General features: G+C 67.4%; 93 protein-coding genes and 4 pseudogenes. 53 read left to right on the top strand and 44 right to left on the bottom strand.

Annotation, left to right across the window (positions count from 1 at the left end):
* A partial coding sequence (locus ON19_RS44600; RefSeq protein WP_306307079.1) for a family 1 glycosylhydrolase occupies positions 1-396 on the bottom strand: 396 nt, incomplete at its 3' end.
* A gap of 189 nt (positions 397-585) precedes the next feature.
* Here ON19_RS44600 and ON19_RS35565 point away from each other — a divergent pair.
* The 8 genes from ON19_RS35565 to ON19_RS42610 all read left to right on the top strand — a co-directional run bounded on the left by ON19_RS35565 (position 586) and on the right by ON19_RS42610 (position 6,589).
* Positions 586-1,188 (top strand): TetR family transcriptional regulator, encoded by a 603-nt coding sequence (locus ON19_RS35565; protein WP_043703179.1) that lies wholly within the window; start codon positions 586-588, stop codon positions 1,186-1,188.
* Between the two features lie 112 nt (positions 1,189-1,300).
* Positions 1,301-2,035 (top strand): hypothetical protein, encoded by a 735-nt coding sequence (locus ON19_RS35560; protein WP_043703177.1) that lies wholly within the window; start codon positions 1,301-1,303, stop codon positions 2,033-2,035.
* A 533-nt stretch (positions 2,036-2,568) separates the two neighbouring features.
* A complete protein-coding gene (locus ON19_RS35555) occupies positions 2,569-4,101 on the top strand; it encodes a nitric oxide reductase activation protein NorD (RefSeq protein WP_043703175.1) in 1,533 nt (510 codons plus the stop codon).
* Positions 4,102-4,126: 25 nt separating this feature from the next.
* The gene (locus tag ON19_RS35550; RefSeq protein ID WP_043703174.1) at positions 4,127-4,927 is read left to right on the top strand and encodes an AAA family ATPase; all 801 of its coding nucleotides are present in this window, start codon (positions 4,127-4,129) and stop codon (positions 4,925-4,927) included.
* A 15-nt stretch (positions 4,928-4,942) separates the two neighbouring features.
* Entirely contained in the window at positions 4,943-5,071 is a 129-nt protein-coding gene (locus ON19_RS44300) for a hypothetical protein (protein WP_043703172.1), read from the top strand.
* Positions 5,056-5,772 carry a hypothetical protein gene (locus ON19_RS35540; RefSeq protein WP_051169645.1) on the top strand — a complete coding sequence of 239 codons (717 nt, stop codon included), beginning with the start codon at positions 5,056-5,058 and terminating at the stop codon, positions 5,770-5,772. Before ON19_RS44300 ends, ON19_RS35540 begins: the two co-directional genes overlap by 16 nt.
* Before the next feature lie 19 nt (positions 5,773-5,791).
* On the top strand, positions 5,792-6,223 hold the full coding sequence (locus tag ON19_RS35535) for a hypothetical protein (protein ID WP_043703235.1): 432 nt from the start codon (positions 5,792-5,794) through the stop codon (positions 6,221-6,223).
* Positions 6,224-6,427: 204 nt separating this feature from the next.
* Complete coding sequence (locus ON19_RS42610) at positions 6,428-6,589, top strand: hypothetical protein (RefSeq protein WP_157230020.1); 162 nt, start codon at positions 6,428-6,430, stop codon at positions 6,587-6,589.
* 1,108 nt (positions 6,590-7,697) lie between these two features.
* Here the strand turns inward: ON19_RS42610 and ON19_RS39535 are convergent.
* Positions 7,698-8,108, bottom strand: coding sequence for a hypothetical protein (locus ON19_RS39535; RefSeq protein WP_051169644.1), 411 nt, complete (start codon positions 8,106-8,108; stop codon positions 7,698-7,700).
* Positions 8,109-8,638: 530 nt separating this feature from the next.
* Entirely contained in the window at positions 8,639-9,460 is an 822-nt protein-coding gene (locus ON19_RS35525; RefSeq protein WP_043703169.1) for an alpha/beta fold hydrolase, read from the bottom strand.
* 292 nt (positions 9,461-9,752) lie between these two features.
* Here ON19_RS35525 and ON19_RS35520 point away from each other — a divergent pair, with 292 nt between their 5' ends.
* From ON19_RS35520 to ON19_RS35510, 3 genes are read left to right on the top strand one after another with little or no spacing between them, the layout of a single operon-like run.
* Positions 9,753-10,061, top strand: coding sequence for a PadR family transcriptional regulator (locus tag ON19_RS35520; RefSeq protein ID WP_043703167.1), 309 nt, complete (start codon positions 9,753-9,755; stop codon positions 10,059-10,061).
* Complete coding sequence (locus tag ON19_RS35515) at positions 10,058-10,414, top strand: DUF1048 domain-containing protein (RefSeq protein ID WP_043703165.1); 357 nt, start codon at positions 10,058-10,060, stop codon at positions 10,412-10,414. Before ON19_RS35520 ends, ON19_RS35515 begins: the two co-directional genes overlap by 4 nt.
* A gap of 1 nt (position 10,415) precedes the next feature.
* The gene (locus ON19_RS35510) at positions 10,416-10,742 is read left to right on the top strand and encodes a DUF1048 domain-containing protein (RefSeq protein ID WP_043703162.1); all 327 of its coding nucleotides are present in this window, start codon (positions 10,416-10,418) and stop codon (positions 10,740-10,742) included.
* A gap of 40 nt (positions 10,743-10,782) precedes the next feature.
* On the opposite strand, the pseudogene ON19_RS41140 reads toward ON19_RS35510, so the two are convergent.
* From ON19_RS41140 to kdpF, 6 genes and pseudogenes are all read right to left on the bottom strand, one after another.
* A pseudogene (locus tag ON19_RS41140) lies at positions 10,783-10,956 on the bottom strand (KUP/HAK/KT family potassium transporter); the annotation flags it as partial.
* The gene (locus ON19_RS44295) at positions 10,955-11,077 is read right to left on the bottom strand and encodes a hypothetical protein (RefSeq protein WP_255218456.1); all 123 of its coding nucleotides are present in this window, start codon (positions 11,075-11,077) and stop codon (positions 10,955-10,957) included. The gene ON19_RS44295 and the pseudogene ON19_RS41140, both read right to left, overlap by 2 nt.
* 48 nt (positions 11,078-11,125) lie before the next feature.
* Positions 11,126-11,995: a potassium-transporting ATPase subunit C gene (locus tag ON19_RS35505; RefSeq protein WP_043703159.1), complete on the bottom strand. Its 870-nt coding sequence runs from the start codon at positions 11,993-11,995 to the stop codon at positions 11,126-11,128.
* Position 11,996: 1 nt separating this feature from the next.
* Entirely contained in the window at positions 11,997-14,153 is a 2,157-nt protein-coding gene (gene kdpB / locus ON19_RS35500; RefSeq protein WP_043703158.1) for a potassium-transporting ATPase subunit KdpB, read from the bottom strand.
* 1 nt (position 14,154) lies between these two features.
* Positions 14,155-15,825: a potassium-transporting ATPase subunit KdpA gene (gene kdpA / locus ON19_RS35495; RefSeq protein ID WP_043703157.1), complete on the bottom strand. Its 1,671-nt coding sequence runs from the start codon at positions 15,823-15,825 to the stop codon at positions 14,155-14,157.
* Complete coding sequence (gene kdpF / locus ON19_RS44910) at positions 15,826-16,020, bottom strand: K(+)-transporting ATPase subunit F (protein ID WP_086006785.1); 195 nt, start codon at positions 16,018-16,020, stop codon at positions 15,826-15,828.
* Positions 16,021-16,289: 269 nt separating this feature from the next.
* On the opposite strand from kdpF, the gene ON19_RS44290 reads away from it, so the two are divergent.
* The 5 genes from ON19_RS44290 to ON19_RS35470 all read left to right on the top strand — a co-directional run bounded on the left by ON19_RS44290 (position 16,290) and on the right by ON19_RS35470 (position 21,548).
* Positions 16,290-16,415 carry a hypothetical protein gene (locus ON19_RS44290; protein ID WP_255218455.1) on the top strand — a complete coding sequence of 42 codons (126 nt, stop codon included), beginning with the start codon at positions 16,290-16,292 and terminating at the stop codon, positions 16,413-16,415.
* A gap of 93 nt (positions 16,416-16,508) precedes the next feature.
* The gene (locus tag ON19_RS35485) at positions 16,509-19,055 is read left to right on the top strand and encodes an ATP-binding protein (RefSeq protein WP_051169642.1); all 2,547 of its coding nucleotides are present in this window, start codon (positions 16,509-16,511) and stop codon (positions 19,053-19,055) included.
* Positions 19,056-19,104: 49 nt separating this feature from the next.
* The gene (locus ON19_RS35480; RefSeq protein WP_043703223.1) at positions 19,105-19,788 is read left to right on the top strand and encodes a response regulator; all 684 of its coding nucleotides are present in this window, start codon (positions 19,105-19,107) and stop codon (positions 19,786-19,788) included.
* A 661-nt stretch (positions 19,789-20,449) separates the two neighbouring features.
* On the top strand, positions 20,450-20,698 hold the full coding sequence (locus tag ON19_RS35475; RefSeq protein ID WP_157230019.1) for a hypothetical protein: 249 nt from the start codon (positions 20,450-20,452) through the stop codon (positions 20,696-20,698).
* Between the two features lie 196 nt (positions 20,699-20,894).
* Complete coding sequence (locus ON19_RS35470) at positions 20,895-21,548, top strand: hypothetical protein (RefSeq protein WP_043703155.1); 654 nt, start codon at positions 20,895-20,897, stop codon at positions 21,546-21,548.
* 158 nt (positions 21,549-21,706) lie between these two features.
* Here the strand turns inward: ON19_RS35470 and ON19_RS35465 are convergent, their stop codons facing one another.
* Positions 21,707-22,750: an IS110 family RNA-guided transposase gene (locus tag ON19_RS35465; RefSeq protein ID WP_043703154.1), complete on the bottom strand. Its 1,044-nt coding sequence runs from the start codon at positions 22,748-22,750 to the stop codon at positions 21,707-21,709.
* Positions 22,751-23,002: 252 nt separating this feature from the next.
* Here ON19_RS35465 and ON19_RS39840 point away from each other — a divergent pair.
* A pseudogene (locus ON19_RS39840) lies at positions 23,003-23,760 on the top strand (transposase).
* Between the two features lie 129 nt (positions 23,761-23,889).
* On the opposite strand, the gene ON19_RS35455 reads toward ON19_RS39840, so the two are convergent.
* Together ON19_RS35455 and ON19_RS35450 are read right to left on the bottom strand one after the other, a co-directional pair.
* Positions 23,890-24,687: an SDR family NAD(P)-dependent oxidoreductase gene (locus ON19_RS35455; RefSeq protein WP_043703153.1), complete on the bottom strand. Its 798-nt coding sequence runs from the start codon at positions 24,685-24,687 to the stop codon at positions 23,890-23,892.
* Between the two features lie 39 nt (positions 24,688-24,726).
* Positions 24,727-25,296 carry a hypothetical protein gene (locus tag ON19_RS35450; protein ID WP_043703152.1) on the bottom strand — a complete coding sequence of 190 codons (570 nt, stop codon included), beginning with the start codon at positions 25,294-25,296 and terminating at the stop codon, positions 24,727-24,729.
* Positions 25,297-25,382: 86 nt separating this feature from the next.
* On the opposite strand from ON19_RS35450, the gene ON19_RS35445 reads away from it, so the two are divergent.
* Complete coding sequence (locus tag ON19_RS35445) at positions 25,383-25,949, top strand: TetR/AcrR family transcriptional regulator (RefSeq protein ID WP_043703151.1); 567 nt, start codon at positions 25,383-25,385, stop codon at positions 25,947-25,949.
* Between the two features lie 204 nt (positions 25,950-26,153).
* On the opposite strand, the gene ON19_RS35440 is transcribed toward ON19_RS35445, so the two are convergent.
* Positions 26,154-26,897, bottom strand: a complete 744-nt coding sequence (locus ON19_RS35440; protein ID WP_043703150.1) for a hypothetical protein — start codon at positions 26,895-26,897, stop codon at positions 26,154-26,156.
* Positions 26,898-27,279: 382 nt separating this feature from the next.
* On the opposite strand from ON19_RS35440, the pseudogene ON19_RS35435 reads away from it, so the two are divergent.
* Positions 27,280-27,584 (top strand): annotated as a pseudogene (locus tag ON19_RS35435) (ATP-binding protein); the annotation flags it as partial.
* Positions 27,585-27,771: 187 nt separating this feature from the next.
* Here ON19_RS35435 and ON19_RS35430 read toward each other — a convergent pair.
* The gene (locus tag ON19_RS35430) at positions 27,772-28,335 is read right to left on the bottom strand and encodes a dihydrofolate reductase family protein (protein ID WP_043703149.1); all 564 of its coding nucleotides are present in this window, start codon (positions 28,333-28,335) and stop codon (positions 27,772-27,774) included.
* Between the two features lie 842 nt (positions 28,336-29,177).
* On the opposite strand from ON19_RS35430, the gene ON19_RS35425 reads away from it, so the two are divergent.
* Together ON19_RS35425 and ON19_RS35415 are read left to right on the top strand one after the other, a co-directional pair.
* Positions 29,178-29,552 carry a hypothetical protein gene (locus ON19_RS35425; protein WP_174377765.1) on the top strand — a complete coding sequence of 125 codons (375 nt, stop codon included), beginning with the start codon at positions 29,178-29,180 and terminating at the stop codon, positions 29,550-29,552.
* Positions 29,553-29,814: 262 nt separating this feature from the next.
* On the top strand, positions 29,815-30,840 hold the full coding sequence (locus ON19_RS35415; protein ID WP_157230018.1) for a hypothetical protein: 1,026 nt from the start codon (positions 29,815-29,817) through the stop codon (positions 30,838-30,840).
* Here the strand turns inward: ON19_RS35415 and ON19_RS41120 are convergent.
* Both ON19_RS41120 and ON19_RS35410 read right to left on the bottom strand, forming a co-directional pair.
* A complete protein-coding gene (locus tag ON19_RS41120; protein ID WP_227954897.1) occupies positions 30,796-31,158 on the bottom strand; it encodes an OB-fold domain-containing protein in 363 nt (120 codons plus the stop codon). The two genes, ON19_RS35415 and ON19_RS41120, sit on opposite strands and share 45 nt — an antisense overlap.
* 78 nt (positions 31,159-31,236) lie before the next feature.
* Positions 31,237-31,875, bottom strand: coding sequence for a TetR/AcrR family transcriptional regulator (locus tag ON19_RS35410; protein WP_051169640.1), 639 nt, complete (start codon positions 31,873-31,875; stop codon positions 31,237-31,239).
* 127 nt (positions 31,876-32,002) lie between these two features.
* On the opposite strand from ON19_RS35410, the gene ON19_RS35405 reads away from it, so the two are divergent.
* The 3 genes from ON19_RS35405 (at position 32,003) to ON19_RS39515 (ending at position 35,071) form a co-directional block, all read left to right on the top strand.
* The gene (locus ON19_RS35405; protein ID WP_043703146.1) at positions 32,003-32,884 is read left to right on the top strand and encodes an alpha/beta fold hydrolase; all 882 of its coding nucleotides are present in this window, start codon (positions 32,003-32,005) and stop codon (positions 32,882-32,884) included.
* 433 nt (positions 32,885-33,317) lie between these two features.
* Positions 33,318-33,920, top strand: a complete 603-nt coding sequence (locus tag ON19_RS35400) for a TetR/AcrR family transcriptional regulator (protein WP_306307078.1) — start codon at positions 33,318-33,320, stop codon at positions 33,918-33,920.
* Positions 33,921-33,976: 56 nt separating this feature from the next.
* A complete protein-coding gene (locus ON19_RS39515) occupies positions 33,977-35,071 on the top strand; it encodes a CE1 family esterase (RefSeq protein WP_157230016.1) in 1,095 nt (364 codons plus the stop codon).
* A 204-nt stretch (positions 35,072-35,275) separates the two neighbouring features.
* Here the strand turns inward: ON19_RS39515 and ON19_RS35390 are convergent, their stop codons facing one another.
* Positions 35,276-35,668, bottom strand: a complete 393-nt coding sequence (locus tag ON19_RS35390) for a DoxX family protein (protein ID WP_043703141.1) — start codon at positions 35,666-35,668, stop codon at positions 35,276-35,278.
* Positions 35,669-35,977: 309 nt separating this feature from the next.
* Here ON19_RS35390 and ON19_RS35385 point away from each other — a divergent pair, with 309 nt between their 5' ends.
* On the top strand, positions 35,978-37,057 hold the full coding sequence (locus tag ON19_RS35385) for an NADP-dependent oxidoreductase (protein WP_063709535.1): 1,080 nt from the start codon (positions 35,978-35,980) through the stop codon (positions 37,055-37,057).
* 45 nt (positions 37,058-37,102) lie between these two features.
* Here ON19_RS35385 and ON19_RS44285 read toward each other — a convergent pair.
* Positions 37,103-37,371 (bottom strand): annotated as a pseudogene (locus ON19_RS44285) (flavoprotein); the annotation flags it as partial.
* Between the two features lie 103 nt (positions 37,372-37,474).
* Between ON19_RS44285 and ON19_RS35375 the strand changes: the two are divergent.
* Together ON19_RS35375 and ON19_RS35370 are read left to right on the top strand one after the other, a co-directional pair.
* Positions 37,475-37,807, top strand: a complete 333-nt coding sequence (locus tag ON19_RS35375) for a hypothetical protein (RefSeq protein ID WP_043703134.1) — start codon at positions 37,475-37,477, stop codon at positions 37,805-37,807.
* Between the two features lie 294 nt (positions 37,808-38,101).
* Positions 38,102-39,523 carry a DEAD/DEAH box helicase gene (locus ON19_RS35370; RefSeq protein ID WP_043703132.1) on the top strand — a complete coding sequence of 474 codons (1,422 nt, stop codon included), beginning with the start codon at positions 38,102-38,104 and terminating at the stop codon, positions 39,521-39,523.
* A 171-nt stretch (positions 39,524-39,694) separates the two neighbouring features.
* Here ON19_RS35370 and ON19_RS35365 read toward each other — a convergent pair whose 3' ends face one another.
* A complete protein-coding gene (locus ON19_RS35365) occupies positions 39,695-39,952 on the bottom strand; it encodes a hypothetical protein (protein ID WP_043703130.1) in 258 nt (85 codons plus the stop codon).
* Positions 39,953-40,232: 280 nt separating this feature from the next.
* On the opposite strand from ON19_RS35365, the gene ON19_RS35360 reads away from it, so the two are divergent.
* From ON19_RS35360 to ON19_RS35350, 3 genes are all read left to right on the top strand, one after another.
* Entirely contained in the window at positions 40,233-42,035 is a 1,803-nt protein-coding gene (locus ON19_RS35360; RefSeq protein WP_043703128.1) for a serine/threonine-protein kinase PknD, read from the top strand.
* Between the two features lie 284 nt (positions 42,036-42,319).
* A complete protein-coding gene (locus ON19_RS35355; protein ID WP_043703125.1) occupies positions 42,320-42,649 on the top strand; it encodes a DUF6545 domain-containing protein in 330 nt (109 codons plus the stop codon).
* A 178-nt stretch (positions 42,650-42,827) separates the two neighbouring features.
* A complete protein-coding gene (locus ON19_RS35350; protein WP_043703123.1) occupies positions 42,828-43,859 on the top strand; it encodes a DUF2293 domain-containing protein in 1,032 nt (343 codons plus the stop codon).
* Here the strand turns inward: ON19_RS35350 and ON19_RS35345 are convergent.
* Together ON19_RS35345 and ON19_RS35340 are read right to left on the bottom strand one after the other, a co-directional pair.
* Positions 43,763-44,260 (bottom strand): hypothetical protein, encoded by a 498-nt coding sequence (locus tag ON19_RS35345; RefSeq protein WP_174377764.1) that lies wholly within the window; start codon positions 44,258-44,260, stop codon positions 43,763-43,765. The genes ON19_RS35350 and ON19_RS35345 overlap by 97 nt on opposite strands.
* 175 nt (positions 44,261-44,435) lie before the next feature.
* On the bottom strand, positions 44,436-44,999 hold the full coding sequence (locus ON19_RS35340) for a TetR/AcrR family transcriptional regulator (protein ID WP_043703118.1): 564 nt from the start codon (positions 44,997-44,999) through the stop codon (positions 44,436-44,438).
* 227 nt (positions 45,000-45,226) lie between these two features.
* On the opposite strand from ON19_RS35340, the gene ON19_RS35335 reads away from it, so the two are divergent.
* From ON19_RS35335 to ON19_RS35315, 5 genes are all read left to right on the top strand, one after another.
* Entirely contained in the window at positions 45,227-48,034 is a 2,808-nt protein-coding gene (locus ON19_RS35335; RefSeq protein ID WP_051169637.1) for an aminotransferase class I/II-fold pyridoxal phosphate-dependent enzyme, read from the top strand.
* A 133-nt stretch (positions 48,035-48,167) separates the two neighbouring features.
* A complete protein-coding gene (locus tag ON19_RS35330; RefSeq protein WP_051169636.1) occupies positions 48,168-49,715 on the top strand; it encodes a carboxylesterase/lipase family protein in 1,548 nt (515 codons plus the stop codon).
* Between the two features lie 286 nt (positions 49,716-50,001).
* Positions 50,002-51,192 carry an NAD(P)/FAD-dependent oxidoreductase gene (locus tag ON19_RS35325; RefSeq protein WP_043703113.1) on the top strand — a complete coding sequence of 397 codons (1,191 nt, stop codon included), beginning with the start codon at positions 50,002-50,004 and terminating at the stop codon, positions 51,190-51,192.
* Positions 51,193-51,320: 128 nt separating this feature from the next.
* Complete coding sequence (locus ON19_RS35320) at positions 51,321-52,280, top strand: RNA polymerase sigma-70 factor (protein ID WP_043703110.1); 960 nt, start codon at positions 51,321-51,323, stop codon at positions 52,278-52,280.
* A 35-nt stretch (positions 52,281-52,315) separates the two neighbouring features.
* On the top strand, positions 52,316-53,377 hold the full coding sequence (locus tag ON19_RS35315; RefSeq protein WP_218006533.1) for a hypothetical protein: 1,062 nt from the start codon (positions 52,316-52,318) through the stop codon (positions 53,375-53,377).
* A gap of 250 nt (positions 53,378-53,627) precedes the next feature.
* Here the strand turns inward: ON19_RS35315 and ON19_RS35310 are convergent, their stop codons facing one another.
* On the bottom strand, positions 53,628-54,515 hold the full coding sequence (locus tag ON19_RS35310) for an alpha/beta hydrolase (protein ID WP_043703108.1): 888 nt from the start codon (positions 54,513-54,515) through the stop codon (positions 53,628-53,630).
* A 75-nt stretch (positions 54,516-54,590) separates the two neighbouring features.
* On the opposite strand from ON19_RS35310, the gene ON19_RS35305 reads away from it, so the two are divergent.
* Complete coding sequence (locus tag ON19_RS35305) at positions 54,591-55,223, top strand: TetR/AcrR family transcriptional regulator (RefSeq protein WP_043703105.1); 633 nt, start codon at positions 54,591-54,593, stop codon at positions 55,221-55,223.
* Positions 55,224-55,496: 273 nt separating this feature from the next.
* On the opposite strand, the gene ON19_RS35300 is transcribed toward ON19_RS35305, so the two are convergent.
* Positions 55,497-55,985 (bottom strand): hypothetical protein, encoded by a 489-nt coding sequence (locus ON19_RS35300; protein WP_043703103.1) that lies wholly within the window; start codon positions 55,983-55,985, stop codon positions 55,497-55,499.
* Positions 55,986-56,181: 196 nt separating this feature from the next.
* Here ON19_RS35300 and bla point away from each other — a divergent pair, with 196 nt between their 5' ends.
* Complete coding sequence (bla, locus tag ON19_RS35295) at positions 56,182-57,081, top strand: class A beta-lactamase (protein WP_043703207.1); 900 nt, start codon at positions 56,182-56,184, stop codon at positions 57,079-57,081.
* A 63-nt stretch (positions 57,082-57,144) separates the two neighbouring features.
* On the opposite strand, the gene ON19_RS42605 is transcribed toward bla, so the two are convergent.
* Positions 57,145-57,351, bottom strand: coding sequence for a hypothetical protein (locus ON19_RS42605; RefSeq protein WP_157230015.1), 207 nt, complete (start codon positions 57,349-57,351; stop codon positions 57,145-57,147).
* On the opposite strand from ON19_RS42605, the gene ON19_RS39510 reads away from it, so the two are divergent.
* Both ON19_RS39510 and ON19_RS35285 read left to right on the top strand, forming a co-directional pair.
* On the top strand, positions 57,340-57,846 hold the full coding sequence (locus ON19_RS39510) for a hypothetical protein (protein ID WP_051169635.1): 507 nt from the start codon (positions 57,340-57,342) through the stop codon (positions 57,844-57,846). The genes ON19_RS42605 and ON19_RS39510 overlap by 12 nt on opposite strands.
* Positions 57,847-57,989: 143 nt before the next feature.
* Complete coding sequence (locus tag ON19_RS35285) at positions 57,990-58,955, top strand: cation diffusion facilitator family transporter (protein ID WP_043703102.1); 966 nt, start codon at positions 57,990-57,992, stop codon at positions 58,953-58,955.
* 32 nt (positions 58,956-58,987) lie between these two features.
* On the opposite strand, the gene ON19_RS39505 is transcribed toward ON19_RS35285, so the two are convergent.
* Positions 58,988-60,091 carry a hypothetical protein gene (locus ON19_RS39505; protein ID WP_051169634.1) on the bottom strand — a complete coding sequence of 368 codons (1,104 nt, stop codon included), beginning with the start codon at positions 60,089-60,091 and terminating at the stop codon, positions 58,988-58,990.
* A gap of 236 nt (positions 60,092-60,327) precedes the next feature.
* On the opposite strand from ON19_RS39505, the gene ON19_RS35275 reads away from it, so the two are divergent.
* The 4 genes from ON19_RS35275 to ON19_RS39500 all read left to right on the top strand — a co-directional run bounded on the left by ON19_RS35275 (position 60,328) and on the right by ON19_RS39500 (position 66,670).
* Complete coding sequence (locus tag ON19_RS35275) at positions 60,328-62,403, top strand: WXG100-like domain-containing protein (protein ID WP_043703100.1); 2,076 nt, start codon at positions 60,328-60,330, stop codon at positions 62,401-62,403.
* A gap of 24 nt (positions 62,404-62,427) precedes the next feature.
* Positions 62,428-62,763: a hypothetical protein gene (locus ON19_RS35270; protein ID WP_043703097.1), complete on the top strand. Its 336-nt coding sequence runs from the start codon at positions 62,428-62,430 to the stop codon at positions 62,761-62,763.
* 7 nt (positions 62,764-62,770) lie between these two features.
* On the top strand, positions 62,771-63,244 hold the full coding sequence (locus ON19_RS35265) for a YbaB/EbfC family nucleoid-associated protein (RefSeq protein WP_051169633.1): 474 nt from the start codon (positions 62,771-62,773) through the stop codon (positions 63,242-63,244).
* A 63-nt stretch (positions 63,245-63,307) separates the two neighbouring features.
* Positions 63,308-66,670, top strand: a complete 3,363-nt coding sequence (locus ON19_RS39500; RefSeq protein WP_051169632.1) for an ESX secretion-associated protein EspG — start codon at positions 63,308-63,310, stop codon at positions 66,668-66,670.
* A gap of 38 nt (positions 66,671-66,708) precedes the next feature.
* On the opposite strand, the gene ON19_RS35255 is transcribed toward ON19_RS39500, so the two are convergent.
* Positions 66,709-67,662, bottom strand: a complete 954-nt coding sequence (locus ON19_RS35255; protein ID WP_227954900.1) for a fatty acid desaturase family protein — start codon at positions 67,660-67,662, stop codon at positions 66,709-66,711.
* A gap of 338 nt (positions 67,663-68,000) precedes the next feature.
* On the opposite strand from ON19_RS35255, the gene ON19_RS35250 reads away from it, so the two are divergent.
* Positions 68,001-68,744 (top strand): hypothetical protein, encoded by a 744-nt coding sequence (locus ON19_RS35250; RefSeq protein WP_157230014.1) that lies wholly within the window; start codon positions 68,001-68,003, stop codon positions 68,742-68,744.
* Positions 68,745-68,755: 11 nt separating this feature from the next.
* Here the strand turns inward: ON19_RS35250 and ON19_RS35245 are convergent, their stop codons facing one another.
* A complete protein-coding gene (locus ON19_RS35245; protein ID WP_174377763.1) occupies positions 68,756-69,007 on the bottom strand; it encodes a hypothetical protein in 252 nt (83 codons plus the stop codon).
* Between the two features lie 17 nt (positions 69,008-69,024).
* On the opposite strand from ON19_RS35245, the gene ON19_RS35240 reads away from it, so the two are divergent.
* Positions 69,025-69,681 (top strand): hypothetical protein, encoded by a 657-nt coding sequence (locus ON19_RS35240; RefSeq protein ID WP_043703091.1) that lies wholly within the window; start codon positions 69,025-69,027, stop codon positions 69,679-69,681.
* Positions 69,682-69,778: 97 nt separating this feature from the next.
* On the opposite strand, the gene ON19_RS35235 is transcribed toward ON19_RS35240, so the two are convergent.
* Positions 69,779-70,201: a hypothetical protein gene (locus tag ON19_RS35235; protein WP_157230013.1), complete on the bottom strand. Its 423-nt coding sequence runs from the start codon at positions 70,199-70,201 to the stop codon at positions 69,779-69,781.
* A 211-nt stretch (positions 70,202-70,412) separates the two neighbouring features.
* On the opposite strand from ON19_RS35235, the gene ON19_RS35230 reads away from it, so the two are divergent.
* Positions 70,413-71,396, top strand: a complete 984-nt coding sequence (locus tag ON19_RS35230) for a hypothetical protein (RefSeq protein ID WP_043703087.1) — start codon at positions 70,413-70,415, stop codon at positions 71,394-71,396.
* Between the two features lie 93 nt (positions 71,397-71,489).
* Here the strand turns inward: ON19_RS35230 and ON19_RS35225 are convergent, their stop codons facing one another.
* Together ON19_RS35225 and ON19_RS35220 are read right to left on the bottom strand one after the other, a co-directional pair.
* The gene (locus tag ON19_RS35225; protein WP_043703085.1) at positions 71,490-71,690 is read right to left on the bottom strand and encodes a hypothetical protein; all 201 of its coding nucleotides are present in this window, start codon (positions 71,688-71,690) and stop codon (positions 71,490-71,492) included.
* Between the two features lie 131 nt (positions 71,691-71,821).
* Positions 71,822-72,340, bottom strand: a complete 519-nt coding sequence (locus ON19_RS35220) for an AAA family ATPase (protein WP_043703083.1) — start codon at positions 72,338-72,340, stop codon at positions 71,822-71,824.
* Between the two features lie 139 nt (positions 72,341-72,479).
* On the opposite strand from ON19_RS35220, the gene ON19_RS45150 reads away from it, so the two are divergent.
* Positions 72,480-72,716 (top strand): hypothetical protein, encoded by a 237-nt coding sequence (locus ON19_RS45150; RefSeq protein WP_174377762.1) that lies wholly within the window; start codon positions 72,480-72,482, stop codon positions 72,714-72,716.
* A 21-nt stretch (positions 72,717-72,737) separates the two neighbouring features.
* On the opposite strand, the gene ON19_RS35210 is transcribed toward ON19_RS45150, so the two are convergent.
* Together ON19_RS35210 and ON19_RS35205 are read right to left on the bottom strand one after the other, a co-directional pair.
* Entirely contained in the window at positions 72,738-73,979 is a 1,242-nt protein-coding gene (locus tag ON19_RS35210; RefSeq protein WP_051169631.1) for a PepSY-associated TM helix domain-containing protein, read from the bottom strand.
* Positions 73,980-74,079: 100 nt separating this feature from the next.
* Complete coding sequence (locus ON19_RS35205; protein WP_086006782.1) at positions 74,080-74,571, bottom strand: hypothetical protein; 492 nt, start codon at positions 74,569-74,571, stop codon at positions 74,080-74,082.
* A gap of 825 nt (positions 74,572-75,396) precedes the next feature.
* Between ON19_RS35205 and ON19_RS35200 the strand changes: the two genes are divergently transcribed.
* Complete coding sequence (locus ON19_RS35200) at positions 75,397-75,954, top strand: hypothetical protein (protein WP_043703077.1); 558 nt, start codon at positions 75,397-75,399, stop codon at positions 75,952-75,954.
* A 16-nt stretch (positions 75,955-75,970) separates the two neighbouring features.
* Here ON19_RS35200 and ON19_RS35195 read toward each other — a convergent pair whose 3' ends face one another.
* Complete coding sequence (locus ON19_RS35195) at positions 75,971-76,528, bottom strand: TetR/AcrR family transcriptional regulator (RefSeq protein WP_043703075.1); 558 nt, start codon at positions 76,526-76,528, stop codon at positions 75,971-75,973.
* A 54-nt stretch (positions 76,529-76,582) separates the two neighbouring features.
* On the bottom strand, positions 76,583-77,059 hold the full coding sequence (locus ON19_RS35190; protein WP_043703073.1) for an SRPBCC family protein: 477 nt from the start codon (positions 77,057-77,059) through the stop codon (positions 76,583-76,585).
* A gap of 170 nt (positions 77,060-77,229) precedes the next feature.
* Here ON19_RS35190 and fabG point away from each other — a divergent pair, with 170 nt between their 5' ends.
* From fabG to ON19_RS35170, 4 genes are read left to right on the top strand one after another with little or no spacing between them, the layout of a single operon-like run.
* A complete protein-coding gene (gene fabG, locus ON19_RS35185; RefSeq protein WP_043703070.1) occupies positions 77,230-77,982 on the top strand; it encodes a 3-oxoacyl-ACP reductase FabG in 753 nt (250 codons plus the stop codon).
* Positions 77,983-78,027: 45 nt separating this feature from the next.
* Positions 78,028-78,894, top strand: a complete 867-nt coding sequence (locus ON19_RS35180; protein ID WP_043703069.1) for a carbohydrate ABC transporter permease — start codon at positions 78,028-78,030, stop codon at positions 78,892-78,894.
* Positions 78,884-79,705, top strand: coding sequence for a carbohydrate ABC transporter permease (locus ON19_RS35175; protein ID WP_043703067.1), 822 nt, complete (start codon positions 78,884-78,886; stop codon positions 79,703-79,705). Before ON19_RS35180 ends, ON19_RS35175 begins: the two co-directional genes overlap by 11 nt.
* Positions 79,702-80,976 carry an ABC transporter substrate-binding protein gene (locus ON19_RS35170; RefSeq protein ID WP_043703064.1) on the top strand — a complete coding sequence of 425 codons (1,275 nt, stop codon included), beginning with the start codon at positions 79,702-79,704 and terminating at the stop codon, positions 80,974-80,976. The genes ON19_RS35175 and ON19_RS35170 overlap by 4 nt, the downstream gene beginning before the upstream one ends.
* Before the next feature lie 20 nt (positions 80,977-80,996).
* Here the strand turns inward: ON19_RS35170 and ON19_RS35165 are convergent, their stop codons facing one another.
* From ON19_RS35165 to aztB, 8 genes are all read right to left on the bottom strand, one after another.
* On the bottom strand, positions 80,997-81,893 hold the full coding sequence (locus ON19_RS35165) for a cation diffusion facilitator family transporter (RefSeq protein ID WP_043703062.1): 897 nt from the start codon (positions 81,891-81,893) through the stop codon (positions 80,997-80,999).
* Between the two features lie 7 nt (positions 81,894-81,900).
* Positions 81,901-83,190 (bottom strand): YhgE/Pip domain-containing protein, encoded by a 1,290-nt coding sequence (locus ON19_RS35160; protein ID WP_043703059.1) that lies wholly within the window; start codon positions 83,188-83,190, stop codon positions 81,901-81,903.
* A gap of 160 nt (positions 83,191-83,350) precedes the next feature.
* Complete coding sequence (locus tag ON19_RS35155) at positions 83,351-84,475, bottom strand: amidohydrolase family protein (protein WP_051169630.1); 1,125 nt, start codon at positions 84,473-84,475, stop codon at positions 83,351-83,353.
* Between the two features lie 189 nt (positions 84,476-84,664).
* Positions 84,665-86,515 (bottom strand): hypothetical protein, encoded by a 1,851-nt coding sequence (locus ON19_RS35150; RefSeq protein WP_051169629.1) that lies wholly within the window; start codon positions 86,513-86,515, stop codon positions 84,665-84,667.
* Between the two features lie 64 nt (positions 86,516-86,579).
* Complete coding sequence (locus tag ON19_RS35145) at positions 86,580-87,251, bottom strand: hypothetical protein (RefSeq protein WP_051169628.1); 672 nt, start codon at positions 87,249-87,251, stop codon at positions 86,580-86,582.
* 82 nt (positions 87,252-87,333) lie between these two features.
* A complete protein-coding gene (aztD, locus tag ON19_RS35140) occupies positions 87,334-88,503 on the bottom strand; it encodes a zinc metallochaperone AztD (RefSeq protein ID WP_051169627.1) in 1,170 nt (389 codons plus the stop codon).
* Between the two features lie 34 nt (positions 88,504-88,537).
* The gene (aztC, locus tag ON19_RS35135) at positions 88,538-89,455 is read right to left on the bottom strand and encodes a zinc ABC transporter substrate-binding protein AztC (protein ID WP_043703057.1); all 918 of its coding nucleotides are present in this window, start codon (positions 89,453-89,455) and stop codon (positions 88,538-88,540) included.
* Positions 89,452-91,458 carry a zinc ABC transporter permease AztB gene (gene aztB / locus ON19_RS35130; protein WP_043703055.1) on the bottom strand — a complete coding sequence of 669 codons (2,007 nt, stop codon included), beginning with the start codon at positions 91,456-91,458 and terminating at the stop codon, positions 89,452-89,454. The genes aztC and aztB overlap by 4 nt, the downstream gene beginning before the upstream one ends.
* 58 nt (positions 91,459-91,516) lie before the next feature.
* Between aztB and aztA the strand changes: the two genes are divergently transcribed.
* Positions 91,517-92,215, top strand: a complete 699-nt coding sequence (gene aztA / locus ON19_RS35125; protein WP_051169626.1) for a zinc ABC transporter ATP-binding protein AztA — start codon at positions 91,517-91,519, stop codon at positions 92,213-92,215.
* On the opposite strand, the gene ON19_RS35120 is transcribed toward aztA, so the two are convergent.
* Together ON19_RS35120 and ON19_RS35115 are read right to left on the bottom strand one after the other, a co-directional pair.
* Entirely contained in the window at positions 92,212-93,411 is a 1,200-nt protein-coding gene (locus ON19_RS35120) for an MCE family protein (RefSeq protein ID WP_227954901.1), read from the bottom strand. The genes aztA and ON19_RS35120 overlap by 4 nt on opposite strands.
* Before the next feature lie 15 nt (positions 93,412-93,426).
* Positions 93,427-94,557, bottom strand: coding sequence for an NAD(P)H-dependent amine dehydrogenase family protein (locus tag ON19_RS35115; protein WP_083899859.1), 1,131 nt, complete (start codon positions 94,555-94,557; stop codon positions 93,427-93,429).
* Between the last annotated feature and the right edge of the window lie 130 nt (positions 94,558-94,687).

The raw sequence follows: 94,687 nt of genomic DNA, 5'->3' as shown, positions 1-94,687 counted from the left end.
CCACGCCCACTTCACCATCACCATCACCAAACCCACCATCCAACACATCAACCACCTCACCAACCACACCATATCCAAGCAGAAACCGCCCCTACCAGTAGAAACACAAGACCCCGCCAACTTCAGATCTGTAACGACTACCGGACCGTATTCACCCCACTCGTAGTTGTCGGTGAGGCTCCAGTAGTTGTAGGAGACGATGTTGATGCCGTCTTGGCGTGCGCGCTGAATCCAATAGACGGTGTCGCGGAGATGGTCGTCGCGGCGGTACCCGTCGGCACGGTTCTGATCCGCGTCGGTAGCCAATCCGTTCTCGATGACCCGCAGCGGTTTGTTCGGATATTTGGTGGCGAAGTAGCGCAGCACGTAGTACATGCTCTCCGGTGATTGCGGCAGATTCCAGAACGAGCCGCCCGAGGCGGCGAACGACGACAGTTCCGACGGCGCGATCGAATAGTACTGGTCGACTCCGATGAAGTCGCTTACTTACCAATCCGAACGCACAGTCCCCGATCCCGCTAACCTACTGGGCGGCGATGGACACGGACTTCTCGATGAGTCGAGTCAGGAATAAGGGAGACGCGGATGGCTGCGACGGACGGCCTGTCGGCACGCGAGGCGAAGCGTCTCCAGACCAGGGAACGCCTCATGGGTGCGGCGATCGGGGAATTCAAGCGGACCGGGATGGCCGACGCCGATATCGGTGCCATCGTTGCGGCCGCAGGGGTCGCGCACGGCACGTTCTTCTTCCACTTCCCGACCAAGCAACACGTCCTGCTGGAGCTCGAGCTGCGCGAAGAGCAGCGCATGGTCAAACAGCTCGGCCGTTTCCTGCGCGGCGACCGCGACCTGACGGAGGTGCTGAACGAGGTAATCCGCCTGATCTTCGATCTCGAGCATCGCCTGGGTGTATTGCTGTTCAAGGACTTTCTGTCGGCGCACTTCTCGCAGACACGCCCGCCCGACGACGGTAGGGAGCATCCGCTCATCGACCTGGTGGCCCAGCGGATCGAACTCGCGCGCGACAGCGGGGCGATCGACCCACAGGTCACTCCGATCAACAGTGCGGTGTTCTTCCTGCTCGGCCTCTACGCGCTGCTGATCACCACCAGCGGGTGGCCGAACCGACCAGCGCTGGTCGAGGACTACCTCATCCGAACGATGCGCAGCCTCGCACCGGCCGAATGAACGCCCATACGGCGGTCTCGATCGCCATCTTGTTGACTTCAGTCAGTATTGGTACCTTTGTGAGCGCCCAGATCGGCCTTCGCGCGCCGACCCTCGTTCACAGGGGAGATCGATGTCGATTCCCGGCAAACGCACTGAGCGCCTTGTTGCCCGTGCCGACGCGGATGCAGCGAGCGCGACACTGTCCCTCGATGAGCACGCCAGGCGATCGCGACTGGCGCAGCGTCGCGCCGACAAGTGGTTGATCAGCGGCAGCGTTCTGATCGGCACTGCCGCACTGGGGGTCTTCGGCCTGCCGCTGTTCCTGTACGGCATCCGACTCCTACGACGCGCCCAGCGCGACGGGCTGACCGTTCGGCCGATACTGGTCACTCTCCTGGGCTATCTGGTTATCGTCGACGCCGCGATCAATACGGTCGGCTGGGCGCTGGACCTGGTCGCCAATCACACATTGCTGGCCCGCGTGCTGTTGAACGGTTGGGGCAACATGTTCGACGCCGGATACTTCTGGCACTACAACGAACTGTGGGTCGGCGGCGCGGCGGGCCCTGGTGAGAAGGCATGGGAAGTCGGGCTGATCCTGACGGTCTTCTCCATGCGCATCGCCGCGGCGATCGGGTTCCTGCAGATGAAGCGCTGGGGCCAGCAGTGGATGATCATCACCTGCTGGATGGGCGTGGTCATCTGGGTCGGGTATGTGTTCAACATGACCATGTACGCCGATGTCCGCTACGCCGGCACGGTGTTCCCCGTCATCGGCTGGTGGCTCTACGACATCTTCTACATCAGCCCCTTCCTCGCCATCCCCTATCTCCACACCGTCAACCGCGAAATCTTCTCCGACTGAACAGCAGTCGAGTACGGCCCAGCGCGCGTGACATCCGGGCGCGGGCCCGATTGCGGGCGCCCGGACTCGTGTGGCCGCCTCCTGCCGCGCCATAGCAGAGCCTGACTCAACTCAGCTCATCCAGTTCAGATCAGAATCTTTCGGCGACGAATTCTGGCTCTGATTGCGTGTTCAAGCAGATCTCATCCGACTGTAGACAGTAGTACTCACAACCAACTATATTGACTTCGGTCAGCCAATTGCACGGATGGGGGTCTTGTGATGGCGACGCCGGACCTCGAACCACAGGACCTATCTCCCGCTCCGCACGGTGCATCACACCGAATTCCGGTACGGCGGCAGGGTCCGCTGACATTTCGTCATCCAATCGAGGTCAGGAGCTGTGGTCATGGGGTATCTGTGGGAAATCGCGCGTTACGCGGCGGCGTGGGGCGGCACGGTCGGGATCATCGCGTTCTGGTACTGGATGTTCTCCAACATCGGCACGTTCTGAGTGACGCGCGCGTGAGTCATCGCGCGTCAGCAGGTTCGCGATGACCCGACTATCGGATACGCACTCGCTGATGGTCGAGCGCAGTTGCGCGCTGACCGCGGTCGTGCTGAGCGACCGACGCCGTGACGGTGTCGTTCTGGTCACCGGTGAGCATCGTGTGTTCGGGCTGAACCCGAGCATGAAGACCGTTCAGGTGCCCTATCCGCCGCTCGCGCGGGACTGGTCTCGGCGCACCCTGACATGCGGGATCGCCTTGCAGTGTGCACCCTCGAAGGACCGGCTCACCGAGTATCGGCTCAACGAGCTCAGCGGCGGTGAGCTTCGCGCACTCGCGATCGTCGAGGCCGAGGTCGCGTTCGGCTGGATCGGGGTCAGATGGCCCGGGCTGGTACCCGAAATCCGTGGCGTTGTCCCCGATCTGGAGATGGCGGCCGCGGACATGGCGGCATCGGCGATGGTGGAGCGGGCCGTGACCATGGCGGCAACGGGGCGCACTCGGACACCGCACCCGCTGCTGGGACGGCTGCCGATCGCGTATACGCGCCCGCGGACCGTGACCGACAGGTTGCGCCGCAGCTTCGGGAGGATGCCGTGGACAACCACGCAGAAGCGGCTGCCCCGACCGTATTCGACGCCGGTGGGCGGTGACGGCGGCGTACGCAATCCCAACCTCCCGCCCCCGAGCCGACCACACGACAACGATCTCGACCGCACCCCCGATCATCGTCCTGGCATCCCGTATCCGGAATGGAACATGTGGACTCGGCGATTCATGCCCGGTCACGTGGCGGTGCTCGAACAGGCCCACACCGCTCGCGACCCGCAGACGGTCACCGTCACCGCGGATCTGCGCAAGTGGTTCGAGCAACGCACCCATCGTGAGATGACCGACCGGCTCGAGGACGGCTCGATCCTCGATGTCGACCGATACGTGGGCCACTACATCGATCTGGCGACCGGCAGCGCGGGCGAGGCCCGGATCTTCCGTGAACTGATGCCGCGCAGTCGCGATGTCGCTACCGCACTTCTGCTGGACGGCAGCTCGTCACTCGGCGTGCACGGCGGGCAGATCTTTCGCCTCGAGTTGGCGTGCGCCGATGCCCTCTCGCACGCCATGCGACGCGCGCGTCAGCGGCACGGGATCTTCGTGTTCACCGGCAACACCCGCCATCGCGTGGAAGTGCGGCGCCTGAAGGACTTCGATGACGCGCGGTTCACACCGCCGGGCGGGCTCGGACTGGAGACCGGTGGCTACACCCGTCTCGGGGCACCGCTGCGGCACCTGACCGCGCGACTGCTCGACCAGCCCGGCGAGCACCGCCTGCTGATCGTCATCGGCGATGGCCTGATCTCCGATGAAGGCTACGAGGGCCGCTACGCCTGGGCCGACGCGGCACACGCGGTGCAGGAGGCGAACGAGGCCGGAGTGACCATCTACTACATCGGCATCGGACCGGTGCGCGTCGACCCGCTGCCGGAAGTCTTCGGCCCCCGCCGCTCCCAACGCATCGGGCGAATGGAGGACTTGCCACGAGTCCTGGCTCAGGTCCATCGCGAACTCGTCGCCGCGTGAAATCTCAGAGATCGAAGGGAATACGATGACCATCGACACCTATTTCGCCAACGGCAGCGAAGTACAGATGTTCGAGTTGGCGTTCGGACGTCGCGTTCCTGTCATGCTCACGGGCCCGACGGGTTGCGGAAAGACCCGCTTCATCGAGCACATGGGCCTGTTGCTGGACAGACCCGTGGTCACGATCAGCTGCCACGACGACCTCACCAGCTCGGATCTGGTCGGCCGGTTCATAGTCGCCGGCGGTGATGTCGAGTGGATCGACGGGCCGCTGACACGCGCGGTCAAAGCAGGCGCGATCTGCTACCTCGACGAAGTGGTCGAGGCCCGTCACGACTCACTCGCCATCCTGCACTCGCTGACCGACCACCGCCGCACGCTCTATCTCGACAGGGCGCAGGAAGTAGTGCAAGCACCGCCGACCTTCATGCTCGTGTGCTCTTACAATCCCGGCTACCGCAGTTCGCTCAAAGAACTCAAACCCTCCTTCCGGCAACGATTCGTCACCCTGGCGATGACCTACCTACCACCGCAGCGCGAAGCCGAACTGCTGATCTCCGAAACCGGGATCGACCCGGCCGCCGCCCAGCGCCTGGTCGCCTGCGCGACCTCGATTCGCCAGGCCGACAGCGCCTTCCACTTCGAACCACCCTCGACTCGGGTACTCGTCACCGCGGCCGCCATGATCGCCGCCGGTGCTACCGAGATCGCCGCCGCCGAGGCCTGCGTTCTCGCGCCGCTGAGCAGTGACGGCGCGATCACCGACGGGCTGCGTGAGATCGCGGCCGCCACCCTGCTCACTCCCGAAACCTCGACCACATCATAGAAAGGGGCATCCGGCATGGACCTGAAGGAGCGCAAACGTAAAAGGGCGCTGATCGTCTTCCAGATCCTCATCTACGGCTATCTGCTGACGATGTTCCTCATCCAGCTCTACATGTCCTTCGCGCGTGGATGGTGGGACCTGTGACCACATCGCGACCAGCGGCCCCCGACACACCACCGCTGTCGCTGGAAGACCACCACGAACAATCCCGCCAGGCCCAGCGCCGCGCCGACAAATGGATGATCATCGGCGCCGCCCTGATGGGTATGTGGGCTCCCGGCCTCATCGGACTGCCGATCTTCCTGCGCGGTGTCCAGCTGCAACGCCGAGCCCAGCGCGCGGGTCTGTCGGTCCGTCCTATGGTCATCACCCTCATCGGGTATCTCGTACTGATCGACGGCTGTCTCAACAGCCTCGGATGGGCACTGGATCTGGTCGCCAGCCACACCCTCATCAACCGGGTACTGCTGGTCGGGTGGGGCAACATGTTCGACGCCGGATACTTCTGGCACTACAACGAACTCTGGGTCGGCGGTGCAGCCGGGCCCGGCGAGAAAGCACTGGTCGCGGGGCTCATCCTCACGGTGTTCTCGATGCGGGTCGCCGCAGCGATCGGGTTCCTGCAGATGAAGCGCTGGGGCCAGCAATGGATGATCATCACCTGCTGGATGGGCGTGGTCACCTGGGTGGTCTACGTGTTCAACATGACCATGTACGCCGATGTCCGCTACGCCGGCACGGTGTTCCCCGTTATCGGCTGGTGGCTCTACGACATCTTCTACATCACCCCCTTCCTCGCCATCCCCTACCTGCACACCGTCAACCGCGAAATCTTCTCCGACTGAACGATATTCGAGGGATACCATCGTGACCACACCGGCTTCGACCGACACCGAACCCGCCAACGACCTCCCGGCGGGTACCACTCCCTACTACGCGCGCATGCACACCTGGATCAAAAGAGCCGTCCTGGTATGCCTGATCGCCCTCGTCCTCGAGGGCGCGTTCACGCTGCCGTTCATGGCGATCTACTACGGCTACCCGACCCTGAGCCTGACCGAGATCTGCAGCGAACTGTACAAAGTGCGGTACTCCGACGACACCCTCGAGTGCAAATACCCCTATCCGCCGCTCGGTCCTCCAGAAGGCGCGCAAGGCAAGGACACCGCCGAGGACGAGTGGGGAATTCAGCCCACACCGAAATACAACCGGCTCGGCTTTCGCGAACTCGTGCGCCTGCACGAGGAACGCGAAGCCCGGAAGGCTGCCGAGCAACAGCAGAGTGCGCCTCGATGAGCAGCGAACTCCGTGTGACCACGATGTCGGCGAGCACGCACTCGCCGCTGTGGCAGCACACCCCTGCCTGGAACTCGTCGGGACCTACGTCTACACCGACGCCAAGGCTGGGCGCGACGCTGGTGAGATCGCCGGCATCGGTCGACCACTGACATCGGATCGTGGCTCGCCACCGACTGCGTACGCTACCTGCCGAAGGCGAATATGCCCCCGGCCACCTTCGATGACGTCTGCGCCCTGCTGGTCCAGGAAATCGTGGACCAGACCACCTACGACATTACCTTCGTCATGTTCGGCATCATCGGCTTCGGCAATCCAACCCGACCATCCCGTGCCGATGGACGAATCCGCCCTTGCGCCCTGTGATTCAAAGCCGCCGCACTGACCGTCGAGCCCATCACCCTCCTCGGCACCGACCAGGCACGACTCGCCCACCGGGCGCGGCTAGAAGGTCACCGTCGAAGGACGACTACCGCGCTGGGATTCGCTTCGGCATCTAGCTTGAGTTCTAACCTCTGAGCTAGGTTTTCATCCTGTTCGGCGGGGTCGTGGCCCGGCGGGTGTGGATGGCTTCTGGTTGCTGGGTGTTTTGATGTGCACGTCGTAGCGGGGTACCGGACGCTGGTTGCGGTGGCCGGCTGGTCGACCGGGTCCGGGTCGGGAGGGTTTCGGTGCGCTGGCGGGACAGGCTGCTTTCCGGCGGAGGTGCCGAAAACCTCGACGGACACGTGCTGATATAAGTCGTTGTGGCGCTGCGGGTTTCTCCCACGGCCGCCGGATATCGATGGTGAGTTCACGAGCAAGGCGCAGCTGGGTATAGGCGGCCAGAAACAGCCAGGTCCATCTGTCCGCGGCGGCGGGGTCGCGGGGTTTCGGGACGTTCCAGCCGAGAGTTTGTTCGAGTATGCGAAAGGTGTGCTCGATATCGAACCGCCGCAGAAATGCCTGCCACAGCCGGTTCACGGACATCTCGATCGAGTCGCTCGCTCGAGTACAGAAATCCCACATATGCGCAACCAGATCGAAGTTTGCTACGTGATAGCTATGCAGGGAATATCTCGGCGTGTCCGCTCCTCGACACGCCGAAGGAGGCGCGCAACTGCGAACGTGCGTACGCAGCCGTCCGCGCCCCGCTACCGCCGATACCCCGGAAGGCCAGCTGGACCAGCTCCCCTGTCCATGATCAGGGCCGAAAGGGCGACGCATGCGACCGACTTGACCCATCTCACCAAAATCTCACACTTTCGACGGGAAATGTCCGGACTAGATGGGACTTCTCCAGCAGTGTGGATTCGAGAAATATCATCCTGACCAGGCAGAATGAGGCGCGACGGGATTCGCTGAGGAAACTTGAACCCAGGTCAAGTGGTCGCAGGTTCAAATCCTGTCAGCCCGACAGCGAAAACCCCTTCCGACCAGCGTCGGAAGGGGTTTTCTCGTTCCTGAGGGAGGGGCTGGATTCGACCCGAGCCAGTCAAAATCTCATACTTTCGCCCTCGCCGCCGCGAGCCCAGCGTTCCAGGACGTCTCGATTGTCCGGAACGGTCTCCGGGATGTCGATGTAGTGCGCCTTGGCGACCGCGCGGGTGTTGCCGAGCTGGCGGGCGGCGCGTTCGGGGTCGCCGTAGGCGTGGTCGACCGCGGTGGCCGCGCCTTTGCGGAACGTGCGCGGGGTCACCCAGGCGAAGTTCTCCCCGCGTGCTGCACGCCAGGTGCGGCCGAAGTTGTTCGGGTTGCGCAGCGACCCGTTGCGGGCGGGAAACAGCAGTCCCATCGGGTTGGGGCGGTCGCCGACTTCCAGGTCCTTGACGGCCTCTCGGACGGCCTCGACGGTGTGGGCGGGCAGCAGGATGCGCCGCCAACTGGTGCTGCTCGTGCCAGCCATGTCATGGATCGTTCCGGCGATCGTTTCGATCGCCCATCCCGCGCCCGGGGTAGCGCACTGGGTTAACGATTCCGGTGGCTTTGTGGCCTGGTGTTCGAGACCGGTTTTGACGTCGCATCCAGCGACGGCGCCTACGTTGCACTTCCCGACAGTTGCAGGGTTCCCGGACAGACCCGGCGGCCGAACCCCGCCCGTCGCCGGGCCACCGCGCATCTGGAAGAACTTCAGCGACCGGCCCGTTCGGGCGGCGCCCTCGAGTACCAAACCACCATGCCTCATGCGGGGTGAAAGTCACCCGCTCGGGCACAAGCCGGACGAGCCGTCCACGACAGGGGCGACAGTGAGCGCGCCACGGATGACGCGACTCCGACACCGGCAGATCAACCGCACGAACAGGCCGGACCGCGCTCCACCCTGGCGCTGATCCGGCTGCCAACAAGTTCGTCGACAGGGTGAGTCGGGGTCACGATCTTGACCGTGCCACGGCGCAGACCCTCTCGGCTGGTGGTAATGCGGGTCGGTTCTTGTCATCAGGGATGCTCGCGGTCAGGCCCTGCGACCACGCGAACAGCGTCGGCGATGGCGCGGAAGTCCTTGCGCAGGATGTTGCCGTGGTTGCTGGGCACTTTCGCGTGGATTTCGATGTTCGGGTTGCGTTCGACCACCTTGTGCAGACTGGCGCGGATGCGTTCCTGGGAATCGCCCTTGCTGCCCAGCGAGGACCCGGAGGCGTTGACATACCGGGTCGGGACGGTGATGTTGTCCATCACCGGGCCCAAGACACGTTCGCGGGCGATCTCGCCGACCTCGATGTTGCTCTCGGCCATCTGTTCTGCGGTCATCCGCGGTGCCATGCCGATCGGGCGTAGCAGCGGCATCGCCCAGCTCAACCGCCGCCACAACTTGCGCATCGCCTCGATATCGATCTCATCGATCCAGTCGTGCGGTTGTGCGCCCTCGACCAGTACCGCGCCCACGGTCCGATCGGGGTTGCGGCTGGCCCAGTGCGCCGCGACGAAAGCCCCGTAGGACCAGCCCACCACCAACGCCCGTTGCACACCTCTGACCGCGAGCACGGCGTCGATATCGGCGACGTTGGTCTCGAACGAATAGTCCGATGACGTCCCGGATTTGCCGCGGGCTCGCATGTCGTAGGTGATGTGGCGCCAGCCCTGCCCGAGCTCGGCGATCACGCGTCGCCAGTTCCGCTGCGTGGCGACGTGGCCATTGATGTAAAGCACGGGGATGCCGGGTCCGCCGGTGTCGGTGACAGCGAGGGCCGTGTCTCCGACCGCCACCCTGCCTGTCCAGGTAGCGGTCAGGTCTGCGGTGGATTGGCGTCGAGCGTTCATGTTGCTTACCTTTCGGGAAATACGTATAAGCAGATGCATACATATGCAGATGAGTAGAGGTACGCACTGACGGAATAGATGGGTGGATGGCCGGATCCCCGTGGTCGACCCCATGCTTGATCAACTCTCAGGCCCGCTACTCACTGCCACTGACTACTGCTACACAGTAACACTGAGTACCGGTTGGTCAACCCACTCGGCGGCCACTACTCTGTGCTACAGTCTAGCGGTAGTCAGCGCCACTGAATAGTGGTCACGATCGAAGGAGGCCGCCACGGACAACTTGACGGAGATGCTGAAAGGCACGCTCGAAGGCTGTGTCCTCGAGATCATCGGCACCGAGGAGACATACGGGTACGCCATCACGCGCCGGCTGAACGAACTCGGTTTCGCCGACGTCGTCGAAGGAACGGTGTACGCGATCCTGGTGCGATTGGAGAGGAACGGGCTGGTCGACGTGTCGAAACGACCGTCCGAAGTCGGCCCGCCACGCAAGTTCTACGCCCTCAACGACGCCGGGCGTAAAGAACTCGCGACGTTCTGGTCGAAATGGGAGTACATCTCATCGCGCATCAATCAACTCAAGGGAACCGAACGATGAAATTCTGGGAGACGATCACGGGAAGCGATCTGACCAGGGAATACAAAGCCTTCGAAGCTCGAGCCGAGACTCTTCCGGCCGAGTATCGAGCGGCGTGGGCAGAGATCAACACCCACCTTTCGCTCTACTCCGACATCACGGGTCGCAACTTGATGCCGATCCTCGATGGCGCCCTGGGCCTGCTCGAGGAAACAGCAGCGGAGGGACAGAGTGTCCACGAGGCGCTGGGCGACGACATCAAAGGCTTCTGCGCGGCGATCGCCGGCGAAGAAGGAGCGAAGAGCTTTCGCGACAAGTGGCGCGAACAGTTGAACAAGAACGTGGCACGAAAACTGGGCCGGCTAGGAGCATGACGTGGGCATTCGCGACATCATCGAAGGTAAGCGGGAATGGCGGGCCCACGTGGCGCGGGTCAAGGCGCTCCCTCCCGACTACAAGATCGTCTACGAGGAGAGCCAGAAGTACTTTTTCAAGATCGGGCCGGTCGAACTGGCCGATGGGAGCCTGCTGTCGAGCATGCTCGATTTTTTCGAGGAAGGGGTCGCGACCGGCAAAGGAGTTCGGGAACTCATCGGTGACGATGTCGCAGCTTTCTGCGATGACTTGGTGAAAGACTCGGAAACCCACGCCGACATCTATCAGGAGTCCATCAGCACGGACCTCGGCAAGAGAAGGAAATGACCGCCGGAGCCACCACCGATTCGCCGTCGCTTTCGCCGGGTCATACCTCGACCTGGGAGCCCATGATCACGGTCCGCTCGCGGGGCAACCCGAAGTAGTCGGCGGCGTCGGAGGTGACGAAGGAGGTGGCGATGAACAGGCGTTTGCGCCATGCCGCCATGGTGGCCGCGTCGCCCTTCTTCAGTTCGATCTTCGACAGGAAGTAGGAGGCGTTAGATCGGGCTGGTGCCGATATCACCGAACACCACCCCCAACGCGCCCACCACCACCGCCGCACGCACCGGGCCACGACCCGCTGTGTGCGCCGACGAACCGGCCTGTGTCTCGGTAACCATGTGCCGTGCTCCTTCTCGACCCGGGCCGCACCATATCCTGCCGTAGACTCAACCCTGGTAGGGGTGACGCTGATCCAGCTCCAGGTTCAATTGGAGGACATCGACCTGCGGCTCCCCGAGGAATCCCAGTGTTCGCCCAGCGGTGTGCTTGTCGACCAAGGCGCGCACCTGCTCCTCGGTGACGCCGCGTGCCTTCGCGACCCGCGCCACCTGAATGGCCGCGTACTCGGGAGAGATATGCGGGTCCAGTCCACTGCCGCTTGCGGTGACGGCATCCGGGGGCACTGCCGGAGCATCGGGGGCGTTGCCGCGAATCGGCACGATGCGGCCGACGGAGTAGTCCCGTCCGGGTTCGGCGCAGTCGACTCGCACCCCGCGATAGGTGTCGAGGAACGGCTGGGCTGCGCACGCCTCGTTGACGCTGACGACCCGCACGGGATGCGACACATCCCCATCGGGACCACGCGGTCCGATCACCGAGAGCACAGCGCCCACACCATCTTTCGTGCAGAACGGACGGCTGCCGTCGACCCCCTCACGGTCGCCGACCTCCTTGCTGCGGGCGCAGATCGTGGTGAGCAGGCTCGCGCGGGCCGGGGTGTCGACGATGTCCTCCGGTCCGAGATTGCTCGCGGCAGTGGACATCGGGTCGTAACCGTCACCCGCGGCCGACGGGCGGCTCTGGAAGTACTGCACCAGGGCGGCACCGCCGGAGTCGGTGAACGATTGCCCGATCAGGCTGGAGCCCACGGTTGTTCCGTCGACGTCCACCAGCGACCCGTCCGCTTTCTCGTGCAGGCCGGGCAGCTGGGCCACCGCGAAAATGGCCAGGGGGTACACGATTCCGGTGATTGCCGTGAGCGCGAGCAGGGCGCGCAATGCGGCGAGATGCTGCCGGATCCAGGTTGAAAAGCGCATATCAGGACATCCCGGGGAGGAATTGGACCACGAGGTCGATGAGTTTGATACCGAGGAACGGCGCGATGATGCCGCCCAGCCCATAGACGGTCAGGTTGCGGCTCAACAACTTCGACGCGTTCGACGGCCGGTAGCGCACACCGCGCAGCGCGAGCGGGATGAGCGCCACAATAACGAGGGCGTTGAAGATCACCGCCGACAGGATCGCCGACTGCGGGCTGGCCAGGCGCATGACGTTGAGCAGGTCCAGACCGGGGAACAGCGTCACGAACAGCGCCGGGATGATCGCGAAGTACTTGGCGATGTCGTTGGCGATGGAGAACGTGGTCAGCGCTCCCCTGGTGATGAGCAACTGTTTGCCGATCTCCACGATCTCGATCAGCTTGGTCGGATCGGAGTCCAGATCGACCATGTTGCCCGCCTCTTTGGCCGCCGCGGTACCGGTGTTCATCGCGACGCCCACATCGGCCTGCGCCAGCGCGGGGGCGTCGTTGGTGCCGTCACCGGTCATCGCGACCAGCCGTCCGCCCTCCTGCTCCCGTTTGATCAACGCCAGCTTGTCCTCCGGTGTCGCCTCCGCCAGGAAGTCGTCGACGCCGGCTTCGTCGGCGATCGCCTTGGCGGTCAACGGGTTGTCGCCGGTGATCATCACCGTCCGGATGCCCATCCGGCGCATCGCGTCGAACCGTTCCCGCATGCCCAGCTTGACCACGTCTTTGAGGTGGATCACGCCGAGCACGTCCGCCGATCCGTCGGCCACCCGGCCGACGACCAGCGGAGTGCCGCCCGCCGCGGAGATCCCGTCCACGGTCGCGCCGAGTTCGCTCGGTACCGAACCGCCGTGGGCTCGCACCCATTCGGTGACCGCGCTCGCCGCGCCCTTGCGCAGCAGGCGGCCATCGATGTCGACGCCCGACATCCGGGTCTGCGCGGTGAACTCGACCCAGTGTGCGTGGATCAGTTCGCCCGGCGTCCGTTCCCGCAGCCCGTACGCCTGTTTGGCGTAGACCACGATGGAGCGACCCTCGGGAGTCTCATCCGCCAGGCTGGAAAGCTGTGCGGCGTTGGCTAATTCGTCCTTGCTCACCCCCGGTACCGGGACGAAGTCCGCGGCCTGACGATTGCCGAGGGTGATGGTGCCGGTCTTGTCCAGCAGCAGGGTGTTCACGTCCCCGGCGGCCTCGACGGCGCGCCCGGACATGGCGAGCACGTTGCGCTGCACCAGCCGGTCCATGCCCGCGATGCCGATGGCCGACAGCAGCGCGCCGATGGTCGTCGGAATCAGGCACACCAGCAACGAGACCAGCACGATGCCGGTGACGCCGTGCCCGTCCAGCGCCGAGGTGTCCGGCACCCCCGGGTTGTTCGCCTTGCTGAAGATCGCCATCGGCTGCAGGGTGACGACCGCGAAGACGAAGATGATCGTCAGGGCGGCGAGCAGGATGTTCAGCGCGATCTCGTTCGGCGTCTTCTGCCTGCTCGCGCCTTCGACCAGCGCGATCATCTTGTCGATGAAACTCTGGCCCGGTTCCTGGGTGATCCGCACGACGATCCGGTCCGACAGCACGGTGGTGCCGCCGGTCACCGCCGAACGGTCTCCGCCGGATTCCCGGATCACCGGGGCGGATTCGCCCGTGATCGCCGACTCGTCCACCGAGGCGATGCCCTCCACCACGTCGCCGTCACCGGGGATGACCTCCCCGGCTTCGACCACGACGTGATCGCCGCGGCGCAGTTCCGGGGCGGCGACGCGCTCCTCGATCATTTGCGCGCCCGGCGACCACTCGACCAGTCGCCGTGCGACGGTGTCGGTCTTGGCTCTGCGCAGTGTGTCCGCCTGCGCTTTTCCCCGGCCTTCGGCGACGGCCTCGGCCAGGTTGGCGAAGATCACGGTCAGCCAGAGCCATACAACGATCGCCCAGGCGAAGAAGGACGGGTTCACCAGCGCGAGAATGGTCGACCACACCGCGCCCAGTTCGACGATCAGCATCACCGGGTTGCGCCACAGCGTGCGCGGATCGAGCTTGCGCACCGCGTCCGGCAACGAGGTCAGCAGCAGCTTCGGGTCGAGCACTCCACTCGGGACGCTCGTGCCCCGCCGCGGCCGGGCGGGCACGGTCTGCGCGGCGACGTTCTGATCGATGACGGGACTGGACATATCAGTGGATTCCTTCGGCGAGCGGCCCGAGCGCGAGCGCGGGCAGGAAGGTGAGCGCGACCAGGATCACCGTCACGCCGACGACCATGCCGACGAACTGAGGCCGGTGCGTCGGCAGCGTGCCGATCGACTCAGGCGTGGTGCCCTGGCGCGCGAGCGAACCGGCCAGGGCGAGCACGAAGATGATCGGCAGGAAGCGGCCGAGGAGCATGGCGAGACCGAGTGCGGTGTTGTACCACTCGGTGTTGCCGGTCAGGCCTGCGAACGCGGAGCCGTTGTTGTTGGCGGCGGAGGTGAACGCGTAGAGCACTTCCGACAATCCGTGCGGCCCGGAGTTCAGCATGCTCGCGCGCTGGCCCGGCATCGCCATCGCCGCGGCCGTGCCCACGAGCACGATCAGCGGGCTGATCAGGAAGTACGAGGCGGCGAGCTTGATCTCGCGCGGCGTGATCTTCTTGCCCAGGTATTCCGGTGTGCGCCCGACCATGAGGCCCGCGACGAATACCGTGATCACCGCGAGGATCAGCATGCCGTACAGGCCCGACCCGGTGCCGCCCGGCGCGACCTCGCCCAGCTGCATGTTGAACATGGTCATCAGGCCGCCGAGGCTCGTGTAGGAGTCGTGGAACGAGTCGACCGCGCCGGTGGAGGTCAGGGTGGTCGAGGCGGCGAAAGTGGCCGAATTCGATACGCCGAAGCGCTGTTCCACGCCTTCCATCGAGGCGCCTATCGCGGTCGGCACGGTGCCGTGGTGCTGCAGTTGGAACAGGTTGGTCAGCGTGACGCTGATCAGTGCGATCGTCCCCATCACCGCGACGATGGCGTAGCCCTGCTTGCGGCTGCCCACCATCCGGCCGAAGGTGCGCGGCAGCGAAAAGCTGATCACCATGAGCAAGAAGATCTCGACCCAATTGGTCCACGCGGTCGGATTCTCGAATGGGTGCGCGGAGTTGGCGTTGTAGAAGCCGCCGCCGTTGGTGCCCAGTTCCTTGATCACCTCCTGGCTGGCGACCGGCCCACCGGTGAGTGTCTGCTGGGTGCCGTTCAGTGTCTGCGCCACCTGATCGTGTAGGTGGAAGTTCTGGATCACACCGCCTGCCACCAGCACGAGCGCGAAGACGAACGCGATCGGCAACAGGATGCGCAGCGTGCCGCGCACCAGGTCCACCCAGAAGTTGCCGAGGTCGCCGGTGTGCCTACGGGCGAACCCGCGCACCAGCGCCACCGCTACCGCCATGCCGACGGCCGCCGAGACGAAGTTCTGCACCGCGAGCCCGGCCATCTGCACCAGGTGCCCCTGGGTGGACTCACCGGAGTAGTTCTGCCAGTTCGTGTTGGTCACGAAGCTGACCGCGGTGTTCCAGGCCAGCGCGGGCGTCATCTCGGTGCCGGGATCGTTCAGGTGCAGCGGCAATCTGTCTTGCAGGAGTTGGAAGAAGAACAGGAAGAGAATGCCGACCGCGGAGAAGGCCAGGACGCTGCGTGCGTACACCGGCCACGGCTGCTCGACGTCGGGTTGCGCCCCTATCGCGCGGTAGACCAGGCGTTCGGCGCGAGAATGCCGACGTCCTTCGTACACCCGGTACATGTAGTCGCCCAGCGGCACGTGCACCAGCGCGAGCGCCAGGATCAAGGCCACCACGAAAGCGACCCCGGCGGTTGTCGTGCTCACTCAGAACCTCTCGGGAAACAGCAGCGCCGCGATCAGGTAAACGGCCACGCCGACGGCCAGAACCAAACCGATCAGGTTCGCGGTCACAACTTCTCCACCCCGCGCTGGACCAGCCCGAGCAGCGCGAACGCCGCCACGGTGAGCGCGGGGAAAACCACGACCGACATAACTCGACAACCTCCATCCGCGCGCCATGCTCCGGCGCGACAGAGCGAGTGAAGCGCCCATCCGGCCTTTCCGGTCGCTTCCTGACGACTTCTTGACGCCCCGATCCACGGCATTTGCGGTTCGTTGACACCCCGGCAGGGTCCGCAAGTAACGCGTCAAGGTATGCGGGTGAACCGTCAACACACCGTAAAAATCGAGGTCCGTGGGTGCGACGAAGGTAGAAGTGGAGAGCCGGCCAGGCCGAGAACGCCGGGGCGACCGGTGCATCACCCGCCGGGCGGGAAGAGAGGATCGTCATGTCGGCAGTAGCCGTAGTTGTCTTGTTCGTCTGCTGCGCGCTGATCATCCGCGCGCTCGGAGCCCGCGAGGAGGCCCGCGCCCACCAGGCCGTGGTGGTCGAGGCGAACCAGGCGCGGCGGTGACGTGCGAGTGGCGCGGTCCGGATACAAGGCACAGCGCGCCGGAACGACCGAGGGCGGTACGGCCGAGGACGCGCGGCGCGCGATGATGGACACGTGAAACGCGGTCAGCTGCGGATCTACCTCGGCGCCGCTCCGGGAGTCGGCAAGACCTACGCCATGCTCGGCGAGGCGCACCGGCGGCTGGAGCGGGGCCGCGATGTGGTCGCGGCAGTGGTCGAAACGCATGGCAGGAAGAAGACCGCGCAATTGCTCGACGGCATCGAGCGCATTCCACCGAAACCGATCGAGTATCGCGGCAGCACCTTCCCGGAACTCGACGTCGAGGCGGTGCTGCGGCGCGCTCCAGCGGTGGTGCTCGTCGACGAGCTGGCGCACACCAACGCGCCCGGCAGCAAGCGTGAGAAGCGCTGGCAGGACGTGACGGCGCTGCTCGAGGCGGGCATCGACGTGATCTCCACGGTCAACGTGCAGCATCTGGAGAGCCTCAACGATGTCGTGGAGCAGATCACCGGCATCCAGCAGCGCGAGACGGTGCCCGACGCGGTGGTGCGCGAAGCCGATCAGGTGGAGCTGGTCGATATCACGCCGGAAGCGCTGCGGCGCAGGCTGTCCCACGGCAACGTATATGCCGCCGAGCGGATCGACGCCGCGCTGCGCAACTATTTCCGGGCGGGAAACCTCACCGCGCTGCGCGAATTGGCGCTGCTGTGGCTGGCCGACCAGGTCGACGCCGCGCTGGCCAAGTACCGGGCCGACCATAAGATCACCGAGCTGTGGGAGGCGCGCGAACGCGTCGTCGTGGCGGTGACCGGCGGCCCGGAATCGGAGACCATCGTGCGCCGAGCCAGCCGCATCGCCACCAAATCCAGCGCCGACCTGGTGGTCGTGCACGTGGTGCGCGGCGACGGCCTTGCCGGGGTCTCCACCGAGCGGATGGCGCGGCTGCGTGAGCTGGCGGCCAGCCTGGACGCCTCGCTGCACACCGTCACCGGCGAGGACGTCCCCACCGCGCTGCTCGAGTTCGCCCGCGAGGCCAACGCCACCCAGCTCGTGCTCGGCACGTCGCGGCGCTCGCGCTGGGCGCGGATTTTCGACGAGGGCATCGGGTCCACGGTGGTGCAGCTCTCCGGCAAGATCGACGTGCACATGGTGACGCACGAGCAGGCCCACCGCGGGCTACGCTACTCGGCTCTGCGCCCGCGCCGCCCCGTGGCCGCTTGGCTGGCAGCCGTTCTCGTACCGGCCCTGGTCTGCGCGTTGAGTGCCGCCTACCTCGACGAGGTCCTGGATCTCGGCGGCATCAGCGCCGTCTTCGTGGTCGGCGTCGTCGCGGTCGCGCTGCTCGGCGGCGTCGTGCCCGCGTCGTTCTCGGCGCTGCTGTCCGGCCTGTTGTTGAACTGGTTCTTCGCGCCGCCGCGCTACAGCCTGACCATCGCCGAGCCGAACAGCTTCCTCACCGTGGTGGTGCTGCTCATCGTCGCCGTCGCGGTGGCGGCGCTGGTCGACCTGGCCGCGAAGCGAACCGGCCAGGCGCGCAAGGCCTCCCGGCAAGCCGAGTTGCTGACCATGTTCTCCGGCGCGATTCTGCACGGCGCGGACCTGCCCCGGCTGCTGGAGCAGATCAGGGAGGTCTTCGCGCAGCGGGCGGTCGCCCTGCTGTCGGGTGAGCAGGTGCTCGCCGAGGTGGGGATCGACCCGCCGCGGCGGCCTTCCGACGCGGATACCGTGGTCGAGGCGGGCGATGCCGGTCACCGGCTGCTGCTCGCAGGCCGTCCGCTCGCGGCGGCCGACCGTCCGGTGCTCAACGCGGTCACCAACCAGGCCGTCGCGCTGCTGCGGCAGGCGCGCCTGGCCGAGGAGGCCAGCGCCGCCGCGGCCCTGCTGGAAGCGGATCGCCTGCGGCGGGCGTTGCTCTCGGCGGTCAGCCACGACCTGCGCACCCCGCTGGCCGGAGCCAAAGCGGCGGTTTCCAGCCTGCGAAGCGACGACATCGAGTTCTCCCCGGAAGACACCACCGAACTGCTCGAGACAATCGAGGAATCGGTGGACCAGCTCACCGCGCTGGTCGGCAACCTGCTCGACTCCTCGCGGCTCGCGGTCGGCGTGATCACGCCGCGGTTGCGGCGGGTCTACCTGGACGAGGCGGTGCACCGCGCACTGGTGAGCGTCGGGATGGGCGCGCGCGGATTGCGGCGCGCGGCAATGGACCGGGTGCACGTCGAGGTCGGCGACGTCTCCGTGCGCGCCGACAGCGGCCTGCTCGAACGAGTGCTGGCCAACCTGATCGACAACGCGCTGCGGCACGCGCCACGCGCGGGCACCGTCCGGATCACCGCCGAACGCACCGGCGACCGGGTATCGATCGCCGTCGTCGACACCGGCCCCGGCGTGCCGCACGGCACCGAGGAGCAACTGTTCGAACCTTTCCAGCGCCTCGGCGACCGGGACAACACCACCGGCGTCGGGCTCGGACTGTCAGTCGTGCGCGGGTTCGTCGAGGCGATGGGCGGCACGGTGCACGCCGAGCCGACGCCCGGCGGAGGATTGACCATGCTGGTCGACCTGCCCGGCGGCGAGCCGCCGAACGCGAACGGCACGGGCGGCGCCATGGCCCGCGAGACGACGAGTGCCGGTGAGTGAGGTGCCCGTGACGACACAGGAGGCGGCAGTGGCGAAGACGCCCGAGGCGGTGGCGACGAAGGTGCTCGTGGTCGACGACGAACCGCAGATCGTGCGTGCCCTGCGGATCAATCTGTCCGTCCGCGGCTACGAGGTGATCACCGCCGCGACCGGTGGCGCAGGCCTGCGCGCGGCCGCCGACCGGCACCCGGACGTGGTGATCCTCGACCTCGGCCTGCCCGACATGGACGGCATCGAGGTCCTCGCGGGACTGCGCGGCTGGACCTCGGCGCCGGTGATCGTGCTGTCGGCGCGGACCGATTCCGCCGACAAGGTCGAAGCGCTGGACGCGGGCGCCGACGACTACGTCACCAAGCCCTTCGGCATGGACGAGCTGCTGGCCCGGCTGCGCGCCGCGGTACGCCGCGGCGCCACCGATCCCGACGCCTCCGCGCCCGTGGTGACGACCGAATCGTTCACCGTCGACCTAGCCGCCAAGAAGGTCACCAAGCGCGGCGAGGCCGTGCACCTGACCCCCACCGAGTGGGGCATGCTCGAGATGCTGGTGCGCAACCGCGGCAAACTGGTCGGGCGGCGCGAGCTGCTGCGCGAGGTGTGGGGCCCCGCCTACGCCACCGAGACGCACTACCTGCGGGTCTACCTGGCCCAATTGCGCCGCAAACTGGAGGACGATCCCTCGCACCCCAAGCACCTGCTCACCGAAGCGGGCATGGGCTACCGCTTCCAGGAGTAATCCCGGCCACGGACTCTGGCTGCGCTTCGCGAGTTCTGCGAGCGCAGCTGATCAACTGGTGGTGTTGCCTGGAGACCGCCCGCGAAGGTCGCGCTTGCCCGTGACTGCGCTCGGCGGCGAACCCTGGACTGCATCTACCAGCGCGGTCCTTGGAGCCAGGCGCCGCGCCCGGATCGGATCCTGCTGGATCTCGACCTGCAAAATACGACGGCCGCCAAGTCCTCGAACAGATCGATGGCATCTCCATCCGCATCGACGCCCCTCCCACCCGCACCGACCCGAATCTGCCCCGCCGACCGCACCCTGGGTGGTGGCCGACCGTTCTCATGCCACGATCGGCGACCGGAGCCTCGGCAACTAGGCAAGGATCGATCCGAAGTGAGTGTCAGGACTTCGTCAAGATTACTGCGCAGACAGTGCGTCGGCAGGCACAGTGGCGGCACGACGGTCCGGAATCGGACAGGACACGATGTCGATAGAGGCGCCGACACTGGTGACCGGCTTGCACACGTGCGGCTCGTGCTGCGGACGCGCGAGTTGGTGGCTGTGGCGAAACACTGCATCGCTCGCACCGGTTCGGCAAGCAGCAAGCCGAACCGGTCACCGGTCCTGACCGCCGAATCTGTCGGCCCCAGACTGGACGGCGAGAACCGAGGAACCGATGGCACGCAGAGCCGACCATGCCGGCGGACACAACTCGCCCGCGTCACGAACAGAGATCCGAGAGTTGCGGGCATTCCTGGCCAGGTACCGCTACCTCGCGCCGGCGCTGACGGTGGTCGTCGCGCTACTAGCGTTACTCGCCGGCATCGGCGAGGGCGGCGGGTGGGCGATCTTCAGCGCAATCGGCCTCGGCGCAGTGACCGCCGCCGTCGTCTGCCTGGCCTGGGACTTGTGGCTGCACCCCTGAAGTTTGACGAATCCTATTTGCGCAGGGCTTTCGTCCTTGACGGTATCCATACAGCCCAGCTCATAGGCTGGAAATCGTGCACCCGACGCCTTGGCAGAACAGAAAAGCGCCACTCGAGCAGCTCGACCCGATTGATGGGGTATCACGACGGCGACGGGGTGGCGCACGGCTACGGGCCGCTCTCGGAGGAAAAAGGTTGGGGGCCACACTACGCGGGAACTGGGTCTACCTGTGTGCGGCGGTCGGCTGCATCATCACCTTTGTCCTTCTGTTTCAACCATGGCTGACCACTGGCACCGGCGGGACGGACGGTGTGATCCACGCGAACGCCTTCGGACGGATCCACGTGACCACCTTCTGGGTCGATCTCTGGGCGCAAACGTCGGTACCCAATCCGAAAGCCAGTGGAACGTGGGGCATCCTCACCAGCGTCGCGATCGTCATCGCAGTCTGCAGCGTGGCGGTCAACACTGTGGCCCGCAGCGCGGCGCTCACCCACCTGGTGATCGTTGCCACGGGGTTTGTCGCATTCTTCACCATCGCGGCCGCGCTCTACCTGAACAGCAAGGGCGATGAACTGACACGAGTGGTTTCCTATGGAACGGCCCGGGATCCGGGCACCCAGGTCGGATTGCTGATCCGATGGGCCAGGGGCCACGACAACTATCCAGCACCTGGGTTCCGCCAGGTTTCCTACGCCACTCACAGCCTCACATGGTCTGCGATACTCGCCGTTGCAATCTCGTTGCTTTCCGCTATTGCTGCCATCGCACAATGGATTCGAGGACGCAAGAATCGCCTGCACCAAAAGAGAGTGAAAAGCTCGGCGCCCGGACCACGTAATCGGTGAACAGGACAGGGAATAGCCGTCCCTCACCTCATACGAGGAGAAACCGTCGAAGCGGAGAGGGAAGATCGGCAGTCGGCGTCACAACTCGCGGGCGCTGGCCTCAGTCGGGCCCATCGAACGTCCGACAATCAGCTACGGGACTGTGGATTGCTCCTCTGTCAAGCTGCGGTTGGAGTTTCGGCTGATCGGTGGTCCAGGTCGGCGAGCATGGCACGGTAGACAACGTCGGAGAGTCGGCGTTTGAGGATCCGTAGCGCCTCCATGCCGCCGTCGCCTTTCGCCTTGCGCCTGGCCAGCAGAGCTCGTGCGTCCGGGTGGCAGCGTGCCTGCGTGAGCGCGATGCGGTGGAGCGCGGCGTTGAGTTGGCGGTTCCCGGTGCGGGACAAACGGTGGCGCGCTCGGTTGGACGACCAGACCGGCAGCGGTGCGCTGCCGTTGTGACGGGCGAAGGCGTCCTTGGATCGGAAACGGTCGACGCCGGCGGTCTCGCCGATGATCTTCGCCGCGGTCAGGCCCGCGCAACCGGCGATGGCGAGCAGCGACGGCGCGATCCGTTGGATTCGTTCGTTGATCTCACCGGCCAGTTCGTCGATCTCGATGGTCAGTCGTCGGTAGTGCTCGACCAGAGTGGCTGCCAGGCGGGCGACAAGCCCGTCGAACTGGGCCAGGTGGACCGTGACGCGGTCATAGGCGCTGGCGCGTTCGAGCTTGCCTGGTGGCGTCCAGCCCGGATCGAGCTCGTGCAGGTGCCAGCGCAGCCGTGCGATCACCCGGGTGCGTTCGGCGACGAGGTCTTCGCGGTGGTCGACAAGCAGCCGGATCTCGCGTTCGACTCCGTCGAGCCGGGCCACCGGCAGATCGGGTTCACGCAATGCTGCGCGGGCAATGGCCAAGGCGTCGATCGGGTCCGACTTGCCGTAGGTGCGCGCCGAATCCCGGGCGTGAGCCATCAGTTTGGGTGGTACTCGCACGACTCGCTCGCCAGCGGCGATCAGGTCGCTTTCGAGGCGACGGGTCATATTCCGGCAGTCTTCCAGCGCCCACAATCGTTCCGGATCCGGTTGCGCCCGTGCCCATTTCAGCAGAGCGAGATGATCGCTGCTGGTCGTTCCGACGGTCTTGGTGGATAGTTTGCGGCCCAGTTCGTCGGCGGAGACTGCGGTGTGGGTGCGCTTGTGCGCGTCGATCCCGATGACCATCATTGGTGCGTGTCAGCCCTTTGCGGTTGGGGATGTGGCACGGACCGGTCGGAAGGCACTCCCCAGTCAGGGCGATGCCACGCTCCTCTCAAGCCATCCCGGCCGGTCCCGGGTGTCGGCCGGCCGCAGAATCCACAACAGCCACGTAAGCGGGAATTTAACGGTCGAGCGAACCGGCCGACTCCCTGATCGTGACACTGGATCTAACGGTGTTTGCGGCCTGACGCGCTGAACGAAGTTCAGCGGGAAGGTGCCGTGATGACGACACTTGATGCTGTGGCGAGGAAGAAGGCCCAGGCTTCGGCGGAGGAGCTGGCGGCGGCGGAGCTGGTGCGTATGGCCAAGGAGCAGGGGTTGTCCCTGACCGGGCCGAACGGGCTGCTCAAACAGTTCACCAAGACCGTCCTCGAGACGGCGTTGAACGAGGAGATGACCGAACACCTAGGGCTCGAACCGAACCAGGCTCCCGCCGAGCGGGACTCGGCGAACGTGCGCAACGGGACCAGGCCGAAGACGGTGCTGACCGAGGTGACGGGGCCGGTGCCGATCGAGGTGCCCCGCGACCGCGATGGCAGCTTCGAACCCCAGATCGTGCGCACACCGCCGTCAACGCCGCCGCAGCGCGGACGGCGCTGGATGAGCTCCCCGAGCGATGGGGCTCGAAATACGGTGCGATCGTGCGTCTTTGGGAAAACTCGTGGGAGGAGTTCATTCCGTTCCTCGACTACGACATCGAGATCCGACGTGTCATCTGCAGCACGAACGCCATCGAATCGCTCAATGCCCGCTACCGCCGCGCGATCAAGGCACGAGGCCACTTCCCGACCGAGCCAGCCGCCCTGAAATGCCTGTATCTGGTCACCCGATCACTCGACCCGACCGGCGCCGGTCGGGCACGATGGACCATGCGCTGGAAACCCGCGGTCAACGCCTTCGCGATCACCTTCGCCGACCGCTGGCCCAACGCCCAAACCTACCAATGGAGATCGCCACAAACACCGTTAGCGAGATAGACCCTCAGAACTGGCTGAATAGGTAGGGACGCCTCGAGTATCGCGTCAGATCTCCGGGTTCGACTCGCGTATAGCCGACCTCAGGGTCGGCCAGGTGACCAGGCCGTCGCTGAACGCGAGTGAGCGGCTTCAGCTGTTCTTGAACGGGTTGAGGGTCTTTCCGACGAGGTAGCCCAGACGGATGGGCAGGGGCTTCATGGCGGCGGCGGAGATCTTGTTGACGGTGCCCGGGACGCACACGGGTCTGCCTTTCATCACGGCTGCCCAGCCCTCGGTGACGACGGCGTCGGGCTGCTGCCAGAGGATGCGGGGCAGGTGGTCGGCTCTGTCGCGAGTGCCCATCACATCGTGAAACTCGGTGTGGGTGAAGCCGGGACACAGGGCAGTGACGTGGATGCCGTGGGGTTTGAGTTCCATGTCGAGGGCTTGCGAGGTGTTGAGGACGTAGGACTTGATGCCGGTATAGAGCAGGCTGGCTGCGGGTGGAGCGAACGCGGCGACCGAGGACAGGTTGATAATGCGGCCCCAATGGCGTTTCTTCATACCGGGGATGACCAGGTGGGCGAGTTCGGTCTGGGCAGTCACCATCAGCTGGATCTCGCTGGCCAAGACCTCCCATGGGGTGTCGGCGAAGGCGGTCTTGCCCGACAGTCCCGCGTTGTTGATCAGGATGTCGATGTTCAGGCCCTGCTGGTCGGCGTGGTCCAGAATCGCGGCGGGTGCGGCGGGGTCGGTGAGGTCGGCAGCGAACACCTCACAGCGCACATCGTGCCGTTCGGTCAGCTGCGCGGCGAGTTCCCGGAGCCGGTCGCCGCGGCGGGCGACCAATAGCAGCTGGTAGCCGCTTGCGGCCAGGTGGTGGGCAAACGCCGCGCCGATGCCGGCGGACGCGCCAGTGATCAGCGCGGTGCGGGGGGATGTGGTCATGGTTCCTTCGCTCGGGTGGGGATCGGTAGGTGAGGGGCGTCAGGCAGGTAGGCCGGGCAGCTCGCGGGGGCCGGGCGTGAAGGCGGGCCGGGCTATGCCGATGTCGCCGCGGTACGGGCCGACCGGGCCGGTCAGCAGGAAGGGTCGGGGGACGCGGCGCTGAGCGTCGGTGAATCCCCAGGTGCCCATGCCCAGGTAGACGCCGGGCGCGGCACGCCGCACCTCGTCCACCATGTGGATCGACCCGCACATCGAGGTGTAGGCGCGATAGATGAGCGTGTAGGCCGGAGCGCCGTCGTAGCGGGACGGGGCCAAAAGCGTGCGCATCGGGTAGCGCTGCCGGACCCGGCCGAACTCGCCGAAAGTGTTGTAGCCGCGCCCGCCGTTCTCATCGACGGGCCGGAATGCCTTGCACAGCCACGGCCCGAGCGGGTTGGCCACGGCCACCTTTCCGGTCACCACGGCGAACAGATTCGGCTGGGCCAGCAGAGCTGCGGTGTACTCGCCGTCGATCTCGGCGATCGTGGGGGCTTCCAGAGTGGTGAACAGGGCAAGCAGGCCGCTGGTGTCGAGCCGGCGCAGCTCGGCGGCCGCGTTGTCGGTGTCCATGGGCAATCAGCCTCATCTCGCTTCTCTTGAACGTCGCTCAAGAAGCGTAACGTCTTCTTGAGCGACGTTCAAGATAAGGTGGTGAGGTGCCCAGGAATCGACGCCCGCAGAACCGCGAGGAGAAGCGCGAGGAGATCATCGCCGCCGCGCAACGCCTGCTCATAGACGACGGCTTCGAGTCGGCGTCCACGGGGCGGATCGCCAAAAGCGCAGGAGTCACTGTCAATACGATCTATTGGTACTTCCAGGACAAGGACGAGTTGCTCATCGCGGTCCTGGACCGCATCCTGGCCGAGGCACTCGCCACCTACGCGGAGATCGACGGCCTATCGTTGAACGACCGGCTGCTGTGGGTGGTCGACCAGCTGGAACAGCTGCACGGGCTCGTCAACACCGTGCACGCCCGCGCCGCGGCATCCCCCGCCATCGACACCTGGCACACCGCGTTCCACCAGCTGGCCGACGCGCTGTTCGCCGACAACCTCCGCACGGCCGGAGTCACCGAGACCGACCTCGCCGCCATGTCCGCCATCGGCACCTTCGTCATCGAAGGACTCCTCACCCATAAGCGCGACGACGCGGACAAGCGAGCGGTCATCGACCTGCTCGTCCGCAGCCTCACCGCCGCCTCCGGTCGACCCGGGCCGAAGTGACCAGCAGCGACGCTCCACGACACAGAACTTGCTTTCCTGTCACACGGACCCGTCAAGCCGGAAACGTCCGGCGAGGCCGCCGGCCGCGTGGGGCGCGGTCGAGAAGAACACCGACGTCTCACCGACGACCGTCGTGACACCCGCTGGAATCAGACAGCGAACCGGACTGAGTGACGACCCGCCGCCGAAGCGTGCTCGTCGGCATTACAGGACTTCCTGTCCCCCAGAGTCTCTCGCTTGATCATCGAGAGTGGTTCCAACATCGGGCAGAGGCCGTTTGTTGCCGGGAGGGGAGATCGGCTCCGAGCGATCTCCGAACAAGTAGTCTCGCAAGGCCCGCAGATACTCGTCCAGTTCCTGTTGATCAAGGAACCAGGCATTTGTCGGGTCGTACCACTCGCTCGGAGTCGGGCGCCGCGCGATCACATAGTCGAGGGCTTCGCGCACCATGGCCGCGTAGGTCGGATCTGCGGCCGATCTGGCACGCTCCATCCAGGTAAGGTCTTTCCACTTCTGATCATCGAACTTGGGATCGTGCATGTAAGCCAGCGGCAACAATAGGCGTTTGATATGCGGGATTTCGTCCCACCAGGTAGGAGACGTACCTGTGACAGGTGTCGGATAGCCGGGGCGTTCAGCCGTTCGGTCGACCCCCCGAGGGCGCCACATCGGTCCGGTCGAAAGGTTCCGGGGTGGGTACCACACGCCTCGCCACACCGGGACCCCGAGAGTCGGAGGATTCACCGGGAGTGGCTCGGCCAGTGAGATGTCGACCGTGATGCGGCGCACCGGGGGTAACTCCGTATCGGCGGGAAGGAGATCTGCCACCATCGACAAGCAGTCCTGCTCGTCGAAGCCAGTCACCCCGACGCCCTGGTCGAGCGCAATCCAGGAATCTGAGTCGTGCTCCAGGTCGAATTCGATCCAGAACCGCCGCACCGTGGACATACGCGATTTCCTCCCCCATGAGTACCTACCACCAACACTTGCTCGATAATGCCAACGCCGATCAGTTCCTACCACTCGATAATCGGCGTGAGAGTGCACTCAGCTATATCAGCAGCGGTGTCTGGGCGTCGTTATTGCGGCGGTAACCCGACAGTGGCCGCGATGATGTCTGGTCTCAGACGGCGAAATGCGCTGTGGCGTAGTGCCGGCCTCGACGGTCAAGAACTGGAGCGAGATCGACCCCGCCCTCCCTGACGAGCCGCTGCCCCCGTTCGGGGTCGGCACCGTCTCGGGCACCTTCGACTACTTCACCCACGCCATCACCGGCACCGAAGGCGCGAGCCGCACCGATTACCGCGCCGGCGAGGACGACAACCTCACCGCCGCCGGCTTTCCCCGTGACAAGTCGTTGCGCGCGTTGGACTTCGACGCAAATCCCAACCTCGAGGAAGCCACCATCAGCACCCTCGCCAAGGGCGATTGATCAAAAAGGGCCTGCCGCTCTGCCTGATCGGTGACTCCGGCACCGGCAAATCACACCTGCTCATCGCCTTGGGCACCGAAGCCGCTATGCAGGGACACCGCGTGAAGTACACCCTCGCACCCAAGCTCGTCAACGAGCTCGTCGAAGCCGCAGACCAAAAGCAACTGAGGAAGACGATCGCCCGTTACGGTCGCGTTGACCTGCACGAACGGCGCCTTCTCGCAGACGGTGACCCCGTCGATCCGCCTGCCGCCATCACCGCCAAGCCTGCGCGGGCAGATCCTTACCTACACGGTCTGTGATCGGGGACGGGTATCACGCGCCTCGAAACACAGCGCCACGAGATCCCTCGGATCGGCCCGAATCCCGGGCCGATCCGAGGTTGGGTACTCAGCGCCTGGTCTCGTACCTGGTCAGGACCACGCCGTCACGGAACGTCCGGGTCTCCACCAGGGTCAGGTTCACCCAGTTGTCCAGGGCCGCAAAGAACGGCGTGCCGCCACCTACCAGGACCGGATGGGTGACGATCGCGTACTCGTCGATCAGCCCCGCCCGCATGGCCACCGCGGCGAGTGTGGCGCCGCCGATATCCATGGGGCCGCCGTCCTCGGCCTTGAGCCTGGTGATCTCGGTGACCGCGTCGCCGGTGACCAGGCGGGTGTTCCAGTCGACCGTGCTGGTCGTCGAGGAGAACACCACTTTCGGCATGTCCCGCCAGCGGCGGGCGAACTCGATCTGCGCCGGTGCGGCACCCGGCTGCTGGTCGGCGGTCGGCCAGTGAGAGCTCATCGCCTCCCACAGTTTGCGCCCGTACAGCGCCATGCCTGTCGCCCTCACCCGATCGGACCACCACTGGAACAGCTCGTCGCTCGGCACACTCCAGCCGAGGTCGTCGCCGGGCGCGGCGATGTAGCCGTCCAGGCTCAGGTTCATGCCGAACGTCAGTTTCCGCATAGTGTCTGTCAGCCTCTCGTGAGTCGGTACTCGATGTACAGACCAGCAGGGCGCGGAAAAATCATCGGTCAGGCCACAGCGAGGGCCGGTTCACCACCTTCGCCGAGTTCGAGGTCGACCTGCTGCGGATGCGCACCCGCGAGAGCATGGCCGTGGGCCAAGGCGAAAGGCAAACTGCGCGGCAAACAGCCCAAACTGGCCTCGAAACAGCAAGCCGAGCTCCGCAGGATGCACGCCACCGGTGACTACAGCATCGTCGACCTTACCGAGCAGTTCTCCGTGTTCCCGTCCGACCGTGTACCGCGCCCTCCAACGTGGACAGCCCTGGCGGACACGCTGACTTTCAGCTCATTCGGGCCGCCTTCGCCGCTATATCCGCCCGATCTTTCCCAGTTACTACGGCTACCCGAACACCCCACAGTGACGTTACTTTTCACCGTCACGATCGCACCGATCCGCCCTTAGGTGACGCCAGCATTCGCCGATATCTCGCGGGCAATCTTCGCCTGGCGCGAGGTGAGCTTTGGTTCTGCCCACCTGTGCGGCCACGAGCGCGGGCGGCAGCCAGCCCCTCGGAAGTGCGCTCGGACATCAGGGCGTGCTCGAACTCGGCGATCGAGCCGAGTTCTGCCACCCAGGGGTCGGGCAGGCGGGCCGGACTCGTGGGCTTATCGGGTACCTGGATGTGTCGTGAGACGTCGGCGGCATTTCGGTGCGGAGAACCAAGTGTGCCCTTGATGTTTGAGCGATCACGAAGCGGTCCGTGGCATAGGGAGCGGTATCGTGTCGATCTCGGGGGCTGCCACACATGTCCCCGCGAACCTGCCAGGAAGGAACCGTGGATGATCACGGACCCCACGCTGCTCCGGATCGGTGAGGCAGCGCAGCTCAATCACAGTGGCGACAGAGAAGCCGCCCGCCTCTTGTTCGCCGAGATCTGGGACGAGATCGGCGGCGAGGACGGAGACCCGCTGCACCGGTGCACACTTGCCCATGCGATCGCCGATACGCAAGAAGACGTGCAACAGGAACTTTTATGGGATCAGCGAGCGCTGGCGGCCGCCGCCCTATTGACCGACGCCGACTTGGCGCGAGCCGGCGTAACGCTGCCAGCGGCGGGCTTGTATCCCTCGCTGCATCTGAACCTCAGTGACTGCTACCTCAGTTCCAGGCGCAACGCGTACCCCAATACACCCGACGACGAACCGCCGTTCTGATGTGACTCAGGGGCGTTCGTCAAGGATGGCGCTGGCGTCTTCCATCGCGAGGGCCCAGTCGATGGTGGGAGTCGACGACGCAGGCCAGGACGAATCCGGCTCGGTGGGTGGTGGCGAGTTCGTGGTATCGCCGCCGCCGTGGCCGCGCTGGGTCGGGTCGGTCGTCCACCACCTTCGCAGTGTCGCCGGCAATGATCCGACCAACGTCATGACCGAAATCCGCTAGCATCGCCTGGCACCCCGGACGCCAGAATGAAACGTTATGCGCTTCACCACCCCGACCGTCATATTGATGATGGCGGCAGTTCTGCTGACAGGATGTGCTATTCCGGCACAAGGACCCGACCAGGCCGAGCGTGACAGCTGGTCACGCGTGATCGAAACTGCCATCCAGGCTCTTCCCGGGGTGGTCGATGCGTCACATTGGTTCGATTACGAGGGCAAGTCCCGCACGTACGCATCCCGGCTCGATGTGCAGCTCGAGGATGACGCCACACCGGACGAGGCCGCGTCCGTGGTGCGTGCCATGGGCGCCCAGCAGCTTCCGCCGCGCTACCAAGGAGACCAGACCGAGGTCGATCTCGACCGGATGACGGACTCTTATTCTGCGAATTGGCGGTTCGGTCGGGACGTGAGCAGGGAAGCGAACTCGGCACACACCTGGGTGAGAGTCTCGGCCCCCGGCACACAGGTGCACTGGTCGTCACGCGGCATCGACGTAGACCAGATGAGCAACGCCATCGGCGTCCGAGCGGGCTCCGAGGCGGAACCACACCGTGCCACCGCGGCGATGCGCCGAATCATCCAGGACTTTCCCGAACTGGCGCCCAACGATTGGACGGTGGCCACCGTTCCTGTGCAGAGCGGGTCCAAGAATCGCTCGAGACTGGAACCTGGGTGGCTCAACACGGACCGCCGACCCCTCTTCCCGTCCAGCCGACCCCGCTTCCCGTCCAATAGCGAACTCGAGCTCTGGGAGTGGTTCCTGACCGATCAACCCACCCCGTTCTTCGTCGAGATTTCCGTATACGACCCGCCCGGCAAAGCAGGCCGCACCCTGGACGTCGCGATATACCCTCCTGTCGGAAAGCAACTCACCGCTGCGCAGGCAACACAACTCGCCGAAAAGCATCTTCCCTACTTGGCCCAGCCTGGTGCCGTGGTCGACTACACGATCGAAACACGCAACGGCCCCGTTCTCGCGGTCTTCATCGGCGGTTGCCAGCCATCCTGGCGCGATGTTTCACCGGAGTCGCAGCCCTACGCGCGTCAGTATGAACGCTGCTAGGCCGTGTCTCAGTAGTGGTTTGTGTTGCAAGGCGCTGGGAAGCGGCGGCGGTGCACCGCGATCACTCGCGAGAGGAAAGGCGGGGCAAGCGATGGGCGGAGTTCCGCGGTTCGGGACCGACCGCGAAAACGGGGAACCGGTCATCCCACGGGTGGGCTGGAATTGAACACGCACCGGCCGACTCGGCGACAAGGGGATCTCCCCTTCGATGGACGTGTAGACCCACGGGCCTTCGTCGAGTTCGACGATGGCGATCGTCAGCGGCACCAGCTCACCCGGCCTGTCAACCGGGGCCCGATCCACCACCTGCCACGACACTATTTCGGGCTCTCCCCACGCGCGCTGGTTCGTAGCAAGCGGTTGCCCTTCGAGTATCGGACTGCTCTCTGGTGGCGCTCAGTTCGATGCCGAGCGGGATGTGTCGGTGTCTGCGGTGTTCGTCCCCAGCACGCGATCGAGCAGATGGTCAATGAGTTCGAGCGCGGATTGGGGGGTGATGAAGTTCTGGAGCATGGCCTGGGACAGTCCGCCGATCGTCATGGTGATGAGTTCGGCGTCGCGTTCGGGGGCGTTCGGGCCTGATCGGTCGAAGCGGCGGGTACGCCGGAGTTGGTCGGTGACTATCGCGGCGAGGGCTTGTGGCGCGGCGAAGGTTTCTTCGGCGGTGATGCCCCGGCCGGCGATCGCCGCGGTCGCGAACACTCCGAGCACGATGACTTCTTCCCGGCGCTGCTCGTCCAAGGGCAGCAGTTCGGTCAGGACCGCGTGGATCGCCTCTCGGGGTGTGGCGTCGGGCCCCAGTGTGGTCCATCGTTGGAGGAATCGAGCACCGGCGTCTTGCATGACCGATCGGTGGGTCGCCAGCAGGAACTCGTTCTTGGTTCCGAAGTAGTACTGCACCAGCCGTATCGAGATACCGGCCTCGGCGGCGACTGTTTGGAAGGTCACCGCTTCCAGGCCGCCGCCGACGATGACTCGGCGCACGGCATCTGTTATCTGGCGGCGCCGCACCTCATGGTCGACCAATCGTGGCAAGGGGACCTCGCCTTCCTCTTAGTGTCGGGCCTTCTCGACTAGTTGGTATGACCATACCGCATAAGTGGTATGGTCATACCAGCAAGATGGTACGTTCATACCATCAAACGGATGAAAGGGGCGTCCAATGCCGAAGATCGGGAGATTCACCAGCGAGGAAGCGAAAGCGAACTTCCTGCGCGCCTATGATGCGGTCGCCGCGAAATGGCCGGTGCCTTCGAGTCAGATCGACGTCGAGACATCGTTCGGGACGACCCGAGTACGCAGATCAGGAAACGGTGCGGGTGTGCCGATCGTGCTGCTGCCAGGCATCGGGGGAAACGGTCAGGTGTGGTGGCGGTTCATCGCAGAGCTGTCCCGCGATCGCGTCGTCTACACACCCGACGTCATCGGTTGGGCAGGGCACTGCAAACAAACGGCCCCCGTGCGCGACACCGAAGACATCGCGACCTGGATGGCCGAGACGCTCGATGGACTCGGCGTCGATCGTGTCCATCTGGCCGGAAACTCCCTCGGGGCATGGCTGGCGGGTGCCATCGCGGTACACCGCAGCGATCGACTGGCAAGTCTGACCATGCTCGAGCCGAGCGCGTCGACCTTCGCCAAACCGCGCTCGAGCCTGCTGTTCAAGTTCCTGGTGGCCGGGATGCGGCCCACGCCCGAACGGATGCGGAAGTTCAACAATTGGCTGATGCCAGGCTTCGAACTCGACGACGAAGAATTCGCCCTGGTGCGGGCCACGACTGAATTCCGGCCCGGCATGCCATGGGACCGCCCGTTCACCGACGAGCAACTGGCACTCATCACCGCCCCGACTCTCGTGGTCTTCGGCGCCGAAACGGTGGTGAACGACGTCGAACACGCGGGAGAGCGCGCCCGCCAACACATCCGGTCGGCCGAGGTCGAGATCTACCCCGGAGTCGGACACGACCTGCTGTGGGCCAACCCCGAACAGATCATCCCCCGCTACCTCGCCTTCGCCGGCAACCACGACCAGATCCGCGCATGACCACACCCGACCAACGCACCCTCGAAAACTGACCCATTCTTCCTCGACGGGGACGCGACCTGATCGCGGGCCTGGCAGGTAATTTATCGACGGCGCCGGCGCTGTGGATGCGGCTACGGCGGAAGGCGATTCAGCAGACAGGCCACCATCGTCATGTGATCCGGTTTGCCCGGGTTCTGCCCGATGGACTTCCGCCACAGTGGTCATTACGAGTGTGTGCCGTGGCGGCTGAAACCGCGGCGGCTTGATCAGTTCTCGGCCGTGACGAGAACCCGCCCCAGCAAGCCGGGGAACACCTGTTGCCACCAATACGCTGAGGTCATGGTGCGTGTACCCGCACCGATGCCGGCCCCGGCGGGCAACCCGGCAGGTTTGCACCTCGGACGATAATTGACAGTTGTCAAACAATTGCCGGTCGTCTACATTTTGCGGCGTGCGTAGTCGTTCTTCTCCCGTGTCTTCGGTCTCCGATCGACGGGTGCGGCGTTCGCGGGCGCGGTTGTTCGCTGCCGCGGTGCGGTTGGTGAGTGAGCGGGGAGATACCGCGGTGCCGGTGACCGTGCTGGCCGAGGCTGCGGATATGAGTCGCCAGGCGATGTATCTGCAGTTCGCCGACAGGGATGCGGTGGTCGTGGCGGCCGGGATCGACCTGATCGAGCGTGAGTTGTTCCCCCGGTTGGCGCAGTGTGGCGGGGCCCGGGAGATGACGTTGCTGGGCGCCGAGCACCTGGCGCGGTACCAGGTCTTCTATCGGGGCCTGGTGACGGGATCGTGCGCGTATTCGATCAAGCAGGCGGTCATCGAGGCGGTCCGCTGCTGGCGCGACGAATCGGGTCGGCCATTGGTGCCGGGGTTGGACCTCATGGGCACCGATGTGCTGGTGACGTTCGTAACCGGGGGCATGTTCTCGCTGTTCAGCCAGTGGCTCGTCGACAGCGACTGCCCCGCCGACCCTATGCGGGTCACCGAGCAGGTCCTCACCGTCGCGGCAGCTCTGGGCTATCGCGACCCCGACGCTCCCGTGACCCCGCAATGACACGCGCGCTCGATGTCCCCGCCGTCGACGACGGGACCCGCTCCGGAAGGTGTTCCATGTCCCACCATCACGACCGACCCACCGCCCTGCAACAAAACGGTGCCGGACAGTGCGGCTCCCGGCGCAGAAGACGTCTCGGCGCAGTGGCCGCGGCGCTGTTCACCGCACTGTCGTCCTACACGGTGGCGGCCGCCGCCCCACCCGCGGCCGGTGCACTTGATCCGGCGCCCTCGACCGGCTGCGGTAGCTCCGCGGTGTCTGCGGGCACCACGATCGAATCGTTCGGCGCCGCTGGCCGGTTCGGCAGCTATATCCGCGACGTCCCCGCCACCGGCGCGGGCACGCCGATGCCGGTGGTATTCGACATACACGGCTACCTGCAACCCGCGCTCATGCAACGCCAGTGGAGCGGGCTCGGCGAATACGGTCTCCGGCACGGCTTTGTGACCATTACCCCTGAGGTGTACTCAGCGGCGGTCCCGAGGTGGGACTTCGGGCTGGGCAGCCCCGACATCACCTACCTCTCCGAACTGCTCACCCACCTCGAACAGACCCTGTGCATCGACCGGCGCCGCATCTACATGACCGGATTGTCGATGGGAGCGTTCACCACCTCCTCCGTGGCCTGCCAGCTCGCCGACCGCTTCGCCGCGATCGCCACCGTCGCCGGTATCCAGAACTTCCCGTGGTGCAGCCCTTCGCGCCCGATTCCCGTCACCGTCTTCCACGGCACCGCCGATCCGATCCTGGCCTACACCGGCGGCCTCAACCCGGCCGGTGAATTGCTGCCCGCCACCGACGGAACACCACGGACCCTCGGCCGACAACGCGACCTCACCCCCTACGCCGACAACGTCCCCAAACCCGAATCCATCCCCGCCCAGACCGCGGCATGGGCCGGCCACAACGGCTGCCGGCCCGACCCGACCACCGAACAGATCACCACCGACACCACCCGCACCACCTACCCCTGCGCCGACGACGCCACCGTGCAGCTCTACACCATCGACGGCGGCGGCCACACCTGGCCGGGCGGCGACACCACAACCGTCCCCGTCGCCCTGACCGGCACAGTCACCACCACCATCAACGCCAACCACATCATCTGGGACTTCTTCCGCGCACACCCACTCCCACACCCCGAACCCTGACCCAGCACGCCGGAAAGCGGCCCCGAACCGTAGAACAGACACGCCCGGACCGACCATCGACTACCGACCCGAGAGGCTGCCCGCCTCCGTGCCGGACGGGACCCGCGCGAACTTGCGGAGCTCAGAGAAGCATCACGCCGCGCACGGCAGTCGGCGTCGGCACCGCCGAACCGCATGGCGCGACCCGCTGGCGGCTTACCCGAATCAGCCGGTGAAGGACTCGGGGCCGAAGCGGCCCCAGGCCACGAAGGCGGCCGCAGCGAGGTAGACGACGTTCAGCGCGACGTATTTGTACTGGCCGTAGCGGGCGTGGGTGATCATCGCGCCGATCATCAGCAGGATCCAGCACACGGCGGTCACCGGCACCATCACCGGTGCGATGTCGAGCACGGCGGGCAGGATCAGACCGGCCGCGGCCAGGATTTCGAGGCCGCCGAGGGTTCTGACGAATCCGGCGCTGGCGTGCTCGGTCCATCCCCCACCTGACTTTCTGCCCAGTTCGTCCAGTTTGTCCTTGGGCATGAACGCCTTGGTGGCGCCGCCGAACAGGGAGAGGGTGGCAAGCAGCCCGGCGACGATCCAGAGGGCGAGGTTCATGGGCTTCTCCTTCAGGTGCAGGCGAGTCGGGCTCGTCCTCGATCCGGCCGGGCCGTTCGTCGCCGACGGGGTGCCGGATGCCGTTCGCGGCATCTCTATCGGCTTCCCGATGGTGTAACTGGTCGGGCATCAGACACCGCCGGCCATGGGCGTGTGACACCACGCGGGCGTGACGTGCGCCACCGCTGGTGCTGCCCCTTGCGGCGAAGTCGAGCTGAGCACGTGGAGTGATCTGCCTCATACACCTGTCACGGCGATCGATCATGCGGTGTCTGGTGGCCGACACCCTGTGAATCGAAGGAGAAGCCGATGACCGAAGCAAGTAGGGAAAGCGGAGAGTCCATGAAGGCAGTGCGGTACCACTCCTACGGCGGAAGTGATGTGCTGATCTACGAGGAGGCGGACCGTCCGGTCCCGGAGGCGGGTCAGGTGGTGGTGCAGGTGGCCGGCACCTCGTACAACGACGCGGACGCCGGGCTCCGCGCGGGTTTTCGACAAGACGTTGTCCCGGTGACCTTCCCGCATATTCCGAACGTCGACATGGCTGGTGTGATCACCGAAGTCGGCGAGGGGGTGACCGGCTGGAGCGTCGGGGACGCGGTGGTCGCGGTCTTGCCGGTGACCGCGCCCGGCGCAGCCGCCGAGTACGTTGCCGCGCCCGCCGAGATACTGGCTTCCGCTCCCGGCAGCGTCGAACTCGCGGACGCCGCGGCCCTGCCTTTGGTTGGGCTCACGGCCTGGCAATCATTGTTCGAACACGCCGGTCTGAAGCCCGGGCAGGGTGTTTTGATCAATGGTGCGGGCAGCGCGGTGGGTGGGTACGCCGTCCAGCTCGCCGTGCAGGCCGGTGCCACCGTGACCGCGACCGCCAGCCCGCGCAGCCGTGACCGCACTAGCTCCTACGGCGCGCAGCGGATCATCGACTACACCGAAACCCCCGTCGTGCAGGCGGTGGCCGGACAGCGGTTCGATGTGGTGCTGAACCTGGCGCCCAGCAGCCCGGAGGAGAACACGGAGTTGGCGAACCTGGTCGCCGACGGTGGGGTGTACGTCAGCACGACCACTCCCGTCCCGCAGGATGTCGGGCGCGGGGTGCGGGCAGTGCGGCCCTTCGCGTACAGCGACGCCGCTCAGCTCGCCACGCTGGTCGCTCGCGTCGACGCCGGAGATCTGGAGATCGCGGTGGCCGAACGGCTGCCCTTGTCCGAACTGCCCACTGTCCATGCCCGCGCCGCCGAACGGATCGCCCATGTGACCGAACTGGCCGCCCGCGTCGAGGGCCGAGAGCTGGGTTTCGAAGTGGCCGCACAGCTGCGGGCGGAAGCGGACACTGTCGACGTTCGCGACGCCGGTGGAGAGATAGTCGGCAAGGTCATCCTGATTCCCTGACCCGAGCGACACCAGGTGTGAGTTCCCATCAGGATGCCAGCCTGGGATTTCCGACAGCCACGACAGCTGCGGGCGGAACCCGGTCAACTCCACCACCCGATCCACATCCTCGATCCGGCGACCGGCATCCGACACCAGCGTGTGCCAGCCGTTGCCGGTGGGCTCGACTGCGGCGGTGCGGAATCCGGGCATCACGGTGAGCAGACCGGCGTCGACGGCTTGTTTGGCGCGCTGCCCGAGCGCGCCGCGGGCGCGAGCTGATCGGCCTCGCCGCCACCGAAAATGGGCCCGACCTCCCCGCGGCGCAGCATGGGCTGGGCTCGCGAAAGCGAATCGAGGGCCCGCAGTTTACCGGTCCGGATCACGGGTAGCCCGTCGGCACCGTTGCCGCACACGCGGGGAAGTGGAGGTAGCCCGATGACCGTCTCGAACCAGCACCCGGTACCGGCACACCATCGCCGCGGCCGGACTCGCGGCGAGTTTCCGGATGACGGCCGCACAACCAGAAGCCATGCCGGTGAGGGGATAGAAGATGGCTACAACATCCCCGGAATTGTTCTGTGCGCGATGGGGATCGTCGCTTTGGCGTTGACCCTGACCGCAGCCGGCTACGGATTCGCCGGGTGGGCCGTTGTCGGTGCCATCGCCGCTGCGGCGCTGGTTGGCTCAGGCGTCGCGTGGATACTGCTCGAGCACCGGCGGGTCAAGGCCAAGGAAGGCCTGACTCTCACTGATCAGCGGGGGCACTGATACCAAGGCGGCCGAACACGAGCCTGGCGGCCCAGCCGTGTCCAGAGGCGACAAATGTCACCCGATGAGCACGAACCGTCCATCACAGGCTATTGTCGATCGAGTGCGTGACCTGTCACGCCAAGCGTCGTAGATCGCATTCGCTTCGCAACCAGCGCTTGCCGCATCCGCTCTTATTACGGCGATCGATTTTGCCCATCGGCAATCTCGCCATTTCGTGCCCCCGGCGCGGACCCGGAAAGGTCCGCAGACGGCCCGGGCACCACCTGATGCCCGAAAGGCACCGCAACACATATGAGTTCTGCTGACATCTCTTTTGCCGCGCTCGGCGTGAGCGCACCGCTGGTGAAGGCGTTGACTCGCGCCGGGATCACCGAACCTTTCCCGATCCAGACCGACACCCTGCCCGATTCGCTGGCCGGACGCGATGTGCTGGGCCGCGGCCGGACCGGCAGCGGCAAGACGCTCGCCTTCGCCATTCCGATGGTCAACCGTCTCGGCGGCGGTCTCGCCGGTAGACGCGCACCGAGCCGCCCGACCGGCCTGGTGCTGGCGCCGACTCGGGAATTGGCCACCCAGATCGCGACCGCGCTGGAACCCCTCGCCGCGGCCTATCGCATGACCGTCACCACGATTTTCGGTGGGGTCTCGCAGAACCGGCAGGTCCGGGCGCTGCGCGCCGGCGTCGACATTGTCGTCGCGTGCCCCGGCCGGCTCGAGGATCTGATGAACCAACGTCTGATCTCCCTGGATGCCGTCGAGGTCACCGTGATCGACGAGGCCGACCACATGGCCGACCTCGGGTTCCTGCCAGGCGTGACTCGCATTCTCGCGGCCACCCCGAACGGCGGTCAGCGCCTGCTGTTCTCGGCCACTCTGGACAACGGCGTCAACAAGCTGGTCAGCCGCTTCCTGCCGGATGCCAAGCTGCATTCCGTCGATGAGGCGAACTCCCCGGTCGCCGCCATGACCCATCACGTTTTCGAAACCGCGAGCGTCGAAGCCAAACGCGAGGTCGTACACCGGCTCGCCTCGGGCTCGGGTCGGCGAATCCTGTTCATGCGCACCAAACACCAGGCTCGCAAACTGGCCAAGCAGCTGACCCTCGCCGGAATCCCGGCCGTCGATCTGCACGGCAACCTCTCGCAGGGCGCCCGCGACCGCAACCTCGCGGTCTTCGCCGCCGGTGATGCCCTGGTGCTGGTGGCGACCGATGTGGCCGCGCGCGGCGTGCACGTCGACGGTGTCGAGCTGGTCGTGCACGTTGATCCGCCCGCCGAACACAAGGCGTACCTGCACCGTTCGGGCCGTACCGCGCGGGCAGGCAACTCCGGTGAAGTGATCACCCTGGTGCTGCCCGGCGAACGACGCGACCTGGCCGACCTCATGCGCAAGGCCAAGATCACCGTGACCCCGCAACGGGTCACCGCCGATTCGCCCGTGGTGGCCGAGCTCGTCGGCACGATTGCCCCATTCGTCGCGCCCTCCTACAGCGAGCGGGCGGCACGTGAAGACGACCGCCGCAGCAGCGGCGGACCGTACCGTAGCAGCGGCGGACCGCGCCAAGGCAACGGCGGACCGCGCCAGAGCAATGGGGGACCGCGCAGGGGCAGTGGAGGATCGCGCCAAGGCAGCGGCCATCGCAACGGCAATGCGGCGCAAGGGCAGTCGCGCGCCAAGCCGCGCGCTCACTCCGCGCGCGGAACGGCCGCATAGGGCCCGTTTTTCGGTCGCTCCCCCAGGACAAGTCCATGCCGAGATCGCCGACGCGCTGAACATCGCCGGCGGACTGCCGGGCAGCGAATGCTGGTGAACGTGGCCGATGACTCCGGTACCGGCGGGCGACCCATCGGGCGCGAGGCATTCGCGCTCGATGGGTCGCGCCGGTCACTCGACCAGCAGCACCGTGCCGGACTCGGCTTCCTGTTCGGTCTCGACGACCTTCGACGCCTCACCGATCCCGGGACGGTCGATCAGGCCGGCCCACCACTGGGCCTCGGCGTAGTCGTCGAAGGACTGCGAGGACTGACGGCGTGTGCCGTCGGTGTCGTGTAGTGGATGGGAACCGGCCGAGCAGCTCGGGCGTTGCCCAATGCCGGACGGCAGTGGCGCCCGAAAGGTGATCCGGTCGAGGTCGAGGATCACAGCTTGACGAAGTTGGTCGTCAGGTCGGAGGTACACTGAACTCGCGACAGGTTGCTGGCGGATTTCTGGAACGATCCGCGCGCTCGCACCGGTGACGGGTAGTGCCCGGCCGCGTACTCGCCGATGCGAGCATGGCTGGGAGATTCGCCCGCCGACCATAGCGCCGACTCTCGGCTGTCTGGCCTGGCTGAATCAACCAGTGTGAGGCCACCCGCTCGGGCGGGGGTCGGAATGCAATCAAGTACACCGTTTGCCAGTCGGGTGGTCATGGGACGGCACAATGAATGACACGGTACTGGGTGACGGGGACGCCACTCGAGGGCCAGCGGAGGTGTTCGGACGCTATCGGCTTTTGTCGTTGCTGGGTCAGGGCGGCATGGGCCAGGTGTGGCGGGCGCATGATTCGCTGACCAACCGGGTGGTGGCGCTCAAGGTGTTGCCCGAGCGCTTCGCCGATGACGAGCAGCTGCGCGAGCGCTTCCGCCGGGAGTGCCGCGCGGTGGCACAGTTGACCGATCCGCATGTGATCCCCATCCACGACTTCGGCGACATCGACGGTCGGCTCTATCTGAATATGCGCTTGATCGAGGGCACCGACCTGCGCACGGTGATCGCGCGAGAAGGGGCCTTGCCGCCGCGGCGGGCAGTGTCGATCATCACGCAAGTGGCCGGCGCGTTGCAGGCCGCCCACGACGCCGGGCTGGTCCACCGCGATGTCAAACCCTCCAACATCCTGCTCGGGGCCGACGAGTTCGCCTCCCTGATCGACTTCGGGATCGTCCACGCCACCGACGAGCGCACGCTGACCACGATCGGCGAGACCATCGGCACCGTCGCCTACATGGCGCCCGAGGAGATCAGCGCGGAGGTCAAGGCCGATGCCCGCGTAGACGTGTACGCGTTGACGTGCGTGCTGTATGAGTGCCTGACCGGCCGGCCGCCGTTTGCGAGCGCATTGGGGATGCAGGGTGTGATCGCCCATCACCTGCACACGCCGCCGCCGCGTCCAAGCACCGCTGAACCCGGTGTACCGCCTGCGTTCGATGCGGTTATCGCCAAGGGAATGGCCAAAGACCCCGACGATCGTTACCAGACCGTGCGCGAGCTGGCCGCGGCGGCCTGCGCCGCGGTGGACGATTCCGCGGTCAGCACTACCGGGGGGATGGCTGCGCACCGTGGGCGGCGAATCGAGTTGTCGCGCAAGACCGCCATGCTGCTCGCCGCCGCGGCCACGGTTGCGGTGGTGGCCGCCGTAGCTGTCGTCGTCGGTGTCCGACTGGAATCAGGCGGCGGTGACAACTCGCCCACACCTATCGCCCCGGACTACTCGTCACAGACTGCGCTGCCGTTCACCGGCGTCAGCCTGCCCACCGGCGTGTCGGTCGACACGGCGGGCAGCGTGTACGTCACCGACATGGGTAACGATCGGGTGGTGAAATTGGCGGCGGGCGCGTCGGCGCCGACCGCGCTGCCGTTCACCGGCCTGAAGAATCCCCAAGATGTGGCGGTCGACAACGCGGGCAACGTGTACGTCGCGGACACGAGTAACAATCGGGTGATGAAATTGGCGGCGGGCGCGTCGACGCCGACCATGCTGCCGTTCACCGGCCTGAAGAGTCCCCAGGGTGTGGCGGTCGACAGCGCAGGAGATGTATACGTCGCCGACCGGGGTAATAGTCGAGTGGTGAGGTTGGCGGTGGGGGCGTCGACGCCGACGACGCTGCCGTTCACGGAGCTCCGAGATCCCCAGGGGTTGGCGGTCGACACGGCGGGCAACGTATACGTCACCGAATTGGGTACCGAGCGGGTGTTGCGGTTGGCGCCGGGCGCCGCGGAATCCACCACGTTGCCGTTCACGGGGCTCCAAGATCCCCAGGGTGTGGCGGTCGATACGGCGGGAGACGTGTACGTGGTCGACTGGGGTAACGAAGGGGTAGTGAGGTTGGCGGCGGGCGCGTCGACGCCTACCACGCTGCCGTTCACCGGACTCAAAGATCCCCAAGGTGTGGCGGTCGACACGGCGGACAACGTATACGTCACCGACCTCGGCCCCAATCCGGTGGTGAAACTCCCGGTCGGCTGAACCACCGTTCCGTGTACCGGTGACCCGTCCAATAGCCGGGCGGGCGGCGCAAGTACGAGGGCGGGGCGGGATCGCCTGACCGCACTCGCTCCCCGGGCCGGACCGCCGGCGCGGCCCAACGGACGATCATGACTGCAGTGCGCGCCCCGACTGCACTTTCGGGCAATCTCCACTCACCGTCGCGGTCTCCAGAACCCGAGCCGCATGTCGGGATCGATTCCCCGCCTTTGCTCGGAGCGGGTACTACCAGCGCAAGAGCCGGCTCGAATAGCGAGCGAATCAAGATGAGGCAGCGCGACCGCAACGGCCGAATCGACCCGGCCGTCCGTCTGCACCGCATGACGGTCGAGATTCGCGACAGCCTGCTGCATCTCAAGCGCTACAGCGAAAGCCCCGACGATCTGGCCGCCACCGGCGGCGACCCGCATATCTCTGCCCGCCGCATCGCCGAGGCCATTGCGACCAAAGCTGCCGGGCACCCCCCGAGCGCGAGCCGGTTCACGCCCCGGCACCAAGTCCAACCGGGGGCGCGGGACCTCAACGCGGAGCTGCGCCGGTTACTCGCACTTGCCGAGGCATGGCCACAGGTTCGCGGCCTGACAAAGTCGCCGTAGCGTCGCGTTCAGGTGCGACTGCCGTCGACAACGTCCACCAGGGTTCCCCTCCCGCGCCGCGCCCACGATTGGGCCGACTATAACGCTCGGAACCCGAGCTTGCCCAGGTGCTTCGGGTCCCGCTGCCGGTCCGGGCGATCGCCCAGTCCGCCCGCGGCGTGCGCTAGGGTTCGAACCCGTGTCCAAGCTGCGGCGGCGCGTGGTCGAGGCTGCGCAAGCAACGCTGGCCCAACGCAAATATGTGTCGGCGGTCGATGTATTCGGTGTTCTGGGGTGGGTGCGATCCCGTCAAGTCGATCGCTGGCGCCACGGGCAGGTGCCGTCGTTGGAGCGGGTCACGGCAGTGGACGGGCGACGAATGCGGGAGGCGGCGGAGCTGCTGGGCGAGTGGGCCCGCGAGCACGGGCTCACCGCGAGCACCGCGGCGTATCTGTCGAGCGGACGTGATCGCGAGCCGCTGCGGTTCGTCGACGACGGCGAAGACGAGGCTTTCCGCGTGCACTGGCTCTCGGCGGAGCTCAGCCCGGCGCGGCGCGAACAGGTCGTCCAACGCCAGAACCAGGTCCCGGATCTGACGGTAGTCGAGGCCGTGGAGCCATGGACGTGCGCCGAATGCGCCGAAACCGGGCCATATTTGATCACCTCCGCGGCCGGGGCGCTGTGCCTGACCTGTTCGGACCTCGACCATCTGGAGTTCCTGCCCGCCGGGAACGCGGCGCTGAGCCGCCGCGCCAAGAAGGAGAGCACCCTCGCTGCCGTCGTGGTCCGCTTCAACCGGCGGCGCAAACGCTACGAACGGCTGGGCATCCTCGTCGAGGAGGGCGCCCTCGCCCGCGCCGAACAGCAATGCCTGGCCGACGACGATGCCCGCGCCCGCCGCCGCGAACGCGACCGCGTCCGCCGCGCCGCCCAGGACGTCGAATACTGCGCCCGCATGTCCGACGAGATCCGGCGACTGTTCCCCGGCTGCCCCGGCGACCGGGCCACCGAGATCGCCGAACACGCCGCCGCGCGCGGCAGCGGCCGCGTAGGCCGCACCGCGGCAGCCAAGCTTCTCTCCTCCGAAGCGCTCACCCTCGCCGTCATCGCCTCCATCCGCCACCGCGACACCGACTACGACGAACTCCTCATGAGCGGTATCCCCCGCCCGGAGGCCAGGGCCCGGATCCGTCCCACCGTCGACCGCGTCCTCGAAATCTGGCGAGGGTGACGCGTGGGGACCTCCGGGATCAAATGGCAGATCAGCAATTTGAGATAGAACAGCGGGACGAACCAGGCCAGCAGCGCCGGTACCGGGAACGCGATCAGGTTGATCAGGAACACGGTCATGTAGGCCGCCATGGCGACCGGGCGGCGCAAGGCGGCCTGCACGGATTCGATCAGCAACGCGGACCCGAGCAGTAGCAGCGTATTGGCCACGAACCAGGCCGGATCGCCGAGGAGTAGAAATCCCACCACCGCGAGGTGCACGGTGTGAACCGCGACGAATGCCAAACGGCCCCGCGAGGAGCCGGTGCGGTGGTACCAGCGTTTCGCCGAGTTCGTCGCGTTGGTGAGCACGCCGCCGACCAAGTCGCACGCAATGACGGCGAGCGCCCCGACCTCCACCACGCTGCGATCGGAAGCCCTTGTCCAGCAGTATGTTACGAGCAGAATCACACACACGGCACCGCCGATGTATTCGACGGCCGATTCGGCTCGGGTCTTCCCGGGTCCCATGAACCGCTCCAGGCGCCCCGCCCATCCCGGTCGTGTTGCCGGGATCGCCCAATCCGCTTGGAGATCCCTACGCACGAGGCGCCCACAATCCGGCCAGAAGACCGAATATCTGATCAGGGTCGCCGCCGCTGGTCAGCGCCCAGTGGTCACCGGCGCGCAGAACGGCCGCGGACGCCGCGGTCAGCAGCCCGCTGTCCACGTCCGTGCGGACGATGCCGAGTTCGATGCCGTTGGCGATCACGGCGCCGAGCCACGACTGCTCGTGCCCGGCGGGCATACGGGCGATTGCGGCGTCGGCCAGCGCGAGGTCCAGTGGGTTGTCCCGGAGGAAACGGACCAGCGCGGCCGAGCCCTCGCGCAGACGCGTCCAGAACGCGTCGGAAGTGCCGGCAGCTACCCACTCCCCCAACTGTTCTCGCAGCCGGTCGGAGACATCCGACAGCACCAGCGCGAGTATGTCTTCTTTCCCGTCGAAATACTGGTAGGCCGAGCTTTTCGAGATGCCGGCGTTGGCGATGATCGTGTTGTACGACGCCCCTTCCGGTCCGTGATGCGCGAACTCGGTCTTCGCGGCGTCGATGATGGCGCGTTGTCGTTCCGGCGGGAGGCGATGAAAGCGAGGAAGCGGCATGTACCTATGGTACACACCATTGGTACGCACCGGCAGTCCACGCCACGCGTGCGGGCGAACTTCCGCCCCATGGGCGCGTCGGTCTTGCGCCACTCCAGGTCGCTGGATGTTAGCTAGGAATTTGGTCGACGACGGGGCACAATATTTGCAGGGATGAATGTTCCGGAGTGATCTTGTCGGATTCGACGGATCGCTTCGCCCACTGATCGGAGGGCGAAACGGACGACATGCACCGGGACGGCGAGCGCCCGAGGGGGCTCAGCGTTTCCGCGCTGGCGGCGGTAGCGAACCCGTCGTACTCGCGAATCGACACGTGGAATCTGCTCGACGACGTGTGCCGTCGGCTCGCCGATGTCAACCGTGCCGGGCTGGACACCACCCACGAAGTCGCCCGGGTGCGGCGCCTCCTCGATCGTCTCGCCGCCTTCGAGCGGTACTGGCTGTACCCGGGCGCGGCGAGACTGGCGGCGTTTCGCGGATATCTCGCCGATCTCGCGACGGTGCGACTCACCGAGGAAGTGTCGCTGGCCGTGCGCCTGCTCTCCGAGTACGGCGACCGCGCGGCTGTGTTCGACATGTACGCGCCGTTGGCCGATCAGGAGCTCGTGGCACGGGCCAAACAGCAGAAGTTCTACACCGTTCTGCTCGGCGACGATTCCCCGCCCGAGGCTCCCGAGGGCCTGGCGGAGAGCCTGCGTGCGCTTCGCGACCCGTCGGACGATGTGCAGTTCGAATTGCTCGTCGTTTCGAGCATCGAGGACGCCATCACCGCCGTCGCGTTGAACGGCGAGATTCAAGCGGCGATCATCCGGCATGACCTGCCGCTTCGTTCCCGCGACCGGGTGCCGTTGATGACCACGCTGCTCGGCGCCAACGAGGACGTGGCCGCGAGCGAGCGCACCCACGACTGGATCGAATGTGGCGAGTGGATCAGGGAGCTGCGGCCACATATCGACCTGTATCTGCTCACCGACGAGTCGATCGCCGCGGAGAGCGAGGACGAGCCGAACGTCTACGATCGCACGTTCTATCGGCTCAACGACGTCACCGACCTGTACAGCACGGTGCTCGCCGGGGTCCGGAGCCGTTTCGCCACACCGTTTTTCGACGCCCTGCGTGCCTATGCGGCCGCGCCGGTCGGCCAGTTCCACGCCCTTCCCGTCGCGCGTGGCGCCAGCATCTTCAACTCCAAGTCGCTGCAGGACATGGGCGAGTTCTATGGCCGCAACATCTTCATGGCCGAAACGTCGTCCACCTCCGGCGGGCTGGACTCACTACTGGACCCGCACGGCACGATCCGGGCGGCGATGGACAAAGCCGCCGAGACGTGGTGTGCCGATCAGACGTATTTCGTCACCAACGGGACATCCACCGCGAACAAGATTGTCGTGCAGGCCCTGACCCGGCCGGGCGACATCGTCCTGATCGACCGCAATTGCCATAAGTCGCACCACTACGGCCTGGTGCTCGCCGGGGCGTACCCGATGTACCTGGACGCCTACCCGCTCGCGCCGTACGCGATCTACGGAGCCGTGTCGCTGCACACCATCAAGAAGGCGCTGCTGGACCTCGAGGCGGCCGGCCAACTGGACCGAGTGCGCATGCTGCTGCTGACCAATTGCACTTTCGACGGCATCGTCTACAACCCGCGGCGCGTAATGGAGGAGGTCCTGGCGATCAAGCCGGACATCTGCTTCTTGTGGGACGAGGCGTGGTACGCGTTCGCCACCGCGGTGCCGTGGGCCCGACAGCGGACCGCGATGGTTGCCGCCGGGCAACTCGAATCGGCGTTGTCCTCCCCCGGGTACGCCGAGGAGTACCGCAGGTGGCGTGCGTCGATACAGGGGGTCGACCGTGCGGAGTGGAGCAACCACCGGCTGCTTCCCGATCCCGGGCGTGCGCGGGTACGCGCGTACGCGACGCATTCCACCCACAAGTCGCTGTCGGCGCTTCGGCAGGCGTCGATGATCCATATCCACGACCAGGATTTCAAGGCTCTCGTCCGCGAGGCGTTCACCGAGGCGTTCTTGACCCACACCTCGACCTCACCGAACCAGCAACTGCTGGCGTCGTTGGATTTGGCGCGGCGGCAGGTCGACCTCGAGGGCTTCCAGCTGGTCCGCAACGTCTACGACATGGCGCTGGTGTTCCGTCACCGCGTGCGCAAAGACCGGCTGATCGGCAAGTGGTTCCGCATCCTCGACGAGGACGACCTGGTACCCGAGGAGTTCCGGCCGTCTGCGGTCAGCTCGTACCGGCAGGTCAGGCAGGGTGGCTTGGCAGAGTGGAACGAGGCGTGGCGGTCCGATCAGTTCGTGCTCGACCCGACACGGGTCACCCTGTTCATCGGCGAGACCGGCATGAACGGGTACGACTTCCGCGAGAAGATCCTGATGGACCGATTCGGCATCCAGCTCAACAAGACCTCGATCAACAGTGTGCTGTTGATCTTCACCATCGGCGTCACCTGGTCGAGCGTGCACTACTTGCTCGACGTGCTGCGGCGGGTGGCCGCCGACTTCGAGAGCAACCGGAGCGCGGCCGGGAAGGCCGATCGCGCCCTGCAACAGCGCCGGGTGGCCGAGATCACCGAGGATCTGCCTGCGCTGCCCGACTTCAGCGAGTTCGACAGCGCGTTTCGTCCCGACGGCGCCAGCTCGTTCGGCGACATGCGGTCGGCCTTCTACGCCGGGTACGAGGAGTCCGACCGCGAACACGTTCTGCTCGGCGAGGCCGGGCGACGGATCGCCAAGGGGAAGGTCCTGGTGTCCGCGACCTTCGTCGTCCCCTACCCACCCGGCTTCCCGGTGCTGGTCCCTGGGCAGGTGGTCTCGAGGGAGATCCTGTATTTCCTGGCCGACCTCGATGTCAAGGAAATCCACGGGTACAACCCCGACCTGGGGTTGTCGGTCTTCACCGAGGCCGCGCTGGCGCGGCTGGCCGCGGCTCGGCACGCAAGTGCCACGGCGTCCGACGGTGCGCCGGAACATCGTCGACAGGCGGAACAACTGGTCAACCGGAAACTTCCACGCTGACCAACGACACCCACACTCCACGAATGCGAAAGTGACGACCTCGTGACCGGTGCGTTGCTCAGGCCGTAGCGGACGTGTCCTGACCCGGGGCAAATCGGTGGCGAGTTCTCAGATTGATGGCGACTATGTACCGATGCCGAATTCAACTGAGCGTCAGAATGTTTCGTCAAAAGACGGACCTGAGATCGGTACGGTTGCGGGCGCGGTGCGTGGCAGGTGGGAGGGCGATGTCGCGGTCTTTCGAGGTATCCCCTATGCAGAGCCACCGTTCGGCGCACATCGGTTCGGAGCTCCCGTCCCGGTCCGGCGGTGGGATGGTGTCCGCGACGCACTGGAGTTCGGTCCACCGGTTCCTCAGGCCCGCCATACCGGTTCGGTGATGTCGGCGGCGTCCGGCAGCACCGATGACGGTTCCGACGACTGTTCGACTCTCAACGTCTGGTCACCCGACCTCGGCGCGGCGGCACTGCCGGTGATGGTGTGGATCCAGGGAGGCACCTACCTGGAGAACAACTCCGCCAGCCCGCACTGCGACGGCGCGACCCTCGCCCGGTCCGGCGTGGTGATGGTCAGCATGAACTATCGCGTCGGCATGGAAGGCTTCGCCCACATCACCGGAGCCCCGGACAACCGCGGCATTCTCGACCAGATCGCCGCGCTGCGATGGGTCCAGGACAACATCGCCGCGTTCGGCGGCGATCCGGACAACGTCACCGTCTTCGGTCAGTCCGCCGGCGGAGCGTGCATTGCCGCCCTGCTGGTCATGCCGATGGCAGCCGGACTGTTTCGCCGCGCGATCAGTCAGAGCATGCCCGGCACCTACTTCTCCGAACGGCTCGCCGCCACGATCTCCGCGACCATCGCCGCGCAACTCGGCGTGCGTGCCACGATCGGCGAGCTGGCCGGTCTCCCACCACGCGCACTGACCGACGCGACGGACTCCGTGATCCAGCAGATGCCGGAATACGTCGAATCCTGGGGCCCCATGGCGCTCACTCCCACACCGTTCTCACCCATCGTCGACGGCGACCTGCTCCCGGACGCACCATGGCGCGCACTCGCGCATGGCGCCGCGCGTGACATCGACCTGCTCGTCGGGCACACCCGCGACGAATACCGGCTGTACACCTCGCGGCCCGGAGGTGCGCCCACCGATGCGCGAATGTCCGCAGCATTCACCCACCTCACACCCACCACGGACACCGACAGCGACTACGGCACCGCCTACCCTGCCGCCACCCCTGGGCAGCTGTACGACCTCGTCAACACCGACTGGCTGTTCCGGATGCCCAGCCTGCACCTCGCCGACGCCGCGCACACCGGCGGCGGACCCATCTGGCTCTACGAACTCTGTTGGAGCTTCAATCGGGAACAAGGCGCCTCGCACTGCCTCGACTTCCTGCTCATATTCGGCACTCTCAGCCCCGACGAGGTACGCGGCCACCGGTCCGCCCACCCGAACGCCGCGAACGAAATCAGCCACGTTGCCCACCGCATGCGCACCGACTGGGTGAGCTTCGCGTCCACCGGCAAACCCGGCTGGGCACCGTACGATCCACACACGCGAACCACCCGCGTCTACAGCGCAGAGCCGACCACCCAGCCCTACCCCGAAGAACGCTCCCGCCGCATCTGGGCCGCACACCGATTCGGCATCCTGGACCTACCTCATGCCCACTGAGTCTTGGCACTGACCCCTCGGAGCGGATCTGGCAGGAAAGCGACTCGCTCATCGACCTCGCCGAGACCGTGCTCGCGATCACTTCGACCAGAACCCTCCGCCACTATTCCCCCGGCTCCCTCCGACGGAACTACGACCGCTGGGTCAGCTGAAACGCTGCTGAATCCATCGGCCGAACCATTCCGCCGAAGTGTTGACACCTTTGGAGTGATCTGCCTCACAGTATGTCAGGATATTCGTTCTCGCGGTGTCTTGTGCTCGAGCCCCTCGGAGCGAAGGAGACATCATGAGGAAGAACACCGACGTGGTCGTGATCGGCGGCGGATACGCCGGAGTGATGGCGGCGAATCGTTCGACGCAGCGCGAGGACGTGACGGTGACCGTGATCAATCCGCGCGCGGCCTTCGTCCCGCGGCTGCGGCTGCATCAACTGGTGGGCGGGACCCATGATGCGGTCGTCGACTACAGCGAAGTCTTGGCCGAGGGCGTCCGGCTGGTCGTCGACAGCGCAACGCGGATCGACGCAGCCGGGCGCAGTGTGACGCTGGCCGAGGGCGGCAGTATCGGCTACGACTTCCTGATCTACGCGGTGGGCAGCGGCAGCGCAGGCCCGCGCGTGCCGGGCGCGGCCGAGTTCGCCTACCCGATCGCGACCTTGGAGGCGGCGCAGCAATTGCGGTCGGTGCTCTACGACACCCCGATGACGGCCGCGGTGACGGTCGTCGGCGGCGGCCCGACCGGCATCGAGACCGCCGCCGAGCTGGCGGAGCAGGGTCGCACCGTCACCCTGGTCTGCGGAGGAGTCCTCGGTCCGTACCTGCACCACCGGGCTCGACGCACCGCCCTCAAGTACCTCGCCGAGCTGGGTGTCAGCGTCCTCGAAGGTCCCGACACGTCGGTCACGGCGGTGACACGGGAGGCCGTGGAACTCGCTGACGGCCGCGCGGTGGCCAGTCAGGTCACCATCTGGACCGCGGGCTTCGGTGTGCCGGATCTGGCCGCTCGCAGCGGATTACGCACCGACGCCGCCGGACGTCTGCTCACCGACGAAACACTGACCAGCCTCGACGACGAGCGCATAGTCGCGGCGGGCGACTCGTCGGCACCATCCGACCTGCCGTTCCGGATGAGCGCTTACGCCGCGGGTTGTTTGGGCGCCCATGCCGCCGACACCGTGCTGAGCCGGATCGCGGGCGTCCAGCCGGCGCCGATCGACCTGTCTTTTCCCGCCATGTGCATCAGCTTCGGCCGCCGCACCGGGATCTTCCAGCTCGCCCACAAGGACGACACCGCGATGCGGCTCTACTTCAGCGGGCTGGTGGGCAAGAAGCTCAAGGAACTTTCCTGCGCCGCCAGCGTCGAACACCTGGTGACCGAAGCGCGCAAACCCGGCTCGCACTCCTGGCCCAAGGACGGCAAGCACAGGCCCGCCCTGCTGCAGGCCCAGCGCGGGGACGTGGCGGCACCGGTCGCGTAGGACACCGCCTCGTCGGCCGGTGATTTCGCCTGTGCGGGTGGGCAGCGCCTGAATTCGGACGCTGCCGCACCCGTGCATCGACAGCCGGCCGGCGCCCGACCTGACAATGCCCGACGGGAAAGGACCCCATGGACACGACAAGTGGACGCGGTGGGCGTCGGCGGCCCGCCGACACACCAGCGGGCCGCGACAGCGGCGACCACGTCACAGCCGAAGCGACGGAAACGTTTCTCACCCACCGCAATCTGCTGTTCACCGTCGCCTACGAGATGCTCGGATCGGCCGCCGACGCCGAAGACGTCATGCAGGAGACCTGGTTGCGCTGGGTCGGAGTCGACGCAGCGCACGTCGACGACCCCCGCTCCTACCTGGTTCGGATCACCGCCCGCCAGGCGCTCAACCGGCTGCGGTCTATGAAACGCCGCAGGGAGGCATACGTGGGCTCCTGGCTCCCGGAGCCATTGCTGACCACTCCGGACGTGGCCGCCGACGTCGAACTCGCCGACAGCGTGTCGATGGCGCTGATGCTCGTCCTCGAGACACTGACCCCGACCGAACGGGCAGTGTTCGTACTGCGTGAAGCATTCGGGATGGGCTACGACGAGATCGCGGCCGCGATCGACAAGACCCCCGCCGCCGTGCACCAGATCGCCCACCGCGCCCGCCGCCACGTCGAAGCCCGCCGACCGCGCCGCACGGTCACCGCGCGCCAGGCCGAAGCGGCTGCCGAGGCGTTCCGGCGTGCCCTCGAGACCCGGGACCTACCGGGCCTGCTCGCCGTACTCGCCCCCGACGTCGTGGCGATCAGCGACGGCGGTGGCATCAAGCAGGCCACACCACGTCCGATCATCGGCGCCGGGAAGGTGGCTCGATTCATCGTCGGCGGCCTCACCAAGAGAGACGTCGCGCTCACCGTCGAGGCGACCACGGCCAACGGCACCCCCGCACTGGCTCTGTACGTGGACGGCGAACTCGACGGCGTCATCGCGATGCGCGTCGAGGAAACCCACATCACCGGCCTCTACTTCGTCCGCAACCCGCAGAAGTTGACCCACATCGAAACCGAAACCCCGCTCACCCTGCGATGAACACCGGCCACGTCCCACCTACCCGAGGAGCAGACATGACCATGCGGGCGCCGCTCGCCACCGACCCGCTGCCGTCCCGATGGCCGACGGTGGCCGCAACAGTCACCCTGCTCACCGCGATCATCAGCGTGCTGCTCGTCGCCTTCGCCTGGCCATCGGTACGGTCGTCGGTGCACGATGTGCCGATCGCCGTCGCCGGGCCCGCCACGGCAGTCGCACAGGTACGCACCGCCCTCGATCAACGTTTACCGGGCGGCTTCGAGATCACCGAGGTCGCCGACACCGCCGCCGCTGAACAACTCATCGGTGACCGACAGGTGTACGGAGCAATCGACCTCAGCTCCGGCACCCCTCAGGTCATCGTCGCCTCCGCCGCCAGTTCGGCGGTCGCGCAGTCCCTGCAGACCATGGCGGCAGCTCTCGGGCAGGCAGGCAGCTCCGGCACACCGGTCGCTGTCCGCGACATCGCCGCCCTGCCCGCCGACGACCCGCGCGGCGCCGGCCTGGCCGCAGGCGCCCTGCCCCTGGTTATGGGCGGTCTGCTGGCCGCAGTGCTGCTGACCAGGCTTGTCCGCGGCGCCGCCCGCCGGGTCACCGGGGCGCTCACCTTCGCAGCCATCGGCGGCCTGACAGCGGCAGCGATCCTGCAATTCTGGCTCGGCTCACTGAGCGGGTCCTACCCAGCCAACGCCGCCGCCGTCGCCCTGACCCTCGCGGCCACATCGCTGACCGTGCTCGGGCTGGAATCTCTGCTCGGATACGCCGGAATCGGGATCGGCGCCGTGCTCATGATGCTCATCGGCAACCCCCTCTCGGGCACGGCGACCGCACCCGAGATGCTGCCCGGCCGGTCGGGCACGCTCGGCCGACTACTGCCCCCCGGAGCAGGCGGCCAATTGCTGCGCTCCACCGCCTTCTTCGACGGCCACGGCGCCACCCACCCCGTCACCGTCCTGGTGACCTGGCTCGGGCTCGGGTTCGCACTATGCCTGATAGGCGGCCTGCGCGCGACGAGCCACCACCGTCGCCGCGGAACTTCCGAGGACACCCACATCGCCGACCGGTACGACCTCCGCGCCCCGCAGAAGCTGACGTAGTCATCTGGCCGGGGGCCACCCCGGCCTGGGCGGGCCGAACGGTAAGCCAGTCGGGTGTATTCGGCCCGATGACGGCGATGCGGTCGCCATGCCGGACTCCCAGGCGCTGCGTCCTTGCGGCGATCCGGCCGGAATGTCGGTCCAGGCCGCGAACCGCTTCTTCCGGTCGGCGGTGGGCCCGCCCAGGAAGTCGGCATCTGTCGCAGCCGCACTTTCGAGGACGTCGTGGACCGGCTCCGTGCTGTCGTCTTTACGCTTTCGGGGCGAGATGTGTGGTGAGGAACTCGATTTGATCGGCCACGACGCGCTCGACAACCGGCGGGTGGTAGACCGTGAAATGGTCTGCGTCGTAGTGCTCGACGACGGCCCGGGTCACGTTGCCGGCGACCTTCGCCGAGATCGCGGGATCGATGAGGTTCTCGCGGTCGCATGCGCAGATCAGCAATGGGCATCGCACGCGGGAGGCGCGAGCCGCTGCGTTGTAGAACAGTATGCCCAGCCCGGAGCCGGCCGTTATCCGGTTGTCGAAGCGATAGCCGGGAGGAGTGACCGACTGCCAGCCTTCCAGGGCTCCGGGCTGGTTGACGAAAGCCAGTTCGCCCGGCTTGCCGACGAGCGGTACATAGCGCCGCGGCAAGCGCAGGGCGGCACGTAGCAGATCGGAGACGATCGGCACGGTGAACCGGGCCAGATGCCGCACTCCGGCTCGCGCGACGATGCCGCGCCCACTGAAGACCGGGCACTGCACTACAGCGGCGGTGAGTTCGGGATGCCGTGCGGCTGCCGCGAGGACATGGCTCGCGCCGAACGACGTCCCCCACAGCGCCACCCGGCTGCAATCGAGATCGGCGCGAGAGCGGACGAATCGCAGCGCCGAGTCGATATCGGCGGCATATCGGCGCGGGCTGACCAACTGCCGTGGCTCGCCGCCCCATTCGCCGAGATGGCGGAAGTCGAAGGCCACCACGGCCAAGCCCGCGGCGGAGAACCACTTCTCATACTGACCGAGCATCATCTCGTGCGTTGCGCCGCCGCCGTGCACCAGGACGACGACCGGATGCGGTCCCGGCCCGGACGGCAGGGTCAACCATGCCGCGCACTCGTCGCGGCCGGAGGGAAAGGTAGTGCGGATCGTCATGACAGCCTCATTTAGGTACGTTGTACGTGAACGACAACAGCTAAACACGTACTGTGTACTTAATCAAGGAGGAGCATGCCCGCCCCCAGGAAGTTCACGCGCGAACAACTTCAGGCCGCCGCCCTGGCCCTGGTCGACCAGCAAGGGCTCACGGGGTTGACCATGCGCAGCCTGGCGGCGGCTATCGATACCGGCCCGATGACGATCTACAACTACGTCGATGGACGCGACGGACTCGAGCAACTCGTCACCGAGGCCGTGATGGCGCAAGCGCACTGGCCCGCCGAACCTTCCGGCCACTGGACCGATGAGGTGATCGCGGTCGCGGAAGGAATGTGGCGCGCCGTGCGCGCTCACCCGCATGCCATTCCCCTGATTCTCACCAGGCGCAGCGTGGACCTGGCAACACTCGCTCCAGCCGAAGCGCTCTTGCGGGCACTCGCCCGTGCGGACCGGTCCGGGACCGAATTGCTCGTGGCGTTCCGCACGGTATCCGGGTTCGTCACCGGCTTCGCGCAGGCCGAGCTCGCCGGTCCCCTCTCCGTAGCGCGCGGCGAGGACCTCGCGGCGATCACCGATCGGGTCGCCGCCCTGCCGCCCGACCGGTTTCCGAAGCTGATCGAGATCGCGCAAGCGGCTGCCACGAGCGATCCGGAGCACGAGTTCCGCGCCGGCCTACGCATCATCCTGGCCGGGCTCGAGGCATAGCCGTCGGCACCACTCCGGCCGACGACCATGGCCGGCATCGGCTACCTGATCAGAGCGAAGCCGGTGACAGTAGCGATCGTCCGCATTCGACGTCGCGCCGCAGTCGAATCGGGCCCTGGCCGGACTGCGAGCCGCTACGGTCCGAGGTGGGTGCGGGGTGCCCACCCCCTGGGGGCACTCCCACCCACCCGGGGGGTGGGCGCCCTCCACCCCCCGGGGCCCCCGAGGGGGCTTGTGCGGGAACGCGAGTCCGGGGCGGGCCTGATCAGCTGATCAGGCCGGTACCCCGACCAGTCCCCACGCTTCGACCGCGTCGCGGGAGTACCAGTGCCCGGTCCATTCCCGCCCGGAATCCAAGGCGTCATAGAACTCCTCGTCATCGGGCAGCGCCGGGCCGTGGGCGTAGACGATTCCAGGGCTGTCGGCGTGGAAGCGGCGGGCGCGCTCGACCGCGCGCGCGGAGCGCTCCGCCACATACGCCCGCTGGGTGATCAGCCACTCCTCGCTCGTGCGACCGTCCGGGCCGCCGTAGTCGAGGGGGTAATGAATCTGATACTCCAGCCGCGCCAACTGCTCACCGGCATGCTCGTACACCCACACGATCCACCCGGGAACCTCCGGCTGCGCAGCCAGCGCACGGGCAGCGAATCCACCACGCGCGATCGGGCTTTCCGGATCGCCGTGTGCCGCAGCCGTGACACCGGCGACTGCGGCGGAGTCGATGCCGCTCCATACCCGGTCTTTCCGATGCCTACCTCCCATAGCCGATAACTCTAATTCCCCGCACCGACACAGACGACGGTTCGCTCGAAGTTGGCCCATGACCAGCGGATTGAGCAGTCGGCCTCCCCGACCCCATCCAGTTCTCCCACCAGCCCTGCGGAGTCCGGTGCGAGTAGGTGTGCGGCGTCGGCCGCTATCGTCGTTGCAGTCGCCCCTGCGGAAGGAAGGCCGGAGTTTGCCGCCATCAACCATCAGTCGCCGCAGTCTTCTCGGGGCGGCAGCGCTCTTACCGTTGGCCGGATGCGCGGCGGAAAACCCGCCTCCCGCCTCCCCTGTCGTGCGGACCGACGACCATCACGATCGGCTCGATGAGCTGGAACAGAAATTCGACGCACGGTTGGGTCTGTATGCCCTCGCGACCGGCAACGGCACCACCATCGCTCACCGGGCGGACGAGCGATTCGCCTTCTGCTCGACGTTCAAGACGCTCGCGGCGGCAGCCGTCTTGCACCGTAATCCGCTGACACACTTGGAAACGGTCGTCACCTACACCGAAGACGATCTGCTGAAGAACGCCTCGATCACCCCGCGGCATGTGGCCACGGGGATGACGATCCGCCAGCTCTGTGACGCCGCTGTCCGCTACAGCGACGGCACGGCGGGCAATCTCCTTCTGCGCGATATCGGCGGACCCGCCCAGCTGACGGAGTACGTGCGCAGCCTCGGCGACATGGTCACCCGCATGGACCGCATCGAGCCGGCGATCACGGAAGCCACGCCCGGAGACCTCCGCGACACGACGTCCCCCCGGGCGTTCGGCACCGTTTACCAAAAGATCGTGCTCGGCGACGCACTGCCCGCCGACAAGCGCGATTTTCTCCGTGACCTCATGGAACGCAACGCGACTGCCGCGGGCGCGCAGCGCATCCGGGCAGGCGTGCCGCAAGGATGGACGGTAGCCGACAAGACAGGGACCGGCGACTACGGCACCCTCAACGACATAGCCATCGTGTGGCCCACGGCCTCCGCGCCTGTCGTCCTCGCGATCATGTCCGGCAAAGCTACCGCGGACGCCGCGTACGACCAGGCTCTCATCGCCCAGGCCGCCGAATACGTAGTAGCCAGGCTCACCTGATACGACCTCCGGCCATGTCCGAATTCCCGTGTGGTTCCGCTGCGCCGAGCGTTCGGTGGCGGCCTACCGCCGGTAGAGTTCGGTCGAGGGCGGCGTCGCCGAGCGCGGATCGGGCGTCAGCGCTGTCGTCGAGATGAGGAGGCCCCGATCGAGACATCTCGTGTACATGATGGGCAGCATGCCGAGGGCGAACAGGACAGCACCGCTGCGCCGGGTTTCGCGGTCCTGACGGGAACAGTCTTCGGAGTCGCGGTTCTCTTGTGCGTCCATCTCGACTGGGTTCCGTTCGTCCAGAACTCGACCGGTCCCGATCAGCTCGTCGGCCTGCTGATCGGCGGGCTGCTGCTGAGTGTTTGCCTGCTCGTGTGGGCGGTCAAGACGCTCTACTTGCTCGGCAGAGAGCACCGGTGGTCATGGAAGGTCGCCGCGGTGCCGGTGGTCGTGCTCGCGGGCCTGGTAACCGGAGCGATCTTCCGGCCGGCGAGCTTCGACTCCGCGCGTCCGGAGATGGAAGAGGTCGCGGTCGCGATGCTGCGCGAGGCCGAGCCGAGTACCCGCCCAGACATGAGCTTCGGTGGGCTCGAGATCAGCTCGGTTCGCCGCGAGTCCGATGGGTTCGTCTACTTCTACGACGCCGATGGGTTTGTCGGTTCCACTGTCCGCGGCTGGGTCTACTCGCCCGGGACCGAGCCGGTGGGGACCGGCGACCGTCGGTTCGAGAAGTTGTCCGGAGACTGGTATTCGTTCATCTTCACGATCGATTGAGGTAACAGACTGATCGCCACCGCCACGGTGGTGTGCCTCGGGGGACGCCGAGCAGCCCGCAGGGCTCCTGTGCCGTGCGAATCGAAGCCGAACCGCTGACGGATGCAGCAGTGGGAGCCCGCGGTCGTGCCACACTGGCGTAGATGGAGAAAGCGAACGCTTTCCACGACGAGACGACCTCGCCCACGGTCGGTGGGGAGAGTACCCGCACCGTGATCGTCGCCTTCGGCGCCAACGTCGCGGTCGCGGTTGCCAAAACGGTCGCCGCGACGCTCTCCGGCTCGGCGTCGATGGTCGCCGAGGCCGCACATTCGTGGGCGGACACCGGCAATCAGATCTTTCTCCTCGTCGCCAACCGTCGCAGTGCGCGCACAGCCGACGCCGAGCGACCCCTCGGGTACGGGAGGGAAGCCTATGTCTGGTCGTTGCTTGCGGCGGTCGGGCTCTTCGTCGCCGGTGCCGCGGTGTCGGTGTGGCACGGCATCACCGAACTGCTGCGCGAGAGTCAGGGCGAACAGGACTATGCGATTGCCTACCTCGTGCTCGGGATCGCCTTCGTCTTGGAAGGGACATCGTGGCTACAGGCCACGCGACAGCTCGGCGGCGAAGCCCAGAGCCACGATCAGGACATCCTCGAATACGTGCTGGAGACCTCCGATCCGACGTTGCGCGCGGTATTCGCCGAGGACAGCGCGGCCCTGATCGGCATCGTCATCGCCTTCGCCGGGATGGGGCTGCACCAGCTCACCGGCGCAGCGGTCTGGGACGCGCTCGGCTCGGTGCTCGTCGGCGCGCTCCTCGGGGTGATCGCCGTAGTGCTCATCGACCGTAACCGGCGCTTCCTGACCGGCGAGCCGGCCTCACCCGAGCTCCGCGCCGCCGCGGCCGCCCGCATCGAAGAAATGCCCGAAGTGGCGTCGGTGCGCTTCGTGCGCCTCGAATACGTCGGCCCCCGTCAAGTCTTCCTCATCGCCAGCGTCGATCTGGTGGGCGACCCGGCGGAGTCCAGCATCGCCCTCACGCTGCGGGCGCTGGAGCGGGAACTCGAACGCAACCCGCATGTCGCCGACGCGGTCCTCACGATCGCCGCTCCAGAGGACGCCGACTGAAAGCGGCAGGGAGCTGAGCGAGCCCCGCTCGCCTACTCGCCCGCCGCCACGCCCGCCATGGTCAGCTGGAGGTAGGCGTCATCGATTTCGCCCGCGCCGAAAACCCCGGCGAGCGCGGCGCGTTCGATCTTCCCGCCCTCGGCCGCGTGCACCAGGCCGAGCGCCGCCTCGCGAACGCGGGCGCCCGGTTCGTCCTCGACCAGCGCGGCCACGACGGCGGCGGTGTTCTCCCGGCTCCACACAGCGGGGACTGCCTGGGCGACGTCCACGGCGGCCGGTGAAGCTCCGCGATACCACCGGCCGCGATCCCACCAGTAACAGAAGGACAGCAGGCCGGTGCCGGCGCGCGGGTTCAGCAGCGGGTTCGCCACCCAGGCGGGTGCGCCCGCGTAGAGGTCCGGCATCGGCGCCCCACCGTTGTAGACCGCGTCGAGAACTGCGTCGTTCCACACTCCGCCGGACAGAACGGCACGGTCGCCGGGCACGATCCAGAGCGAGGACCCGCTGCGCTCGGCTCCCTCGAACAAGCCGAGCGCAGGCAGGACCCGCGGCCCCCACGGGGAACCGACTGCCACGAATGCCGCCGAGAGCACCGCCCAGCGCGCCACCAGCACAGGCAGCGCGGGCAGACCGTCCTCCGCCACCGCCGTGCCCGGTTCCGCCCGCGCCGCCGTCTCGGCGGGGCGCGACTGCCGGTCGGCATGCCCGATGTGGGCGGCGAGCCACACCGGCAGCCGGGCGCGCGGGAATGCTTCGAGATCCGCCCGATAGACCTCGGCCGGGAAGAGGTGATCCTCGGGAAACGGTTCGTCGCCGAAGTCGTAGTCGGTCTGCACCTCACCGGAGCCCGAGACCACGAGCAGATACCGCCACCAGGGGCCCTCGGGCAGGGCGGCCGAGGCCTCCCGATGCCTGCGGACCAGCGCAAGGACCTCCTCCGGCGGCACGATCTGGACCGGACGGCCCTGCTCGTCGGTGGCGACGACCGAGGCCAGCTCGGCCGCGGCCGTCAGCACGAAGATCGCCTGGATCTCGTGACTGCCCTGCCGCCCGAGCCCGGTCAGCAGCTCGGCGATCCGGCGGCTCGCCTCATCCGGCGGTTGTCCGCCCGCGGGCGGCTCCTCGGCAGCGGTCACGACGTGACACCTCCTCGTTCGCGGCGCGAGGCTACCACCCGGCGGAGAACGAACGGTGTTGCCGACACGGGCTTTTCGCATTCGGCCGATCGACCCATGCTGTGCGCGAGCAGAATTCGCTTGCGTGTCGATGAAGGTTCAACTTGTTGCGGTGTAATCCGATGACGTCGACCGCCGAGGAGGCGAGCTGTGGGGAGCAAGCCGAGAGGGCGCTTCGGGGCCACCGCGGAGCAGCGGTGACCATCTACCTGCCCGAGGGATTGCAGTGGCTGGCCTGGGTCGCGGGCACGACTTGGCCGAAGGGCGACGAGGACGCCGCATGGGCGGCCTCGGAGGCGTGGAAGACGGCGAGCAAGGAACTCGAGGCGCTGCTCGCGGGCATCGATGAAGCCGAGCAGGCCACCGTGGCGGCATACCCGCAAGGGGAAGGCGGCGCCGCGATGGGGGCTCGCTACGATGTCCTGCGCACCGGGGATCAGTCCCTGGAGGCACTGGCGCAGCTGATGAGCACGGTCGGCGACAGCGCGTTCGACATGGGCACCGAGATCCAGGCGACCAAGATCACCGTTATCGTGACCCTGGCCTGGCTCGCGCTCGAGATCTTGTGGGCATGGCTGTTCCCACCGACCGCGCCCGCGGTGGAGGCGGCCGCGATCACCACGACCCGGTCCTTCCTCAAGGTGTTCGAGGACTTCGTCCAGAAGATCATCACGAATATCGCCGCCCGGCTCGGCGCACCGACGGTCAAGCGGCACTTCTGGACCCGCGCGGTGCAGCTGCGCCCGGTGCTGCCCACGGCGAAGGGGTACGGCGTCTACGGGGCGCGGGCGATCGAGGCCGCCGCCATCACCGGAACGATCAACGGGGCGGTGCAGGTCGGCCAGCTCGCGGCGGGCAAGCGCCGCCACTTCAACGGCGGCGAGTTCGGACTGTCCATCCTCGCCGGGGTCGCCGGGGTGATCCCCGGCCGTGAGTTCGGCCGGTATCTCGGGAAGGGCATCGACAAGATCGCGGGCAAGAACCTGGACAACGCCTTCGGGCGGGTGGGCCGCGGTGTGGTGATCGGCGGCGCCTCCGGCGCCGTCGGCACCGCGTTCGGGAACGTGGCGGCGGGCGCGGTCACCGGTGACTGGTCGTCGTTCTCGTCCGGCGCGGGCTGGGTCGGCGGCATCGCACGCGGTGGCCTGGTCGGCGGCGCGCGCGGCGGATTCGCCCTGGGAACTCCGATTCCCCCGGGGCGCGGGGATATCCGCTCCTATGTGTGGATGCCGAAACCGTCGACCGGCAACACCGGACGCCCACCGGTCCAGGACGGATCGTCCACCGGCACGGGCGGGAGCCGACCCCAATCGACCACCACCAACACGGGCGGAAGCCGATCGACCACCACCGGCACAGGCGGGAGCCGACCCCAGTCGACCACCACCGGCGCCGCGGCGAGCGTGCCCGCCGGGCGCCCGTCGCCTGCCGCGTCCGCGGTCGCCGGTTCCACCGGCACCCCGGCGCCGCACCCCACCGGCTCCACCTCCGGCGCTACGCCCGGCGGCTCGCACCCGGCCTCCGATGTCGCCGGCGGCAGCGCCGCGTCGACCCACTCGGGCCGCGGCGACGTCTCGTCATCCGGCAGCAGCTCCGGCCACACCGTGTACCACGACGCCACCAGCGGCTACAGCGGCGGACAGTCCTCCCGGCCCGCCACACCCGACAGCGTCGGTACGGGATCGGGCCAGACGGTGTATCACGATGCCGCCAGCACCTTCTCGGACTCCTCCTCGTCCACGGGATCGACCGCCGGCTACTCCACGGGTTCCGGGTCGGGCCAGTCCGGCCATTTCACCGGCCGGCCACCCACCTCCTGGGAATCGTCGGTGGACGGCTGGGGCTCGACCGGAGGCCCGCCGCCCGGCAACACGGGATCGGGATTCCCTGGGGGAGCGCCGCTTCCGCCCGTGCCCCCTTCCCCCGGCAGCACGCCGCCCGCGACACCCACCTCCAACGGGCACACGCCGCCACCTCACCCCGGTGGTAGCCCGCGCCCCGCCGGATCGCAGGTGACCGGTGCGTCCGGTACACACGGGAACCCGATCGCCACCAGCGCCGACGAGCCGTTCCTGGGTGAGGGCAAGGACGTGCGCGGCAAGCCCCGCCCGAAACAATGGCCCTCGGTGGAGCCGCTGCCCGGCCCCTTCACGCCACCCGCTGGCGGCGCGTCGCAGCCGAACGACTGGCTGCCCGGGGCGCCCTCCCCCGAGCCCGGTGCGCAGGCCGCCGCCGCGGGCCCCGAGGACGTGGATGTGCCTTTCACCATCTGAACCGCCGACATCGAAAGGAGTGCCATGGCCGCCGACCACGTGGAGGTCGACCCCCACAAGCTGCGCCGGGCATCGGAGCTGACCGCAGAGTTGTCGACGAAGGTCACCGCCACCGCCGAGAAACTCCGGAACACCCTGGCGGGCATCGAATCCGACGCCACCACGATGCCGTGGGGAGACGACAAGCGGGGCAGGAAGTTCGCCCAAGGCGAGAAGGGTTACCAGGCGGCGCGCAAGAACCTGCTCGACGGCGCGACGAGCGCCGCGCAGACCCTCGACGACATGTCGGAGGGCCAGCGCGAGGCCGCGGACTCGCTGACCGGCACCGACGATGCCTCCGGCGGGCAGCTGGGGAAGTGAGCGGCACATGGTGAACGAACGCCTGCGCGCGGACATGGCGACGATGCTGGAGGGCCTCGGCGAGCAGTTCCGCGGGATCGCCGAACTGCAGAAGCAGCGCTCGCTGCTCACGGCCACGGTCACCGCGTGTGACAAGCGCATCGAGGTGACGGTCAACGCCGACGGTGTGTTGATCGCCACCAGATTCGCCGACGACGTCCTGGATCTGAGCCTCGAGGAGATCGCCGAGAACATCACGGCGGCCGTGCAGGCGGCGGCCGCCGAGGTCGCCGGGCGCGGCAGGGAACTGATGGCGCCGCTACTGGACCGCAGGAACGCGCTGCCGAAACTCTCGGAGATCGTCGAAGGAGCCCCCGACCTGGGCGCGATGATCCCGACCGCGCCCGCCCCGCCCATGACGCCGCCCGATCCGGCACGCTGGCCCGTCGACGATTCCGGCGCCACGGGGCCGCGGTCGGTGGTCGCCGACAACGACGACTGACGCCGCACCGGCAGTGGACACCCGAAGGAGCCGGGCCCCGATCCCCGGCGGAGAAAGGTGACGATGGCCCTCGAACCGAAAACGTGGTCCGGACTGGAGAACCAGGCGAAAGCGGGATATCTGAAGTTCGATCCCGCCGATGCCCTGGCCGCGGCCAAGGCCTGCGCCGATCTGGTCGACGACCTGCTCGGGATGGCCGCCGCGGTGACCGACCTGCGCTTGAACAACTTCGCGCCGATCGGCACCCTGACCTCCGGGGCCCAGCTGGCGATGGCGTTCACCACCAAGGGAACCCGCCTGCACACCATCTTGAACGACCACGCGAAGATCGTCACCGACATGGGCGAGACCTACATCGCCGCGGGCAAGTCGTATACCAGGACCGACGGAGATTCCGGGGACACCTTCAAGGCGCTGAGCGCGCTGAAGATGCCGACCGAGGCGACGCCCTACACACCGGGCAAGAAGGCCCCCGGTGCGCCCGACGCCGAATTCGACAAGCCAAGCGGCGGTTTCACCTGGAAGGACGAGGACGGGCACATCCACGTCGCGAAGGCGAACGCCGAGAGCTTTCCCTCGTCGTTGAAGGACTACCAGGGCGCGAAAGACACCGGCGTCACGGCCAACATCGAGAACAAGGACAGTCTCAGCTTCACCGAGTTGTACGAGCTGGGGCGCGATCTCGATCCGCAGCCGGTACTCGCCGCCGCGGGCACCTGGCACAGCCTGGCCAATGATCTGCTGGGCAAGCTGAACAGTTTCGTGTCCGTGATCTCCGCGGGTACCGAGGCATGGGAGGGGCAGGGCGCGAGCGCGGCCGCCGCAGCGGTCCGCAGCTACTCCGACGGGGTTCAGCCGCTGATCACCTCCATGATCGCGATGAGCCAGAATCTGGACTACACGGCGCAGTGGCTGCATCTCACCAAACTGAGCATGCCCGCGACCTCGGATCCCGGCGACTGCTGCCCGGGCAGGGTGACCCGGCGATACCGCGACGAGTGGCAGAAGCACTACGGCGAGGGCATGAAGAACACGGTGTCGGTGATGCCGGTGGTGAACGGGCCGATCGCCGCACCGCAGCCCTCCGGCGGGCAGGGGCAGAACCAGCCGGGCAACAATCAGAACAGCCCCGGTAACGACCCGAACGGCCAAGGCGGGCAGACGGGTACAGGTGGTGGGCAGCGCCCCGGCTACGGAGACCAGGGCACCGGCGGCCAGACCCCCAGCGAGGACTATCAGGCCGGCTACCAGGAGGGTTACCGGGAAGGTCTGGAGGCCGCACAGGGCAACGGCGGCTCCGGACCCACCGGCACGGGCTCGGATACCGGCTCCGGGGCCGGTACGCCCGGCGGCGGCACCCAGACCGCGGGCTCCTCGCACGAGAACGGTGGCGCCTCCCTGCCCCGCGGCTACGACGCCGCTTCCGGCGGGACCGGCTCACAGTCGGACGGCGGATCCACCGGCAGTGGCTCCGGTTCCGGCCCCGCCGGCCTGTTCGGCGGTTCCGTCGGGTCCCAGGGCGGCACGGCGCCCGCGCGTTCGTCCGGCGGGTCGGGAAGTTCCGCCTCTCCCCGGGGGAGCACGTCGTCGGGCGGGCAGCCCGAATCCGCCGCGAGCGGCAGTATGCCCGATGTTCCCTCCCTCGGCTCGGTCCCCTTGCCGCGCATGTCCTCCGGATCGGGCGGCTCGCCCGGCGGGACGCCGTCGAAATCCAGCGGCACGGCTCCCGGCGCGGGCGCGGCATCGCTCGAAGACGCGCTGGCGCGGGCGACGGGCGCGGACCCCGCACAGGTGCGGTCGGTCCTCGACAATCTCCCCGGCCTGCTGAACGAGGACACCCTGTCGAAACTCACCGGGTTGCCGCCGGAGCAGGTGCGTTCGATCCTGGACAGCATCCCGGAGGTCGTCGACGAGAACGCGCTGTCGAAACTCAGCGGTGTGGACCCGGCCGGGGTGCGCTCGGTCCTGGAGAACCTTCCCAACGCGCTCGACGAGCAGGCGCTGGCTGCTGCGACCCGCACGGAGGGGCCGTCAGCCGCCGGAGCCGGTCTCGCGTCGCGAGACGCGGCATCGGCGGCGGGTGCCGCAGGCGCGCAAGGCGCCGGTTCGCTCGCCTCCGCGGGCCGGGATCTGCTCGGGCAAGTGGGGAAGGCACTCACCCAGGGGCTCGAGGCGCTCACCCGACTCGGGAGCACGCTGCCGGGTGCGGAGAAGCTGCAGGAGCTGTTGCGGCAGTTCGATCCGAATGCGCTGGCGGCCGCGGCCGGGCACGGTCCCGTCGAGCCCCGCGGGCGCGGGTGGCCCGGGGCCCGGGCCGAGTGGCGCGGGAACCGGAGTGGAGGCGGGGCTGTCGGAACATCCGACCCAGCAATCCCGTGCCGCGCAACTGTTCCCGCGCGCGTCGCTGCCCGGTGCGGAAACGCCGATTTATCCCGCCGCGGCGGCCGGTGCGCGTCAGGACGGTGTGCCCGCCGGCGCGCCCATGATGGGGGCGCCCGGCGCCGCCGCAAGCGGCGCCGGACAGGGCAACACCGCCCACAAGCCCGCGAAGTTCCTGCAGTCGAAGACCCATCTCGACGACGCCATCGGGGCGGTGCCCGATCGGGTGAAGCCGGTGATCGACTCGTGAGCGCGACCTGGGAATTCACCGATCTGGAGTTCAACCTGCTGTGCGAGGAGGTTCGGCAGGGCGAGCTACCCGCCCCGTTCGTCTTCACCAGCCGCACCCGGCTCGCGGCGGACTACGAGCTGGAGAAGGCCCAGATCCGGCAGCAGCTGCGGCAACGGCTCGACCACGATCTGGACGCCATGGCCAGCGCGCTCGCCAAACCCGACGTCTTCGTCGTCGCGCACGCGTGGAACGACCAGGATTTCGGCAATCCCGAAGCACGCACCCGCGTGCACGCGGTCCGGCACCGGGCGCGCGGCTATGTGATCACCCAGCGGCCGGGCGAAACACTCGCGCACAGCGGGGGATTCGACGCCGCCGAGTGCGACCCCCACGCGTTGGCCGACACCGTGGTGGGACTGCTTCCCCGCTGCGGAGCGGGCCGGCTCGACGACATCCGCCTCTCGCTCCCGGCCACCGAACCGGAGCCCGAGCGCGAACGCAGGGCCACGATCTCCGACAACGACGACGATCCCGACGACGACGCGTTCCGTAGCGCCGCGTTCTTCGACGCCCCCACCGTCAGCACCGGAATCGTCAAGGTGCTGCAGGGCCGCTCGAAGTACGGACCTCGCGGACGTATCGAAGCGGGCCTGCTGTGGCGGGACCTCCCCGACGACGGGCGCTACGTGATGCCCCTGGATCACCCGGGCCCGGTCGCCACCGCCATGGGCAGCGACCGGCTGACCCTCTGGGTGCGCGACCGGATCGAGGAGATCCTGTCGCGGATGGATTCGCACATGGAAACCGAGGAGTGATCCGCCACGGCGTCGCCGTCGCACCCGCGCAGGACGGCTCAGCGATCGGTGAGTCCGATCGGGCCGCGGATCTGGCGGGCCACCGCACGGAACCAGCCGGAGTCGTACCGGCCGTCCTCGGCGTCGAAGGCGGGCCGGAGTTCGTACCAGCGCAGGCCCGGACGGCGATGGTGCATACCGTGCAGGTTGAAGCTCAGCGCCAGGATCTCCAGTGGCGCGGGCAGTTCCAGGTTCAGCGCCTCGAGCGGCTCATCGAGGTCGGTGCCGTAGTGGTACGCGTTGTCCGACAGCGAGACGATCACGCCGCGCCCGGCCGACGCCGCGAGCAACATCCACCAGTGAACACCGTAGGCGGCGAACGCCGCGCCGTGGAGCACCGTGATCGCGGCCGCGTCGACGCGCAACTGCCGGAACGCCTCCCCTTGCGCGACGCGCTCGAGCAGCGGCCCCGCCACCGTGTCCGGCCCGTCCACGGCTCGGGCGAGCCGGCGCACCGCCGCGGCGGGCAGCGCCGCCAGCACCACGGCCGCGACCTCGAGTAGATACAGCCCGCCGAACAGCCGCAGGTAGTACCCGGGCGCGGCCTTCGCCCAGCTGGATGTCGCCGGGTCGTAGACCTCGGCCCGCTCCCGCGTCCGGCTGTAGCGGTGGTGCAGCAGGTGACCGGCTTTGAGCAACGCGAACGGCGAACCGTACAACACGGCGAGCACACGTCCGTACCGGTCGTTGCGGGCGCGCCGATGGTGCAGATTGCCGTGCACGGCCTCGTGGATCACCGACCAGAACGTCGTCGTCAGCAGCGCCGACGGCAGCAGTACCCAACCCCACGCGCGGTCGCGGGGCAACAGCAGCAGCGGTAGCGCGAAGAGCTGGAAAAGACCGAGCGCCACCACTCCGGCGGTCAACCACGATCCGATCCGATCCCCGTCGTCGCGGCGCTGCGCGCGGGCGGCGTTGCCGGTGCGCCGTTCGGTCATCTCGCCCTCGATCACCTCTGCGGTCTTCCTCCGGAAACCGAGCGTGCCCGATCCGCACCACGAACGCCCCTACACACGCTGTCGCGCCCCTTACGTCCGCGCAACGAAACGGTGATGTGGCAGGACAGCTCGGCAAGGCGAATCACTTCGACAGCAGCTACACGACGGCAGCGGTCGCCGTACGGCCGAACTCGGATTCAAGATCTCGCTGATCGCAATCATTCTTCGAATGTCGTGCCGCGCTTAGTGTCCCGGATACCCCTCTGTCCGGACCGGGTCCCCTGCGGACCGCAGTGGACTGCCCTGCCCACCTCGGTTCGCGACATCGAACCTACTTCCTATTCCGGAGCGACGTGCAGCCAACTCCCTGGTCGGTCAACGATTCTCGACTCGATCGCGTACCGAGCGCGGTGCCGGGACGGCTCGCCGGTTCCCGCCCGCTCCTGTCGACGCTGAACGGCTACTGGGGCTATCTGGGCGCCGTGGCAGGCAGCATTGTCACGCTTCTCCTGCTGTTCCAACCGTGGCTGAGGGTCGCCGGTGCCGACGGCAAAGCCAGCGCCAACGCTTTCGGCCGGGTCAGCGCGACCACCTCCTACCTGAACGCCTGGTCGTCGTCGCAGCCACCCGCCGCGCGGATCAGCGGCGCCTTGGCGCTTCTCGCCGCGGCCGCGATCGTCGTCACCGTCTGCGCGGTGGCGGCGAATCTGCGGTATCGCACCGAGGTGCTGGCGCGGGTGGCGACGCTCTCCACGGTGACCACCGCGGCGCTGGTCGTGCTCACCGTGCTCTACGTCAACAGCAAAGCCCCCGAGCTGCGCGCCCCGCTCGCCCGCAGCTCGGACCTGGGTGGACAGGTCGGAATGGTGACGAGCTGGGCCTTCGGCAATGGCAGCCTCATCGTGCCGGGTGTCAGGCAAGTCTCCTACGACACCGCGGGATTGACCTACTGGGCGCTGCTCGCCGGCGCCACGTCCCTCGGCTCGGCCATCACAGCCGTCACCCAATGGGTGTACAACCATCCACCGAAAGCCCTCCGCCTGCCGTATCGCATCACCGGCTCGAGACGCTCGGACGAACCTGCACGGCGAGAGTGAACGGGCTGTGTTCACTGCCGCTGCGCGGGTCGGCGGCGGAACAATCGTCGGATGTACCGGCCGATACCGGCGAGCGCCCGCGGTTCCGCGGTGGTTTCGACGGTTTCCTGGGCCGACGTCGCCTGGGCGAATCGCACGTGCAGTTGTTCCCGGACCTGGTCCGGGGTATAGGCGCGGCGGCGGCGCTCGGCGCGCACCACCACGACACCGGTGGCGACCACACCGGCCGCACCCGCCAATCCCAACGCCTTCCACCACCTCATACGCATAGGCTACGACCATGACGGGTGCGGGCATCGATCTCGACCGAGCGGTCGAGGTCACCAGGACGGGTGACATCTGGCTTTTCCGAGGCCATTCGACAGCCGACCGGGTGATCCGGATGACGACGAACAGTCCGGTGAACCATGTCGGGATGTCGGTCGTGATCGACGATCTGCCCGCGTTGATCTGGCACGCGGAGCTCGGGCGATCCCTGCCCGACATGTGGTCGGGAAACGCGCATCGTGGCGTCCAGTTGCACAACCTGCGCGATGCCGTGCTGGTGTGGGCGCACCGCTACGGTCAGCAGGCCTGGTTGCGCCAGTTGGATCCTGCCGCCACTCGGGAGATGGAGGACAGCGTGCTGCGCACCATCGCCCGGCTCGACGGCACCCCGTTCCCCTCCACCGCCGGTCTGGCGGCGCGCTGGCTACGCGGGCGCGCGCGCCTGCCGCGCCGCAAGTCGCGTCGGTCCACTGCCCGAGAGGCGGAGAACGCCTACTGCGCCGAAATCGTCGCCGCGACATACCAAGCGATGGGACTGCTGCCGCAACACCGGAGCCCGGACTGGTACGACCCCGGCCGGTTCTGGAGCGGAGACGGCCTGCGGCTGTCCGGCGATTACGAACTGACCGGCGAGATAGCCGTCCGAACACCGCCCCGCACGAACGCCTGAGCCAGGGCTCCCGCCGGTCTGGAGGGTTCCGGTACGAACGATCAGACCGGCGGGAGGCCGGGGTGTTCCTGGTTGTCGCCGAGACGAACGGGAAACGTCAGGCGGCGGTGACGGTCAGCACATAACCTGCCGCCGCGCCGTCCGCGGAAGAGACGACGACCTGGTAGTCGTTGCCGTCGGCGACGAGATCGGCATGCGGAACCTCGGCGGCGACCTGCGGCCCGATCAGCGGGGCCACCGAGACGCGGGCGTTGCCGTTCGCGGAGGTGACGTCGAAGCTCAGGCGCTGCCCCGGAGCGGTGGCGATGGAGTAGCTGTCGGACTTGCCCTGGCCGACATTGCCGCTGGCCTCGGCGGTGTTCTGACCGGGGTTGATCTGCAGGCGATGCACAGTGCCCGGCACCGACGGAATGCCGGGCGCGGCCTGTGCGGTCGCGACGCCTCCGGCCGCGAAAGCGACGACAGCGAGCACCGCGGGCACGGTACGCCACGACGAACGAAACACTCGAGATGCGATCATGGTCACCATCTTTCCTCACGCGGTGGTCGAGTCCACAGGCGACTCCGCGGAATTGGTGGCCGGTCGCCCAGGGCACCCCACGGAGATGCCGCCGCACCGGCGCAAGTGCAGGTGTTGTTGTCGGCCATTCCCCAGAACTGCCGGTCACAGATATCCGACAATCGAGGCGCCCGGCGTTTCGTCGCGGGCCAGTGGCCGATAGGAGAACCCGATGACCCAGCTCGAGTCCCCCTCCACCGCAACCTCCTCCCCCACACCCGGACATCGCACGGCGACCAGCGTGTTCGTCAACGGGCACTTTCCACGACGGCGCCGACTGGTCCTGCTGCTCGGCGTGCTCGGGGGATTCGCGCTGACCGTGGTGTGGTCGGCGTCGTTCGTGGACAGCGCGATCGGCGGCACGGTGGCCGACGGGCTGCTCGGGCACGACGCGGAGGAGACCGCGATCACCGGCATCGGCGCAGGCGTCGTCTTCGGGCTCGTCTCCGGCCTGGCCGGTACCTTCACCGCGTGCAATATCGCCGTGTTCGGTGCGGTGGCTCCGCTCGCGGGCGGCGCGGGCGGCTGGTGGAGCCGAATGCGGGCGGTGCTGCGGCCGCTGCTGTGGATGGCGGCCGGAATGGTCGTGGTGTCGGCCGCTTACGGCGTTGTCGTCGGCATCTTCGGCACCGATATGCCGCAATTCGGCACCGCGCCCAGCCAACCCGGTCTGCTACCGGCGCGCCTCGTCCAATCCATGGTGGTGTTCGGCGTGATCGGGCTGATCATGATCTACCTCGGCCTCGCGGTCCTGGGCCTCGTGCGCGACCCGTTCGCCCGCATCGCCGCCCGCTTTCCCAACGCACCCCTGGTCTTCTTCGGCGGCCTGATCGGCGCATTCCTGATCGGACGCCCGTTCCCGTTGTTCCGCAAGTTGTTTCGCGATGTCGCCGAAGAGGGCAATCCCCTGTACGCCGCAGGCGCCTTCGTCTTGCAGTCCCTCGGCAACATCCTGATTCTCGCCACCCTGCTGATCCTCACCGTCCTCGTCGGTGGCCGCCTGCAACGCTGGTTCCAAGCCGATCCGCGCCGGGTGAGCGTCCTCAGTGCCACCGCACTGCTCATCGTCGGCGTCTTCACCTTCCTCTATTGGGACGTTCGGCTGCTGGCGATGCGCGACATCATTCCGTGGTACCCCGTAGCCCCTTGGGTGTAGGCCCTTCACCGGATCTGGCGGAACCCAGCGGAAACGTTCCGGCACACCAACGGGCCGGGCGGTCGATACCGCCCGGCCCGCGTTCGATCGGTGTCAGCGACCGCTGTGGCTGTGCTGGCCGCCACGCGCCTTCGCTTCAGTGGGCTGGGCTTGCGCGCCCTTACGCCCGGCCGCGCTCGGGTCGGCGGAGTGGCTGGAGCCGAAGCTTCCTGTGCTGGCCTGGCCGCCGCGGCGCGCCTGTTCCTCGGTGTCCGAACGGTTACCGAACTGCCCGGGGTTGTTCTTGTCTGCCATCACTTGCTCCTTTCGGTAGCGGATGAAACCGACTGTGGCTCTGTGCGCCACGTCTTCGTGCTACCCGCCGCATGGGGCGTGAATCAGCCCGGAAGCTTCTTCACAAGATCGCAAAGATTCGTCTCCCGGTTTCAGCGCAATCGGTATTCGCCCGAAGCGAGGAGGCGCCGGACTTCGGCGGCCGTCTGGACGGCGTCGAGCTGCCCGGTGTCGATCGCGTGGTCCTCGAGGTCGGCAAGGCGCTCGAACGCGGCGTACAGGCCGGTGATCGCCTCGACATCCTTCAGTTCGTGTTCGGCGCGCTGCCTCGCGCGCGACAACGTGGTGTCCAGGTCGGGCCTGAGGACCACGTAAGACAACGTCAGGCCGTCGCGGTCCGCGGCGGCACGGAACGGCGGCAGGAACCACGGTCCGACGATCCCGTCGACCACGACGTCGTAGCCGCCGCGTGCGAACGTGGTGACGGTGGCGACGATCGCATCGATGACCACTTCGTTCTGCCGGTGCGCCGCGGGCAGGAACGGCAGGACGAATCCGCTGCGAATCGAGCGATAGAACTGGTCGGTTGTCAGGTGGACCGCCGGGGAACTCGCTTCGGAGGCGAGCAGTTCGGCCACAGTCGTCTTACCCGCCCCGGGCGGGCCGGTCAGGGATGATCACTTCACCGGTCACGTTCCTGGAAGGTAGTCGCGTGATCTGTCCGCGGCCACGATCAGGCCCGAAGGCGCCCGGCACGGTGGCTCACGAGGGCGGCGTGTCGAGTTTGTCGATGTCGGCGAGTACTTTCTCGTGCCAATCGATTTCGGCCTGGATTCGCATCGTGGCGTGTTCGACGATCAGATCGTCGGCCGTGTGCCCGGCCTGAACCGCCGCCGCAGCGTGGCGGGCGATACGCTCCGATCGATGTGCGAGGACGAGTACGGGCCCGCGGATCTGGACACCAGGGTCGGGGTCGTCGCAGCGGCGAATCACCTCGTGCAGCCCGACTCGATCTTCTCCCGCCAGGTGGTCCACTTCCCTTCCTGACCCATCGGGAAGTCCGTTCGGCTAGGTGGTCGCGCGGTGGCGGCGGTTTTTGGTTCGGCGGCGGAACAGCCAGGTCGACAAGCCGGTGAGCGCGAGCGCGAGCGGAGTCAGGCCGAAGGCCAGCCACACCAGTCGCCACCATCCGTTCACCATCCAGCCGAAGTGCGCGGGCTCGAAGACTTTGGCGTAGAAGGTGTTCGCCAGCGGTCTGCCGTGACTCGCGTCGACCACCTTGATGTCGGAGCCGTCGTAGGTGTTCACGTACACCAAGACGTCACCGCTGTAGAAGAGGCGGTGCTCGCGAGGTGAATAGGCGCCGGCGACGGAGGCTCGGTAGTAGGGGGCGGAATCCGTGGGCAGCAGAAGATAAGCGAGCCGGCCGGGAGCGGCCCGCTGCGCGATCGCGCCGGCCTCGCCGATGGTGATCGGCGCCCGGCCGGCGCCGTCCGAACGCGGTACGAAATACTTCTCGGTGCGTTCGAGGTTCGTGTTGCCGCCGGTGGCGACGAGCCATGCCCGCGCAGCGGCGGGCCACTCCATGGTGATTCCGGTGATCCCCCACATCAGCAGGAGCGGCACGGCGAGAACGCCGAGGACGCTGTGCAGGTCGCGGTCCCGAGCGAATCGGCCCTTCCGCAACCGGACCCGGAACCCGTTGCGCAGCCGTTCGATCGACGGCCACCAGATGATCGCACCGGATACCGCGAGCGATATCAGCAGCAGGCCGAGCGCGCAGAGAATCGACGCCGCCCACGTGATGCCGATGATCGGAGCCTGGTTCTCCAGGATCGGCAGCGCACCGGAGTAGCGCAGACAGCCGAACGCGCAGTCGTGCAGGTTGATCAGCCAGCCGAGTACGCCGTCGGTCAGGTTCACCCGCTCGTTGATCCGTCCGGTGCCCGGATCGACGGAGTACGCGGCGGTGAACGTCGTGTTCCCGACCACGATCACGCCGCCGTCCCGGCCGACCCAGCCTGCGTCGAAACCGGGATCGGCCGCCCGGACCAGCGCGACGGCACGCTCGGTGTCGACCACCGGCGGCGCGTCCGTGTGCCGATAGAACGAGGCGTGCTGGGCTCGGAACAGTTCGGCGTGATACAGCAGGATCGCGCCGGAAGTCGACTGGACGACGAGGACCGAGCCGAGAATCAACGCCGACCAGCGGTGTATCGAGATCAGCATGCGCCGCGCGGGTTTTCGAGCACGCTTCCGCGCTCGGACGATCCGCTTGCCAGGCTCGGGCACCACCGCGGTCGCGTTCATAAGGGTAGGCTAACTTGAAGAAGCGCCTTCCCCGGAGTGGGCAGAGCGAGCTCCGACGGTCAAGGAGAGCGAATTCCCCTGACCCGCCCCCGCTTCCCGGTCACCCCGCGGGCACCAGGTCGACGCCGTATCTCCGGTACATCGGCGACTCCCCTGCCCGGAACGCCTCGGTGTGGGCGACCACGTCGGTCGCGAGCCCGGCAGCCTGCAGCGCTCGCGCTTTGAAGGCGCGCCCGGCCAGGCTGACCCGATGCTGGACCGCCTCGACCCGATGGTCGAGTTCGGCGGGAAGGCCCTCTCCCCACATCGTCACCTCGATGAGCCCGCGATCGAGGCAGTCGAGTACGCCGTCGCGAACTCGGCTGTCGCACCGATACATCTCGGATGCGACGGCGATGGCGTGCGGCCACGTCTCACCCACCGGCGCGGCCATGAACTGCTCGAGGTCGAGCACCGTCGCGCCGAGGATGCGCAGCGGGCGGGTATCCGGGTGACCGGCCACCAGCACCGTGACCTCCCATCCCGCGATGGTTCGATCGAAGAGCCACCCGCCCGCGTAGCGCACGACGTCCGCGACGTCGGGTGCGGCCACCGCCAAGCGGTATCGATGTGGGCACCGGCGAGCCTGAGCTCGCCAGCCGGCGACGGAGCGCAGTCCTGGAGCGCCTCGGTCAACGGAATCGACGGATCGTACAGCCATGGTTCCCATCCCGCTATCACCAATGAAGGTATCGATAGGTCCGGCCGCGGACACCAACTCCGATGGGTACCAGCCATCGTGCCGGCCATAGCGGATCAGCGAGTCGGGCGGCCCGTGGGCGGCCGCATGCCGAACCAGCGAAGGATCCGGAGAGCGGGACGACGGTTGAGGGCGGATCGCCGCACCCCTCGCCGGATGGTTCTGCCGCACACACACTAAGGCGGGCGGCGAGCCTGCGAGAGCGCTTCGAGCGAGCTGTATTGTGACCTATCTCACTCACGCAGCAACTTACTGGTCAAACCGTTCGATTCACCTACCGCCACGGCTTCTCGCCGCAGCGCCAACGCCCGTTCCCCGATCGCGACAGACACAGAAGAGTGGTGCCTCGCGAATCAGATCGCCCGGCGCACGCGCCGCACTGCCCGGTACGCTTCCCTAGAACCTCACTACAACAGCATTTTCCGGCGTCTGCGCGTTCGACGCGCACCCGCCCGTGCTTGCGGAACGCACCATCGGCGACAGCTTGACGACACTGCGCGCATCGTTCAAACTGTTCCCTACCGGACAATGCTGTCCGGAATCTCAACAGGACTGGACCATACCTGTCGGCAATACTGTGGCAATCTCTCCGAGCGATTGCCGCGCGACGATTCCACCTGCGACCGAGGGGGGCGGCATGGGCAAGTCGGCGTCTCGGCGACGATCATCAGGAGACGGATGCTCACATCCACCAGTCGTGCCGATCCGGACGACCCGCTCACCGCGACGGCGTTCGATCTCCGCGCGGGCGCCATCGTTCTCGCCGAGTTCGGCGCTCCCCCGGCCGACCCGTTCAGCATCCGGCACCGCCTGGCGGACCTGACGCCACTGGGCACACCGATCCGCCCGCTGCCCGGACACCTGCGCCATCTCGGCGTCCTGCTGCGCTGCTGCATCGACCACATGGCGATCACCGCCGAGATCGCGCAGATCCATGATCTGATCGGGCTCGCCGACGAGCTCGTCGAACTGGTCGACATCATCAGTGACTCCGCCACTCATACCACCGAAGGCATTGTCGCCGTGGATGATTCGCTACAGCGACAGGCCCACGCCGCTGCGGTGCGATTGCGCACCCGCGGCGCCGAGGCCACGGTACACCGGTTGCTCGCGCGCTGGTCGGCCGAAACCGGAATAGACTTCGCGCAACGGGAATTCGCCAATGGGCTGCTGCACGTGATCCGTTCCTTCGAACGCGTCGCCGACGCGCTGACGTCCATCGACCGCTCGCCCTGAACGCGCCGCCGCGCCCTCAGCCGCGCAGAGCGCGGTCCAGCAAGGCCCACGCCTGCCGGGCGGTCTCCTTTTTCGACTGCGCGTCGGTCTTGGACAGGATGGCCGCCAGCATCGCCAGCGCCATGACGACGTCCGCGGTGGTGATATCCGCACTGATCGTGCCGCGCTGACTCGGATCCTCGAGCTTTTCCGCGATGAGGGTGATCAGCCGTCGCGCCACCTCGAACAGGCGCATGTCGTCGGTGTCGGTCGGATGGATCATCGCGATGAACGCCGCCGAGGTGGTGATCTGGTCGACCATGATCGCCAGCAGATCGTCGACGGTGACCGCGGGGTCGGCCGCCAGCGCCTCCATGCCCTCGATGTTCTCCTCGAACACGGCGAGCGCGATGCTCTCCCGCGTCGGGAAGTGCCGATAGAGCACACCCTGGCCCACCCCGGCGGCCCGTGCGATGGAGCTGAACGGCGCGTCGAAACCGCTGTCCGCGAAGACCTCCCGCGCCGCCTGGATCAGGGCTGCCCGATTGCCGGCCGCCGCCTTCGGCCCCCTGTTCGCACGGCGTGGCGAGGTCATTCGGGCAAGGTTACCGGACCTGGATGTACCGGCCGCGGCACGCCGAACGCCCATTTATTCCTGCGCCGCACCCGCCCGCTGTTGCGCGAGTTCGGCGAGACGGTCGATGGATGCCGACAGTTTGTCCGCCGTGGTCGCGCGGGCGCGGACCTGGCGCTTCTCGTCGGTGAGCGTCGTCCAGTCGTAGGTGTGGGTCACCCGGGTGCGCCCTTCGCCCACCGGCTCCAGCTCCCAGCGCCAGAGGTGGCCGGGCGGCTCTTTGCCGGGTTCGGACGGGCGCCATGCGATACGGCTGCCCTCGGCGAACTCGACCACGTGGTTGTCGCGTACGGCTCCGTTGGTCAGGGTGGTGCTGAAGACCGCACCGGCTGCCCGCACCCGCTGGCCCGTCGCGGCCACGGCCAAGTTGTCGTTGCCGTCCCACCGCGGCTGCTCGGCGGGATCGGCGATGAGTTCGAAGATCTCCGCCGGACCCGCGCTGATCTCGCGGCTGGCGCTGACGATACGGGGAACCTCGTTCTGGTCGGTCACGTGCCGATCGAAGCATCGGGTGTTCAGCTGAGCAAGCCTTCTGCTCGAGACTTGCGGTAATTCCGGCGCCGATGCGAGCACAGTGCCCGCCGGTGGGGTCGCCGCCGCCACCACGGCGGAGGCGGTGCGGTATGACTGACTCGACATCCGACCGACGAAGGGATGCGCTCATGGGCGAGCGAGTTGCAATAGTGTCCGGCGCCGCACGAGGGATCGGTGCGGCGATCGCCGAGCGATTGGCCGCGGACGGGCTCCGGGTCGGCGTGCTCGACCTCGACGCGGCCGCCTGCGCGGGCACCGTCGGCGCGATCACCGAGGCGGGCGGCCAGGCCGTCGCACTCGGCGCCGACGTGTCGGACGAGGAGTCGGTGGCCGCCGCCGTCCGGCAGCTGGAAACCGAACTGGGCGCGCCGACCGTCGTGGTGAACAACGCGGGCATCCTGCGCGACAACCTGCTGTTCAAGATGACCGTCGAGGACTGGGACGCGGTGCTGAACGTGCACCTGCGCGGAGCGTTCCTGCTCACCCGCGCGGTGCAGAAGTACATGGTGGAGCAGAAGTGGGGACGGGTGGTCAACTTGTCCAGCACCTCGGCGCTCGGCAATCGCGGCCAGGCCAACTACTCGGCGGCCAAGGCGGGCATGCAAGGCTTCACCAAGACCCTGGCGTTCGAACTGGGCAAGTTCGGCGTCACGGCCAACGCCATCGCCCCCGGCTTCATCGTCACCGACATGACCGCCGCCACCGCCGACCGCGTCGGCGTCTCGTTCGAGGACTTCCAGAAAGCGGCCGCCGCGCAGATTCCGGTGCAGCGCGTCGGCACTCCCGAGGACATCGCGCATACCGCCTCGTTCCTGGTGAGCGAGGGCGCGGGTTTCGTCTCCGGCCAGGTGATCTACGTGGCGGGCGGTCCGACCGACTGACGCCGCCGCCCCGCCCGTCGTGCGGCGGCGGTAACGTCGCAGCACATGAACCGGCGTGCGGCTCGTCGTACCGTGACGAGCTATGTTCTTCTGCTGCCGAGCCTGATCGGTGTCGGAGTGTTCCTGGTGCTGCCGATCCTGGTGGTGGCATGGCTCAGTCTGCACAGCTGGAACCTGTTGGGTCCCATGCGATTCGTGGGACTGGGCAACTGGCGCTCGGTACTGGGTGACGCCGCGTTCGGCCATGCCCTGCTGGTGACGCTGGCATTGACCGCGATCGTGGTCCCCGCGCAGACCGTGCTGGGCTTCACGGTCGCCGCTCTGCTGGCGAGGCGGCGCGGTGCGACGAGTCTGCGGGTGCTGTACGCGCTGCCGTGGATGTGCGCGCCGGTGGCGGTGGGCGTGGTGTGGCAGTGGATGTTCGCGCCCACCGGGGGCGCCGTCAACGCCGTGCTCGGCCGGCGCGTCGAATGGCTGTCGGATCCGGCGCTGGCGCTGCCGTCGGTGGCCGCGGTGAGCGTGTGGGCGAACTTCGGGTACGTGGCGCTGTTCTTCGTGGCCGGGATCCGCGCGATACCGAGTGAGATCCTCGACGCGGGAGCGCTGGACGGGGCGACCGGCTGGCGCCGGATCCGCTGGCTGATCCTGCCGCTGCTGCGTCCGACCATGTTCTTCGTGCTCGTCACGGGCGTGCTCACCGCGTTCCAGACCTTCGACACCGTGTACGCGCTGACCAAGGGCGGGCCGGGTGATCGCACGGACGTGGTCGCGATGCGGATCTTCGCCGAGGCGTTCGACGCGGCTCGGCCGGGGCGCGCCGCCGTTATGGCGCTCGTGGTGTTCGCGGTGATGTTCGCGATCACCGTGGCGCAGCACCGCTACTTCCGGGATCGGACCACCTATGAGCTCTGAACGTCTGCGTTCGGCGGCGGCCTACGCGGTGGTCTCGGCCGGAGCGCTGCTGACCGTCGTGCCGCTGCTGCTCAGCGCGGTCACCGCAGTGAAGACGCCCGACCAGTTCGCCGCCGGATCGCCGCTGGCCCTGCCGAATCCGGCCACCACGGACAACTTCCGGACCGTCCTGGACTACGGGTTCGGGCGGGCGGTGCTGGTGACCGCGCTGATGACGGTCTTCGTCACCGGCGGCCAGTTGGTCACCTCGGTGGCGGCGGCGTATGCGTTCGCCCGCACCGAGTTCCCGGGCCGCGATGCGCTGTTCTGGGTGTATCTGGCCACCATGATGGTGCCGCCCATCGTGACGTTGATCCCGCTGTATCTGATGTTCGCGCAACTGGAGCTGCTCAACACCTTCTGGGCACTGGTACTGCCGTTCGTGTTCGGCTCGCCGTACGCGATCTTCTTGCTGCGCCAGTACTTTCGCGCTATTCCACAGGAGCTGATCGGTGCGGCGCGGCTCGACGGCGCGAACACCCTCGACATCATCGTGCACGTGATGGTACCGATGAGCAGGCCGGTGCTGGCGACGCTGACGCTCATCACGATCGTCTCGCAGTGGAACAACTTCATGTGGCCGCTGGTCGCCAGCAGTGGGCGCTCGTGGCAGGTGCTCACCGTGGCCACGGCGAATCTGCAAACCCGGTACAACGCGCAGTGGACCCTGGTGATGGCGGCCACGACGCTGGCCATCGCGCCGCTGGTGGTGCTGTTCGTGGTCTTCCAGCGGCAGGTGCTGCGCTCGATCGCGTGGACGGGAGTCAAATGAGAACCTCGACCCGCGTTCTGCTCGCGCTCGCGCTCGCCGCGGCGCTGCTGGTGGGCGCCGTCTTGTGGCTGGGCCGCGGCGGTGACGGTGGCGGCCGCACCGTGGTGGGGTTGCGGATCTGGGACGAGAGCTTCGTGCCCCGCTACCGTGCCTCGCTCGCGGAGTTCGAGCGGGCGAATCCCGACCTCGACGTGCGGATCACGGTGGTGCCGTGGTCGTCCTATCAGCAGAAGCTGCGTTTGGACGTGGCGGGCGGGACCGCCGACGACCTGTTCTGGACCAACCTGTACGAGGACTACGCCGATGCCGGGCGGTTGCTCGACATCGGGGCGGCGCTCGGTCCGGAGGCCGCGCGGTCCTGGGACCCGTCGTCGGTAGCGCAGTACACGCGTGACGAAAGGCTCTGGGCGGTACCGCAATTCGTCGACGCGGGCACGGCGGTGTACTACAACCGGGAATTGCTCGCGGCCGCGCACGTGGATCCCGCCGAGCTGGCCGCGCTGCGATGGAGCCCGAACGGCGACGACGGCTTACGCCCGCTGCTGCACAGGCTGGCGGCGGTCACCGCGTGGGCGTACAACGCGGGCCACGACTTCCAGTCCATCGAGCTGCCGTATCTGGGCTCGGCGGGAGCGCGATTCCAGGACGACCACGACCGCTTCGTCTTCGACAGCCCGCAGGGCGTCGCGGCGTTCGATTATCTGGTGCGGTTGATCGCCGATGGGCTCACGCCCTCGCCCGCGGACACCAATACCAATCCCGACTTCGCGAAGAATGCCTTCCTGCAAGGAAAACTCGCGCTGTTGCAGTCGGGCACGTTCAATCTCACGCAAATCTCCGAGCAGGCCCGGTTCCCGTGGGGCGTCGCGCTCCTGCCCGAGGGCCCGGACGGACGGGTGAGCACGAACAACGCGATCGGCGTCGCCGCGAGCGCCGCCACCCGGCATCCGGACGCGGTGCGCCGGGTCCTGGCCTGGCTCGGCAGCGGCGCGGGCAATCGCTACCTGGCCGAGGACGGCGCCGCCATTCCGGCCGTCGTCTCCGAACAGCAGCGCTATCGCGACTATTGGGGCGGGAAGGGAGTAGACGTCGCCCCCTTCTTCGACGTGCTGCGCGGCCCGCGCATCTCCCCCGGTGGCGGGCCGGGCTTCCCCGCAGCGCTCCGAGCGGTCGAACCGATCTTCGCCGAAATGTATCTCGGCCGGATACCGGTGCCGGAAGCGCTGTCGCGCGCGCGCTCCGCAGCCGAGTCGGCCGCCGCCCAGAACTGAGCGAGGATGCGGCGCGACGATCAGTGGGACCAGTCCACCCACTGCCGCTGGGCGGTGAACAGCACGGATGTCGAATGGCGATATCCCAGGGTGTGCAGACGCCGTTGGATCTGCGCGCGCACCTCGTCGAAGAAGTCGACGTCGCGCCGTGGCGTGCTCGGACCGACGACGAAGGCCAGTTCGACATCGAGCCTGCTCCCGACTTTGGAGGCCCGCACGAAGAATTCGTCGAATCCGTGCGCCGCGCGAAGCTCTTCACCGACCTCCGCGACAGCCGAGCCGACCGGCTCCGCGGCGGCCATCGTCAGGATCTCCCGGAGCGCGGCCCGGAACAGTCCGACCGGAACCCACAGGTAGATCACCGACACCACGATCACCAGGCTCGGGTCAACGAACCGCGCGGCGTAGTCGTGGCCGGTCGCGTTCAGGATCACAGCGATCAGGAATCCGCCCAGGGTGACCAGGCTCAGCGCCGCATCGCCTACCCATTCCGCCGCTTCCGCGCGCACCAGGCCCGTATCGGAGCGAGCGGCCCGCAGCAGCACCACCGCGACGGCGATGCCGCCCAGCGACGCGATCGCCGCATAGGTGAGCGCCGAACCGGCCGACACCGCGCGGCCACCGTGCACGATCTCCCGCACGGCGTTCACCGATCCGTACAGGCACAGCCCGCCGAGCGCGGTCGACTTCACGACGATCGCGACCGGCTCCCACGTCTCCCGGCCCCACGGATAGATCGAGTCGGCACCCTTCGCGGCGGTTCGGTGCGCCATGATGGCCAGGGCCGAGAGCCCGATGCTGACCAGCGAATAGAGCCCGTCGAAGACGATCATCTGCGAGCCCGCCGCGATTCCCCACACCAGGGACAGTACGACGAAGCACACCGAGGCCCACAGCGAGAAGAGAAGCGCGCGCACGGCCGGACTACGTCTCGGTGCCGCGACCGCGGTCCGCGGTGCGCGCCAGCCCTTTTCGGTCGTAGAAGATCGTCACCGCCGCACCGAAGCACAGGCCGATGACGAGTCCGAGCAACGCCATCCAGATGCCGCGTTCCAGGCCCGCCGCGCCCCTGGCTTCGAAATAGAGGATGGCACGGATGCCGAGGAAGACCTGGTGCATCGGCTCGAAGGTGGACAGCCAGGCGAAGTACGTGGGTGTCGCTTCGATCGGCACCGTTCCGCCGGCCGAGGGCAGCCCGAGGACGATGAACAGGATCAGGTTCACCAGCATGCCCACGGCGCCGAACGCGGCCAGTATCGACAGCGCGGTGACGCCGACGGCGAGGATGGCGAACGTGCTGTAGAGGAACAACAGCAGGGCCCGGTCGATGGGCATGTCCAACGCCGTCGCGACCGCCAGGAACACGGCGGACACGATCGGCGCGACGACGGCGAGAACGCCCCATTTGAGCAGCAGCGTCCGCACCCGGGAGATCGGGGTGGGCGGGTAGTGCACGTACCACGGCCCGTACTCGGTGGGGGTGAATCCGAGCGAGGCGTCCACCATGGTGTGGATGATCATGGCGCCGGTGAATCCGGCCAGCAGGATCAGCAGGGTGTAGAAGAAGGCCGACAGCCCGCCGCCGGTGCCTTCGGGCAGCGGCCGGTACGGCGCGATCACCACGTCGATGGGATCGGCCAGCAGCAACTGACTGGCGCCGGACAGCGGCGGCGGGGCCGTACCGGAGGACCGGAGCTGGGCGTCGACGGTGTCGGTGAGCTGCTTCCCGACGGAGGCGTCGACCTTCTCCAGCGCCTGTTCGGCGATCCGAAGCGTGATCTGCGTGGCATAGGTTCCGGTGCGCGGGTTAGTTTCGATGGTGATCACCGGCCGCTCGACCTTCCCGGACACCACGCTCGCGGCGCCGAGGATAGCGAGCCGCTTCGTGAAATCGCTCGGGATGACGATCGCGCCGTAGATCTTGCCGTCACGCAACAGTCGCTGCGCTTCGGGGACGCCGAGAACGCGCAGGTCGACTTTGTCGGCCGGGACGTTCGCGGTGAGCGCTTCGGTGATCTGGTCGCCGACATTGGCCGGCTGTCCGCCCAGCGTGTCACCGACGTCCTGATTCACGACAGCCAGTGGCAGGTCGTGCAGATTCTTCTCGGGGTTGACGACGTAACCCAGGTACATCACCGACAGCAACGCCATGAGCAGGGTGACGACCACGACGGGTCGGGTCCAGGTACGAACACGCGTGGGCTTGCCTGCCATGGGGACCGGCTCCTCTCGGTGACTGCTCGACGGTGACGCGGACGCGTTCGGCGAACTCTGAGCTATCTTTGCTGCTGCGCGGCCGTCAGGGGCGGGATCGCGGTTGGCGAGTTCCGCTGGAAGACAAGGCCGCGGCCGCTGGTGGATCGGAACCAGCCGGTCAGGCGCCGACCGCTGCGGCCAGCCTGGGAAGCTGTCGCAGCGGGTTGATCCGTTCGACCTCCATCCGCTGTTCGGCGTCGAAGATGTCGCCTAGCCCGGGAGCCGGATCGTGCGTGCCGGTCTGCGGGAGGGTGAGCGCGCTGAACGGCCAGTCGGAACCGAAGACGACGTGCTCGCGCGTGCTGACGGCCAGCACACTCGCCATCGCCGCGACCGAGCCGCTCAGCGCGGTGTCGTAGTAGAAATTCGCGATCTGGCGTTGCGTGTCGAGTATCGACGGCCGGGGCAGATCATCGGGCCAGAGCTCGCCGAGCACCGTTTGCGAGGCCACGCTGACGCGGTGGGACACGAAGGGCAGGGTGCCGCCCGCGTGGGCCAGCTGGAAGCGGATGTTCGGGTAGCGCTGCGTCGAGCCGGTGGCCATCATGAAGGTCGCCGCGCGGGTGGTGTCGAAGGTGAATTCCTCCAGGAAGTCCGGCAGCGGCAGCTGCGGTTTGGCGTCGGCGGGGATGGCGGCCGGGTGCACGAAGACGTAGGCGTTGCGCTGATTCAGCGCGATCATCAGGGGCTCGAAACGCGGATCGCCGAGGTAGACCCCGTCGTAGGCGGACAGCAGGACCACACCGTCGAGGTGCAGTTCGTCCAGCGCGTAGACAGCCTCCGCGATGGAAGCGGGAATATCGGGCATCGGCAGCACCGCGAAGGCGCCGAATCGTTGGGCGTGCGTCCTGAACAGCCCTGCGGCATAGGTGTTGCAGTAGCGGGCCATGTCGATGGCTTCCTTACCGCGCAGGAACGACACGCCGGGGTCGGACACCGACAATGCCTGCGCTTGGATCCCGTAGTAGTCCATGAACGCCAGTGCCTGTTCCGGCGACCACTCCGGCGTCGGGTATCCCCCGATGGTGGCGTGACCATGGTCGAGTAGCGCCGCGCGGTAGTCCGGCGGGAGGAAGTGCGCGTGCAGGTCGATCCGGTAGGCGCCCGAGGGCGCGGGCTGCCGGGTGCGCACCGGGGTCGCCCGAGCGACCGCCGCCGTCGCGGCGAGGCCGAGCGTTCCGGCGAAGACGCCGCCCAGGGCACGACGCCTGTTCATTTTGCTGCGGGATCGGAAATCGGTCATCAAAGTCCTCACGCTGCCACGATTGTCGATGAAATCATCAGTTACGATGAAACCATCGTCAAGAGGAAATGACGAAATAGTCAGGGCCGGGGTTGGGGTACCCAGCTACCGCCCGTCAGCACAAGGCAGCGCCCGGGGCGGCTGGTCGACTACGAGATCGGCCGATTACGCCGAGAAACCGGCCGCCGCTCAGTTGTCGTACGATGCGACGCCGACCGGGCCGACACCGATGCAGAGATCGAGACCTGTTGTCTCGGAAGCGATTCGAAGTGCCGAACCGCTGCCTACGACGCGAACGAACACGGTGTTGGGCCCCTTGCGGACCGGCGCCGACACGGTCTCACCTTGTTCCATGGCAACGCTTATCCGACCATCGCGACTGGCGAGGTAGTTGAGCTGTGCCGTCCATTTGTTCCCGAGCATCGGGCCATCGAGGGGCAGGCGGGCCGGAGTGCTGCCCTGTATCCGGTGCCCACAGCCGGGCTCCGGTCCGGGGAGGATGATCCGGTTCCACCAGACCGCCGCTTCGACGATTTGCCCCTCGTCGGTGATCATGCGCAGGTGAGGTGTCGAGTCTCCGAACGTGCCGGGAGCGGCCACGGGTGCCAGCGCGTTTCTGGTGAGATTCTGGGGATACGCCAAAGGATTCAAGACATTCCATGGCACCTCCTGCTCGAGCAGGGGAGCGCCGTCCCACGCGCGCAGCGCCGATTTCACGTTCGTGACATAGGTTTCGGTGGGACCGACACGCCACGATTGCACGAACGTCCGCGTGGACCACAAACTGCTCACCAGGAAAGCCACCGTTACCGCGACCGTCACAGGCCGGCCGGGAAGCGCCGCGAGCATCGGGCCACGCGACGGCCGGGGGCGGGCACGCAGCATCAGCGCACCCGCGGCGGCCACCACCACGGCCATGTCGGCGAAGTAGCGCAGCGACTGCATGAGCTCGCCCGCGGTGTTCGGCCCGCCCCGCGCCAGTGCCACGGCCAGCTGCGCGATCAGGACATAGGCCGCGGCCGTCAGCCAGACCGCCCCGATCCGCTGCCGGGCGCGCATCGACAGCGCCACCACCAGGGCCAGTGCGATCCAGGCCGCCACCACCGCCCATCCCGGGGGGTCGGCCCATGGCGTCGACGGCAACCACCGCTCCCACACCCAGGGCCCGCCGAACAAAGCGGGCACGATCCCCAGCGAAGCCGCGCCGGGCAGCAGGTCGCGCAGTTCGTCCGCACTGCTCGGCAGGGCGGGATCGTCGACGACCACGAGATATCCGATCGACCAGCAGGCCAGCACCGCGCCCGAACCGATCCACAGGGCCGCGCCCCGCCGCGCCACCACTCGGATCGCGGCCGCGCTGCCGTCGACGTGGCAGACCAGCGCCGTGACGGCGAAGGCGACGAACGGCACGATCGCCGACTTCTCGAAGAACAGCAGCGCCACCGCGAGCACCGCTACCCCGGACAGCGCGTATCGGCGCTTGCCGGTCCGCACCAGCAGCACCGCGTCACCGATCACCCAGGCGAGGGCGAACTGCAGCGGCAGTGCGTTCAGAGCGGCGGCCCACCAGGCGAACGCCGGAATCGTCAAGGGGCAGAACAGGTAGAAGACCAGTGGGGGCAGGATCGACCAGCGTGGGCCCACCAGCAACAGCAGCATCCGCACCACCGCCACCGACGCGCCGAGCTGCATGACCAGCAGCACCACCACCGGACCGGCCCAGGTCAGCGGGGCCACGGCGGTCACCGCCCAGGCCGTGACGAAGGCCAGCGGCATGAAGTGTCCGTCGTGGTCGTACAGCAGCAGGTCGGTGGACCACAGACCGAATCGAGCCGCTCGGCCGACCAGGATGAAATCGTCCCAGTAGAAGTACCCGCTGCCCGCTACCCACCACCGAATCGCCAGCTGCACCACGACCACGCAGCAGGCGGCGACGACTACCGGCTGCGCGTTCGCGATCCTCCGCAACCGGTCCCGCGCCGACGCCCCGGACCGCGGGGCGCGTGCGGACTCCGGAAGGGTGAGCACAGCAGTGTCCATGTCATCCCACCGTAGCGTCGGTCGGGCCGGGAATTCGTCCCTTCGCGACTACGGGCAATGTCCGCTACCGCCAATACGGCGGGGAGCTCGACGGCTGGATCTCCTCGACGTCCAATGACGCGTCGGCCCGCAATTCCTCGATCAGCGCGGCGGTGCCCGCGATGCCGGTCCACGGCAGGTCGATCTCGGTCGCGACGAACCACGCCCGGTCGGCCGGCCAGATCAAATTCGGGCTGTTGATCTGCCGTGACCACCCCGGCAGCAGGTCCGCGGCGCCCCACTGCCCCGCCTCGCTGAGCGGCCCGCGAAACAGCAAGTAGTCCCGGGCGGGAATCCGCAGCCGCGCGCCATCGATCACTTCCGGCGGGAAGGCAGGCGCGACAGTGGGCGCTGCCGCGAGATCCGTGGACTCCTCCACGCTGAACGCCACGATGACCGACGAGCCGCCGTAGATGTCGCCGAAGCCGTCCCAGAGTCCGAAGTAGCAGTCGTCGGGCGTCTCGGTGTGCCCGGCGAGAATGCCCGACAGCTGCTTCAGCACCGCTGAGTCGAGGTCGCCCGCGCGATCTTGCAGGGTGCCGGTGTCAGACGGATCGTCGCCGGGGTCGGCAGGATGGAACAGCCGGGCGTACCGCGCGAACCCGCTCGGTCCCATGGAGCACAGTTGCGTCCAGGGATCGCGACGCTCGGTGAACCAATCGGCCTTGGAGACGTCCGGCTCGTGTCGCAGCGCCATCCCGCCAACTTAGCCTGCCACGGAACGATTTCCCGTGGGCGCGAACACCGTGGCGGGCCCGGTGTGCCGGGAGAGACCCGAGTCAGTGACCGACGGCACCGCTCACCTCGTTCGGTGTGCCCGGCAGGGTGACGGTCGCCGTCTTCGCTCCGCTCGCCAGCTCGATGCGGTGGATCTGCTTGGTGGCGGGGTCGGACACGTAGGCGGTGCCGCCGCGGACGAACAGCGCGGGTCGCGGCTTCTGCCATTCCAGCGGCTCCTGCCAGGAGCCGATGACCGGGATCGTGCGGACGACCGCCCCCGCGACGGGATCGATCACGTGGATGCGGCCGTCGGTGCCGAGGACGAGGGCTTCGCCCTGCGGGCCACGGGCCAGCGAGCGGAAGGTGTAGCTGGTGCCCAGGTCGACCAGTCGCAATGTGCCGGTGACCGTGTCGATCAGCGAGACCTGCTGTGGGCGTTCGAGTTCGGCGTCCTCGTCCTGCTTGTAGTCACCGAGGACGACAGGCGAGGCGTCGCTGCCTGCCTGGTTGCCGATCCGGCCGTACGCGGTCGGACTGGTCACCTTGGTGATCCTGCCGTCGCGGTAGACGAGCACGCCGTTCTGGCACCCGATCACGACGGCCTCGCCCGCGGCGGTCGCCTCACCGTGCACGCCGGGGCAGTCCTCGTTGCGCGCCTTCTCGGTGCGGTTGCGGTCCAGCACCACGATTCCGGTGCGCTTGTCCGCGGTGCCGAGCGTGACCACGAGGTCGCCGTTGGTCAGTTCGATCGCGACGCCGTGGTGCGCGGCGGCCGCGCGGTAGGTCGACGTCTTCGGCTTGCCGTCGGCGAGATCGGCGGTGTCGAACGCGAGGACTTCGCCGGTGCCGTCGCTGAACAGGACGGTGCGCCCGGCATGGCGCACCACGTGTCCCGGCTCGGGGCCGGGGAAGTCGGTGCCGGTGAATTCGGCTGCGGTGGCGTCGAAGACGCGGAAGCCCTCTTTGGTCGAGACGATCAGGTGCCGGTCGTCGCCCGCGGGGTTGAGCCGGTTGAAGCCGTCCAGACCGACCGTCTCGGCGAGGTCGAGGGTGGCGCCGTCCAGCACGTAGATTCCGCCGTCGTGGGTGACTGCGACGGGGTCGGCGATCCGTTCGCGCCGGGTGTCCTGCTCCGCGGAGGTGTCGGCGCCGCACCCGGCGACGGTGAGTACTGCGGTCAGCAAGCCGGCCAGGGCAGCCGATTTCGTGGTTCGTGACCGAACAGGCATGGGTGACTCCGTCTTTCGTTCTGCTGATTGGGCGCTAAGGGGCGGCGAGGCCGCGCACGATCGACTCGGTGTTGGCCCGCATCATCTCCAGGTAGGTGCCCGCGCCACCGCCCGGTTCGGTGAGCGATTCCGAGTACAGGGGAATCACCTGGACGTGCACACCGACCTGGTCGGCGAGCACGCGGGTCAATTTGTCGGGTTGCGCGGAATCGGCGAAGATCGCGCCCACCCCGGCGGCGCGGATCGTTCCGGCGAGCGCGGCGAGATCCGACGGGCTCGGTGACGCGAGCGTGGTTCCACCCGGTATCACGGCGCCGACCACCTCGAAACCGAAACGCTGTGCCAGATAACCGAAGACGTGATGGTTGGTGACCAACTTGCGCCGCTCGGCCGGGATCGTCGCGAACCGCTCGGTCATCCAGCGGTCGAGCCGATCGAGTTCGGCCAGGTAGTCCTCGGCCCGGGCTCGGATGGCCGCGGCGTCGACGCCGTCGACGTGCTCGATCACCCGGTCGCGGATGACCTCCACCGCTCTGCGCACACGGCGCGGATCGGTCCAGAAGTGCGGATCGGGCTTCCCGTTCGCGTCCTGCGCCGAGTAGCTGATCGGATCGATCGCCGCACCGACGGATACGCCGGCCACTCCGGACGCCTCGGCCGCCTCGACGTTGTGGAGCACGCTCTGCTCGAGGCCGAGGCCGTTGTAGACGATCAGGCTCGCGCGTTCGAGCTGGGCCGCCTGCTGAGCGGAGATCGCGAAGAAGTGCGGATCCGCGTCCGCCGGCATGAGGACGGTGACCTCGACCGTGTCACCGGTGACGGCGCGGGTGAGATCACCGAGAATGTTGGTGGTGACGATGATTCCGGCGCGGTCCGCGCCGGAGGTCGAGCATGCGGTCAGTGCGAGCAGCGCGGCACCGATCAGCGCGCACAGACGAGCGGCGAGTCTCATCGGCCCGTCTCCACCATGGCGGCCGGGGTGATGTCGAGGGTGAACGTTCGTGCGACGCGCAAGTTGTCCGTGTAGTCGATCTCGTGGATCAGCCGAGCCACGGGGTCGTTGATGTAGGCGCGGTGTTCGTCGACCAGGATCACCGGCGCGGGCGCGCCGTCGAGCACCGGCGCGACGAGCGGCCGCGCTGCGGCGGACTCGTGGCCGGACGCGGCGTCGTAGCTGTGCAGGAGACCGTCCGCGGTGAGGGTCAGCAGCGCGGAGCCCTCTCCCGCCGTGTTCGCCGCGATCACCGGGCCGGTGTCCACCGGCGTCCAGGTCTTGCGCCGGGCATCGAGCACCCAGACGCCGCGCCGACCTGCCTTCGCCGCCAGCGTCGTGCTGCCGGGGCGGTGGAAGAATTCGGTCGCGCGGTCGGACTCGGCGGTTCCGGGTGGATAGGGGATCTTCTCGCCGGTGAACACCGCGTCGCGTGCCGTCACCACCAAGGCTCCGTCGGCGCAACCGAAGACGACGCCACGTCGGGTCACCGCCGAGCCGCGCGGATCGGGACACCGCTCGGCGACGACCGCGGCCGGTGCGCCGTCGCGCGTGCGGACTTCGACCTGCGCGCGGGCGGGTACGGCCACGAGCAGGTGCTCGGCGTACGGCACGGCGGCCGCGTCGGCGATCACGTCGTCCCGGCGCAGTGACCCGGCGCCGAGCGCGGACCGGTCCAGCAGCGCGGTGGCGCCCGATTCGAAAGTCACTGCCGTGAGAACGCTGTCGCCGTGCGCGCCCGTCACCGGACCGCCGTCGAACGTGCCCAGCTCACGGGCGGGTGCCCGGTAGTAGTGCACGTGATCGCCGTGGTCGACCGTCCAAGCGCCCGCGTCGACGACCCGCACCCGCCCGCCGGCCGACAAGAACGCGAAGCGCCCGTCGGTGCGCACACGGTCGACGCCCGCCACCCCGCCGAGGTCGGTGACCTTCTCGGTGACGAGATCGATCACCCGCACGGCGCCGGTTGCGTTGTCGGCCACGACGAGACGCGGCTGCGCCTCGTCGGCCTCCTCCGCACCCGCCACGTACCCGTGTGGCGTCGGTGCCGCCGGCGAGCCGGATTCGTCTGTTCCGCAACCGATCAAGGGCGTGATCGCGGCGAGGACCAGCAGTAGTGCCAGCGGTTGCGGAGTCACGCGAAAGGAGCGGACCCGTTCGCGCAGCCAGGCCGTCAGCGCCGAGACGAAGAACAGGCCGACGGCGGTCGCCGCGATGGTCGCCCCCGCGGCGGTGCGCGCGTGCCACGAGATCAGCAGCCCGGCAACGGTGGCCACCGCACCCAGCGCCGCGGCGGTGAGCATGATCGCCGGGATGCGATGCACCCAGTAGACAGCCGCCGCGGGCGGCGCGATGAGCAGACCGAAAACCAGCAGCGTACCGACGATATGGAACGACGCGACGATCGCGAGGGTGACCAGACCGATCAGCGCCACGTTCGCCACGCGCGGCCGCAATCCGAGGGTGTGCGCCTTGCGCGGGTCGAAGGTGAGCGCGACGAACGCCCGATAACCCAGCACGGAGACCACGGCGGCGATGACCGCGGCCGCTGCCAGATACCACAGGTCGCGCTCCCCCACGGCGAGCACGTCACCGAAGAGGAAGCCGGTCAGGTCGACCGCGAACGAGGGCGAACGGGACACGATGATCACGCCCGCCGAGAGCATCCCGACGAACAGCAACCCGATGCCGGTGTCCGCGGCGAACCTGGTGCCTCGGCCGAGCACCGAGACGCCGACCGCCATCGCCGCTGCGCTGAACGCCGCGCCCAGCAACAGGTTGCCGCCGAGCAGCGCGGCGATCGCCACGCCGGGCAGCATGCCGTGCGCCATCGCGTCGCTGAGGAAAGCCATGCCGCGCAGCACCACCCAGGTCCCCGCCAGGGCGCACAAGCACGACACGAGCAGCCCGCCCCACAGCGCCCGCTGCACGAACGACACCTCGAACGGGGCCAACCACTCCATGGAGCAGCACTCTACAATGATAACGGTTTTCATTTCAACGAGGTGATCGGAGCTCGCCATGTCGCCGCCAGCTGTCCATGTCGCCGAGGTGACGGCCGGTTACCGGGGCCATCCGGTCCTGCACGAGGTCACCGCGGCGATCCCAGGCGGACAGGTGACCGCGCTCGTCGGGCCCAACGGATCCGGCAAGTCCACCCTGCTCGGTGTTCTCGCCGGCGTCATCACGCCCACGGCGGGAACCGTTCGCCGGGAGCATCTCCGGCGACCGGCATTCGTCGTGCAGCACAGCGGCGTCCCCGCGACTCTGCCGATCACCGTCCGCGAGACCGTCGCGATGGGACGCTGGGCACATCGCGGAGCATGGCGGCGTCTCACCCGGCAGGATCACGCCGTCGTGCTCGCGTGCCTGGACCGGATGGCGATCGCCGACCTGGCCGACCGCAGGCTCGGCACGCTCTCCGGCGGTCAGCGTCAGCGCGCCCTGCTGGCCCAGGCGCTCGCGCAGGAGTCGGACCTACTCCTGCTCGATGAACCGACCACCGGACTGGACGCGGCCGCGCAGCAGGAGATCACCGACGCCATCCGCAGCGTCGGGGCGCAAGGCGTGACAGTCGTCCACGCCACCCACCGCCACGAAGACGCCCTGCGCGCCGACCACTGCCTGCTGTTGCACGACGGCCGCGTCACCGGCCAGGGTGATCCGCGCACCGTCCTCGGCTACCCCAGCACCGAACCGCAGAAAGCCACGGTCGACTAGCGCGGCACCCCGGGCAGGCCCGCGAAAAGGATCTGAAAGATTTTGGGAGCGTTGAGGATGACCGCGGTGGACGGCGTGAAAGGCGTTCCCTCGTTGGTATCAGTGACTACGTAGTCGGCGTGCTCACCAGGGATCCGGTCGAGGATTCCGGCGCAGCGCGGGCCGCCGGTCGCGTTCACCTTCGGCAGGTCGTCGGGATATTCGTAGGGCTGCGCGCCGTACATGAAACTCGCGTTGAAGATCGCTCCGGGCGCGTTTCCTCCGATGATCGCCTCGGCCGCGGGAAGCGCATTCGCGATGCCGACGACCACGCAGTACAGCACGGGTGAGTACGTGTCGAGCAGCGAACTCGTGGGCCGCAGGGTCTCCAGCACCGCGGTGAGCCCCGGCTCGTTCTCCGTGAGCGCCGACCGGGTCGTGTCGGCCAAGCCGATGAGGTTGAGCAGCACGGCATCCAGGTCCGCGGCACCCTGCGCGACCGTCCCGCCGGTCACGGTGGCGTTGCCTGCCGTGCGCAACAGATCGGGAGCGGTGTCGGCATACAGCCCGGTGACCTGACCGGCCGACGACAGATCCCGCCGCAGCGCGGGCAGGCTCGGATTGATCTGCCGCAGATAGTCGTCGGAACGGGCGAGGAGATCGCCCAGCCGGTCGCCGCGGCCCTGCAGCGCCGTGCCGAGCGCGGCCAGGGTGGCGTTGAGCTCGGCCGGTTCGATCTCGGCCAGGATCTCGCTCATGCGCTGGAACAGCGTGTTGTATTCGACGGTGACCGAGTCCGCGCGGATCGTCGCGCCGGGGCGCATGGGCGTCGGCGAAGGGACGCCGGGCACAACGAAATTCACGTATTTGGCGCCGAATACGGTGGTGGAGCGGATATCGACGGTCGCGTTGGCGGGCACCAGCTCCAGTAGTTCGGGATCGAGCGCCAGACGCAAGCGCGCCCGGTCGGCCCGGGACTCCACCGCGCTGACCCTGCCGATTTCGACGCCCCGCATCCGGACCTTGGCATCGGGATCGAGGACCAGGCCCGAGCGGGGCGCCTCGACGGTGACGGTCACCGTCGAGTGAAACCGTCCGGCATACATCGCGACGGCGACCACGACGACCGCGGTGACGATCAGGATCAGCGCCGCCCCGGCGATCTTCAACCGAAATATCCGCCACGTGACCACCATGGTCTGCCTGCCGAAATTCATCGTCGTGCAATCCGATCAGCGTGGCGGAGTGCGGCGCGCGGCGTCGGGATCGACTCCGGCAAGCGAAGCATCGGCCACGGGGCCGCCGCCGGTCCCGCGCAGCGAGGCGGCGGCGCGACCCGCGACGAGCGGCAGGTCGAGATAGGTCCGTACACCAGGTTCGGCGGCGACGACGTAGGGAATCGAGTTCACGCAGTGCATGGCCGTGGCGACGATGCCGGGGTTGCGGACCAGACCGGCGGCGGCGCTGTGCGCGTGCATGCCGGTGAACGTCACCCTCGCCCCGGGATCACCGACGATCTCCACCTCGTATCGTTCGCCCGCCGGACCGAAGGTCCATGGCGGATCGAGGTTTTCCGCACCCATGAACCAGTTCACCGCAGCCGTGATCACCGGCGTGCCCCGCACGGTTCCCTGCCAGCGGAAGCGTTGCGCGGCGACGCGGCCGGGGGCGATCGGACCGATCGGTGAGTCGATCGGCGCGGTGGCCACCGCCACCTCGTGCGTCACCCGCAACTGGTCGTCGAGTGCGATGCCCAGCGCGTCGGCGATCATCCACACCGACTGGCCGTAGCCGCCCGCGAGGACGTTCGCCATCACACTGGTGGCGGCCTGTTCCGGCGTGGCGCCGAACAGCATCCAGTCCCGGACCACCTCGGGCGCGCCGTAGGTGCGGATGTCGGAGAACTCCTCGGCCCGGACTTCGGTGATCGCGCCCGACAGCGCGGACACCACCAGCGGGATCTTCTCGGTGATACCGCCGGGATGTATTCCCGTGCCGTGCAATGTGACTCCGGCCGCACGGCACAGCTCGTCGTACCGCTGCCGCTCCGCGCGGCGCGGATGGAACCAGCCCAGGGGTGTGACGATGTTCTTGCCGGAGCGCAGGATCGCGCGCACGGTCTCGGTATCGGCCATGAAGGGGCTGTAGAGCACGCAGTCGGCCTGCATGGCCAGCAGGCGGTCGGCGTCGGTCGTCGCGCGCACTCCGATCGGCGGGCGGCCGACGAGTTCACCCAGATCCCTGCCGTCCTTGTCGGCGCTGTGCACCCACGCTCCGGCCAGTTCCAGCTCGGGATGGTCGAGAATGCCCTCGATGGCGGCTCGGCCGACCCCGCCGGTCGCCCATTGGATCACCCGGATCACGTCAGTCCACCTTGTGGTCGGGTCCCCGGCCGGTGACGTACTGCTTGGCCCACCGGTAGTCGGGTTTGCCGCTCGGCGCCCGCACGACGGCGTCCGCGATCCAGATCTGCTTGGGCACTTTGTATCCGGC

This window comes from Nocardia abscessus NBRC 100374 (genome assembly GCF_000308455.1).
GTDB classification, from domain to species: domain Bacteria; phylum Actinomycetota; class Actinomycetes; order Mycobacteriales; family Mycobacteriaceae; genus Nocardia; species Nocardia abscessus.
Note: the sequence above shows the minus strand (reverse complement) of the source record. Positions and strands in the feature narration are given on the sequence as shown.

Coding starts and splice junctions, on each gene's coding strand:
- ON19_RS35565 (WP_043703179.1), top strand. CDS start 586: ATGGCTGCGACGGACGGCCTGTCGGCACGCGAGGCGAAGCGTCTCCAG.
- ON19_RS35560 (WP_043703177.1), top strand. CDS start 1,301: ATGTCGATTCCCGGCAAACGCACTGAGCGCCTTGTTGCCCGTGCCGAC.
- ON19_RS35555 (WP_043703175.1), top strand. CDS start 2,569: ATGACCCGACTATCGGATACGCACTCGCTGATGGTCGAGCGCAGTTGC.
- ON19_RS35550 (WP_043703174.1), top strand. CDS start 4,127: ATGACCATCGACACCTATTTCGCCAACGGCAGCGAAGTACAGATGTTC.
- ON19_RS44300 (WP_043703172.1), top strand. CDS start 4,943: ATGGACCTGAAGGAGCGCAAACGTAAAAGGGCGCTGATCGTCTTCCAG.
- ON19_RS35540 (WP_051169645.1), top strand. CDS start 5,056: ATGGTGGGACCTGTGACCACATCGCGACCAGCGGCCCCCGACACACCA.
- ON19_RS42610 (WP_157230020.1), top strand. CDS start 6,428: ATGCCCCCGGCCACCTTCGATGACGTCTGCGCCCTGCTGGTCCAGGAA.
- ON19_RS39535 (WP_051169644.1), bottom strand. CDS start 8,108: ATGGCTGGCACGAGCAGCACCAGTTGGCGGCGCATCCTGCTGCCCGCC.
- ON19_RS35525 (WP_043703169.1), bottom strand. CDS start 9,460: ATGAACGCTCGACGCCAATCCACCGCAGACCTGACCGCTACCTGGACA.
- ON19_RS35520 (WP_043703167.1), top strand. CDS start 9,753: ATGCTGAAAGGCACGCTCGAAGGCTGTGTCCTCGAGATCATCGGCACC.
- ON19_RS35515 (WP_043703165.1), top strand. CDS start 10,058: ATGAAATTCTGGGAGACGATCACGGGAAGCGATCTGACCAGGGAATAC.
- ON19_RS44295 (WP_255218456.1), bottom strand. CDS start 11,077: ATGGTTACCGAGACACAGGCCGGTTCGTCGGCGCACACAGCGGGTCGT.
- ON19_RS35505 (WP_043703159.1), bottom strand. CDS start 11,995: ATGCGCTTTTCAACCTGGATCCGGCAGCATCTCGCCGCATTGCGCGCC.
- kdpB (WP_043703158.1), bottom strand. CDS start 14,153: ATGTCCAGTCCCGTCATCGATCAGAACGTCGCCGCGCAGACCGTGCCC.
- kdpF (WP_086006785.1), bottom strand. CDS start 16,020: ATGGCGCGCGGATGGAGGTTGTCGAGTTATGTCGGTCGTGGTTTTCCC.
- ON19_RS44290 (WP_255218455.1), top strand. CDS start 16,290: ATGTCGGCAGTAGCCGTAGTTGTCTTGTTCGTCTGCTGCGCGCTGATC.
- ON19_RS35475 (WP_157230019.1), top strand. CDS start 20,450: ATGGCACGCAGAGCCGACCATGCCGGCGGACACAACTCGCCCGCGTCA.
- ON19_RS35465 (WP_043703154.1), bottom strand. CDS start 22,750: ATGATGGTCATCGGGATCGACGCGCACAAGCGCACCCACACCGCAGTC.
- ON19_RS35455 (WP_043703153.1), bottom strand. CDS start 24,687: ATGACCACATCCCCCCGCACCGCGCTGATCACTGGCGCGTCCGCCGGC.
- ON19_RS35450 (WP_043703152.1), bottom strand. CDS start 25,296: ATGGACACCGACAACGCGGCCGCCGAGCTGCGCCGGCTCGACACCAGC.
- ON19_RS35440 (WP_043703150.1), bottom strand. CDS start 26,897: ATGTCCACGGTGCGGCGGTTCTGGATCGAATTCGACCTGGAGCACGAC.
- ON19_RS35430 (WP_043703149.1), bottom strand. CDS start 28,335: ATGCGGAAACTGACGTTCGGCATGAACCTGAGCCTGGACGGCTACATC.
- ON19_RS35425 (WP_174377765.1), top strand. CDS start 29,178: ATGATCACGGACCCCACGCTGCTCCGGATCGGTGAGGCAGCGCAGCTC.
- ON19_RS35415 (WP_157230018.1), top strand. CDS start 29,815: ATGCGCTTCACCACCCCGACCGTCATATTGATGATGGCGGCAGTTCTG.
- ON19_RS35405 (WP_043703146.1), top strand. CDS start 32,003: ATGCCGAAGATCGGGAGATTCACCAGCGAGGAAGCGAAAGCGAACTTC.
- ON19_RS39515 (WP_157230016.1), top strand. CDS start 33,977: ATGTCCCACCATCACGACCGACCCACCGCCCTGCAACAAAACGGTGCC.
- ON19_RS35390 (WP_043703141.1), bottom strand. CDS start 35,668: ATGAACCTCGCCCTCTGGATCGTCGCCGGGCTGCTTGCCACCCTCTCC.
- ON19_RS35385 (WP_063709535.1), top strand. CDS start 35,978: ATGACCGAAGCAAGTAGGGAAAGCGGAGAGTCCATGAAGGCAGTGCGG.
- ON19_RS35375 (WP_043703134.1), top strand. CDS start 37,475: ATGACCGTCTCGAACCAGCACCCGGTACCGGCACACCATCGCCGCGGC.
- ON19_RS35370 (WP_043703132.1), top strand. CDS start 38,102: ATGAGTTCTGCTGACATCTCTTTTGCCGCGCTCGGCGTGAGCGCACCG.
- ON19_RS35360 (WP_043703128.1), top strand. CDS start 40,233: ATGAATGACACGGTACTGGGTGACGGGGACGCCACTCGAGGGCCAGCG.
- ON19_RS35355 (WP_043703125.1), top strand. CDS start 42,320: ATGAGGCAGCGCGACCGCAACGGCCGAATCGACCCGGCCGTCCGTCTG.
- ON19_RS35340 (WP_043703118.1), bottom strand. CDS start 44,999: ATGCCGCTTCCTCGCTTTCATCGCCTCCCGCCGGAACGACAACGCGCC.
- ON19_RS35335 (WP_051169637.1), top strand. CDS start 45,227: ATGCACCGGGACGGCGAGCGCCCGAGGGGGCTCAGCGTTTCCGCGCTG.
- ON19_RS35330 (WP_051169636.1), top strand. CDS start 48,168: ATGCCGAATTCAACTGAGCGTCAGAATGTTTCGTCAAAAGACGGACCT.
- ON19_RS35325 (WP_043703113.1), top strand. CDS start 50,002: ATGAGGAAGAACACCGACGTGGTCGTGATCGGCGGCGGATACGCCGGA.
- ON19_RS35320 (WP_043703110.1), top strand. CDS start 51,321: ATGGACACGACAAGTGGACGCGGTGGGCGTCGGCGGCCCGCCGACACA.
- ON19_RS35315 (WP_218006533.1), top strand. CDS start 52,316: ATGACCATGCGGGCGCCGCTCGCCACCGACCCGCTGCCGTCCCGATGG.
- ON19_RS35310 (WP_043703108.1), bottom strand. CDS start 54,515: ATGACGATCCGCACTACCTTTCCCTCCGGCCGCGACGAGTGCGCGGCA.
- ON19_RS35305 (WP_043703105.1), top strand. CDS start 54,591: ATGCCCGCCCCCAGGAAGTTCACGCGCGAACAACTTCAGGCCGCCGCC.
- ON19_RS35300 (WP_043703103.1), bottom strand. CDS start 55,985: ATGGGAGGTAGGCATCGGAAAGACCGGGTATGGAGCGGCATCGACTCC.
- ON19_RS42605 (WP_157230015.1), bottom strand. CDS start 57,351: ATGGACGCACAAGAGAACCGCGACTCCGAAGACTGTTCCCGTCAGGAC.
- ON19_RS35285 (WP_043703102.1), top strand. CDS start 57,990: ATGGAGAAAGCGAACGCTTTCCACGACGAGACGACCTCGCCCACGGTC.
- ON19_RS35270 (WP_043703097.1), top strand. CDS start 62,428: ATGGCCGCCGACCACGTGGAGGTCGACCCCCACAAGCTGCGCCGGGCA.
- ON19_RS35265 (WP_051169633.1), top strand. CDS start 62,771: ATGGTGAACGAACGCCTGCGCGCGGACATGGCGACGATGCTGGAGGGC.
- ON19_RS39500 (WP_051169632.1), top strand. CDS start 63,308: ATGGCCCTCGAACCGAAAACGTGGTCCGGACTGGAGAACCAGGCGAAA.
- ON19_RS35245 (WP_174377763.1), bottom strand. CDS start 69,007: ATGAGGTGGTGGAAGGCGTTGGGATTGGCGGGTGCGGCCGGTGTGGTC.
- ON19_RS35240 (WP_043703091.1), top strand. CDS start 69,025: ATGACGGGTGCGGGCATCGATCTCGACCGAGCGGTCGAGGTCACCAGG.
- ON19_RS35235 (WP_157230013.1), bottom strand. CDS start 70,201: ATGATCGCATCTCGAGTGTTTCGTTCGTCGTGGCGTACCGTGCCCGCG.
- ON19_RS35230 (WP_043703087.1), top strand. CDS start 70,413: ATGACCCAGCTCGAGTCCCCCTCCACCGCAACCTCCTCCCCCACACCC.
- ON19_RS35225 (WP_043703085.1), bottom strand. CDS start 71,690: ATGGCAGACAAGAACAACCCCGGGCAGTTCGGTAACCGTTCGGACACC.
- ON19_RS35210 (WP_051169631.1), bottom strand. CDS start 73,979: ATGAACGCGACCGCGGTGGTGCCCGAGCCTGGCAAGCGGATCGTCCGA.
- ON19_RS35200 (WP_043703077.1), top strand. CDS start 75,397: ATGCTCACATCCACCAGTCGTGCCGATCCGGACGACCCGCTCACCGCG.
- ON19_RS35195 (WP_043703075.1), bottom strand. CDS start 76,528: ATGACCTCGCCACGCCGTGCGAACAGGGGGCCGAAGGCGGCGGCCGGC.
- fabG (WP_043703070.1), top strand. CDS start 77,230: ATGGGCGAGCGAGTTGCAATAGTGTCCGGCGCCGCACGAGGGATCGGT.
- ON19_RS35180 (WP_043703069.1), top strand. CDS start 78,028: ATGAACCGGCGTGCGGCTCGTCGTACCGTGACGAGCTATGTTCTTCTG.
- ON19_RS35175 (WP_043703067.1), top strand. CDS start 78,884: ATGAGCTCTGAACGTCTGCGTTCGGCGGCGGCCTACGCGGTGGTCTCG.
- ON19_RS35170 (WP_043703064.1), top strand. CDS start 79,702: ATGAGAACCTCGACCCGCGTTCTGCTCGCGCTCGCGCTCGCCGCGGCG.
- ON19_RS35160 (WP_043703059.1), bottom strand. CDS start 83,190: ATGGCAGGCAAGCCCACGCGTGTTCGTACCTGGACCCGACCCGTCGTG.
- ON19_RS35155 (WP_051169630.1), bottom strand. CDS start 84,475: ATGACCGATTTCCGATCCCGCAGCAAAATGAACAGGCGTCGTGCCCTG.
- ON19_RS35150 (WP_051169629.1), bottom strand. CDS start 86,515: ATGGACACTGCTGTGCTCACCCTTCCGGAGTCCGCACGCGCCCCGCGG.
- ON19_RS35145 (WP_051169628.1), bottom strand. CDS start 87,251: ATGGCGCTGCGACACGAGCCGGACGTCTCCAAGGCCGATTGGTTCACC.
- aztD (WP_051169627.1), bottom strand. CDS start 88,503: ATGCCTGTTCGGTCACGAACCACGAAATCGGCTGCCCTGGCCGGCTTG.
- aztC (WP_043703057.1), bottom strand. CDS start 89,455: ATGAGACTCGCCGCTCGTCTGTGCGCGCTGATCGGTGCCGCGCTGCTC.
- aztB (WP_043703055.1), bottom strand. CDS start 91,458: ATGGAGTGGTTGGCCCCGTTCGAGGTGTCGTTCGTGCAGCGGGCGCTG.
- aztA (WP_051169626.1), top strand. CDS start 91,517: ATGTCGCCGCCAGCTGTCCATGTCGCCGAGGTGACGGCCGGTTACCGG.
- ON19_RS35120 (WP_227954901.1), bottom strand. CDS start 93,411: ATGAATTTCGGCAGGCAGACCATGGTGGTCACGTGGCGGATATTTCGG.